The following is a 95,223-nucleotide window of genomic DNA, read 5'->3' as shown; positions in this document are numbered from 1 at the left end:
AAGTTGCGCAGTACTGCGCAACTTCTTGCGCACTTGGCTACAGGCCTTGTCACATAAGGTCTGTAGCGGTTTTAGGGGTTATTTTATTATGGGGTACTGCGCAACTTCTTGCGCATCAAGGCCATGCGCCATCATTCAGAGGCTGGCGCCGATTTGCTCGACGAATTGCGCTAATGTGCTGTTTTCGAAATAACTTGTTTTTCTTGCACGTCTTCAGGCGTCTCACGCGCACGTTGAATTTTGTTCAAAATCTCTTCTCCCTTTGCGTTCCAAACGTACGGGGTCGGCTGAGCATTGCGTAACGCCATGAACGTTGTGATGGAGCTTTCCAACTCGCGTACAGAGGCAAAGCTGCCATCGCGCAAGTACACGGTAATGTCTCGAAAAAAGCGCTCAACCATGTTCATCCAAGAGTTGGAGGTTGGTGTGAAATGAATATGAAAACGCGGATGCTTCGCCAGCCAGGCTTTCACTGCGGCATGCTTGTGGGTCGCGTAGTTATCGACGATCAAATGAAGCTGGAGGTGCTTGGGCGTTTCTTTATTGATCTTCTTGAGAAAGGCCAGCCACTCTTGATGCTGATGCTGATGCTGATGCTGATGCTGATGCTGATGCTGATGCTGACGCTCGATGCTGCTGATCAATTTGCCTTGGAGGTAATCCAGTGCGGCGAATAACGTGACCGTGCCATGGCGGATGTAATCATGGGATTTAGTCTGGATATGACCGATGCCCAAAGGCAAACCCGGCTGTGTTCGCTCCAACGCCTGAACCTGACTTTTCTCATCGCAGCACAACCCCAAAGCCTTGTCCGGCGGAGCCAGATAGAGCCCGATCACATCCCAGAATTTCCTCGAACTGCGGATCGTTGGATAACTTGAACGTGCGTGTCAGGTGAGGCTTTAAATCGTTGGCAGCCCACAGTTTATGGACGGTGGTCGAGGAAATTCCCGTTGCCCTCGCCATGCTCCGACAGCTCCAGCGCGGCTCTCCGATGCGGGGTCGGGTGACCTGTTCCAGAACGCGGCGAACCGTCTCAACAGGCAAAGATGACTTGCGTCCACGCCCAGGTTCGTCGACCAGTCCGTCCAGTCGACGTGCCTGGAAACGCTGGCACCAAAGCGTGATCGTTGGGCAGGAAAAGCCCGTCAACCGTGCAATGTTGTCTCGGGTTTCGCCTTCGGCAGCCAGCAGGATTATGCGTGCTGCCGCCCCTCTCGCTGAGGGATGGTGGCAGAGCGAACGCGCCGTTTGAGTTCGATCGTTTCTTCAGGGCTAAGCGTGATGTCCAGAGCGCTCACGATAAGCTCTCCAAGGCGGGAATTACATCTGAAGTGTAGCCGAAAATAACGAAAATCTATTTCGCGAACGGCACACTAGAGCTTCAGGAGCAGGTAGCTTTTCGGGTGGTTGAGACAGTTTTGCAGCGTTGTTTTTTTATCCTGCGAACCGCGGAATGCGGGGGGGCTTCGCAGGACAGTTTTTATTATCTAAATTCACCGGAACTGACTCGGCGCTACGCCGCTCCAGCGTACGAACGCATGACGGAAACTCGCGGTCTCGCTGAATCCCAATGCCTCGGCGATTTGATAGATCGGCAGTTGGTCCTCACACAACATTTGCTTGGCTTGCTCGAACCGCAGCTCATCAAGTAATTCCTGATAGCTGCAACCCAGATCCTTCAGGTGCCTGCGCAAGGTGCGCGCCGAGCAATTCATCTGCTCGGCCAGACCTTCGAGGCCGGGCGCCGCATTCAACTGCGCGCTGAGTAGCTGACGGATTCGCCCCAGCCACACCTGGCGACCCGTGAACTCGGTGTTCTGTTTGCGGCAGCGTTCGGCCATGGCCTGATGGGTGATGACGTCGGCCAGTGGCAAGGGGTGATCGAGCCAGCGTTTATCAAACGCGAAGGCGTTGTCCCGCGCCTCGAAGTGCAGCGGGCAGTTGAAGTGCTCGGTGTAAGTCGCTTGGTAGTCTGGCGCGCGATGTTCAAACCGAGCAGCGAGCACGGGCAGTGGATGGCCGAGCAGGTCGTCGCAGATGACTTTCAACGACACCAGACAGAACTCGGCATTGAATACCGCCAGTGCCGGGCTTTCGCGGTAATCGCCGGCGACGAACCAGATGCGCTCGCCGTCGTCTTCCAGGCTCAGCTCGAAAAGTGTTCCCAACAGCGCCGGATAGTGCAGCGCCAGCCGCAAAGCGTCACCTAAAGTGGCGCTGGTGAGCAGCGCATAACCGAGCATGCCGTAGGACGAAACGTGCATCCGGCGGCCCAGTTCCAGGCCGATGTCACGCTTGAGCGCGACAGCATTGGCGCAGACCTGCATCTCCTGATTGGTGGTGATGCGCGTGTCCGCCCGGCTCAAATCCGCCGGGCTGATGCCGCTTCCGGCCAGCAAGGCTTCGCGGGGCGGGCCCTGGTCCTTGAAGGCGCTGAGAATCAGTGACACCGCGTTGAGGGTCGTGAGGTGGGAGTGCAGCATGGGGTGTTCCAGCCTTGGGATGCTGGAAGAACAGCAAGTTGTGTGCCCACGGGGTTTTAAGTGGTGTCAGCTGAGTTCGCCGCAGAGGTCGAGTTCTACAAGGCGCCGCACTTCAGCGGTGTCGAGCCCGGCCCCCAGCAAGCCCTGCAACTTGCCAAACGCGGCTTCACGGGTCATGCCACCGCCGGACAACACACCGACACCACGCAACCGACTGCCAGCCTCGTAAACATCCAGTTCGACGCCACCTTCATGGCATTGGGTGACGGCTACAACCACAACCCCCTTGTCCCGCACCCGTCCCAGGCTGGCGAGAAACTCGGGGTTATCGCTTGGCCCGGTGCCGCTGCCGTAGCACTCCAGCACCAGGCCCTGAATGCCGCTGTCGAGCAGGCCGTCCAGTATCTCGGCGCCGATGCCGGGGAACAGCGGCAGCACAGCGATTTTCGCCAATTGCTTGGGCTGGTTGTAGGTCAGCGAGGCCGGTATTGAAGAAGCCTTCGCACCGCCACCCTGACGCTCAAGACGCTTGAACGGATGACGACCGAAACTGCGCACCTTCGCGCAACGGGTCGGGTCCAGCCGTTCGCCGTGGAAGTACAGATGAACGCCCGGCGCAAGGCCGTGACCCAACGCAACCAGCGCGCCAGTGAGGTTTTCCCAGGCATCGCTGTCGGCTACGCCGGCCGGCAGCATGGAGCCGGTGAACACCACGCGGGCATGCAGGCCGAGCAATTGAAAGCTCATGGCCGCCGCGCTGTAGGCGAGGGTGTCGGTGCCATGCAGGACCAGCACGCTGTCGCACCCCTGGACATCGACAGCGTCAACCACCGCTTTGCGCAGTTGCTGCCAGTAAGCCGGGCTCATGTTGGCGCTATCGATCAGCGGCGACATCTCGCGAAAGCGCCACGGCGGCACGACAAGGTCAGGTCGGCTGTGCAGATACTCGCGCATCCGGGCTTCGAAACCGGATGCCGGGGCCAGGCCATGAGCGCTGGCTTGCATACCGATGGTGCCGCCGGTGTAGAGCACCATGACGTGCTGGGCGGCAGGGTAGGTCGAGGAATTCATGGGGGTTCTCCGAGAACGATGACAGCATGCGGTCGAGCATGACGCTGACCGAACGCTGTGTCACGCCGGGCGCAGGGGATGCGCCCGGTTTTTTACCGATCAGCGTTGCGCTGCGGGTACGCCTTGCGGCTCGGCTTCAGCCTTGGTGGCGGCCGCTGGCGGATTGGCTGGCCAGGCTTTCAAGTCCAGGTCCAGATCCGGGAATTTGCTCGAATCGAACACGGGCGTCTTGATGCCGGCCGCGCGCTGGTCATCGTAGTCACGCAGGATGCGCATGCCAACTTTGAACAGCAGGAACAGCGAAACCAGGTTCACAAACGCCAGCAGGGTCATCGTGATGTCAGCGAAAGCGAACACCGTGCCGAGGTTCTCGATCGCACCCCAGAAGATCAACACCAATACCAATACGCGGTAGCCGATCAGCGCCTTGCGGTTTTCACCGATCAGGAAGCGCAGGTTGCTCTCGCCCAGGTAGTAGTTATAGAGGATCGAGGTGAACACGAACAACGACAGGGCGACGGAGATGAAACTCCGGCCCCAGTCCCCGACTACGGCGGCCAGAGAGTTCTGGGTCAGGGCAATGCCGTCGCCTTCGAAGCCTGGGGTATAGAAGCCCGAGAGCAGGATCAGCAGCGCGGTGCAGGTGCAGATCACAAAGGTGTCGAGGAATACGCTGAACGCCTGAACCACACCCTGTGCCACCGGGTGCTCGACCGACGCGACCGCCGCCACGTTTGGCGCACTGCCCAGGCCTGCTTCGTTGGCGAACACGCCGCGCTTCACGCCCATGACGATGGCGCTGCCGATCAGGCCGCCGAAGGCCTGATCGAGACCGAAGGCGCTTTTGACGATGGTCATCAACATCCCTGGAACCTGGTCGAATTGCAGCACGATCACATAGAGGGTCACGCCGATGTACACCAGGGTCTTCACCGGCACCAACAGGTCAGCGACCTTGGCGATGCGCTTGATCCCGCCGATGAACACCAGGCCCAACAATACCGCCAGGGTCAGACCGGTCCAGGTGGTGTCGAGGCCGAAAGCGTTGTTCAGCGAGTGGGTCACGGCGTGGGATTGCAGACCGTTGAAGGCGAAGCCGAAGGTCACCAGCAACAGGAACGCCATGATCATGCCCAGCCAGCGCTTCTGCAGGCCGTGCTGAATGTAATAGGACGGGCCACCACGGTACGTGCCGTCGGAGTCGCAGCGCTTGTAGAGCTGGCCGAGGGAGCACTCGAAGAAGCTGCTGGACATGCCGACCAGCGCGGTCACCCACATCCAGAACACCGCTCCCGGACCACCCAGGGTCACAGCGATACCGACACCGGCGATGTTGCCCGCACCGACGCGGCCGGCGAGGCTGAGCATCAAGGCCTGGAACGAACTGAGTTGGCCGGCGCTGCTTTTGAGACTGTTGCCAAATACCGCGAACATGTGGAAGAAGTGGCGCAGTTGAACGAAACGCGAGCGGATCGTGAAGTAGCTACCGAGCCCGACAATGAGCGCGATCAGTACTTTCCCTGAGAGGAAGTCGTTAATGACTTCGAGCATGGATTATTCCTCGCTGTTTTTTGTGTAAGCAAATGCTGTGCGGTCAGAAATATCGCGTTACACCGCTTTGCGCGCGGCAAAACAGGTGAGGCGAAGGTTCGTCCCGATTTCATATTGCGGGTTTGTTATTCGTTCGGGTTTCGCATGGGGTTGGGCCTCGTTACCGACGACCGCTCACGCGAAGAGGGGCGGCACTATACCTATGAGCGTGCGGTCCGTCTGCACGGTTGTGGTGCAAGCGATGAATCGAAGCCTTTGAAACCCCCGGCGTTGGTGGCGTCGGGCTCTTGTGGGAGTGAGCCTGCTGCGATGCAGGCACCGCGGTGTTGCAGGAGTTGCTAAATGAGTTAAAAAAAAGGGCTTGGGGAATAAATCCCCAAGCCCTCAAAAGGTGAGAGGTGTCTAGTCCCTCGACCTGGTGAGCGTGGCTCTTTGTGACAAGAGCCGGTGGTGCGTTCGGTTAAGCCTTCAGAGGCACCAGACGCGGAGCAATCATGTTCTCCGGGCGCAGGATGTCGGCGAGCATTTCGTCGTCGAGCAAGCCTTCTTCGCGCACCAGTTCCAGCACGCCGCGGCCGCTTTCCAGCGCGATACGGGCGATGCGGGTGGCGTTTTCATAACCGATGTACGGGTTCAGCGCGGTGACCAGGCCGATCGAGTGTTCGACCAGTTCGCGGCAACGCTCTTCGTTGGCGGTGATGCCGACGATGCAGTGCTCGCGCAACATGTCCATGGCGCGTTGCAGCAGGCGGATCGAGTCGAAGATTTTGAACGCGATCAGCGGCTCCATCACGTTCAGTTGCAACTGGCCGCCTTCGGCCGCGATGGTCAGGGCCAGGTCGTTGCCGATGATCTGGAACGCCACCTGGTTAACTGCTTCCGGGATGACCGGGTTGACCTTGCCGGGCATGATCGAGCTGCCTGGCTGACGCGCCGGCAAGTTGATTTCATTGATGCCGGTGCGTGGGCCGCTGGACAACAGACGCAGGTCGTTGCAGATCTTCGACAGCTTCACCGCGGTGCGCTTGAGCATGCCGGAGAACAGCACGAAGGCGCCCATGTCGGAGGTGGCTTCGATCAGGTCGGCGGCCGGAACCAGCGGTTGACCGCTGATCAGCGCCAGACGCTGAACGGCCAGGTGCTGGTAACGCGGGTCGGCGTTGATGCCGGTACCGATCGCGGTGCCCCCCAGGTTCACTTCGGTCAGCAGTTCAGGCGCCAGTGTTTTCAGGCGCGCCAGGTCTTCGCTCAGGGTCGTGGCGAAAGCGCGGAATTCCTGGCCGAGGGTCATCGGCACGGCGTCTTGCAGCTGGGTACGGCCCATCTTCAATACGTGGTTGAATTCCTGTCCCTTGGCGGCGAACGCCTGGATCAGGCTGTCGAGGCTGGCCAGCAGCGCGTCGTGACCCAGCAGCAGACCCAGACGGATCGCGGTCGGGTAGGCGTCGTTGGTCGACTGTGCCATGTTCACGTCGTTGTTCGGGTGCAGGTATTGGTATTCGCCTTTCTGGTGACCCATGGCCTCCAGCGCGATGTTGGCGATGACTTCGTTGGCATTCATGTTGGTTGAAGTGCCAGCGCCGCCCTGAATCATGTCCACCACGAACTCTTCGTGGAAGTCGCCGCGGATCAAACGTGCACAGGCTTCGCTGATGGCCGCGTGCTTGGCTTCGCTCAGGTGACCCAATTCGCGGTTGGCGTCAGCAGCGGCTTGTTTGACCATCGCCAGGCCGACAACCAGCTTCGGGTAATGCGAAATCGGAACGCCCGAGAGGCGGAAGTTGTTCACCGCTCGCAGGGTCTGGATGCCGTAATACGCTTGAGCCGGTACTTCGAGTACGCCAAGCAGGTCTTTTTCTGTGCGGAAAGATGCAGCGGAGGACATGATAGAAATCATCTCGATAGGGACCCGGTCTGTGCCGGAACACCGCAAATGCTAGGCTTGTGGAGGATTTTGGGCCAATGCTGTTAAACACTAGCCTATGCACATTCGGCATAATGCCCGTGTGACGCCGTGTCTGCCGCGAGCGTGTGACCTAAATTGGTGCGTGTCCGGGAGGACGTGATGAACCTTGAAAGTAAATGGCTTGAGGACTTTAGTGCTCTGGCCGCCACCCGCAGCTTCTCCCAGGCGGCGGAACGACGCTTCGTGACTCAGCCGGCGTTCAGTCGACGGATCCGCAGCCTTGAAGCTGCGCTGGGCCTGACCCTGGTCAATCGCTCGCGTACGCCGGTCGAACTGACGGCGGCGGGGCAGCTGTTTCTGGTCACCGCGCGGACGGTGGTCGAGCAGCTCGGTGAAGTGTTACGTCACCTTCATCACCTGGAAGGCGGGCAGGGCGAGGTGATGCAGGTCGCCGCCGCTCACTCCTTGGCGTTGGGGTTCTTCCCGCGCTGGATCGCGCAGCTGCGCAACGAAGGTCTGAACATCGCCACGCGATTGGTTGCGACTAACGTCGGTGATGCCGTGCATGCCCTGCGTGAAGGCGGTTGCGATCTGATGTTGGCGTTCTATGACCCGGATGCCGCGATGCAGATGGACCCGGAAATTTTCCCGTCTCTGCACCTCGGCCACACCGAAATGCTCCCGGTTTGCGCAGCAGATGCCGACGGCAAACCGTTGTTCGACCTGGAGGGCGACGCCAGCGTGCCATTGCTGGCCTACAGCGCCGGTGCGTTTCTCGGGCGTTCGGTGAACTTGCTGCTGCGTCAGCGAGCGCTGCGCTTTACCACTATTTACGAAACAGCCATGGCCGACAGCCTTAAAAGCATGGCGCTGGAGGGTTTGGGCATTGCCTGGGTGCCGCGGCTCAGCGTGCGTGCCGAGTTGGCGCGTGGTGAACTGGTGGTTTGCGGCGGCCCGCAATGGCATGTGCCGCTGGAGATTCGCCTGTATCGCTGTGCGCTGGTGCGCAAGGCGAATGTGCGGTTGCTGTGGCGCAAGCTCGAAGGCGGGGCCGCGCAAGGCACCGCCGGTCAATGATGGGTTGAAGGCGCCAGTAGATTTACGGTGTGTTTGATTGACCTTCAGGTCAATAAAACCGGCACGTTGCGCCGAATGACAGATGGTCGTATCGGGGGCTGTTTATCTGCTTCATTGAGGTATACTGCGCGGCCTTCGGCCGGTTCGTCCGGCCATAATTCGTACAATCAAGCCACGCATTTTGCGTGGTTTGTTGTTTTTTGACGCGCCTGCGGGCGCCCAGAGAGAAGAGGCACGACGATGAGTGCACTGGTTGGCGTGATCATGGGCTCCAAGTCCGATTGGTCCACCCTTAGCCACACCGCCGATATGCTGGAAAAGCTCGGCATTCCTTACGAGGTGAAAGTGGTCTCTGCCCACCGCACCCCGGACCTGCTCTTCCAGTACGCCGAAGAAGCTGAGGTGCGTGGCATCGAGGTGATCATTGCCGGTGCCGGCGGCGCGGCACACTTGCCAGGCATGTGTGCGGCCAAGACCCACCTGCCGGTACTGGGAGTGCCGGTGCAGTCGTCGATGCTCTCGGGCGTCGATTCGCTGCTGTCTATCGTGCAGATGCCCGCGGGTATTCCGGTCGCCACCCTGGCCATCGGCAAGGCCGGTGCGATCAACGCAGCGCTGCTCTCGGCGAGCATCCTCGGCGCCAAGCACCCGCAGTTTCACGCGGTGCTGAAAAAATTCCGCGCTGAGCAGACAGACAGTGTCCTGGAAAATCCAGACCCACGCATCGCCTGAGGTTGTTGACGATGAAAATCGGTGTAATCGGTGGCGGCCAATTAGGTCGCATGTTGGCGCTGGCGGGCACTCCGCTGGGCATGAACTTCGCTTTCCTGGACCCCGCGCCGGATGCTTGCGCGGCCGCATTGGGCGAGCACCTGCGGGCCGATTACGGCGATCAGGATCACCTGCGTCAGCTGGCCGATGAAGTCGATCTGGTGACGTTCGAGTTCGAAAGCGTCCCGGCCGAAACCGTGGCCTTCCTGTCGCAATTCGTCCCGGTTTACCCGAGCGCCGAAGCCCTGCGCATTGCCCGTGATCGCTGGTTCGAGAAGAGCATGTTCAAGGACCTGGGGATTCCCACCCCGGCGTTCGTCGACATTCAATCGCAAGCCGATCTGGACGCTGCCGTGGTTTCCATCGGTCTGCCGGCCGTGCTGAAAACCCGCACCTTGGGTTACGACGGCAAGGGTCAGAAAGTACTGCGTAAACCTGAAGATGTCGTCGGCACGTTCGCCGAACTGGGCAGCGTGGCCTGTCTGTTGGAAGGTTTCGTGCCGTTCACCGGTGAAGTCTCGTTGATCGCTGTGCGCGCTCGTGATGGCGAAACGAAGTTCTATCCGCTGGTTCACAACACTCACGACAGCGGCATTCTTAAACTGTCCGTGGCCAGCACCGATCACCCGCTGCAAGCCTTGGCGCAAGATTATTCCAGTCGTGTACTCAAGCAGCTGAACTACGTTGGCGTGATGGCGTTCGAGTTCTTTGAAGTCGACGGTGGCCTCAAGGCTAACGAGATTGCTCCGCGCGTGCACAACTCGGGTCACTGGACCACTGAAGGTGCCGAATGCAGCCAATTCGAAAACCACCTGCGGGCCGTTGCCGGTCTGCCGCTGGGTTCGACGGCCAAGGTCGGCGAGAGCGCGATGCTCAACTTCATCGGCAAGGTGCCGGACACCGACAAAGTCCTGGCCATTGCCGACTGCCATCTGCATCACTATGGCAAGGCGTTCAAGATCGGCCGCAAGGTCGGTCACGTCAACGTGCGCTGCGCCGACAGGGCCACCCTTGAGCAGCAGATTCTCAAAGTCGAAGCGCTCATCGCCGAGTAGTTTCATGTGGCAGCGGCGGAACCATTCAGGGGTCGCCGTTCTCTCATGGCAGGATGCCAAAGTCTGTCTAGGCTTTGGGCCTTGCCAATCAATCAGAGGGAAATGCCATGGGAATTATCGGAACCATCTTTATCGGCTTGATCGTCGGCCTGCTGGCTCGGTTCCTGAAACCGGGCGATGACAGCATGGGCTGGATCATGACAATCCTGCTCGGTATCGGCGGTTCGTTGGCGGCCACTTACGGCGGCCAGGCTCTGGGCATCTACCACGCGGGTGAAGGCGCTGGCTTCATCGGTGCGCTGGTCGGCGCAGTGGTGTTGCTGGTGATCTACGGTTTGATCAAAAAGAACTGATCCAAAGCGACAAAGCCCTCTCTGCGCCGCACGCAGAGAGGGCTAGAATGCTCGGCGTTGCACCGTCCTCTCCTTTGCCGAGCACCTCCATGCGCCGTCTTCTGTTCACTTTCCTTTTATTAGGCTCGGGCCTTGTCCATGCCGGCGAGCTACCCGAAACCGACTGGCTCGAATTGATGCCAACGTCGGACCAGAAAGCCCTCGAGGCCATGCCTGAAATCGACCACGACTCCCCCGAAGCCAATGGCACCTTTACCCAAAAGGGTGGCATGAAGCAGAGCAAAGGGTTGCCGGCGGTGATGTATTCGACCAAAACCGTGCCGTCGATGAACGGCAAGAACATCCGCCTCGGTGGTTATCCGGTGCCGCTGGAATCCGACGCCCAGGGCCGCAGCACGCTGTTCTTCCTCGTGCCGTATCCGGGTGCCTGCATCCACGTGCCGCCGCCTCCACCTAATCAATTGGTGTTGGTGCGTTATCCGAAAGGTTTGAAGCTGAATGACATCTATACACCGCTGTGGGTGACCGGCACGGTGAAGATCGAGAAGGTCGACAACGACTTGGCTGACGCAGCGTATGCGCTGGACGCGGCGAAAGTGCGGGTGGTTAAAGAGTCGGATTTGTAGGTGATCAACTGAATGTGGGAGCAAGCACGCCCACATTGGTTTTTGTGGTTCTAGAGGGGGTTGCTGCCGATGCTGACGTCGAGGGTATGACTGGCGCCCGGCGCCAGCGTCACCACATCATCCATCACATTCGCCGTTTCAATGCACAGCATCCGCTGCCAGCCATCGTCGGCCATGTCGCTGAACGCCGCAGCGCGTTCAATCCACGGATTCCAGATCACCGCCGAGCGTGATCCGCTGCTGGTCAGTTCGATGCGCCGTTCCCAGGCCGGATCGACAATGCTCAGCTTCGCCGGGGTATTGAGATAGATACGATCGGTCTCGCTGACAAAACGCAAATCGCCGGTCTGAGTGACGGTTTTCCAGTCGTCCAGGGTTTCGATGTAACTCAAGCCTTGCAGCCCTTCAACATGCACTTCGCGTACATCGCTGACCGCGAAATAGCTGTGCAGCGCCTGGCTGATGGTGACTGTGTCAGCGCCCTGATTATGGCTGGTCAGGCTGATATGGAGTTGCTCATCCAGACGAATGCTCAGCGTCAAATCCACCTGATGCGGCCAGCCGGGCAAGCCGCCTTCTGGGTAAGGCAGAACAAACTCCACCTTGAGGCTTTCGCCCTCGGTTTTAATGCCGCCCAGTTCCCAGTCCATCGCCCTTACCAACCCGTGGGCGGTCGGCGCTTCGTTGCTGGCGCGCATCGCCTGAACGCTCTGCGGGTTGCGGGGCAGGTTGCCGAACCACGGCCAGCACACTGGAACCCCGGCGCGGATGCTCTTGCCAGTCTTGAACACTGCCTCGTCGTTGAGCCAGATCAGCGGCGGTTGACCGGCCACTTGATAACTGAGGATGTGCGCGCCTTGCTGGGCAACCAGCAGTTCGGCCTGACCGTGGCGGATGCGCCAGCAGTTCAGTTCATCCAGTTTCACGGCTTCAACGTTGGGCGTGCTCATGGGGCAACTCTCGATCAGGAACAATGACTGCAATGGACCGCAGAAAGGTCGCAGTGTTTAACGCGCTCTAGGCGGAACCGAACGTGTCCGACCGCTGCCGTCGATGGCGACGAACACAAACACGGCCTCAGTCACTTTACGCCACTCGCTGGACAGCGGATCGTCACTCCAGACTTCGACCATCATCTGAATCGAGCTGCGGCCGATTTCCAGCGCTTGGGTATAGAAGGAGAGCTGAGCGCCTACCGCTACCGGAACCAGAAACGCCATGCGGTCGATCGCAACCGTAGCCACGCGGCCACCCGCGACTTTGCTGGCCATTGCGGTGCCGGCCAAATCCATCTGCGACACCAGCCAACCGCCGAAAATATCGCCAAAGCCGTTGGTTTCACGGGGGAGCGCGGTAATTTGCAGGGCAAGGTCGCCTTGCGGGATTGGATCTTCTTGTTCGAGCTCTATCATGCCGGGGGTGCCTCTGACCCGTGACTCTCATTGGTACTTCAGGTGAATAGCCGTCTCAAGGAAAAACGATTCAGCCCCGAACATACTACGTTCGTCACGTTTTTCGTAAGGCGTCTAAAGGGAAACTCTGCGAAATCGGCTGACGGCTGCCAACGACGTTTTCGCACAGCAACCCCTTACAAGCAGATGCAGGATTGCGAGTATATCGATCGGTAGACTCCGAGACGACCGTCCGGTTCTCATTTCGACCGTCAAATACGCACCTCTATGTGCTTTTTCGAACAATTTGCTATCGTGCCGGACCTGCCCAAGCCTCCGCCAGCGTTGTTGGGGTTGCAGATCCGACTATAAGAGAAGCCTTGCCATGATCACAGCGCCCTCGAGCATCGCGCAGCCCACTCAATCCGCACGTCCGCTGACCCGCAGCGATTACAAGACTTTGTCGTTGTCTGCCCTGGGCGGTGCGCTGGAGTTTTACGACTTCATCATCTTCGTGTTCTTCGCCACGGTAGTCGGCAAGCTGTTCTTCCCGGCCGACATGCCCGAGTGGCTGCGCTTGATGCAGACCTTCGGGATCTTTGCCGCCGGCTACCTGGCGCGGCCACTGGGCGGCATCGTCATGGCGCACTTCGGCGACCTGCTGGGACGCAAGAAGATGTTCACCCTGAGCATTTTCATGATGGCGGTGCCGACCCTGATCATGGGCCTGCTGCCGACTTACGCGCAGATCGGCATGTGGGCGCCAATCCTGCTGCTGCTGATGCGGGTGATTCAAGGCGCTGCGATTGGCGGTGAAGTGCCGGGCGCATGGGTATTCGTTTCCGAACACGTGCCGCAGCGTCATATCGGTTACGCCTGCGGTACCCTGACCAGCGGTCTGACGGCTGGCATCCTGCTGGGCTCGCTGGTCGCCACCGCGATCAACAGCATTTACACCCCGGTCGAAGTCTCGGATTACGCCTGGCGGATTCCGTTCCTGTTGGGTGGCGTATTCGGCCTGTTCTCGGTTTACCTGCGCCGCTGGTTGCACGAGACGCCGGTATTCGCCGAACTGCAACTGCGCAAGGCCCTGGCAGAAGAAGTGCCGCTGCGAGCCGTGTTGCGCGACCATCGCGGGGCGATCCTGATTTCCATGCTGCTGACCTGGCTGCTGTCCGCCGGCATCATCGTGGTCATCCTCATGACCCCGACCGTTCTGCAGACCGTCTACCACTTCTCGCCAACCACTGCATTGCAGGCCAACAGCCTGGCGATCGTGTTTCTGAGCCTAGGCTGCGTCACCTCCGGTGCACTGGCTGACCGCTTCGGTGCGGGTCGTGTCTTTGTGTTCGGCAGTGCTCTGCTGCTGATCAGTTCGTGGACCTTCTACCACAGCCTGTTCAACCACCCGGACTGGCTGTTCCCAATGTACGCCTTGACCGGCTTACTGGTCGGCACCATCGGTGCGGTGCCGTATGTGATGGTCAAAGCCTTCCCGGCGGCGGTGCGCTTCAGCGGCCTGTCGTTCTCCTACAACCTGGCCTACGCCATCTTCGGCGGCCTGACCCCAATGGTTGTGACCCTGCTGCTCAAGGAAAGCCCGATGGGGCCTGCCTATTACGTGGCGATCATCTGCGGTGTCGGGATTCTGGTGGGTGCGTACCTCTGGAAGAAAGGTCGCTAGATGCTGGCCTTTCATCCAATTGTCATATTTCAGCCATAGAGTGTTCACACGGCCTGCTGATACTTGGCCCCGACTTAACACACCTATCTGCTAGGAGTAAGGCATGAAACTGAAGCGTTTGATGGCGGCAATGACTTTTGTCGCTGCTGGCGTTGCGACCGCCAATGCGTTCGCCGCTGTTGACCCTGCGATCCCGAGCTACACCAAGACCACTGGTGTGTCGGGCAACCTGTCCAGCGTCGGCTCCGATACTCTGGCCAACCTCATGACCCTCTGGGCTGAGAACTACAAAAAAGAATACCCGAACGTAAACATCCAGATTCAGGCCGCTGGCTCCGCCACCGCGCCACCTGCGCTGACCGAAGGCACCTCTAACCTGGGCCCGATGAGCCGCAAGATGAAGGACACCGAACTGGCTGCCTTCGAACAGAAATACGGCTACAAGCCAACCGCTATCCCGGTTGCCGTGGACGCCCTGGCTGTGTTCGTGCACAAAGACAACCCGATCCAGCACCTGACGATGGAACAAGTCGACGCAGTCTTCTCGTCCACTCGTCTGTGCGGCGCCAAAGCCGAAGTCAAAACCTGGGGCGACCTGGGCGTGACCGGCGACCTGGCTAACAAGCCGGTTCAACTGTTCGGTCGTAACTCGGTATCCGGCACCTACGGCTACTTCAAAGAAGAAGCCCTGTGCAAAGGCGACTACAAGCCGAACGTCAACGAACAGCCAGGCTCGGCTTCGGTCGTGCAGTCGATCAGCTCCTCGCTGAACGGCATCGGTTACTCGGGCATCGGCTACAAGACCGCTAGCGTGAAGACTGTGGCCCTGGCCAAAAAAGGTGGCACTGAGTTCATCGAAGACACAGAAGAAAACGCACTGAACGGCAAATACCCGCTGTCGCGCTTCCTCTACGTTTACGTCAACAAAGCCCCGAACAAGCCTCTGGCCCCGCTGGAAGCCGAGTTCGTGAAACTGGTTCTGTCCAAACAGGGTCAGGAAGTTGTGGTGAAAGACGGTTACATCCCGCTGCCGGCCAAGGTTGCTGCAAAAGCACTGGCTGACCTGGGTCTGCAGGAAGGCGGCGCTGAAGTCGCAAAAAAGTAAAACCTTGAGCCCGGGGTAAACCCGGACTCAGTAGGAGCTGCCTCGGTTCCCTTGACAGCTCCTACACCCCCCCAATTTTTGATCCACTGCCAGTTTCCGCTGGCGGCGGATTTGTTGCGTCACTGCATTGTCATCTTTCTGTCATACAGGATCGCTAGGGTGTGCGAATGAATGATCTGGCCAATTCCACCATGACTACAAACCCCCCCAAGCGAATTGATTTCAATACGCCTGAGCTGCAACGCAAGCGCCGCATCCGCGCGCTCAAAGATCGCCTGACCCGTTGGTATGTCCTCGTGGGCGGCCTCGCCGTTCTCGGCGCGATCACGCTGATCTTTTTCTTCCTTGCATACGTTGTCGCGCCCCTGTTTCAGGGGGCCGACCTGACGGCCAAGGACGCCATCACGCCCGCCTGGATGCAAGACGCCGGCAAGCCGTTGATGATCTCCCTGGAAGAACAGAACAAGGTCGCCATGCGGGTTTCCGACAAGGGCCAGGCGCTGTTCTTCGATATCAACAGTGGCGCTGAACTCAAGCGTGTCGATCTGCCGATTCCGGCCGGCACTGCCGTGACCTCCATCGGCAAAGACCAACCAGGCCATCCATTGGTGGCGGTGGGCTTGTCCAACGGCCAGGCGCTGGTGTTCCGTCACACGTATAAAGTCAGCTACCCGGACGGCAAGAAAACCATCTCGCCGGCCATCGAATACCCGTATGGCGAAACGCCGATTGCGCTCAACGAGGCGGGCGGAGCCCTGGAGCACGTCAGCCTCAACGCGACCGATACGACGCTGATGCTGGTCGGCTCTACCGGTTCGCAACTCAATGTTTTGTCGCTCACCCGCGAAGAAAACATGATGACCGGCGAAGTCACCAGCGAGCAGAAGCGCATCGATCTGCCGCAGATGACCGAGCCGGTGAAGAACATCTTCGTCGACCCGCGTCAGCAGTGGTTGTATGTGATTAACGGTCGTGCCCAGGCCGACGTATTCAGCCTGCGCGACAAGAGCCTCAACGGTCGCTACAAACTGCTGGATGATGGCGAAGCGCAGATCACTGCCAGTACTCAACTGGTGGGTGGCATTTCGTTGATTCTCGGCGATTCCAAGGGTGGTCTGGCCCAGTGGTTCATGGCCCGCGACCACGATGGCGAACCGCGTCTGAGCCAGATTCGTAACTTCCAGATGGGCACTGCGCCGATCGTGGAAATTACCGCAGAAGAACGTCGCAAAGGCTTCATCGCTCTAGACGCGTCCGGCAAGCTCGGCGTGTTCCACAGCACCGCCCACCGCACCTTGCTGGTGGACCAGGTGGTCGACGGCCAAGGCATTTTCGGCCTGTCGCCACGAGCCAACCGCGTGATCGTCGAAGCTGGCGGCAAGATTCAACCGCTGCTGCTCGACAACCCGCACCCGGAAGTGTCCTGGAGTGCGCTGTGGAGCAAGGTTTGGTACGAGAACTACGACGAGCCTAAATACGTCTGGCAATCGACCGCTGCCAACACCGATTTCGAACCGAAAATGAGCTTGGCGCCGCTGACCTTCGGCACCCTCAAAGCCGCGTTCTACGCCATGCTGCTGGCCGCACCGCTGGCCGTCGCCGCGGCGATCTACACCGCCTACTTCATGGCGCCGAGCCTGCGCCGCAAGGTCAAGCCGGTGATCGAACTGATGGAAGCGATGCCGACGGTGATCCTCGGTTTCTTCGCCGGCCTGTTTCTCGCACCGTATGTGGAAGGACATTTGCCGGGTATCTTCAGCCTGCTGATGCTCTTGCCGATCGGCATTCTGGTAGCGGGCTTCACCTTCAGCCGCTTGCCTGAGTCCATCCGCCTGAAAGTGCCGGACGGTTGGGAAAGCGCGATCCTGATTCCGGTGATTCTGTTCGTGGGCTGGCTCTCGCTGTACATGAGCCCGTACATGGAAACCTGGTTCTTCGGCGGCGATATGCGCATGTGGATCTCCCACGACCTGGGCATTACCTACGACCAGCGCAACGCACTGGTGGTCGGTTTGGCCATGGGTTTCGCGGTGATCCCGAACATCTACTCCATCGCCGAAGACGCCGTGTTCAGCGTGCCCCGCGGTTTGACCCTCGGTTCTCTGGCTCTCGGTGCCACGCCATGGCAAACCATGACCCGCGTGGTGATCCTCACCGCCAGCCCGGGCATTTTCTCGGCGCTGATGATCGGCATGGGCCGTGCGGTCGGTGAAACCATGATCGTGCTGATGGCCACCGGTAACACCCCGGTCATGGAAGTGAACCTGTTCGAAGGTCTGCGCACACTGGCGGCCAACGTTGCGGTGGAAATGCCCGAATCGGAAGTCGGCGGCAGCCACTACCGGGTGCTGTTCCTCTCGGCGATGGTGCTGCTGTTGTTCACCTTCTTCATGAACACCCTCGCGGAACTGATTCGTCAGCGTCTGCGCAAGAAATACTCGTCGCTTTAAGAAAGGTAGAAGTCTGTGAAACAGAACTCCCTGAAAGGATGGTTCAAGAGCGGCGCCCCCGGCGTCTGGATCAGCGGTGGCGCGGTGTCCATCGCGGTCATCATGACCATTGGCTTGCTGGCAGTGATTGCCGTGCGCGGTCTGGGCCATTTCTGGCCGGCGGACCTGGTGCACGCCAGTTACGATGTGCCGGGCCAGGCCAATCACCTCGTCATCGGCGAAGTGGTGCAAAAAGAAGAAGTGCCGCGCCAGCGCCTTAAAAGTGCTGGCCTGCCGGTGCCCGATCAGGGCCCGGAGTTCATGACTCGCGAGCTGATCAAGGTCGGCAACCGTGACCTGAACGGCAACGACTTCACGTGGATCGTCGGTGAGTGGCTGACTAACCAGAAGACGCCGCCCGAGCTGATGACCATCGAGCGTCGTGAGTGGGGCAACTTCTATGGCTACCTGGTCAACGTCAAACAGGACGGCAAGGTCATCGCCGAAGGCGAAGCCGCATGGCCTGAGTTGCAGGCGCGTGTCGATCGCGTCAACAAACTCGCCGCGCAGCTCAAGAGCCTGGAAAAAACCGACATTGGCGCAATCAACGCAGGGCTGGAGCGCGTGCGTCTGCACGGTCGCAAGCTGGAACTGGCCGGGACGATGGACGCTACCGCGCAAGCGGACATGGAGTCTGAGCGTGCCGAACTGAACGCTCGTTATCAGGGCATCGAAGCACGCCTGAACGACCTGCACGCCCAGTTCAACCGCGACAGCCTGACGGCCCGCGATGCCAACGGCAAAGAAATTGAAATCGGCATTGGCAAAGTGGTTCACGCCTACCAGCCGAACGACATGAACACCTTCACCAAGATCGGCTTCTATTTCAGCAAGGTCTGGGAGTTCTTGAGCGACGACCCGCGTGAGGCGAACACCGAAGGCGGGATCTTCCCGGCGATTTTCGGCACCGTAATGATGACGTTGATCATGGCGATGATCGTGACCCCGTTCGGTGTGTTGGCAGCGGTTTACCTGCGTGAATATGCAAAACAGAACACCATGACGCGCTTGATCCGCATCGCGGTGAACAACCTGGCGGGCGTTCCCGCCATCGTTTACGGCGTGTTCGGTCTGGGCTTCTTTGTTTATGTGCTGGGCGGTTCGGTCGATCATTTGTTTTTCCCGGAAGCGCTGCCTGCGCCGACCTTTGGTACGCCGGGTCTGCTCTGGGCGTCCCTGACCCTGGCGCTGCTGGCGGTGCCGGTGGTGATCGTGGCCACGGAAGAAGGCCTGGCGCGAATTCCTCGCACCGTGCGCGAAGGGTCGTTGGCTCTCGGCGCAACCAAGGCTGAAACCTTGTGGAAGATCGTACTGCCGATGGCCAGCCCGGCGATGATGACCGGCATGATCCTCGCCGTGGCTCGCGCCGCGGGTGAAGTGGCGCCGCTGATGCTGGTGGGTGTGGTGAAACTGGCGCCATCGCTGCCGGTGGATGGCAACTACCCGTACGTGCACCTGGACCAAAAAATCATGCACTTGGGCTTCCACATCTATGACGTCGGCTTCCAGAGCCCGAACGTCGAGGCCGCACGGCCGCTGGTGTACGCCACAGCGTTGCTGCTGGTGCTGGTGATCGCCACGCTCAACCTGTCGGCAGTGTGGATTCGTAACCACCTGCGCGAAAAATACAAAGCACTGGATAGCTGATAGCTGTCGCAAAAATTAAATGGGCTGCTGGCCTAAATGCCAGCCGCTCACTGAACCGAATTTGTTAGCACAGGGAGCCTCCCATGCAGCACGAAGCACATACCCACGGCATCAACATGTCTGCGCTGGGCCGCGACAAACAGAGCTTGAGCCTGGAACAGGAAACCGTCGCGATTGAAGTGCCGAGCCTGAGCCTGTTCTACGGCGACAAACAAGCGCTGTACGACGTCAGCATGAACATCCCGAAGCAGCGCGTGACCGCCTTCATCGGCCCGTCCGGTTGCGGCAAGTCCACGCTGCTGCGCACCTTCAACCGCATGAACGACCTGGTGGATGGCTGCCGTGTCGAAGGCGCGATCAACCTGTACGGCAACAACATCTACCGCAAGGGTGAAGATGTGGCCGAGCTGCGCCGTCGCGTCGGCATGGTGTTCCAGAAGCCCAACCCGTTCCCGAAAACCATCTACGAGAACGTGGTCTACGGCCTGCGCATCCAGGGCATCAACAAGAAGCGCATCCTCGACGAAGCCGTCGAGTGGGCGTTGAAAGGCGCGGCGCTGTGGGACGAAGTCAAAGACCGTCTGCACGAGTCGGCACTTGGCCTGTCCGGTGGTCAGCAACAACGTCTGGTGATCGCCCGTACCATCGCCGTGGAGCCGGAAGTGCTGCTACTCGACGAACCGTGCTCGGCACTCGACCCGATCTCCACGCTGAAAGTCGAAGAGCTGATCTACGAACTCAAATCGAAATTCACCATCGTCATCGTGACCCACAACATGCAACAGGCCGCGCGGGTTTCCGACTACACGGCGTTCATGTACATGGGCAAATTGGTGGAATTCGGCGACACCGATACGCTGTTCACCAATCCGGCGAAGAAGCAGACCGAAGACTACATCACGGGTCGCTACGGCTAGGACGCTGTCGTTGCTCACTGAACTGACGCTGCGGTCCACCGCACCTTACCGGACGCTCCAAGGACGCCAACATGATTAGTAAAGAAGGCCTTACCCATCACATCTCCGCGCAGTTCAACGCTGAGCTCGAGGAAGTGCGCAGCCACCTCCTGGCCATGGGCGGGCTGGTGGAGAAGCAGGTCAACGACGCGGTGACCGCGCTGATCGAGGCCGATTCTGGCCTGGCTCAGCGGGTTCGCGAGATCGACGACGAGATCAACCAGATGGAACGCAACATCGACGAAGAATGCCTGCGCATTCTGGCTCGCCGGCAGCCGGCGGCGTCGGACTTGCGTTTGATCATCAGCATCTCCAAGTCGGTAATCGATCTGGAGCGCATCGGTGACGAAGCGACCAAGATCGCCCGGCGCGCCATCCAGTTGTGCGAAGAAGGCGAAGCCCCTCGCGGTTACGTCGAGGTTCGCCACATCGGCGACCAGGTCCGCAACATGGTGCGCGATGCACTGGACGCTTTTGCCCGCTTCGACGCCGACCTGGCGTTGTCGGTGGCCCAGTACGACAAGATCATCGACCGCGAATACAAAACCGCGTTGCGCGAGCTCGCCACCTACATGATGGAAGACCCGCGCTCTATTTCGCGGGTCTTGAGCATCATTTGGGTGTTGCGTTCGCTGGAACGGATCGGCGATCACGCGCGCAACATCTCCGAGCTGGTGATTTACCTGGTACGCGGCACCGACGTGCGGCACCTGGGCCTCAAACGCATGAAACAAGAAGTTCAAGGCACAAGTGGCGAAACCGCTAATGTTCCGGGCAAAGTTGACGATAAGTAAGATTGCCTGAGAAAAACGCCCGGCCTTTTGGTCGGGCGTTTTTGTTTGTGGTCGATGAATTCGAAAGCAGCACCCGCGAACGAAAAGTCCCGGCGTGACTGAAGGTTTTTGGCAATGTGCCATCAGCAAAGCGGTATGCTTGCCGGGATTTTTTAAAGGGGTGATGGATGAGTAAGGTCAGTGTGTTGGTCGTGGACGACGCGTCGTTCATTCGTGACCTGGTGAAGAAGTGCTTGCGCAACTACTTCCCGGGGATCCGAACCGAAGACGCCGTCAACGGCAAGAAGGCTCAGGCCTTACTGGCACGGGAAGCGTTCGACCTGGTCCTGTGTGACTGGGAAATGCCGGAAATGTCCGGCCTGGAGCTGCTGACCTGGTGCCGCGAGCAGGACAACCTCAAGACCATGCCGTTCGTGATGGTGACCAGCCGGGGCGATAAAGAGAACGTCATTCAGGCGATCCAGGCCGGGGTTTCCGGCTACGTCAGCAAACCGTTCACCAACGAGCAACTGCTGACCAAGGTCAAGCAGGCCCTGAACAAGGTCGGCAAGCTCGACACTTTGATGAACAGCGCGCCGACCAAAATGAACTCGGCGTTCGGCAACGATTCCCTGAGCGCATTGACCGGTGGCAAGGCTGCCGTGGTCGCACCCGCCGCACCCGCCCCGGTGGCCACTGCGTCTCGCGGTCTGCTCAACAACCCGCCAATCAAGCCTCCAGCGGCCTCCGCCGCGCCAGCGGGCGGTCGTGGTCAGGGTCAGCTGCGTCTGCCGAACGGCATTCAGCAGTGTGTGATCAAGGCCTTGAGCCTCAAGGAAGCATTGCTGGTGGTGAAGCGCACCGAGACCCTGCCGCAAGTGCTCGACAGCGCCGTGCTCGACCTGGAGCAGGGCGATAACGCCGAAACCGCCCGTCTGAACGGCTACCTGCACGCCATCGTCGCCCACGAGCAGAAGCCCGACAGCGAGTGGCTGCAACTGACTTTCCGCTTCGTCGACAAGGATGCGCAGAAGCTCGACTACATCTCCCGATTGATCGCACGTGGTACGGCGCAGAAGCATTTCGTACCCGGTGCGTAATCTGTACCGCTGATCGTTCCCACGCAGCGCAGCGCATGGGAATGACCATTTGAAACATCTGCCGACTACCCGGGTCCATTGCAGCTGCTAGGCTCTTTCCCAGGCCTTACTCGACAGAACCTTGCCCATGCTCGCGCCCCTGCTGTTTTTCTGCGCTCTTTTCATGGCCTCCACCTCGGCGATGGCCATGACAATCTACAAGTCCACCGACGCCAATGGCGTGGTCTCCTACAGCGACCGCCCCACGACGGGCTCCAAGGTGTTCGTTTTTCGTGATCGCATGGTCGAGAATCTTGAGCGCCAGGTGTACGTCATCATCACGAAGAAGAAGGGCGTGGACAGCGTTTACGTACGCAATGACCTGTATGCGCCGGTAGAAATCGAGTTGAGCTTCGGCGGACTGAAAAACGTCAGTGGTGCGCCAAGCCGACCGATTCGCCGGGTGATGCCGGCACGCAGCAGTATTCGTCTGGCGTTGCTCACAGCCACTCAGCCCGAAAAGCCGCTGGCGTACACCCCCAAATTTGAATACTCCCTGGGCGACCCCTCAGGGGCCGCCAAGGCCTATCGATACCCGTTGCCCTGGCGCGGTGGACCGTTTCGGCTGAGTCAGGGCGCCAACGGTCAATACAGTCACTTTGGTCCAAAGAACCGCTACGCCATTGACATCGCGATGCCCGAAGGCACGCCGATCATCGCGGCGCGTGGCGGTGTGGTGGTGAAAACCGAGAATGCCCAGACCGGGCGCGGCACTGATCCGTCGGGTAATTTCGTTCGGGTGCTGCACGATGACGGGACGATGGGCGTGTATCTGCACCTTAAACAAGGTTCGGTGAGCGTTCGCGAGGGGCAACGGGTGTCGGTGGGGAGTCCGCTGGCCTTGTCGGGCAATACCGGCAACAGCAGCGGGCCGCACCTGCATTTCGTGGTGCAGCGCAATACCGGGTTGGGGCTGGTGTCGATCCCGTACCAGTTCAACCAACCGGTGGGCAGCCTGCCGAACTTTGCGTTGGGCAAGCAGTGAGTCAAAGGGTGATGCTCAATCGAGCATCAACACCTTGGCCAGAATGATCTTCGGCCCTTTCATCTTCTTGATGATGATCCGCAAGCCTTCGACTTCCAGCACCTCCTCCTCTTCTGGCACCCGTTTCAGGGTTTCGTAGACCAGCCCGGCGAGGGTTTCGGCTTCGATGTGGTCCAGATCGATGCCCAGCAGGCGCTCGACCTTGAACAGCGGCGTGTCGCCGCGCACCAGCAGCTTGCCCGGCTGGTAGGCGAGGATTCCGCGCTCAGCCTTGCGGTGTTCGTCCTGGATGTCGCCCACCAGCACTTCCAGCACGTCTTCCATGGTCAGGTAGCCGATGATGTTGCCGTCGGCTTCTTCGACCACGGCAAAGTGCGAGCCGCCCTTGCGGAACTGCTCCAGCAGTTGCGACAGCGGCATGTGCCGCGATATGCGCTCTAGCGGGCGGGTCAGCTCGGCCAGGTTGAACGACTCGGGAATGTGGTCCAGGGCCGCCAGTTCCAGCAGCAGATCCTTGATGTGCAACAGGCCGACGAACTCCTGCCGATCGCTGTCGTACACCGGATAACGGCTGAACTTGTGGCGACGGAACAACGCCAGGATTTCCTTCAGCGGCGCGTTGAACTCCAGCGTCACCAGATCTTCCCGGGAATTGGCCCAGTCGACCACTTCCAGCTCGCCCATTTCGACCGCGGAGGCCAAAACGCGCATGCCTTGGTCGCTCGGGTCCTGGCCACGGCTGGAGTGCAGGATCAATTTCAGTTCTTCACGACTGTAATGGTGCTCGTGATGAGGGCCGGGTTCGCCTTGGCCGGCGATGCGCAGGATCGTGTTGGCGCTGGCATTGAGCAGGTAAATCGCCGGATACATCGCCCAGTAAAACAGGTACAGCGGCACGGCGGTCCAGAGCGACAGCAGCTCGGGTTTGCGGATGGCCCAGGATTTAGGGGCCAGCTCACCGACCACGATGTGCAGGTACGAGATGACGAAAAACGCGGCGAAGAACGATACGCCTTTGACCACTTCGGCCGACTGTACGCCAACGGCCTCAAGCAGAGGTTCGAGGATGTGCGCGAACGCTGGCTCGCCGACCCAGCCGAGGCCCAGAGAGGCGAGGGTGATGCCCAACTGGCACGCCGAGAGGTACGCATCGAGCTGACTGTGTACGGTGCGCAGGATGTGTCCGCGCCAGCCGTTTTTTTCCGCGATGGCTTCGACCCGGGTCGAGCGCAGTTTGACCATGGCAAATTCCGCCGCAACGAAAAAACCGTTGAGCAAAACCAGGATCAGAGCAAAAAGAATCATGCCGAAATCGGCGAAGAGTGTCGCGAGGGTCAAGCCAGGGGATGGGTCCATGATGGAGTTTTGCGGTTTCCGTGTATTCAAAAAAAGGGAAATGCGGTGCCTGAAGGGCAGGCACAAGTCAGCCAATGTAGCGGCTGACATGTGGATTGACTAGTGGCGAGTGCTGGCCGGTATCAGTCGGCGGCGCTGATCGCCCGGGTTCTGGTGACCTGGGCCGGGGCAAAGTGGCAGGTAAATGTGCTGCCGTGGCCGGGCACACTGGTGATTTCCATCCGCGCGCGGTGGCGCAGCAGTACGTGTTTAACGATGGCCAATCCAAGACCGGTGCCGCCGGTGTTGGAGTTTCGGCTGGAGTCGACGCGGTAGAAGCGTTCGGTCAGGCGCGGCAGGTGTTTGCTGTCGATGCCGATGCCGGAGTCCTGCACGCTCAGGTGTGCGCCTTGCTCATCACCCCACCAACGAATGCGGATATTGCCTTCGGCCGGGGTGTATTTCACCGCGTTGAACACCAGATTGGAAAACGCGCTGCGCAATTCGGCTTCGCTGCCCTTGAGCAGAATTGTCGGGTCGGCTTCCAGGGTGATCTTTTGATTGCGTTGGGCGGACAGTTGCTGAGCGTCGCTCTTGATCGATTGCAGCAAGCCATCGATGGCCACCGGCTGGTTGTCCGACGGGTAATCGGTGGCTTCCAGTTTGGCCAACAGCAGCAAGTCGTTGAGCAACGTCTGCATGCGTCCGCCTTGCTGCTGCATCTGCTGCAAGGCACGGGACCAGCGCGGGTTCACGTCCTCGACATTGTCGAGCAGGGTTTCCAGATAACCGCAGATCACCGTCAATGGTGTGCGCAGTTCATGGGAGACGTTGGCGATGAAGTCTTTGCGCATCTGTTCCAGCTGGTGAATACGCGTGACGTCGCGCACCAGCATCAGGTGCTCGTTGTTGCCGTAGCGCGTGATGTACAGCTGAATGCGCAGACGATCATTGATCGGTGACGGGATTTCCAGCGGCTCGGCGTAGCTGTCCTGCTCGAAGTATTCCTTGAAGCGCGGATGGCGGACGAGGTTGGTTACCGGTTGGCCGCTGTCTTGCGGGGTCTTGAGGCCGAGCAGGGTTTCGGCGGCGCGGTTCCACCATTCGAGGTTGCCGTCGCTGTCGAGCATGATTACCGCGTCTTTCAACGCCGCAGTCGACTCCTGAACCCGGTCGATTACCGCTTGCAGGCGCCCACGCACACGTTGGTCGCGACGTTGCAAGTGGTAGATGCTGTCGAACACTTCGCCCCACAGGCCATAGCCATCGGGTGGTGCTTCATCGGGTTTGTGCAGGCCTAGCCATTCGTGCAAACGCAACAATTGCTTGAGCGTCCAGGCCAGGTAAAGGCCCAGGCCCGCGGCGAGGCTCCAGCCGTAGTAGCCGGTAATCAGACCGATCACCAGGCAGGCGGTGACCAGCAGCAGCATGTGGCGAATCAGGGTGCCATGCCAGTTTTGGTTCACTTGAACGCGCGTCCTTGTCAGCTTGTCGGGCGGGGAAGCTCCGGATCAGGCTTTGGTAGAAAACCGGTAGCCGGTGCCGCGCACGGTTTGTACCAGATTTTCGTAGGCATCGCCGAGGGCTTTGCGCAGGCGGCGGATATGCACGTCGACGGTGCGCTCTTCGACATAGACGTTGCCGCCCCAAACTTGATCCAGCAACTGGCCACGGGTGTAGGCACGTTCCTGGTGGGTCATGAAGAATTGCAGCAGACGGTATTCGGTCGGGCCCATCTCGGCGGGTTTACCGTCGATGGTCACGCGGTGGCTGATCGGGTCCAGCAGCAGGCCGCCGACTTCGATCGGCGTCTCTCCATCGGTAGGTCCGGCACGGCGCAGCACGGCCTTCAGGCGCGCAACCAGCTCGCGTGGGGAAAAAGGTTTGGTGATGTAGTCATCGGCGCCGACTTCCAGGCCCTGGATCTTGTTGTCCTCTTCGCCCTTGGCGGTGAGCATGATGATCGGGATGTCCTCGGTCAGCTCGTCACGCTTGAGGCGTCGGGCCAACTCGATGCCGGAGGTGCCGGGCAGCATCCAGTCGAGCAGGATCAGGTCCGGCTTGCGGTCGACGATGATGGCGTGGGCCTGTTGCGAGTTCTCAGCCTCCATGCAGTCATAGCCGGCCATTTCCAACGCCACGGCGATCATTTCGCGAATGGGCGCTTCGTCGTCGACGATCAGAATGCTCCTGCCAACCATGCCATTAATCCTCTTGTCATTTAACTGTCTTGCGCCGCATTAGATAACGGAATTATTGCAGTCGTGTGACAGTATTTTAGTCGCCCGGCGATTGTCATGATCCTGAACTAAGCTCTAAGTCCGAATCCTGACAACCACAAAAGGAAGGTTTCCATGAAGCAATACTCGCAATCCTTCAAAGCCATGATGTTGACTGCGGTCCTGGCCCTGCCGACGATGGCCTTCGCCGCCGAGCCGGTGATGATGAAAGACGGCGTGATGGCCGACCATAAGGGCATGACCCTGTACACCTTTGACAACGACACTGGCGGCAAGTCGGTGTGCACGGGGCAGTGCGCAGAATACTGGCCGCCCTTCAACGCGGAGGCGGGTGCGAATGCCGAAGGAAAATGGACGATCGTCAAACGTGACGATGGCACGATGCAGTGGGCTTACGACGGCAAGCCGCTTTACTACTTCATGAAGGACAAGAAACCGGGAGACAAGGAAGGCGACAAAATGAAGGACGTCTGGCACGTCATCACTAATTCCGGGCCGAAAATGTAGCCCTGCAGCAGTTGACGCAGCCTGCGTCTGGCTGCGCCAGTTGCTACATAACAGCGAGCCCATCAAGGTCGCGCGTAATCCAGCACGATCCCGACAAAGATCGCCAACCCAGCCCAATGGTTGTGCAGAAACGCCTTGAAGCAACGTATCCGGTCCTTGCCGCGGGTGTACCAGAACTCCCACACAAAACAGCCTGCCGCCGCCAGCAATCCGAGGTGGAACCAGCCACCGAGCTCGAATTTCGACCCGGCCAGCAGCAAGCAACCCAACGCCAACCCTTGCAGCGTCAGGATGATCACCCGATCCGCCTCGCCAAACAGAATCGCCGTGGATTTCACGCCAATCTTCAAGTCGTCTTCGCGGTCGGTCATGGCGTAGTAGGTGTCGTAGCCCACCGTCCACAGCAGGTTAGCGATCCACAGCAACCACGCCGCCGCCGGCAGTTCACCGGTTTCGGCAGTGAATGCCATCGGCATCCCCCAAGAGAACGCCGCGCCCAGCACCACTTGCGGGTAATAGGTGTAGCGCTTCATGAACGGGTAAGTGAAGGCCAGTGCCAAGCCGCCGAACGACAACCAGACCGTGGCCGCGTTGGTGCACAACACCAGCAGGAAACTCACGCCCATCAGCAGCGCAAAGAACACCAGTGCTTCTCTGGAACTGATCTTGCCGCTCACCAATGGCCGCTGTTCGGTGCGTTTCACGTGGCCGTCGACCTTGCGATCCGCCCAGTCATTGATCACGCAGCCGCCGGCGCGGGTCAGCACCACGCCCAGGACGAAAATCACGATGTTGGCCAACGAAGGGGACCCTTTGCCGGCAATCCACAACGCCCACAGCGTCGGCCACAACAGCAGATAAATGCCGATCGGTTTGTCCATGCGGGTCAGCTGAATAAAATCCCAGGCTCGTGGGTTCAAGCGATTCAGGGACTTGAGCAGGCTCTGGTACATCAGCAGTACTCCGGATGGGCGCGGGCGGCGCTCCACAGGGTCGGCAAGAAAATTTCGGCCACCAGTACGCTCAAGGCACCGCGGTCGAAACGCGAGCGGCGGCCCCACAGGTCAGGTGCCCGGGACTCCATCGGCAGCCACGCCTGAGGATAGTGACAAACCTCGATCGCGCGGCGCTGAAAAGCGTGATCGCAAAACAGCAATTCGCCGAGGGAGCGACTGCCCAACTCGTCCATGTGCAGACCGTCACCCTGCAACGCACTGCGCGCCGCCACGCTGCGCGCAAATACCCAGGCTTCGCCGTGGCCGTGCAGATACACCTCACGCACCCAGCCCTCGCTGCCTTCGGCCAGGTCCAGCGCGGCACATTCGTCGGCGCGCAGTGATTGCCAGCCTTCGAAGAGTGGCGTGACGCTGAAGCCGTCATTCGACAAATGGATCAGCCGTCGAGTCAAAGAGCCTTCGTCGAACAGCCAGTCGAGGGTAGACGTGTCGGGGAGGGGCGTCAGTTGGCGTCGAGGGAGCCAAAGCGGGGTCGCGGCGGGGGATTTTGAGTGCGGCACAGTGAGTCATTATTGGCAGCAAATGAGGCGGCGAGCTTACCATGTCAGCCTGCGATTTTGATGGATCCGGCCGGCCATTGCATCGAACAGGCTTGCATCTGCCGGGCCCGATCAGTACAAAACGCGCTGAGCCGGACGGCAGCGCTCCAACCATCGACCGTTCGCGCCGGCAAAAGCCTGAATCTTGAGGATGTATGTGAATGAAAAAGTGGCAATGTGTGGTTTGCGGCCTGATCTATAACGAAGCCGACGGCTGGCCGGACGACGGCATAGCGCCCGGCACCCCGTGGCAAGACGTGCCGGAAGACTGGCTGTGCCCGGACTGCGGCGTAGGCAAGATGGATTTCGAAATGATCGAAATCAACTAAGACATTAGAGGAGTAAGGAATGAACGCACCTGTCGTGATCGTCGGTACCGGGTTGGCTGGCTACAACCTGGCCCGGGAGTTTCGCAAACTCGATGGCGAAACCCCGCTGCTGCTGATTACTGCAGATGACGGACGTTCCTACTCCAAGCCGATGCTCTCCACCGGCTTTGGCAAAAACAAAGACGCTGACGGCCTGAGCATGGCCGAGCCCGGCACCATGGCTGAGCAGTTGAAGGCCGAAGTGCGTACTCACACGCGCATCAGCGGCATCGATCCTGGCCACAAGCGCTTGTGGATCGGTGAGGAAGCGGTGTTTTACCGTGACCTGATCCTCGCCTGGGGCGCGGAAACCGTGCGAGTGCCGATCGAAGGCGATGCGGCTGACGCAGTCTTCCCGATCAACGACCTGGAAGACTACGCGCGCTTTCGCACCGCGGCGGCAGGCAAACGTCGGGTGTTGCTGCTCGGCGCCGGCCTGATTGGTTGCGAGTTCGCCAACGACCTGATCCTTGGCGGATACGAGGTGCAACTGGTAGCACCGTGCGAGCAGGTCATGCCGACCCTGTTGCACCCGGCGGCGGCTGCTGCGGTCCAGGCCGGGCTGGAAAGCCTGGGCGCACGCTTCCACCTCGGGCCGGTGCTCAACCGCTTGCAGCGCATTGCTGACGGACTGGAAGCGCATCTGTCCGACGGCCAAGTGATTCCTTGCGATGTGGTGGTGTCGGCCATTGGTCTTCGTCCGCGCATTGACCTGGCGGCGGCGGCCGGTGTGCAGGTTAATCGCGGTGTAGTGGTCGATCGCCACCTGAAAACCTCCCACGCCAATATCTATGCCTTGGGCGACTGCGCCGAAGTCGATGGACTGAATCTGTTGTACGTCATGCCCCTCATGAGCTGTGCGAGAGCGCTGGCCCAGACCCTCGCCGGAAACCCGACGGCGGTGAGTTATGGCCCGATGCCCATCACGGTTAAAACGCCGGTCTGCCCATTGGTGGTTTCACCGCCACCACGGGGTTTGGAGGGCGTCTGGACAGTCGAAGGGCAGGGCGCGGACATCAAGGTGTTGTGCCGCGATGCCAGCGGCAAACTGCTGGGTTATGCCCTGACAGGCGCGGCGGTGATGGAAAAACTGGCGCTGAACAAAGAGCTTCCGGCACTGCTGGCGTAAATACCGGTCGTTCTGTCGGAATCATCCCTCTTTTGCCCTTACAAAGGTCGCGCCGAGACTGGCGCGGCTCTTCGCTGCGTGCCATTCTCACTCCCGTCTGCCGCAGAGTAGAGCACCTGCGGCGCTTTGGGCGCTGTTCCAACGAGAACAGCACGGACATAACAACAAAAAACCGTCAAAGGGGCTTCACTAATGCGTAAACCAGAACTCGCCGCTGCAATTGCTGAAAAAGCAGACCTCACCAAAGAGCAGGCCAACCGCGTTCTCAACGCCGTTCTCGAAGAAATCACCGGCGCCCTGCACCGCAAGGACAGCGTCACGCTGGTGGGCTTTGGCACCTTCCTGCAACGCCACCGCGGTGCCCGCACCGGCAAAAACCCGCAAACCGGTGAGCCCGTCAAAATCAAGGCCAGCAACACCGTTGCCTTCAAGCCAGGCAAATCGTTGAAAGACAGCGTTAATCCGTAACGCGCACCGACTTCCCGCGTAGCGGGTGAGTGGAGTAAAAATGGGCACGCCAACTTGGTTGGGTGCCCATTTTTTGTGGGTGGCATCGACCATGCGGTTGTGGGTAGATCCTCGCAAAGCCCCGTACGGCGTTGCAAATCAACCACGCTTTCGCCATTGATCACCCCTTAAGCCGAGAAAGACAAATCGCGACGCCCGAGTCGTGCCTGGCTCGAGCAGGTCGCCAAAATGCCGTGCACGCTAACCCGGTATCCGAAGTATTGATGCAGGAAGGATCTTGATGCCTGGTATGAAATTTTCGTGATACCGAAAGTTCCATTTTGGAACTTTGTTTTGAATATGAAGTGCCATCAAATTAGTGGCACTTTTCTTGTCGGCTCTTGTCACGCGTCATTATATTCATTGATGGCGGTAACATTTAGGAATATTCCTACATCCATCGCTTTGTCTTTTTGCCATGCTTCTCGCCTGTCATAGGAGTGAATCGACAATGAATACGGTATTTATCAAGGTTCAGGAGCTGATGGCTCTATCTCAGTGGTTTCAGGCCATCAGGTCGAGCGATGAATTGTTAAACGGGTATCAGGGATCCCCCTTCTACATATAGGGAGATCTCCTAGGGGAAATAAATACATCTCGCCTTGTTGTTTAATCGGATGCTTGCTAGTGGCCATCATCGTGAGTACGATGCGCGCACTTGAAAGAGCACGAACTCAATTGGATGAGACTCATCGCCGCTCTTTGATTCTGTCCCGCGTCGTTGGAAATCCAATAGACGTATGACTGTAATCCTAAATAAAGGCCATGGATGTCCTACTCAAGCAAACTTTCCGCTCATTACCTCGAACTCGCAAAAGCCTCTGTTTCCAAAGAGAATTTCGCGGGCGAGGACGTTCGCTTTTCGAGCGAATATGAAGCGCTGGAAAGTGAGCTGGGCAAAGCCCAATCCATGCACGAAAGCGGTCAGATCGACTGGCTGAAAATCCGCGAAAACAGTGAAAGCCTGCTGCACACCCAGTCCAAGGACTTGCGGGTTGGTGCCTGGCTGACCTGGGCCCTGTACCAGCGCGAATCCTTCCAGGGGCTGTTGGCCGGCCTCGGACTTCTGCACCATCTGTGCGAGAACCACTGGGCTGAGGTTCATCCCAATAAGGCCCGCACCCGCTCCGCGGCCATCAGTTGGTTAGTACCGCGTCTTGAGCAGGTGCTCAACGAAAACGTCGCGATCAAAGAGCAGCTGCCGATGTTCCGGCGGCTGGTCGAACACCTTGAAGGTCTCGATGCCGCATGCACCGAGCATTTGGGCGATGATGCACCGTTGCTGCTGCCGGTCTCCCGCCGCTTGAAAAACATGGTTCAGCGCGCCGCTGACAACCAGCCGGAACCCGGTGTGGTGGGCGCGGCGGTGGCCCAGGTCAAACAGGCTGCCACGCAGTTGTTCACCCCTGGCGCACCGATCGACAACGAAAAAGAAGCCCACAAGGCCCTGCGCGCCCAGCAGGAAAACGCCCGTCCGTTGTGCGCCTGGTGGCTCAAACAGAAAGCCACCGACCTGCGCGCCTTGCGCCTTAATCGCACGTTGCTCTGGCTGCCCATCGACGCCGTTCCCGAACGCAACGCCGAACAAATCACCGTTCTGCGCGGGCTGCCCGCCGACAAACTCAAGGCCTACCAGGACCGTTACGACCAGGCCAAATACGCCGATCTGCTGGTGGAACTGGAGGCGAGCCTGGCGAAGGCGCCGTTCTGGTTCGATGGCCAGCGAATGGTGTGGGAGTGCCTCCAGGGGCTCAACGCTGAGATGGCTATGCGCGAAGTGGAAATCCACTTCGCGCTTTTGATTCAGCGCCTGCCCGGCATCATCGAATTGCGATTCCATGACGGCGCCCCGTTTGCCGACCCGGCCACCCGTGCCTGGGTCGCCGCCAATGTCATGCCGCACCTGCAAAGCGCCAGTGCGCCGCGCAAGGTCGAAGTCGCCGACAACCAGCCGGCCTGGGAAGTGGCCCTGGAAGAAGTCCTGCCGATTTTGCGCAAGGACGGCCTCAAGGCCGCCGTGCAGATCCTCAAGCAGGGTTTGCAAGCCGCCCAGGGTGGCCGGGCGCGATTTTTCTGGCAGTTCGCCTTGGCGCGGCTGTGCTTCATGGCCAAAAAGTACGAACTGGCCAGGACCCAACTCGAAACCCTCGACCAAACATTACAGGACTCAGGCCTGAACGCCTGGGAGCCCGATCTTGCGCTGGAAGTGCTGCATTTACTGCATAGCTGCTGTGAGTTGTTGCCGCAGAACCATGCCGTACGTGAACGCAAGGAAGAGATTTATCGCAGGCTGTGCCACCTCGATCTCGAAGTGGTACTCGAATAGGCCCCAGGGCCACAACCGCAAGGAGAATAGCCATGGCCAAAGAAGGCTCGGTAGCCCCCAAGGAACGCATCAACGTCACTTTCAAACCTGCCACCGGTGGTGCTCAGGAAGAGATTGAACTGCCGTTGAAACTACTGGCAATCGGTGACTACACCCACCGCAAGGACGAACGTAAAGTCGAAGATCGCAAGCCGATCAGCATCGACAAGATGACCTTCGACGAAGTGCTGGCCAAGCAAGAGCTGACCCTGACGTTGAACGTGCCGAACCGCCTTCAGGAAGAAGGCAGCACTGAAGAGCTGGGCGTGCAACTGCGCGTCAACTCGATGAAGGACTTCAACCCGGCCAGCCTGGTCGAGCAAGTGCCGGAGCTGAAAAAACTGATGGAACTGCGCGACGCGCTGGTGGCCCTCAAAGGCCCGCTGGGTAACGCGCCTGCGTTCCGCAAAGCCATCGAAGGCGTTCTCGCCGACGACGAATCCCGTGGTCGCGTATTGGGTGAGCTGGGCTTGAACGCCGCAGCCCAGGACGCCCCCCAGAACGCCTGAGCCACCATCAGTCAAGGAAGCCAAGAATGAGCACTAGCGCAGCACAGCAAAAGAGCAAAGAGAACGGCGAATACAGCATTCTCGACAGCATCATCGCCGAAACCCGCCTGACGCCGGACGACGAAGCCTACGACATCGCCAAACGCGGTGTGTCAGCCTTCATCGAAGAGCTGCTCAAGCCGCAGAACAGCGGTGAGCCGGTCAAGAAAGCCATGGTTGACCGCATGATCGCCGAGATCGATGCCAAGCTCAGCCGCCAGATGGACGAGATCCTGCACCACCCGTCTTTCCAGTCCCTGGAATCGTCGTGGCGTGGTCTGCAGTTGCTGGTCGATCGCACCAACTTCCGCGAAAACATCAAGATCGAAATCCTCAACGTCTCCAAAGAAGACCTGCTGGACGACTTCGAAGATTCGCCGGAAGTGATGCAGGCTGGCCTGTACAAGCACATCTACACTGCTGAATACGGTCAGTTCGGTGGTCAGCCAGTCGGCGCGATCATCGCCAACTACTTCATGTCCCCAAGCTCGCCGGACGTGAAACTGATGCAGTACGTGTCCAGCGTTGCCTGCATGTCCCACGCACCGTTCATCGCCGCGGCCGGCCCGAAATTCTTCGGCCTGGAAAGCTTCACCGGTCTGCCGGACCTGAAGGATCTGAAAGATCACTTCGAAGGCCCGCAATTCGCCAAATGGCAGAGCTTCCGCCAGTCGGAAGACTCCCGTTACGTTGGCCTGACCGTGCCGCGTTTCCTGCTGCGTAACCCGTACGACCCGGAAGAAAACCCGGTCAAATCGTTCGTGTACAAAGAAACCGTCGCCAACAGCCACGAGCACTACCTGTGGGGCAACACGGCCTACGCGTTCGGCACCAAGCTGACCGACAGCTTCGCCAAATTCCGCTGGTGCCCGAACATCATCGGCCCGCAGAGCGGTGGCGCGGTTGAAGACCTGCCGTTGCACCATTTCGAAAGCATGGGCGAAATCGAAACCAAGATTCCTACCGAGGTTCTGGTTTCCGACCGTCGTGAATACGAACTGGCCGAGGAAGGCTTCATCTCCCTGACCATGCGCAAAGGCTCCGACAACGCGGCGTTCTTCTCCGCGAGCTCGGTGCAGAAGCCGAAGTTCTTCGGTATCAGCGCAGAAGGCAAGGCAGCAGAGCTGAACTACAAGCTTGGCACCCAACTGCCGTACATGATGATCGTCAACCGCCTGGCTCATTACTTGAAAGTGCTGCAGCGCGAGCAACTCGGTTCGTGGAAAGAACGTACCGACCTCGAGCTGGAACTCAACAAGTGGATCCGCCAGTACGTGGCCGACCAGGAAAACCCAAGCGCCGAAGTCCGTGGCCGTCGTCCACTGCGCGCTGCCCAGATCATCGTCAGCGATGTCGAAGGCGAGCCTGGCTGGTACCGCGTCAGCCTGAACGTGCGCCCGCACTTCAAGTACATGGGGGCCGATTTCACCCTGTCGCTGGTTGGCAAGCTGGACAAAGAGTAAGCGGAGCTAACTCATGACTGGATACGGCAGCTTTTTCGAACGCCTGGGTGGCGACGCGGACAAACGCGTCGGCTGGAGCCGCGAGGTCTCCGCCATGGCGTCCGTGGCTGCCCATCTGGCCAAGATGCTCAGCACCCGTGCGGGCAGCGTGCAAACGCTGTCCGATTACGGGCTACCCGATCTCAATGACATGCGTCTGAGCCTGCACGACTCCCTGAGTCAGGCCCGTCTGGCCATCGAAAATTTCATCGAAGCCTACGAGCCACGCCTGAGCAATGTGCGTGTCATCTCCCTGCCGCGTGACAACGATCAGCTTCGCCTGTCCTTCAGCATCGAAGGCCTGCTGGAAGTTGATGGTTTCAAGCGTCAGGTCAGTTTCGCCGCGCGCCTGGATGGCAGCGGTCAAGTAAAGGTCAACTAAGGAGACCCGTATGTCCGGCAAACCAGCAGCCCGCGTATCCGACCCCACTGCTTGCCCGCTCCCCGGCCACGGCACCAACCCGATCGCCGCCGGTTCCGGGGACGTCTTCTTCGACGGCCTCGCGGCCGCCCGCCAAGGCGATGCCTCGGCGTGTGGTGGTGCGATGTCGGGCGGGTTGGCGACGACGGTTTTGATTAACGGCAAACCGGCTGCGACGGTGGATTCCGTCGGGACTCATGGCAACAAGGTTACGGCCGGGTCCGGGACCGTGATTATCGGGAATTCGCATTCCCCGGCGCCGTTTGTTCCTCCGGTTCCAATGCCAGGTTACTTCAACGATTTTTTTGTTTTGCGGGACGATGAAGGTAACCCGATTGCAAATTATGGTTATCGAATAGAGACAGCAGACGGAGAAATTCACGAAGGCGTGACTGACGCAACGGGCCATACCAAGTGCGTTACGACAGGGAAGTCATCTCAAATGCTCAAGATTTCGTTAGTTACGCCTGGAGGTGTGGCTCATGCCTAATCAAGCGTTATTGGCCCAAGCTCCATCAACACCCTCTCATAGTAATGATGGACAAGTTGTAACGGTAAAGTTAGCGAAGCTAGCCACTTATGAAATAAATATCCGGTCTTTTCACCCGGGTAAAAATTTTGGATTGTGGGGCATGTTTTTTGAAGGTGATGCGAGAAGTTACTCTTTAAAGCCAAGTGGTCTGTCGGGTGTGGCAGGTACTGAAGTGACTTCGCGTATCTGGCATAAGTTCTTTATAAACTCGGCTATAAACGAAGTTCTTTTTACCCAAACTGAATCTAATGATTCCGGTATGGCGAATGGTGAACATGTACGATATGACGGAGAACTAAAGCCTAGAGGGGGCGGTCCTCCTTCCGCTAAAACTGAGAAAGGCGCTGTCACAACGATAGTTATTGAAGGTAAATATGCAGGGGAGAACCATGCTTTTTTTGGGTCAAAAACTGCAAAAGCTCTGACTGGCAAGACTTTTGTTCCGAGTCTCGACGTCAGCTATAAGATCACGCTGACGATCGACCGCGTTTCTAAATACATTGATATTGCTACTCACATTAAAGGTGATGGGTTCCCAAACTGCGAGGCGTTCATTTCTGATGCCTCTGGCAAGGCAGTATTTCTCGGTGTTCATGTTCGAAAAGGCGGTGCTGCTTGGTCCTTGCCCGGTGAGGGCACGTACCCGATGATTGAATCGGCAATTCGCCTAGAGATTGACGATAGCGGTAATTTCAACGGTAATTTAGGTAATGAACTGCGTAGAAAAAAGTTGAACAAAGACCGTTTGGACCTGCGACCAATAACGGAGTGGAACGACTTTTTCTTGAAGTTGAATCCGAATGACGAGCGATGGAAATACGTATACTTCGAGTCGTTGCCGGATGCCCAAAATGAGCCACTGTAAAATGACCTATTCAAGCTATTTTAAGTGGGCAGTCAGGATGCCCGCAATTCTGTTGCCGCTGTTATTTATTGTGGACACTCTATTACCTCCTGTAACACCCTTCGGAGGGTGGAAGCAGTTTTTTCATATGTTCATATTGGCTTTTGGCGTGGGTGCCTATTTCATATTTGCATTTTGGGCATCGCGAGTCATTGATCGAAAAACCGAACGTGAAGTCGTCCGGCTCGCGTGTTGGGCTCCGGTTATTTTTATACCCTTCTATGCCGCGTCGTGGTTTTTGTACGGCGTGATTTATTTAGTCTCTGGCCACTTGGCTGGTCTTAGGCTAATGGTCGAATGGGTGGCATATATACCTTATTTGTTGGTTGCGGGGTATTTCTGTTCGATTGTCACTCTAGTTGTTTATCAAGTTGTCAAAAGGTTTTTCCGCCAAAACCTGTAGTCAGAGATCAGCAGTAGCAGTCGGCTCACGAATTTAGCGAATTCACTCGAACTCAAAATCAGGCAGCTAGAAATGTCCTTTAACCACTACTACCAAAGCGAGCTCACCGCACTTCGCCAGTTAGGCCGCCGTTTCGCCGAGCGTAGCCCGGCGTTGGCGCCTTTCCTGGGGCAGGCCGGGCGGGATCCGGACGTGGAGCGGTTGCTTGAGGGCTTCGCCTTCCTGACCGGGCGCCTGCGCCAGAAGCTCGACGACGAACTGCCAGAACTCAGCCACTCGCTGATGCATTTGCTGTGGCCCAACTACATGCGCCCGCTGCCGGCGTTCAGCATTTTGCAGTTCGACCCGTTGAAGCGTTCGGGTCCTGCGTTGATGGTCGAGCGTGACACTCCAATTGAGAGCGTGCCGACCGATGACGTGCGTTGCCGTTTCCGCACCTGCTACCCGACCGAAGTCTTGCCGCTGGATCTGGCCGCGCTGAATTACTCGGTAAAGGGCGACGGTTCGCTGTTGAGTCTGCGTCTGGAGATGAGCGCTGACGGTCACCTCGGCGAGCTGGAACTGAGCCGTTTGCGCCTGCACTTCGCCGGCGAGCGTTACATCAGCCAGATGCTGTACTTGAGTCTGTTGCGCAACCTGGAAGGCATCGAGCTGATCCCGCTAGACGGCGCCGGCAAGCCCATCAAGGGTGTGAACGGCACGCCAATGGCGTTCAAGATGCCCGGCGACCGCGTTCAACCGGTGGGTTTTGCCGAAGAAGAAGCGTTGATCCCGTATCCGCTGAACACCTTCCGCGGCTACCGCTACCTGCAGGAGTATTTCGCCTTCCAGGACAAATTTCTGTTCGTCGATATCAACGGCCTGGACCTGCTCAAGGCCCTGCCGGAAGACACGCTCAAGCAGATGCGCGGCCTGGAGTTGCGCTTCGATATTCGCAAGAGCGGCATTCAGCGCCTGCGTCCGACGCTGGACAACGTGAAGCTCTACTGCACGCCGATCGTCAACCTGTTCAAACACGATGCACTGCCGATCCGCCTCGACGGCAAGCAAGACGAATACCTGCTGTTGCCGGCCGAATACGACCTGGAGAACTGCGGTGTGTTTTCCGTGGAAACCGTGACCGGCTGGAAGCCCGGTGGTCTTGGCTATCAGGAGTACGTACCGTTCGAATCGTTCGAGCACGACCCGAGTTTCGACGTGCCCAACAGCCGTCCGCACTACAGCATCCGCCAGCGTTCCTCCTCGTTGCACGACGGCCTCGACACGTACCTGAGCTTTGGCATCCGTCATACCGAAGCCCATGAGACCCTGTCGATCGAGCTGATGTGCACCAACCAGAACCTGCCGCGCAAGCTCAAGCTCGGCGACATCTGCGTGGCCTGCGAAGAGACGCCGGAGTTCCTCAGTTTCCGCAACATCACCCCGGCCACGCCCAGTTATGCGCCGCCACTGAACCGCGACTTCCTGTGGAAGCTGATCAGCAACATGTCGCTTAACTACCTGTCCTTGGCCGACGTCAATGCGTTGAAGGTGATTCTCGAAACCTACGACCTGCCGCGCTACTACGACCAACACGCTGAAAAAGTCAGCAAGCGTCTGCTGGGCGGGCTCAAGTCGATCAAACACCAACACGTCGACCGCTTGCACCGAGGGTTGCCCGTACGCGGGTTGCGCACCGAGCTGACCATCGACCCCGAAGGGTATATCGGCGAGGGCGACCTGTTCGTTTTCGCTTCGGTTCTTAACGAGTTTTTCGCGCTTTACGCCAGCCTCAATTCGTACCACGAGCTGCGGGTAAAAAGCACACAGGGAGAGGTGTACCAATGGACACCACGTATGGGCCTTCAGCCGCTGCTTTGAGCGGACTGACCCGAGGAATACGCGAGTACTCGCTGTTTCAGGCTGTGCTGCTGGTGGTTGACCGGCTGCGCGAGGCCCACCCGCACCTGAGCCAGGACGATTTGTACGATCAGCTCGAATTCCAGGCCAACCCGAGCCTGGGCTTCCCTGGCAGTGACGTTGATCGCGTGGAGTTTTTTACCGAGCACGGCCACCTGCGCGCGCGTCTGCGATTCAACCTGATCGGCCTGGTCGGTTCCAGCTCGCCGCTGCCGGCGTTCTACGGCGAACAGGCCTTGGGCGACAGCGAAGACGGCAACCCGACCCGCAACTTTCTCGACCTGTTCCACCATCGCCTGCAACGGCTGATGCTGCCGATCTGGCAGAAGTACCGCTACCGCGCAAGTTTCCAGAGTGGGGCCCTCGACCCGTTTTCTTCGCAGTTGTTTGCGTTGATCGGTCTCGGTGGCGAAGAGATCCGCAGGGCCCAGGAACTGAACTGGAAACGCCTGCTGCCGTACCTCGGCCTGCTCAGCTTGCGGGCGCACTCGGCGGCACTGATCGAAGCGGTGCTGCGTTACTACTTCAAACACGCCGAACTGACCATCGAGCAGTGCATCGAGCGTCGCGTTGAAATTCTCGACGAGCAGCGCAACCGCTTGGGCCGCGCCAACAGTCTGCTCGGCGAAGACCTGGTGTTGGGCGAACACGTGCGTGACCGCAGCGGCAAATTTCGCATTCATATCCGCGAACTCGACTGGCAACGCTTCCACGAATTCCTGCCGATCGGTTTCGGCTATCAGCCGCTCTGTGCGCTGGTGCGGTTCACCCTGCGTGACCCGCTCGATTACGACATTCGCCTGGTGTTGCGCCAGGAAGAAATCCGCGAACTGCGCATCGGTGAGCAGAACGCCTGTCGTCTGGGATGGACCAGTTGGCTCGGCCGCGAAAAAGCGGACGGCGTGGTGACTCTCGGCAGCAAAATTCATTAAGGACGTGAGACCTATGATCAACGTAGACCTGCAACAACTTATCCAGGCGCTGGACGCCGAAACCCGTCGTGACCTGGAAAGTTCGGCCGAACGCTGCGTCGCCCGTGGCGGCAGCAAGATCCTCGTCGAAGACTTGCTGCTGGGCTTGCTGGAGCGCCCGCAAGGCTTGCTCGCCCGCGCGCTGCAAGACGCCGAAGTGGATGCCGGTGAGCTGAACGCCGCGTTGCAATCGCGGGTCGAACACAGCGCTTCGCGCAACCCGGTGTTCGCCCCGGAACTGGTGCAATGGCTGCAAGACGCCTTGCTGGTGGCCAACCTTGAATTGGGCCAGAGCCAGGTCGAGCAAGCCGCGTTGATTCTCGCGCTGTTGCGCAACCCGATGCGCTACGCCGGCAGCCGCTACCAATCATTGCTGGCCAAGCTGAACATCGAGCGCCTGAAAGAATTTGCCCTGTCGCAGAAAGAACAACCGGCCACCGGTAAACCCGCTGTGCCCGGTGAATCGCTGCTGGAGCGTTTCACCCACAACCTGACTCAACAGGCCCGCGACGGCAAACTCGACCCAGTGCTGTGCCGCGATGGCGCGATTCGCCAGATGGTCGACATCCTTGCCCGTCGCCGCAAAAACAACCCGATTGTGGTCGGTGAAGCCGGCGTCGGTAAAACCGCCATTGTCGAAGGCCTGGCCTCGCGCATTGCCGCTGGTGAAGTGCCGCAAGCCTTGAAAGGCGTCGAGTTGCTGTCGCTGGACATGGGCCTGTTGCAGGCCGGCGCCAGCGTCAAAGGTGAGTTCGAACGTCGCCTCAAAGGCGTGATCGACGAAGTCAAAGCCTCGCCAAAACCAATCATCCTGTTCATCGACGAAGCCCACACCCTGATCGGCGCGGGCGGCAATGCCGGCGGTTCCGACGCAGCCAACCTGCTCAAGCCCGCCCTGGCCCGTGGCGAGTTGCGCACCATCGCCGCCACCACCTGGGCGGAGTACAAGAAGTACTTCGAAAAAGACCCGGCCCTGGCCCGTCGTTTCCAACCAGTGCAACTGCACGAACCGACCGTCAGCGAAGCGGTGACCATCCTGCGTGGCCTGGCTCAGGTCTATGAGAAGAGCCACGGCATCTATCTGCGCGACGACGCTGTGGTGGCGGCGGCCGAGTTGTCTGCTCGCTATCTCGCCGGCCGTCAGTTGCCGGACAAAGCCGTCGACGTGCTCGACACCGCGTGCGCCCGCGTGCGCATCAGCCTCGCCGCCGCCCCGGAAAGCCTTGAACGCCTGCGTGGTGAACTGGCTGAAGGTGGCCGTCAGCGTCAGGCCCTGCGCCGTGATGCCGAAGCCGGTTTGCTGATCGATCACGAAGCGCTGGACGCTTTGGAAGATCGCCTGGCTGCCGCCGAAGATGAAAGGGTCGCGCTGGAAACCCTTTGGACCGAGCAGAAAGAACTGGCAGAGCGCCTGCTGGATCTGCGTCAGCAACTGGCCAAGGCCCGCGACGCTGCCGCCGTCGAGCCCACTGTCACGGTGGAAGACGATGCCGAAGGCACCGTGATCGAAACTCTCGAAGCGCCAGTCGACGAAACTCAAACCGTCGAAGCTCTGGAAGCCGCGCTTAACGAAACGCACAAAACCCTGACGGCACTGCAAGTCAAAGAACGTCTGGTGAGCTTCGAAGTGTGCCCGCGCTTAGTCGCCGAAGTGATCAGCGCCTGGACCGGTGTGCCATTGGCCCAACTGGCCCGCGAGCACAACGCCAAGGTCGCGAGCTTCGCCACCGACTTGCGCTTTCGCATCCGGGGTCAGGAACAAGCCATTCATGCGCTGGACCGCTCGATGCGCGCCACCGCTGCCGGCCTGAACAAACCGGATGCGCCGGTCGGCGTGTTCCTGCTGGTCGGCCCGAGCGGCGTCGGCAAGACCGAAACCGCGCTGGCCCTGGCGGACTTGCTGTACGGCGGTGATCGTTTCATCACCACCATCAACATGTCCGAGTTCCAGGAGAAGCACACCGTCTCGCGCCTGATCGGCGCGCCGCCGGGCTACGTCGGTTATGGCGAGGGCGGCATGCTCACCGAAGCCGTGCGCCAGAAACCGTACTCGGTGGTGCTGCTCGATGAAGTCGAGAAAGCTGACCCGGACGTGCTCAACCTGTTCTACCAAATCTTCGACAAAGGCGTGGCCAACGACGGCGAAGGCCGCGAGATCGACTTCCGCAACACGCTGATCCTGATGACTTCGAACCTGGGCAGCGACCGCATCGCCGAGCTCTGTGAAAACGGTGCGCGACCGTCGGCCGAAGTACTCGAAGAAACCATTCGCCCGGTGCTGAGCAAACACTTCAAACCGGCACTGCTGGCGCGCATGCGTGTGGTGCCTTACTACCCGGTCGGTGGCCCGGTGCTGCGCGAGCTGATCGAAATCAAACTCGGCCGTTTGGGCGAACGCCTGAACCGTCGTCAGCTGGATTTCACTTACTCGCAAGACCTCGTCGATCACCTGGCGGATCGCTGCACCCAGAGCGACAGTGGCGCGCGTCTGATCGACCATTTGCTGGACCTGCATGTGCTGCCGCTGGTGGCTGACCGCTTGCTCGATGCGATGGCCACGGGCGAAAGCCTCAAGCGTGTCCACGCGACGCTCGACGGCAACGCCAGCGTGACGTGCGAGTTCGCCTGAGGTGGGTGTGATGTTCACTCAAGTGCCGCAACCGCTGGTCTATGCCGAAGCCTTGCTGGCGCAGTTCGCCAGCTTGTCGCGTGCGGCGGACGGTGCTGCGCTGCTGGGTGACTTCGTGCGCGGGTTGGCCGAGCTCAGCGGTTGTGAGTTGACGCAGCTGTACCTGTTGGACGCGACTCACACATGCCTGGGGATGAACGCCGAATGCCTCAACGGCCTCCTGCAACCCCGGGAAGCGGCGAGCCTGCCGGCGGATTACAACGGTGAGCAACTGCTGCAATTCGCCCTGTGCCAGAGCCGTGTGGTGTGCCTCAGCGAGCTGAGCGGCAGCTTGCACGAAACCAGTTTCCTGCCGCCTCAGGCTGCGCCTTGGCAGTCGCTGTTATGTGTGCCGCTGGTCAATCAGCAGAAAGCCGTCGAAGGCTTGCTGCTGTGCGCCAGTCGCCGGCACATCGACCTGCAAGGCTTCGCCGACTCCCTGAGTCAACTGGGTTCGTTCGTGCTCGGCCAACTGCATTTGCTGCAACGTCTGCGTCAGCCAATCGGTGAGGCACGACCGGCGAAGGCCAGCGTCTCGAGCGCCAGCGGTTACGGTTTGATCGGCAAAAGTTTGGCCATGCGCCAGACCTATTCGCTGATCAGTAAAGTCTTGCACAGCCCGTATACCGTGCTGCTGCGCGGTGAAACCGGCACCGGCAAGGAGGTGGTCGCGCGGGCGATTCACGATTGCGGCCCGCGCCGGTCTCAGGCATTCATCGTGCAGAACTGTGCGGCGTTCCCTGAGAACCTGCTGGAAAGCGAACTGTTCGGCTATCGCAAAGGTGCCTTCACCGGTGCTGATCGCGACCGTGCCGGGCTGTTCGACGCGGCCAACGGCGGCACCTTGCTGCTCGATGAAATCGGCGACATGCCGTTGTCCCTGCAAGCCAAGCTGTTGCGGGTTCTGCAGGAGGGCGAGATTCGCCCACTGGGTTCCAACGACACGCACAAGATCGACGTGCGCATCATCGCCGCGACTCACCGTGATTTGTCGGTGCTGGTCAGCGAAGGAAAATTTCGCGAGGACCTGTACTACCGCCTCGCGCAATTTCCGATCGAGTTGCCGGCCCTGCGTCAGCGCGAAGGCGACATCCTCGACCTGGCCCGGCACTTTGCCGACAAGGCGTGTTCGTTCTTGCAGCGCGATGCGGTGTGCTGGTCCGAGGCGGCGCTGGATCACCTGTCCGGTTACGCCTTCCCTGGCAACGTGCGTGAACTCAAAGGTCTGGTCGAACGCGCGGTGCTGCTGTGCGAGGGCGGTGAGTTACTGGCCGAACATTTCTCTCTGCACATGGAAGCCATGCCGGAAGACAGCAGCGGCCTGAACCTGCGCGAACGCCTGGAGCAGGTTGAACGCAGTCTGCTGCTCGAGTGCCTGCGCAAAAACGACGGCAACCAGACCCTCGCCGCCCGCGAACTCGGGCTGCCACGTCGCACCCTGCTGTACCGCCTCGGGCGCCTGAATATCAATTTGGGTGATTTCGATGGTTAGGCAACCGACCGTCGACTTCACCTTGTCCGCTTCTGATGGCGCCGCCCAAACGGGTCGACGCTTTGTACTTTGTCTACCCCTGGAGACCCTCTGATGTCTGTTCGTCACTGGCAAGCCGTCCTGCTGACCCTCGTCGTTCTATGCGGCCTCGGCGGCTGTAGCGGCAATTACAAATTCAACGACAACACCTATCGCCCATTGGGTGATCCGCAGGCGGTCAATCGCGGCAAGTGACCGCAAGGAGCATCACCATGGAACTGGTTTTCGAAATGCTGAACACCAAGCAGTTCGTGCCCACGGATTTGTGCCAGAAGACCTTCAAACAGGCCGGTGGCGTCATCGGTCGGGGCGAGGATTGCGACTGGATCATCCCCGACCGCAAGCGTCACCTGTCCAACCACCACGCGTTGATCAGCTACCGCGAAGGCACGTTTTTCCTGACCGACACCAGCAGCAATGGTATCCAGGACAGCGAAAGCGGCGCGCGCCTGCGCAAGGGCGAAGCGATGCGCATCGAGCATGGCAATGTCTACGTGCTGGGTGACTTCGAGATCTGTGCGCGGCTGGTGCGCGACCCGGCGACCTTCGACGTTGAAGTCGGCCGTCCGCAAGCGGCAGGCAGCATCATTCCGGACGATGCGTTTCTCGCTCTCGACCCGCTCAATGCGCTTGATCAGCAAGAGCGCGTGTACTCGGAACTCGACGAACTGATCTCCCCGGGCACGACCCTCTCAGACACCCGTCAGCGCGCGGACTATGCGCGCATCGACATGGAAAGCCTGATGGTGCCGGAGCTGATTAACGCACCCGCAGAGCCTGCTCCTGCACCACCGCCCAAAACGGTCGAACGTCAGAGCGAAGGTTTCTGGGAGCACTTCGGTGCCGCGTTGGGCGTGGACCTAAAAGGCCTCGACCACGACGCCCGCGAAGCGCTGGCACTGAACGCTGCGCGCCTGCTCAAGCAAAGCGTCGGCGGTTTGCAGCAGAGCCTGCGCACCCGCAGCGAACTGAAAAACGAACTGCGTCTGGCCCAGACCACCGTGCAAGGCACCCAAAAGAACCCGCTGAAATTTGCCGTGGATGCCGGTGAAGCGCTGGGCATTTTGTTGCAGCCGAACAAGCCGGGGCAGTTGCCGGCCGAGCAAGCAATCTCCCGTGCGTTCCGCGATTTGCAGGCGCATCAGGTGGCGTTGCTCACCGCCAGCCGCGCCGCCGTTCGCAGCACGCTGGAGCACTTTTCGCCACAGCAATTGACCCTGCGTTTCGAGCGCGACAACAAGCCGTTGCTCGCCACATCCGGCAGCCGCTGGAGAGCTTACGGTCGTTACCACCAGGCCCTGCGTCAGGACGATGACTGGAGCGAGCGCCTGCTGGCCCGCGACTTCGCTCAAGCCTACGAAGAACAGATCCGCCTGATTTCCACCCTTCACACCGACCACTAAGGATGATGCGCATGTCTCGCTGCTCGACCGCTTTTTTCAAGACGCTGACGGCGTTCGCGGCCCTGGTGCTGCTGGCCGGTTGCTCGTCACTGTCGCCGTATTCCCACGTCACCAAGCTCAACCTGAAGCTGACCGCCAGCGATCAGCTGAACCCGGACCTCAATGGGCGTCCATCGCCGATCGTTGTGCGTCTGTTAGAGCTCAAGCATCCGGTGACGTTCGAGAATGCTGACTTTTTCAGCCTGTACGAGCGCGCCAAGGAATCCCTGGCCCCGGACCTGGTGGCCAGCGAAGAAATTGAACTTCGTCCAGGTGAAACCGTGGAGATGAAACTCAGCGTGGAGGAGGGCAGTCGCTACGTCGGCATCCTTGCCGCCTACCGCGATCTGCCGGAAACCAAATGGCGCTACACGGTGCAAGTCACCCCGGTGGAAGTCACCAACGCGGACCTGACCCTCGACCAGGCCGGTATTCGCAATAGCAACGAAACGCTCGCCAAGGCGGATGACTGATCATGAATTCCCATAAAGTGATTTGGCAGGAAGGCATGCTGCTGCGTCCGCAGCACTTCCAGCACAACGATCGCTACTACGACCACCAGATGAAGACCCGCACGCAGTTGCTGGGCAGCTACACCTGGGGCTTCCTGAACCTGGACATCGACTTGCAGTTCCTCAATATGGGCAAACTGGTGATCAGCCAGGCCTCGGGGATTTTGCCGGACGGCAGCCTGTTTGAACTCGGCGGCAACACCGAACCATTGGCGCTCGACGTGCCGCCGAACACCGGTAACACGCCGATCTACCTGGCGCTGCCACTGGTCACCGGCAACCACATCGAGTCGCGTCGTCCGGAGCAGTCCGACGTGCTGGCGCGCTACACCGCGTACGAAGCGGAAGTCGCCGACTCCAACGCCGGCGACGATTCCGCCAGCCAGGTCACCTGCGGCCGCCCGGACTTCAAACTGTTGCTCGGCGAGCAGCAGAGCGACCAGGCCTACGTGAAACTGAAAATCTGCGAAGTGCTCGACACCACGCCCGACGGCGTGATCAGCCTCGACCCGGATTTCGTGCCGACCTACATTCAGGCGCATTCGTCCAGCTACCTGCTGTCGTGCTTGAAAGAAGTGATCAGCATGCTCGGCCACCGTGGCGACACCATCGCCGAGCGCATCCGCTCGAACGGCAAAGTCGGTGGCGCGGAAGTCGGCGACTTCATGATGCTGCAACTGATCAACCGCACCGAACTGCTGCTGCGCCACTACCTCGGCCTGGAACAGGTTCACCCGGAAGAGTTGTACCGCACGCTGCTGACCATGCTCGGCGATCTGGCGACGTTTTCCAGCGAGAGCAAACGCCCGCGCCTGGACAGCCGTTACCAGCACAGCGATCAGGGTGCGAGTTTCCGCAAGCTGATGGAAGCGATCCGTCAGGTGCTGTCGATGGTGCTCGAACAGCACGCCATCGAATTGGTCCTGCAGGCACGCCAGTACGGGATCATCGTCTCGCCGTTGCATGACCACAAACTGCTGGGCTCAGCCTCGTTCGTGCTCGCCGCCAGTGCCAACTGCGACTCCGAAGAACTGCGCCATCGTTTGCCGGCGCACCTCAAGGTCGGCCCGGTGGAGCGCATCCGCCAACTGGTCAATCTGCATCTGCCGGGCATCAAGGTCAAACCGTTGCCGGTCGCCCCGCGGCAGATCGCGTTCCACTCCAACAAAACCTATTTCATTCTCGAACTCAGTTCCGAAGACCTGGCACAACTCGAGCGCTCCGGCGGCTTCGCGTTCCATGTGTCCGGCGAATTTGCCGAGCTTGAACTGAAATTCTGGGCCATCAGGAACTGACCGACATGATCAAGGACATGGAACACAATCAGGACGATAAAACCGTCCTGCTCGACCGCCAGGGCCATGGCCCTGCTTCGAGTCCGCTGACAGATTTCGCCGCACCGCCGCGTCTTGAACAGCTCGAAGAACGGATGATTTATGCCGCGCGCCTGCGCCCGGCCGAAGCCTTCAACATCAGCCTCAACGCCTTGGTGGCCGCAGCGTCCGACCTGTTGTCGGAAGTGGTGCGGCTCAAGCACAGCGACACCCGCGAAGACATGTACGCGCTCAACGAGCGACTGACGGCCGGGCTGAAGCTGTTTGAAGTGCGGGCGCTGCACAACGGCGCTGAAAGTAGCCAGGTGATGGCCGCGCGTTACGTGCTCTGCACCGTGCTCGACGAAGCCGTCGTAACCACACCGTGGGGCAACGAAAGCGAATGGTCGCAGATGAGCCTGCTCAGCAGCTTCCACAACGAAACCTTCGGCGGCGAAAAGTTTTTCCAGCTGCTGGATCGCCTGTCGAAAAACCCGGTCAAGCACCTGCCAATGCTGGAGCTGATGTACCTATGCCTGTCGCTGGGCTTCGAGGGCAAGTACCGCGTGCAAGCGCGTGGCATGCTCGAGCTCGAAGGCATCCGCGACGCCTTGTATCGCCAGATTCGTCAGTTGCGCGGCGACGTACCTCGCGAACTGTCGCCCCATTGGGAAGGCTTGAACGATCAGCGCCGCAGTCTGGTGCGCATCGTGCCGGCGTGGATGGTGGTGCTGTTCACCGTGGTTTGTCTGGTGGTGATGTATTCGGGCTTCGCCTGGGTATTGGGCGAGCAACGCGAAACCGTTCTGCAACCTTATCAGCAGCTTGATCCGGCCGCGGTTCAGCCGCAGTCGCAGCCGTAAACAGGGACGTGTGATGAAAAAGTTTTTCAAGAAAGTCGGCGCATTCTTGCGTCAGACCTGGGTCTGGACCTTGCTGCTGGTGCTGTTCGTCGCGCTGCTGGTGTGGTTCGTCGGGCCGCTGCTGGCGGTCAATGACTACAAGTTCTGGGAAGGTTCGACCTCCCGCCTGCTGACCATCAGTGCGCTGTTCCTGATCTGGGGCCTGACCATGGTCTTCGTCAGCTGGCGCGCTGGCGTACGCAAGAAAGCCATCGAAGACACCGAAGACGGCCAGGACCGTATCCGCCGTGAAGAGTTGATCGACGAAGCGCACAAAGAGCTTCGCGTACGTTTCAAGGATGCGTTGAAAACCCTGAAGACTTCGAGCCTCTATCGCGGTCGCAGCGAACGCTGGCGCAGCGATTTGCCGTGGTACTTGCTGATCGGCCCGCAGGGTAGCGGCAAGACCAGCCTGTTGGACTTCTCGGGCCTTGAGTTTCCGATCAACAAGATCGACCGCAAACTGACCCGCGACACCCTCGGCACGCGTCATTGCGACTGGTATTTCGCCGACCACGGTGTGTTGATCGACACCGCCGGGCGTTATCTGACCCAGCCGGATACCGAAGTCGATGGCAGCGCCTGGAGCACCTTGCTCGACCTGCTGCGCAAGCGTCGCCGCAATCGTCCGTTGAACGGTGTGCTGGTGACCATTCCGGTGGAAACCCTGCTGGGCAAAACCGAGGAAGACCTCGACACCCTGGCGCGCCAGGTGCGGTCACGATTGCAGGAAGTGCATCAGAAGCTTCACGTCGATGTGCCGGTTTACCTGGTGTTGAGCAAGGCTGACAGCCTGCTCGGGTTCGACGAGTTTTTTGATCAACTGACCCGCGAAGAAAGCGATCAGGTGCTCGGTACGAGCTTCCGCAAAGAGCAGAGCGGCGCCGATGTGACTGTGCTGCGCGCCGAGTTTGAAGAACTGCTGCGTCGCCTCAACAGCCAAGTGATTATGCGCATGCACCAGGAGCGCGACACCCAGCGCCGTGGTCGCATCCTCGACTTCCCGCATCAACTGGGGCAGATCGGCGAGCGTCTGTGCCTGTTCGTCGACATGGCGTTCACCGGCAACCGATACCAGCGTGTTAGCCAGTTGCGCGGTTTTTACCTGACCAGCGCGCCGCACCTGACTCAAGAGATGGACGAGACCGCCGCCAGCATCGGCGCAAATCTGGGCATTAACGCCGGTACGCTACCAACCCTGCGCAGCGGTCGTTCGCGGTTCATCCACCATTTGCTCAGCCGCGTGATTTTCCCGGAAGCCGATCTGGCGGGCCTGGACAAACGCGAACGCAGTCGCATCCACTGGGGCCAGCGTGCTCTGTACGTGGGCGCATTGGCGGCGTTGGGGCTGTTCGGTCTGCTGTGGGCTGGCGGTTTCTCCGCCAACTACGAGCGTCTGGAAAACCTGCGTTCCCTGGCACAAAACTGGACCCAATCGCGTTCGGTGTTGACCGCCCGTGATGATTCCATGGCGGTGCTAAAGACCCTCGACACCCGCTACGCGGCGACTCAGGTCTTCCCGAAAAAAGGTGACGTGTCGTACCACGAACGTGGCGGTCTGTACCAAGGCGAAGCGGTTAATCCGGTGGTCAAGGAGGCCTACGAGCGTGAGCTTGAAGCGCAACTGCTGCCACGGGTCGCAACGCTGCTGGAAGGGCAGATCCGCGCCAACATGAAGGACCGCGAACGCCTGCTTAACAGCCTGCGTGCGTACCTGATGTTGAACATGAAGGATCGCCGCGATGCGGCATGGCTCAAGGATTGGGTCGCCACTGACTGGTCCCTGCGTTATGCCGGTAACACGTCGGTGCAGAACGGTTTGAACACGCACTTCGAGCGTTTGCTGAAGCAGTCGTTTATCTACCCGCTGAACGATCAACTGGTGGCGCAAGCGCGTCAGGTCCTGCGTAGCGAGTCGCTGGCCAACGTGGTTTACCGGATGCTGCGCGAGCAGGCTCGCAACCTGCCGGAATACCGTTTGAGCCAACACATCGGTCCACAGGCCTCGCTGTTTGTCGGCACCGAATACGTGATCCCGGGTTTCTACACCCAGCAGGGTTATCAGCAGTATTTCTCGGTTCAGGGCCGTGCGCTGGTCACCGATATCCTGCGTGACAACTGGGTGCTGGGCGAAGGCTCGGGCATCAGTGGCATGGACCTTCGTCGCCTGATGGTCGAACTGGAGCAACTGTACTTCCGTGACTACGCCAATTTCTGGAGCGAAGCGGTCGGCCAGGTCGCCCTGCCACCGATCAACGATGCGGGCGAGGGCGCCGACCAACTGGCGGGCCTGACGTCCGCCAACTCGCCAGTGCTGCAACTGCTGGTGGAAGTGCGCGAGAACACGCGTTTTGCGGCCGACGCCGATCCGGCTGATCAGGCGGCTGATGCCGCTGCAGCGCTGGCAGATCAGAAAGGCAAATTGGGCAAGCTGGGCAAACTGGCGTCTGCCGCCGCGGGCCAAGCCTCGGACATGGCCGCGATCAAAAACCTGCCCGACACCGCGAAGAAATCCCTGCAACGTCGCTTCGAACCGCTGCACCGTTTGCTGGACGACAATAACGGCCCCGCCGCTGATTTGACCCCGGCGCTCGCGGCGCTCAACGACCTGCAACTCCAACTGGCGAGCCTGGCACGTGCCAGTTCTCCGGATCAGGCTGCGTTCGAAATGGCCAAGACCCGCATGAGCGGCCAGCGTGATGCGCTGAGCAACTTGCGCAATGCCTCGAACCGTCTGCCGCGTCCGGTCAGCGTGTGGTTCAACGTACTGGCTGAAGACACCTGGCGTCTGGTGCTGAACGATTCCTACCAGTACCTGAACCAGCGTTATCAGAGCGAGCTGTACAGCTTCTATGGCAAGGCGATCAACAAGCGTTACCCGTTCAGCGCCCACAGCACCAGCGACGTTGCGATCAGTGACTTCCGCGAGTTCTTCAAGGCCCAGGGTATTGCCGATCGCTTCTTTGATACCTACATGCGTCCATTCGTGAGTGGCGATCCTGGCAACTACCGTCTGCGCAGCATCGACGGTCACAGCATGCCGATCTCCAAGGTCTACCTCGACCAGATGGCCGCGGCACAAGTGATTCGCCAGAGTTTCTTCTCGATCAATCCGGCCGAGCCACAAGTGCAATTCAAACTGGAGCCGTACACCCTCGACCCGGCAGTCAGCCGTTCCGAGTTCAAGTTTGGCGACAAGACCATCGAATACCGCCACGGCCCGATCGTGCCGGTGTCGTTCAAATGGCCGACCGACGCTGAAGACGGTCGCACCAGCCTGGTCCTCGACAAAATGGCTGGCCGCCCGATCGGTATCGAAAAGAACACTGGCCCGTGGTCGCTGTTCCGTCTGTTCGATTTGATGCAGACCGAGTACCTGAGCGGTCGCGATGTGCTGGTACTGAAAGCTGACGTGGGCGGCCTACGCGCCAATTACCTGCTCAGCAGCCAGCGCACACCAAACCCGTTCGACATGGGCGTGCTGCGTACCTTCCGTATGCCGGTGCGGCTCTGATGCTGGTGGCCAGTCCCTGGCGCAGCGCTGCGCGTACCGATCCGGGCAAGGTTCGGGCGCGCAACGAAGATGCTTTTCTCGACTGTCCACAGCAGGGGCTGTGGGTGGTCGCGGACGGCATGGGCGGTCATCAGGGTGGCGACATCGCCAGCCAGTTGATCGTCGCCAGCCTGGCGGAATTGCCGGTGCAGGACGACTTCGACGAACGACTCAAAGGCATACGCCAGTGCCTGCACTGGCTCAACCGCCGCTTGGGTCAGGAGTTGACCGTCACGGCCGGGCGCCACGACAGCATCATGGGCAGCACCGTGGTGGCGCTGCTGGTAGAAGGTCATCGCGCGGCCTGCATCTGGGCCGGCGACAGCCGTTGCTACCTGTGGCGTGGCCAGCGTTTGTATCAGCTGTCCAAGGATCATTCGTTGCAACAACAGCTCATCGACGAGCAAAACATGAGCGTCGAGGATGCCCGAGCGCATCCTGCCGCTCACGCGCTGACCCGAGCGGTCGGCGCTGCCGAGCAGTTGACGCTGGATGTGCTCGAACTCGAGGTCTACCCCGGCGATGCGTTTCTGTTGTGTAGCGATGGTTTGTACCAGGGGCTGAGCACCGATGCCTTGGGCAACGCCCTGAGCCTGACCGCGCCGCACGTTGCGTTGGAGCGTCTGTTCGACGGCGCTCTGCGTGGCTCGGCCCGGGACAACTTGACTGCTGTGGTGATCCGACAATGACTCAACTCATGCCGCCGCTCGACGACCTGCTGGTGACCGACGAGGAAGCCAATAACCTGACTTACTTTGCGTTTGCCAAATCCCATCAGGCTGAACCTGCGCTGGCGCCGACCAAGGCCAGCGTCGGCGAAATGCCCGACGTACTCGCAGGCCGTTACCGCATCGAGCGCCTGCTCGGTGCCGGTGGCATGGGCGCGGTTTACCGCGCACGGGACTTGCTGAACGAACAGTTCGGCGATCCCGACCCTTACATCGCGCTGAAAATCCTCAGCGAAGAATTTGCCGAATCGCCGGACGCCAGCGCCTTGCTCTACAGCGAGTTCGCCCTGACCCGACGCCTGCGCCACGACAACGTGCTGCGTTTGCACAGCTTTGAAGTGGACACCGACTGCCAGCGCGCCTTCATCACCATGGAACTCATGCGTGGGCTGACCCTGGACAAATTACTCTGCGAACGGCCGCTGGGCCTGCCGTGGAAAGAACTGCGCGACATCGCGCTGCCGCTGCTCGACGCGCTGGCCTACGCCCACGCTCGCGGCGTGCTGCACGGTGACATGAAGCCAAGCAACGTGATGCTCAGCGAAGAAGGCGTGCGCCTGTTCGACTTCGGTCTGGGCCAGGCCGAGGAGGGCATCTTGCCTGGCCTGCCGCACCTGAGCCGCAACCGCTTCAACGCCTGGACCCCCGGCTACGCTGCCCCCGAACTGCTCGAAGGCCAACCGCTGTCGGCCAGTGCGGATGTCTACGGCGTGGCCTGCGTGCTCTACGAATTGGCGGGCGGCAAACACCCGTTCCGTCGCTTGCCCTCGACCGAGGCCCGCGACGGCCACCTCGAACGCGAGCTGCACGCCCCCAGGAATCTCCCGAAACACTGCTGGCCAGCCCTGCGAACGGCGCTGGCTTTCGATGCGGCCAAGCGCACCATCACCGCCGCACAACTGCGTGACGCCATGGGCGCCACTTCGTCTTTGCTGCAACGCCTGCGACGTCGGGCGTAACGGATGACTACCGAACAGGGAGCAAGCAATGTTCAACCCAGCTAACGAAACGCACTTCAGCCTGACCGTCGAAGACTATGTAGGCGACCTGCAAGTGCTGTCGTTCACCGGCACCGAAGGCATCAGCCAGCCGTATCGCTTCGACCTGGAACTGGTCAGCGAAAACCCCGACCTCGACTTGGAAACCCTGCTGCACAAACAGGCGTTTCTGGCGTTGGACGATAAAGGTAGCGGCATCCACGGCCAGATCTACCGCGTCGCCCAAGGCGATGCCGGCAAACGCCTGACCCGCTACAAAATCTCCCTGGTGCCGCAACTTCAATACCTGCACCACCGCACCAACCAGCGCATCTACCAGCAGATGTCCGCGCCAAAAATCATCGCGCTGATCCTCGACGAGCACGGCATCAAGGGCAACGCCTACAACTTCCAGCTCAGCCAGCCCTGCCCGGACCGCGACTACTGCGTGCAGTACGACGAAACCGACCTGCACTTCGTGCAGCGCCTGTGCGAAGAAGAAGGCATTCACTACCACTTCCAGCACAGTGCCAAAGGTCATCTGTTGGTCTTCGGCGACGACCAAACCGTATTCCCGAAACTCGGCCAACCCACCGCCTACGTCCAAGGCAGCGGCATGGTCGCCGACGAACCGGTGATCAAAGGCTTCAAACTGCGCCTGGAAACCTGCACCGGCCGCGTCACCCGCCGCGACTACGACTTCGAAAAACCACGCCTGCAACTCGAGTCCGCCTACAAACCCGAGGCGCAAAGCGACGCCCCGGACCTCGAAGACTACGACTACCCCGGCCGCTTCATCGACCGCGCACGCGGCAAATTCCTCAGCCAANGAAAAACCACGCCTGCAACTCGAGTCCGCCTACAAACCCGAGGCGCAAAGCGACGCCCCGGACCTCGAAGACTACGACTACCCCGGCCGCTTCATCGACCGCGCACGCGGCAAATTCCTCAGCCAACGCGCCCTCGAACGCCACCGCGCCGACTACCGCCAAGCCGAAGGCAAAAGCGATCAGACCACCCTGGTCAGCGGCCACTTCCTGGACATGTCCGACCACCCGCGCAGCGAGTGGAACGACCTCTGGCTGCTCACCGAAATCTTCCACGAAGGCAAGCAGCCGCAAGTCCTCGAAGAGTCCGTGACCAGCGACACCACCGACAAAAAGGACGACTTCCACCAGGGCTACCGCAACCGCTTCCTCGCCACCCCGTGGGACGTGTTCTACCGCCCGGCCCTGCAACACCCGAAACCGCGCGTCCTCGGCAGCCAGACCGCGATGGTCACCGGCCCCAAAGGCGAAGAAATCCACTGCGACCAGTACGGCCGCATCAAGGTGCAATTTCACTGGGACCGCGAAGGCCAGGCCGACGACAAAACCAGCTGCTGGATGCGCGTCTCTTCGAGTTGGGCCGGTGACCGCTACGGTGCCATCGCCATCCCGCGTATCGGCATGGAAGTACTGGTGACCTTCCTCGAAGGCGATCCCGACCAGCCACTGGTGACCGGTTGCCTGTACCACAAAGAAAACCAGGTTCCCTACGAATTGCCGGCGAACAAAACCCGCACTGTGTTCAAAACCCTCAGCTCACCGGGCGGCGGCGGGTTCAATGAATTGCGGATTGAAGACAAGAAAGGTGCCGAGCAGATCTTCATTCATGCTCAGCGGGATTGGGATGAAAACGTTGAGCACGACCAGAAGATTCGTGTGGGTAACGAACGGCACGACACGGTGGTTAAGAACACCTACACCGAACTCAAGGCTGAAGAGCATCGGACCACGATTGCGGATCGCAAGACTGAAGCGCGGATGGATGACCACCTGACTATTGGGCAGAACCAGCATGTGAAGTTGGGGAGTGCGCAACTGACTAGCGTTGGGAAAGAGATTCATCTTAAGGCTGGGGACAAGATTGTCATCAAAGCCGGGATGGAACTCACCGTGAAGGCGGGTGGCAGCTTCATCAAGCTCGATGCCGGCGGGATTACGGTGGTTGGGCCGGTGGTGAAGATTAATGCCGGTGGTTCGGCGGGGAGTGGGACGGAGATCGGGATTAAGCCACCAGTGCTGCCGGGAGCTGCGGATCAGGATAAGGCGGGGAGTTTGATGGATCAGGCGTTGTTGAATGCGCCGCCTGAGAAGGTTAAACCGAAGGCTTTTTTTGTGTTTTCTGAGTGATTAATAATTCAACTCAAGGATCTGTTTATGAAATGTCAATTGCGCTTCACTCTCGCACTGGTTATATCAGCGTTCGGGCTTTTTTCAAGCAATGCGATTGCAGGCGGAGCTGATGTAAGTTCATGCCCGTCGAAGGTTTTTTCAGCTTTTTTAGGTTCTTATTTGGAGAGCTCTTCTGTGCAGCAGGAGTTTACTCATACTCCCTTGAAAAAATTAATAACGGTAGACGCCGAACCTGAGCCAGAGCAAAAAATAGTTTTTTTGGAGAAACAAAAGCTGAAGTTCCCTATAGTTCCTGGAAAAGAGAAACGAACTGCGGACGGTCTTGAAGTTGAAGTTCTAGAGGTGTCCAACGGTATTGCAAAAGTAAAAATTGAAAAGCCAGATACAGACTACCAGGTTTTCTATATATTTAAGTTGGAAGCGTGTTGGTTTTTGGATGAAGTTCAAGATTACTCGCTTTGATAGAAATTTAAAAAGGAAGTTATATGTCTTTCAATGAAGTGATGCTCCGTGTTCTGCCCCCGGTTGATGGCCACCAGCCTCATATAACGGGAGTCTATGGCGAGCAACGTGCGAGTGGCCCTCATGGAGGGACAGATTTTAATTATATTGGTGGCCAAAATGGCATCAATCTGCAGAATCCAAAAGTTTATGCGCCAATTGCAGGCACAGTCACATTTACTGGTGGGAACTATGGCACGATAAAAATAAAAGATGCGGACGGCAACAGTCATGAGATTTTGCATACAAGCAGTCACATGGTAAGTCAGGGAGCAACCGTTGCTGCAGGTGACGAGATCGGAACAATGGGGGGGAAGGGGCCGAATGGTGTGACCCAATATCCACGTCATGTTCACTATCAAATGAAGGGTCCCAATGGGAACCTCATTAGCCCTGAAGTGTGGTGGAGCCAACAGGAAGCAGCCGCAAGTCCTGCGGCCGCTCCGGCTTCTTCACCTAATGAGGGGCCTACACCACTGATGAACTTTCAATACCCATTCCGAAAGGCAGATGGTAAGCAGTTCACTGATGCAGAAGATGTTTACAAAGCGCTTGAGAGCGAAAAATCAGGGCATTACCTATTGGGTAGCAATAGATTCTGGCATGGCGGCATTCACATCAGCGATGCAAGTGCTCCGCAATGTGTATTGAATGAGCCGATACGCTGCATGGCGGATGGAGAAGTCGTTGCCTATCGCCTTAATGACGATTATTTGGAGTCGACCTTCGGTGATAACGAGAAAAAACTGAAGTACTCCAACTCGTTTTGCTTGGTGCGCCATGAATACAAATCGGCGCCAAATCCGGAAGAAGGTTCGAATAAAGGTAAGCAAAATACCCTGAACTTCTACAGTCTCTACATGCACTTGCTGCCTTATCAACGGTATCCGCTAACGCCTCAGGAAAAGCCGAAGCCAAAAATTACTATGAAAGTAGGTGACTTCAAGGCGTACGACGAAGCACCTTTATCAAGCCAGATCGCTTCGCCCGGAAAGCTTGCTAACGGTACGAAACTGGAGATCGTCGACCAGAAAGACGTTGGCAACCTTACTTACGCCAAAGGGAAAATCCTGTCCGGTAGCGTTAAAAATGGATCTCATAAAGTACGCAACGTAGGTCGTGAGGTCTGGTTCGCTTATATGAAAGACGGCGATCCTTACAGAAACTCGAAAGGTGATCGCATCTGGGTAGCAGATGCCATACCGGAGCGCACAAGACCAAATTACTGGCAAGGTAAAGTCAAAGCCCAAGCCACAAAGCGACTGCCTATTTTCCAGGCGCCGACAGATCCAACAAACGGAAAACCCGTTGGAGGGCCCGTGGCCGGAAATCTTGAGTTGGTTGCTAATAACTGCGTCGCAAACAATGAAAGTCGGCAGCGCAGTGGTCGCGGTTTTTAATCCATTGGCGTTGATCAGCCTTCAGCATCACGGTGTCTTTCACTGTTGCCTTTGCTGTTTTCCATGCCTTCCCCAATTTACGATCCAATCCAAGCGTGTATGGGTCAGAACATATTGCCTTTTCTGTAGGTGTCGCAGCATTGGCACAGTCGAAACTGTTGGCGGCAGCAATTGTGGTAAAAGCCATACTGGCCAGCATCATGGTGTGGATAAGGATAGGGTGGGGTAAGGCAAAAGGCATTTGAAGATTCCATTCTGAAAGTGCGGCACAAGTATGCGTAGATGCATGGTGATTTTCAGCTTTTTCGTGCTTTTGGAACTTTCCTGGCGGCGTTCAGCAGTGTCAGGCCGTGCAGCGTGCATTCTCTCGGCTGCCTTTGGAGAAGCAGGTGATGGTGGATTGGATTGAAGGGGGGTGGAATCGGTCAAGGCAAGTCACTGCATTTAAAGCTCGGAGTGCAGACGTGACAATGCATTGGAATGAAGAAGGGGACGTCAGTCCCCTTCGTATTTCTTGCTACGTCTTAGCCCGATGCTCCGCCGGATCCGGCGAATCAATATGGTCCAGAGCTCGCTCCACTAACAGATGCACACCGACCGCCATTCTGCTGAGTGCCAGTGCGACGGAGCGGCGTGAGCCTTCTACGCTGTCGGCCAGGTCGGCGGCGATGGCGCTGATGGACAGCAGGTCTTCCGAGGCGTTGGCCAGGACGGTTTCGGTGTGGAGGTCGGGAGCGACGATGAAGAGGTCGCCATTGCGACGTTTAGGTTTTTTATCCGCAGGTGTGCCGAGGTGAAGATCTAGGGCGCGCTCGGCGGCTTCGTGGAGTTTTTTTGAATCTAAGGATTCGTAGGGGGATGTGTCTTCGTGTTCGGGGGGGTTAGGTGTTGGCTTGATCATAGGAGTAATACCGAGATTTAGGAGCTAACACCGTTTCGCTTGCTTCGAAGGAGGTGGCAGCTGTGCATAGGTGTGCAAGACCGACTCGGTAAACCGGCAGACCCGAAGGTCTCCCACACACAGCTGCCATAACAATTCGCGAGCATAAGAAAACGCTCGATGAATAGCCATAACCGATTGCATGCCGAGGCGGACTTGCACGTCCGTGTCACCGATTTTGCGGCGACCACCAGAGACTATCGGTGATACCTACGACTGCCTAGTTCACAGACAGCCCGGCATGTTGACGGAAATGTCCGAGAGGTTTGAGGGGATCAAGATCAAAAGATCGTCCGAACGCGGCCCGAACCTTCGGCAGCTCCTACAGGATTGTGTTTCTTCAGGTGTAGGGACGGTGTCGGGAGGTGACGCGGAGCGTCACGGGATGCATTCCTTTGCTGCGCGTGATAATGATCAGGTTGGCGTGACTTGGTAGTCATTGGCGTCAAAAAGCACTGCATCTTCTTCAAACGCAACCAGGCAGTGGCGTTCTTGCTTGAAGCCGCTACACTGCGCCGGCCGTTCATTTTCCTTTTGAGGCTGCACGCATGAAATTTCGTTTTCTTCTGTGGATGCTGGGTTTGTTGATGGGTAGGGCCAGTCGGACTAATCCTGCGTTTCAGCAGCAGTTGGGTGACAAGGAGTTGGTGTTCCAGCTACAGACCCTGGACGGGAAAGTGGCGCGGCATTTCTTTGTGAAGGATCAGCGCATCACCAGCAAGTCGGGCGTGTATGCCGAGCCTGCGTTTGCGATTGCTTTTAAAGACGCGGCGTATGGCTTTGCCACGATGCAGGCGAAGAACAAGCAATTGGCGTTTATGACGGGGATTCAGGACAAGTCGATTCAGATCAAGGGCAACCCGGCGCTGGTGATCTGGTTTCAGGGGTTGACCAAGTATTTGAAGCCGAGGAAGGCCAAAGCCAAGGCTTGAGGTCTGTCATTTAGACCGAGGAGGATTCATCGCGGGCAAGCCCGCGATGCTTTTAGGCCTGGGTGAATTGCGAAGCCAGTTCACGCAGCAGCACTTCGGCTTCAAGCACTTTGCTGACGACGTCGTTGGCTTTGTCGCGAGTCAGGCCGACGCGCTCCAGCAAGGCGTCTGGAATGTCTTCATCCGGACCAGACCCAATCCCACGACTGCGCAGCAAACGCACAGCCAGGCACACGAGGTTAGGGTACTCGGCGTAATCGCCGTCGTAGCCCGGGTCGTGCTGGAAGCGCAGCGCGGTGGCCAGTTCTTCGGGCATGTCCCAGTAGCGCATCAGCCACGAGCCGATCTGTTCACGGCTGATGCCCAGCAAGTGTTGCTCGACGTAGCTGTGGCACAGGTGCGGGTTGACCTCCAGGTGGCGGCAGATCAGCGAGAAGTGCGGCGGGAACACGTGGGCGAGCAGCAAGTAGCCGAAGTTGTGCAGCAGGCCGGCGAGGTAGGTCAGGCCGGCTTCCGGGCGCTGGGCGCGGGGCATGGCGCGGGTCAGGCCTTCGATGACGGCGGCGGTGTAAATCGATTGCTGCCAGTACGGCGTGGTGTGTTGCGGATGGTCCTTGGGCAGGCTCAGGGTTTTGCCCAGGGCCAGGCCGAGCGCGAGGTTGATCACCAGGTCGAAACCCAGCACCCGCACGATGGCGTCTTCCACTGAACGAATCTTGCCCGGCGACGCGTAGTACGGCGACGCCGCCCAGCTCACGACCTGTGCGGCCAGGGCTGGGTCGGTTTCGACGACGCCGGTGATGTCGTCAATGGTGGCGTTGGGGTCGACACGAAGTTTGATGATTTTCTGCGCGGTCTCGGCCAGCGGCGGAATCTCGATGGTCGCTTCCAGACGCTGTTGGATGCGCCGCGCGGTGAACGCCTGGACGGCCTGGGTGATTTCCTCACGGTCATCGTCGGGGCGGTCGAGGTTCGGGCGAATGCGGGTCAGCGCTTCGCCGAAGTTGGCGGCGCTGGCCTTGGTCAGCATGGTCTTGAAGTCTTCGCGGGTGACTTCCAGCAACACGCCCGGCTCGCCCGAGTTGATCAGCAACTTCGGCTCGCGCAGCAGGCTTTCTTCATACAGGCACGGTGAGCTGGTGAGCGCCGGCATACCGGGCAGCAGGCTCAGGTTGTGTTTGCCGAGCATTTTTACCAGACGCTCGGTCGACACGGCGGTGAGGCGGCGGCCTGTCAGCTCGGCGAGGCTATTGAGGTCCAGCAATTGGCTTTGAGGGAACAGCACCATGAGCGTGCCCACGGTGTCATCGAGCAGAACAGCCTGCACTTTGCGTGCGGCGTTCAGTGCGTGGTGGTCGAGGACTTCTTCGTAGGCGATACCCAATTTGCCCAGCATCAGCCGAATAACCGACGGAGCGTGCGGGGTGGCGGGTGCGAGGGCAGCTTCGGTCATGGTCTGTATCCGTTTTAAAACAATGGCAGGAGTATAACCAGCTTGCTCAGAACGGTGGCTCAGAAACTGCGACGGTGCTCACACTTGGCCATATTGCTGCCCATGACGTAGCCAGCGGTCGAGCAGCGGGCTGACATGATCAGGCCAGCGCTCCAGCAGCGCCTGGGCGGCGTCACGCACGGCGGGCAACAGGTCGGCGTCGCGCATCAGGTCAGCGACCTTGAATTGCAGCAGGCCGGTCTGACGCGTACCGAGCATTTCGCCGGGGCCGCGCAGCTCAAGGTCTTTTTCGGCGATGACAAACCCGTCGTTGGTTTCGCGCATGATGCCCAACCGCTGACGACCGATCTGTGACAGCGGCGGATGGTAAAGCAGCACGCAATGGCTGGCGGTGCTGCCTCGCCCCACACGGCCCCGCAACTGGTGCAATTGCGCAAGCCCGAGGCGTTCGGGGTTTTCGATGATCATCAGGCTGGCGTTGGGCACGTCGACGCCGACTTCAATCACCGTGGTGGCGACCAGCAGTTGCAGGTTGCCGGCCTTGAATTCGGCCATGACCGCGGCTTTTTCGACGGGCTTCATGCGGCCGTGGATCAGCCCGACCTTCAGCTCGCCGAGGGCGGCGGTGAGGTCTTCGTAGGTGGTTTCGGCGGCCTGGCAGGTCAGCTCTTCCGACTCTTCGATCAGCGTGCACACCCAATAGGCCTGACGTCCTTCGGCACAGGCGCCGCGCACCCGCTCGATGACTTCGACGCGCCGGGAGTCGATGATCAGCACGGTGTTCACCGGGGTCCGGCCAGGCGGTAGTTCGTCGAGGATCGAGGTGTCGAGGTCGGCGTAGGCGCTCATGGCCAGCGTCCGGGGAATTGGTGTGGCGGTCATGATCAGCTGGTGCGGACACATCCGCCCGCCGACACCTTTCTGCCGCAGGGCCAGCCGCTGCTGCACGCCGAAACGGTGTTGTTCGTCGATGATCGCCAGTGCGAGGTTCTTGAACTGCACTTCGTCCTGGAACAGCGCGTGGGTGCCGACCACCATCGGTGTGCCGTTGGCAATCTGCTCCAGTGCGGCCACGCGGTTCTTGCCTTTGAGCTTGCCGGCCAGCCACGCGACTTCAATGCCCAGCGGTTCGAGCCAGCGTTTGAAGGTAATGAAGTGCTGCTCGGCGAGGATTTCGGTGGGTGCCATCAGCGCGACCTGGTAACCGGCCTCCAACGCCTGCAACGCGGCGAGGGCGGCGACTACAGTTTTGCCCGCGCCGACGTCGCCCTGGATCAGCCGTAGCATGGGTTCGTGCTGACTCAGGTCGTAGGCGATTTCGTTGCCGACTCGTTGCTGGGCGCCGGTCGGAGTGAAACCGAGGTTGGCCAGATACTGGGCCGGCAGCCGGGTGGCTTTCGGCATTGCCGGCGCGCGCAGGGAGCGCATGCTCTCGCGCAAGCGCTGCTGGGACAGTTGATGGGTCAGCAGTTCTTCGAAAGCCAAGCGGTGCTGCGCCCAGTGATGACCGAGGGCGAGTTCGTCGACATCGGCATCGGCCGGCGGGTGGTGCAGGTAGCGGATCGCATCGGCCAGCGGCGCCAGTTGATAGTCCCGGGCCAGTTCGGTCGGCAGCCAGTCGGGCAGGCTGGTGGGGCCGAGCATCGTCAGGGTTTGCATGCACAGTTGACGCAAGCGCTGTTGGGTCAGGCCCTCAGTGAGCGGGTAAACCGGGGTCAGGGTTTCGTCCACCGGCGGCGGCTCGTCGCCGGTGATGGCGCGGTATTCCGGGTGGTAGATTTCCAGCCCCGACGCACCGGGCCGTGCTTCGCCGTAGCAGCGAATGCGCGTGCCACGTTTGAGTCCTTCTTTCTGGGCATTGCTGAAATGGTAGAAGCGCAGACTGAGCCCGCCGGTGCCGTCCTGCAGGCGCACCACCAGGCTTCGGCGGCGGCCCATGACCACATCGGCGCCGCTGACGGTGCCTTCGATCACCGCGTCTTGCCCGGGTCGCAAGTGGCCGATCGGGACCACGCGCGTGCGGTCTTGATAGCGCAGCGGCAGGTGAAACAGCACGTCCTGGAGATTCTCCAGTCCGACCTTGGCCAACTTCTCGGCCATGGCTTCGCCGACACCCTTGAGTGCCGTCACCGACATTTGCGACAACTCGGTCATGGCAGCGACTTAGGCCGTAACCATCGGTGCTTGCGGCTTGGCCACCGAGCACAGGCGAATGGAGTCAGCAAGGATTTCAATCGCTTTCGGCCGCGGGAAGCTCGCACGCCAGGCGATGGCCACGGTGCGGAACGGCACCGGAGGTGTCAGTGGACGCACTTCGATCACGCCGGGAGCGTAGTGATGACTGTCAACCGCCGACAGCGGCAGGATCGAGATACCCAAGCCGGACGCAACCATGTGGCGGATGGTTTCCAGGGAGCTGGATTCCACCGTGGTGTGCTTGGCGCCGTCGTTGCCTTTGGCCTGGGTCGGGCAGGCTTCCAGCACTTGATCGCGGAAACAGTGGCCTTCGCCGAGCAGCAGCAGGCTCTTGTCGTTGAGCAGGGCGGCGTCGATGGACTCTTTTTGGGTCCATGGGTGCTGGGCCGGCATCAGGACGTAGAACGGTTCGTCGTAGAGCTGCAGGGTCAGCACGTCGGCTTCGTTGAACGGCAGGGCGATGATGATCGCGTCGAGCTCGCCGTTGCGCAGTTTGTCGCGCAGCACGTGGGTGAAGTTTTCTTCGATGTACAACGGCATCTGCGGGGCGACCCGGTGCAGTTGTGGAATCAGGTGCGGAAACAGGTACGGGCCGACGGTGTAGATGGCGCCGACTTTCAGCGGTGCGGTCAGCTGGTTCTTGCCGGCCTGGGCCAGCTCGCGAATGCCTTGGGCCTGTTCCAGCACTTTCTGTGCCTGGGCGACAATGCCTTCGCCGACCGGGGTCAGGCGCACGGCACTTTTGCTGCGCTCGAAAATCAGCACACCGAGTTCGTCTTCAAGCTTTTTCACGCCCACCGACAGGGTCGGCTGGCTGACATGGCAACGCTCGGCCGCGTGGCCGAAGTGCTGCTCTTGGGCGAGGGTGACGATGTAGCGTAATTCTGTAAGAGTCATAGCAAGCGTCCATGAAGTTGCGGGCCAAGCATACCGGCTGCAATCGATAGACGCACGTTATCAGACTGAGTGCGTTGAGTGACACAGGGCAAAGCAGGTTTGCCGCTGGCGGATATGCAAAAGGCACCTTTCGGTGCCTTTGGCAGTGTTGCGACGGGTGTCAGCGCCGGCGTTTATCCAGCGAGTAAACAAACGGTGCAACGATTTCGATGGCGCCGTTGGTCAACATGTCAGTCGGTGGCTTGGGCAGTGGTTGGGCGCGGCGGATCATTTCCAGGGTGGCCCGGTCCAGATCGGCATTACCGGAAGGGCTCATCAGTTCGAACGACAACACGTTACCTTCAGCATCCACCACGAAGCGCAGACGGTTCGTGCCTTCCTTGTTCCGCGCCTGCGCACTGGCCGGGTACTTCTTGTACTTGGCCAGGTGAGCGAGCAGGGCGCCTTGCCAACTGGCTTTGGCCGCTTGCTGCGCCGGTGATGGGCCCGGTGCAGGCTGAGCGGATTTCTCCGTTGGCGCCTTTGTCGGTTGCGCGTCGCTCGGTTTTTCCTCGGACGGCTTCTCTTTAGGCGGCTCCGGCTTTTTCTCCACAGGCTTGGGCGGTTGAGGCTTTGGCTTGGGTTTGACCGGTTTCGGCGCGTTGATCTCGGCCTTCGGCACTTCAGCCAGCTTCGGTATCGGCAGTTCTTCCTCCGGGGCGGGTGGCTGTGGCGGCGTTATGACCTTCGGCGGTGCCGGTGGCGGCGGGGCAGGTACCGGCGCCAACTCGACCATCATCGCCTGCGGTGGCAGTTCGATCGGTGGGCGCGACGTCCAGTTCAGCGCCAGCGCAATCGCCAGCGCATGAATGCCCAGCACCACGGCCAGGCTCCCGCTGTAACGCGTCAGCTTTTGGCGCGTCGTGATCATTTCTTGACTGCCGTCTCGAGTCCGACCAGACCCACCTTCAGATAACCGGCCGAGCGCAGGTTGTCCATCACGCTCATCAGGTCGCCGTAATCCACGCCTTTGTCGGCCTGGAAGAAGATCGTCGTGTCTTTCTTGCCCTGGGTTCTGGCGTCGAGCGTGGCGCCGAGTGCTTCGGCTTTCACTTCGTCTTCGCCGAGGAACAGGCGCTGGTCAGCTTTTACGCTGAGGAAAACCGGCTTCTCTGGTCGCGGCGCCGGCTTGGCGCTGGAAGCGGGCAGGTCGACCTTGATGTCCACGGTGGCGAGCGGGGCCGCCACCATGAAGATGATCAACAGCACCAGCATCACGTCAATGAACGGTGTGACGTTGATTTCGTGGTTCTCGGCCAGATCGTCGTCTGCGCCTTCTTTCAAATGCAAGCCCATGGCTGATTACCCTACTTTGACCACGTGGGGTTGCGTGGCGCGCTCGGTGGTCGGCAGGTGATCGAGGTCACGGCTAACCAGCAGCAGGACTTCAGCCGAGGCATCGGATACTTGCGCCTTGTAACCGGCAATGGAGCGAGCAAATACGTTGTAGATCACGACGGCAGGAATCGCAGCAACCAGGCCCATCGCAGTGGCCAGCAGGGCTTCGGCGATGCCGGGAGCTACGACGGCGAGGTTGGTGGTCTGGGTTTTGGCGATGCCGATGAAGCTGTTCATGATGCCCCACACGGTACCGAACAGGCCGACGAACGGCGCGGTGGATCCGATGGTGGCGAGCACGCCGGTGCCGCTGCTCATGTTGCGTCCACAGGCCGCAACCAGACGCTCGAGGCGGAAGGCTACGCGTTCCTTGATGCCTTCTTTCTCGCGGCTGTTGACCGACAGGCGCATCTCTTCCAGGGCGTCATGCACCAACAAATTGGCGAGGGTGCCTTGTTTGGTGGCTGTCGCGCTGGCTTCTTTAAGCGTGGTGGCTTTTTTCAGGTGGGCGATTTCGGTGCGCAGACGACGCTTGGCACCCATCAGCTCGAAGCCTTTGGCGATCCAGATGGTCCATGTGATGATCGAGGCGATGGCCAGGCCGATCATCACGATTTTCACGATGATGTCGGCGTTCTGGTACATGCCCCACGGCGACAGGTCGTGGGCCATGCCCAAAGTGTTGTCGGCTTCAAGGACTTCCGGAGCGTCTTCGGCGATGCTGTCTACGGCTTGGGCCGGGTCGGTCGCCGCCGGGGTCACGGACGGTGCGGCGTGATCGGCAGGCGCTGGAGCAACAGTGGCTGCCGGCGCGGCTGGGGTTTGTGCGTCAGCGAAAGCGGCGGTCGGCGCCAGCATCAGGCTGAGCAGCAGGGCGGCCACCGCGCTCCAGGCGCGAGGTCGTTTGGTTGGCGAAGCGGGGAAATGATTGCGTGTCATGCTGGCCGGACCTGAGAGAAAAAGACGGTAAATGTTCTTCCAGGCCTCGTGAGGCCGAGAACAAAAGTGGCCGGCATTATTGCAAATAATTCTTGTTAACAAAAGTAATAGAGTATCTTTTTTTCCTGCATTGCTAGCCGCACCTCCACTGCCGGCGCTAGTCTGTGCCTTTCCAATAGGAGTTTTCTGATGTCCGCGCCTTCTGTTTTGATCGCCGGCTGCGGTGATGTTGGCAGTCGTCTGGCTACGCAATTGCTGGCTTGCGGGTGGGAGGTTCATGGCCTGAGGCGTGACATCTCACTTCTGCCCTCGGGGGTAATTGGCGTTGCCGGTGACTTGTTCAATGAAGACTGTCCAGCGACCTGGCCAGTCGGTGCGGTGGATTACCTGGTGTATTGCGCGGCCGCCACCGATCACGATGAGGCCGGTTACCGCGCCGCCTATATTCAGGGTTTGCAGCACGTGCTGGAATGGCTGGGCGACTACGGTCAGTTGCCCAATCGGCTGTTATTCGTCTCCAGCAGCAGCGTTTACGGCCAGCAGGAGGGCGAGTGGGTGGACGAGACCTCGCCGACCGTGGCGGCGGGCTATTCAGGGCGAGTGATGCTGGAAGCCGAGCAGGTTGCCCTCCATAGTGGTATCCCGGCGAGCATCGTGCGTTTGACCGGGATCTACGGTCCGGGCCGAGAGTTTCTGCTGACTCAGGTCCGTCGCGGTTATCGCGTAGCGATTGATCCGCCGTTGTATGGCAACCGCATTCACGCCGACGACGCTGCGGGGTTGATGGCGTATCTGCTGGAGGCTGATCAGCGGGGGGCGGTGCTGGATGACGTTTATATAGGCGTCGACGACGCGCCTGCGCCACTGGCCGAAGTGGTGGGCTGGTTGCGTGAGTATCTGGGCGTGACCGAATGGGCCGAAGACGCGAGCGTGCGTCGCACTGGCAGTAAGCAGTGCAGCAATGCTCGGGCGAAAGCCTTGGGCTGGACACCGAAGTACCCAAGCTATCGCGAAGGTTACGCGGCGATCCTTGAAGGGCGCAGCTGACTTTCAAACACCACAAACCAACAGTGGGAGCAGGCTCGCTCCCACATTGGTTATGTGTTGGCCTTATGGACGGATTACTGCTTTTCCAGCAACCACTTGCGATCACCCGGGGTGAACTGCGGCATTTCATCCGCCTGTGCGGTGTTCACTGCCTGGAGGATTTCCAGTTCCTTGCCCTTGCGCGAAAAGATCCAGGTGTTGCCCTGACCATTCGCCTGTAGCCACATGCTGTCATTGCCGCCGCTCATCGACGCGCAATCACCGGCCAGGCACAGGGCATAGCGATCCGCCCCCGGCAGGCCGGCAATCTGGCCGTCAGCCTGGAATTGCACGGTATTGCCTTCACCTGGACCGCTGACGACTTTCCAGCTGCCGCCCATGTAGGCCGAATACAATGCGCGTTCGAAACTGGCACCCATCGGTGCGCCGTCCGGCACAGGAGTCAGTGCGCGGTCGAAGATTTGTTCGGGTTCGTTGTCGCTGGCGGCCTGGCTCAATTGCTTGCCGTCACGCTTCAGCTCACTACCCGAGCTGCCATAAAAGTCGATTTTCCAGGCGCCGGACTCTTCGCCCAGCAGCTTGCCGTCGACATTTTCAAAACCGTTGGTGTAGCGGGCCTGGCCGGCCTTGGTATTGACGTCCCATTCCAGGTTCGGGCCATAGGCCTGCAGCGCTTCGCGCAGAGGGCCGCCTTTGGCTGCTGCATCGATCGCCACTTGATTGATCCAGGTGCCGCTGATGTCACGGTCGGCAGGGTTGCTGGCACAACCGCCCAAGAGTAGGGCGACCAGCGAGAGAGCTAGCGCAACGCGCATGATGGAGTCCTTTCAAAACGCTTTTTATACATACGGCAGCGGCGCAGCCTTTAAAGCTGCGCCGCACGCATTAGTCGATGACCAGAATGGCATCCATCTCAACCTGCGAACCCTTTGGCAGGGCCGCTACGCCGATGGCGGCGCGGGCAGGGTAAGGCTGGTCAAAGTACTTGCCCATGATCTCGTTGACCTTGGCGAAGTGGCTCAGGTCGGTGAGGAAGATGTTCAGTTTGACGATGTCCTTGAACGAACCGCCAGCGGCTTCAGCCACGGCTTTGAGGTTCTCGAACACCTGGACGGTCTGGGCTTCGAAGCCTTCTACCAGCTCCATGGTTTTTGGGTCCAGAGGGATTTGACCCGACATGTAAACGGTGTTGCCGGCCTTGATTGCCTGGGAGTAAGTGCCGATGGCGGCCGGGGCCTTGTCGCTGGTAATAACTGTTTTGGTCATGAATGACTCCTTGTAATGAGTGGCTTACGCACGCATGCGAGTGATGCGAATCACCCCGGTCAGGGCGCGCAGTTTTTTGATCACGCGGGCCAAGTGCACGCGGTCGTGCACGCTGACCACCAGTTGGACCACGCTGATGCGACCATCGCGTTCGTCCATGCTGATTTTTTCGATATTGCCGTCGGCCGCGTTGACGCTGCTGGCCAGCAGAGCGATCAGGCCGCGCTGGTGTTCCAGCTCGACGCGCAGCTCGACATTGTATTCGCCGGTGACATCCTTGGCCCACGAGAGCTGGATGCACTTTTCCGGGTTGTGGCGGATTTCGCTGATGTTGCGGCAGTTGTCCAGGTGCACGACCATACCTTTGCCCGCGGACAGGTGGCCGACAATCGGGTCGCCCGGGATCGGTGTGCAGCACTTGGCGTAACTGAGCACCAGGCCTTCGGTGCCGCGAATCGCCAGCGGGCCTTCCGCATTTGGCAGCTGTTCGCCTTCGCCGAGGAGGCGGCGGGCGACCACATAGGCCATGCGGTTGCCCAGGCCGATGTCTTCGAGCAGGTCTTCGATCAGTTCCAGGCGATACTCGGTTAGCATCGCCTTGACGCGCTCGGCCGCGATTTTTTCCAGCGAGCTGTCGAAGCCATTCAGCACTTTGCTCAGCAGGCGCTCGCCGAGGCTGATGGATTCGGAGCGGCGTTGCAGTTTCAGCGCATGGCGGATGTGAGTCCGCGCCTTGCCGGTGACGACGAAGTTGAGCCATGCCGGGTTCGGTCGTGCCCCGGGGGCGCTGACGATCTCGACCGTGGAACCGCTTTGCAGCGGTTCGGACAGCGGTGCGAGACGTCGATTGATCCGACATGCAATGCAGCTGTTGCCCACGTCGGTGTGCACCGCGTAAGCGAAGTCGACCGCCGTGGAGCCTTTGGGCAGTTCCATGATCCGGCCTTTGGGCGTGAACACGTAGACCTCGTCCGGGAACAGGTCGATCTTCACGCTCTCGATGAACTCCAGCGAGTTGCCGGCCCGTTGCTGCATCTCCAGCACGCCTTTGACCCACTGGCGGGCGCGGGCATGAGTACCTTTTGGCTGCTCATCGCCACTGGATTTATAGAGCCAATGGGCGGCGATGCCGTTGTTGGCCATTTCTTCCATTTCACGGGTGCGGATCTGAATCTCGATCGGTACACCGTGCATGCCGAACAGCGTGGTGTGCAGCGACTGATAGCCGTTGGCTTTGGGGATCGCGATGTAGTCCTTGAAGCGCCCCGGCAACGGTTTGTACAAATTATGCACAGCACCCAGCACGCGGTAGCAGGTATCGACCTTGTCGACGATGATCCGGAACGCATAGACGTCCATGATCTCGTTGAAGGCCCGACGCTTGCCGCGCATTTTCTTGTAGATGCCGTAGAGGTGTTTCTGGCGACCGCTGACCTCGCCCTGAATGCCGTCGATGGCCAGGCAGTGGCTGAGGGATTCTTCGATCTTGTTGACGATTTCCTTGCGATTGCCGCGGGCGCGTTTGACCGCCTGGTTGATCCGCGCGGACCGCATCGGGTGCATTGCCTTGAAGCCAAGGTCTTCGAATTCTATGCGGATGGCGTGCATGCCCAGCCGATTGGCGATAGGCGCATAGATTTCCAGGGTTTCCTTGGCGATCCGTCGGCGTTTTTCGCCGGACAGGACTTCCAGGGTTCGCATGTTGTGCAGGCGGTCAGCCAGTTTGACCAGAATCACGCGAATGTCGCGGGCCATGGCCATGGCCATTTTCTGGAAGTTTTCAGCCTGGGCTTCGGCCTTGGTCTCGAAGTTCATCTGGGTCAGTTTGCTGACCCCGTCGACCAGTTCGGCCACGGTTTCGCCGAACTGCGCTTGCAGCGCTTCCTTGGCAATACCGGTGTCTTCGATCACGTCATGCAGCATCGCAGCCATCAGGCTCTGATGGTCCATGTGCATGTCGGCAAGAATATTCGCCACCGCGAGTGGGTGCGTGACGTACGCCTCGCCGCTACGGCGGCGCTGGCCGTCGTGGGCTTGTTCGGCGTAGAAGTACGCTCGGCGGACCAGGTTGACCTGGTCCTTGCCGAGGTAGGTCGATAAGCGATCGGCGAGGGCGTCTATGCTCGGCATGATGAAACCTGCCGTTCGCTGTGACCCCGCGCCGTGCTACGTCGACCAGGCATGGCTTAGACTGCCTCGTTGGACTCGTCCTCGAACGCTGCGAACAGCGGTTCGTCTTCGACGATTTCAGCGTTGGCGATGAACTCGTAGCTCATCAGGCCTTCAGCGATTTCACGCAAGGCTACAACGGTAGGCTTGTCGTTTTCCCACTGGACCAGTGGCTCTTTGCCGCCGGTGGCCAGTTGACGGGCACGCTTGGTAGACAGCATGACCAGCTCAAAGCGGTTTTCCACGTGGTTTAGGCAATCTTCAACGGTTACGCGGGCCATGGTATTCCTCGGAGCGAATGCAATATGCGCGCTGCCCGGTTGGGCGAGCGGACTCGACAGTTTAAAAAATCACCAGCGATTAGGGAAGCGCTGATTTTTTGACCTAGCCCTTCAACGCGCTGCAAGTGCCAATGTAAAGCCCTTGCAACGGTTTTGGGAAGAGCTGTTTAGCCGAGCAATTCGGCCAAAAGTTTTCCGTGACGTTGCTGCTGGCGCTTCTGATGCAGCTGATTGGCACGGAAAATCGCCTGCAAATCGCGCAGTGCGTGAGCGAAATCATCGTTGATGATCAGGTAGTCGTAGTCGACGTAGTGGCTCATTTCGCTGACGGCTTCGCGCATCCGGCCTTCGATGATTTCGTCGCTGTCCTGGCCGCGATTGGTCAGCCGCTGGTGCAAGGCTTGCAGGGACGGCGGCAGAATGAAGATCGAACGGGCCTGGGGCATTAACTTGCGTACTTGCTCGGCACCTTGCCAGTCGATTTCCAGAATCAGGTCATGGCCTTGATCCAGGGTTTGCTGCAAGTGGCTTTGCGAGGTGCCATAGAGGTTGCCGAACACTTCGGCGCGCTCCAGGAAGTCGCCATGCTCGCCCATCTTTACGAACGCTTCACGCGAGACGAAGTGATAGTTCACGCCGTCCACTTCACCGGGGCGCATGGCGCGGGTGGTGTGGGAGACTGAGACGCGGATCTCCTGATCAGCGTCGGTCAAGGCTTTGACCAGGCTGCTCTTGCCTGCCCCCGAAGGTGCGGAAATGATGTACAGGGTGCCGGTGCTGTGGGTCATGTCAGGGTTGCCTTACTCAATATTCTGCACTTGTTCGCGCATCTGCTCGATCAACACTTTGAGGTTGACCGCAGCCGTCGTGCTGCGCGGGTCGAAGGCTTTGGAGCCCAGTGTGTTGGCTTCGCGGTTGAGTTCTTGCATCAGGAAGTCCAGGCGTCGACCGGCAGCCCCCCCGGATTTGAGTACCCGGCGAACTTCGATGATGTGAGTGCTCAGGCGATCCAGTTCTTCGGCGACGTCGCTCTTTTGCGCGAGCATGACCATTTCCTGCTCCAGCCGCTGCGGGTCCATCTCGGCCTTCATGTCGGCGAAGCGGTCGAGGACTTTCTGGCGCTGGGTAGCGAGCATTTGCGGGACCAGTTCACGCAGGGTCACCACGTCTTCTTCAATGGAGGTCAGGCGATCGTTGATCAGTCGTGCCAGCTCCGCGCCTTCACGCTCGCGGCCCGCCTTGAGCTCTTTCAGGCCTTCGTTGAACAGTGCCAGTGCTTCTGCATTCAAGGCTTGCGGGTCGGTCGCATCGCCCACCAGCACGCCGGGCCAGGCCAGGACTTCCAATGGGTTCAGTGCGGCCGGATTTTTGATCAGGCCGGCGATGGTCTCGGCGGCGGCGACCAATTGCGCCGCGCGCTCGCGGTCCACTTGCAGTGGTTTGTCGGTATTTTCTTCGGTGAAACGCAGGGTGCATTCGAGCTTGCCCCGGGAGATTCCCTGACGCAGCGCTTCGCGGACCGCGCCTTCGAGGTCGCGAAAGGATTCAGGCAGACGCAAATGCGGCTCCAGGTAGCGGCTGTTGACCGAACGCAGTTCCCAGCTAAGGGTGCCTTGGGCGCCGGCTTTTTCGACGCGGGCGAAGGCGGTCATGCTGTGCACCATGGAGGTACCTCGCAATGCAGATTCATGCGTTACCAAAGGTTTCGCAGACCTGATCTATATGAATTTAAGCCCAGAGGCAGCAAAGGCGCAGGATTGTAGCGCAGTGCGGCGAATGCGCCCAAACACACGGAGTGACAAAGGGCTGCAGGCCGTCGGCAAAGCGCAATCGAGGAGCTTCAGTCGTCGGGGGATTTTTTAAGAAGTGCCCACTCCTGGCCCTGCGGCTCTATAATGCTCGGCAGTTTTCCGTCCCCCGTACAGGTATTCCCTATGAAACGTCCAAGTGGTCGCGCTGCCGATCAGCTCCGCTCGATCCGCATTACCCGCAACTACACCAAACACGCCGAGGGATCTGTACTGGTCGAGTTCGGTGATACCAAAGTCATCTGCACCGTCAGCGTCGAGAACGGCGTGCCGCGCTTCCTCAAAGGTCAGGGTCAAGGCTGGTTGACCGCTGAATACGGCATGCTGCCGCGCGCCACTGGCGAGCGTAACCAGCGTGAAGCGAGCCGCGGCAAACAAGGTGGCCGCACCCTGGAAATCCAGCGTCTGATCGGCCGTTCCCTGCGCGCTTCGCTGGACATGTCCAAGCTGGGCGACGTCACCCTGTACGTCGACTGCGACGTGATCCAGGCTGACGGCGGCACCCGCACCGCGTCCATCACCGGCGCCATGGTTGCACTGGTCGATGCCTTGAAAGTGATCAAGAAGCGCGGCGGCCTGAAAGGCGGCGACCCGCTGAAGCAAATGATTGCTGCCGTATCGGTGGGCATGTACCAGGGTGAACCGGTACTCGACCTCGACTACCTGGAAGACTCGGCCGCCGAGACCGACCTGAACGTGGTGATGACCAGCACGGGTGGTTTCATTGAGGTTCAGGGCACTGCCGAAGGCGCACCGTTCCAGCCTGAAGAGCTGAACGCTATGCTGGAACTGGCGAAGAAAGGCATGACCGAAATTTTCGAGCTGCAAAAGGCTGCACTGGCCGACTGATCGGACTGCTCCACGCAAGGAGGACGTCATGAGTGACGAGCAACAACTGCTTCCTACACCGAGCAAAGAGGTTCGGCAGTGGGCAATGTTTTGTCACCTGTCCGCTTTGCTGGGGATCTGGATTCCGTTCGGTACGCTGATCGGCCCGCTGATTCTCTGGCAGATGAAGCGCGAGATGGACCCGTTTGTTGATGCTCAAGGCAAGGAGGCGCTGAACTTTCAGATCACCGTCGCCATTGCCTCCGCCATCTGCTTGCTGCTGATGGTGGTGATCATCGGGTTCTTCATGTTCGGTCTGGTCGCGATTGGTGCGCTGGTATTGACGATCATCGCCGGCGTCAAAGCCAATGAGGGGGTGCCTTATCGGTATCCGTTCACTTGGCGGTTGATCAAGTAGATCGTTGCCCACAAAAAAGCCGACACTGATGTCGGCTTTTTTGTGTGTGCGAAAAGACGTTTAGATAGTCAGCGTCCAGTCGTAGTCCACGATCAACGGTGCATGTTGCGAGAACCGTGGCTGACGTGGCAAGCGTGCGCTGCGTACGAAGCGACGCAGGCCCGGAGTCAGGATCTGGTAGTCGAAGCGCCAGCCCAGATTGAGCATCTCGGCCTGTTCGTTGTCCGGCCACCAGCTGTACTGATCGCCTTCGCGACTGACTTCACGCAGGGCATCGACATAGCCCATGTTGCCGACAATCTCGTCCATCCAGGCACGTTCAGGTGCCAGGAAACCCGGGGATTGCTGGCTGTCACGCCAGTTTTTGATATCCAGCTTCTGTTGCGCCACGTACAGCGAGCCACAGTAAATGTACTCGCGACGTTTGCGTCGCTGTTTATCCAGATAACGGGCGAAATCGTCCATTAGCTTGAACTTCTGGTTCAAGTCTTCATCGCCGTTCTGCCCCGAAGGGAGCAGTAAGGTCGCGATGCTGACCTTGTCGAAATCGGCTTGCAGGTAGCGCCCGTAGCGGTCGGCCGTCTCGAAGCCGAGACCGCTGATGACTGCCTTCGGTTGCAGCCGCGAATACAAAGCCACGCCACCTTGGGCGGGAACTTCGGCTTCGCAGGCATAAAGGAAGTAGCCATCCAGTTGGAAGGCTGGATCGTCCAGTTCAAAGGCGGAGGCGCGGGTGTCCTGCAGGCAGATGACGTCGGCATTTTGTGCTTGCAGCCAACTGAGCAACCCTCGCTCCACTGCAGCCTGAATACCATTGACGTTCACACTGATGATCCGCATAAATGGCCCCAAAAATCGCGTGCGTGTATGATACACGGCGTCAACCTAATTAGCTAAATCCGTGGTATTTGGGGTTTTTTTCATGCAAGCGTATCAGCGCGATTTCATTCGTTTTGCCATCGATCGCGGCGTTTTGCGCTTCGGCGAGTTCACCCTGAAGTCCGGACGCACCAGTCCTTACTTCTTCAATGCCGGCTTGTTCAACTCGGGTTCGGCCCTTGCGCAACTGGGTCGCTTCTATGCGGCGGCCATCGTCGAGAGCTGTATTTCGTTCGACGTTTTGTTCGGTCCGGCCTACAAAGGCATCCCGTTGGCGGCGACCACTGCGGTGGCCCTGGCCGAGCACCATGACCGTGATTTGCCATGGTGCTTCAACCGCAAGGAAGCCAAGGCTCACGGCGAAGGCGGCAGTCTGGTCGGCGCCCCGTTGACCGGCGACGTGCTGATCATCGACGACGTGATCACCGCTGGCACTGCCATCCGCGAGGTGATGCAAATCATCGCTTCCCAGGACGGCGCCAAGGCGGCGGGTGTGCTCATTGCCCTGAACCGGCAGGAGCGTGGCAACGGCGAGTTGTCGGCCATCCAGGAAGTGGAGCGTGACTTTGGCATTCCGGTGATCAGCATTGTTTCGCTGAACCAGGTGCTCGAATTCCTGGCTGACGATCCGCAGCTCAAGCAACACTTGCCTGCGGTTGAAGCCTACCGCGCGCAGTTCGGCGTCTGACCATAACCCCACGGGGTTGTGTAGGCCCAAAAGACCCCGCTCAGACGGCCTGAGCGGGGGTCTTTTTTTGCCGTCAGCGAAGCCTTCGCCATTTTCCTGTCAGCTTTAGTGCCACGGCGAGGTTGAACAGCGCAAACACCATCAGTGCAAACACAACCATCACGTAAAGTGTGCGATCTACGTCAAAGTCCCAAAGATTCAGCGTGCTGCTGCCCGTGATTTTCACTGCGGAAGGTAAGTTGACGTAAAACAGCGCCAGGAAGGCGCTGGTCAATGGAAGGGCGCAGCCGAACAAAGCAATCATCACCTTCTTGCGGCTACGTTTTCTGGCGAGCGGACCTGGCTGCTTCTCATCCAGCGCCAGCGCCTCATCCAACTTGGGCCAGGCCAGATTGAACATGAAAGTGGTCAGAGTCAGCAGTAAACCGCTGACCGCGACAATGTCACTGAACGGCATTCAGACCAAGCGTTTTGCACAGCAAGTCGTGAGAGTCTTCGCTGATTTCGAACAGCCCGGCGCTGCCTTTGCGTTTGGTGATGGGTTTGAAGGTCGGCTCGTTCTGGGTGATCAGCATGTTCAGTTCATCACGAATGACGTCGGAGCTGATGACCACCCAGTACACTGTCTGCGCATGGTCTGCGGTTTCGATCACGGCCCGCATGCTGTTGTGCAGGATTTCGTCGAGTTGGTTACGAAACCGCGAGACGGTGTTCTTCAGGAGCGTTTTGCTTTGGCTCTGGGTCAGTTGAAAGATCGTTGATATCTGCGATTCGGTCGGCAGCGTTTGCCCGAAGTAGCTTTGAATCAAATACAGCAATCGATCCTGCTTGGCCTCATCCGCCCTGCTGGGCATGCCACCTTCAACTAGCATTTTCAGGTATTCGGTCAGGCTTGCTTTGGCTATTCGCTGAAGCGCGTGGGCAATTTCGTTGTCGGAAATCCTCAACGTCTTTTTGACCGGTTCTTTTTGCTCGAGGTCGAAGGCCTGGGCGTCGATCGTGAACGAGATCTGCATGGCTGAGTCTCCCGTGTTCACTTACCGGATTTCGGATAAGGATCGTCCGTTGCGTCTCCTTGGCCGCTGAGGATTTTCCAGCCGTTTTTTACGTGCAATGAATCCAGGCGTTGCGGGCAGGGCGGTAACGATTTTTTTGATTGGTTGGAATATGTGTAGCCGCAGTCGGCGCATTCGTAGGTGCCTGCGGAAACGTCGCTGCCGTTAGGTGCGTAAGCTTTTTGCATGAGGTCGTTCTCCTGTGGATACAGGGAAGATCCTATGCGGACTAATGCTGGCTGGATGTCGGACGTTTCGCTTAGTCAGGTCGGACGTTTCCGATAGGCATAAAAAAGATCGCAGACTTCGTCAGATCCTACGGGATGTTCGTACATCCATCGGTGCTGCTGAAGGGTGCGATCTTTTGGCGTTATTGAATCAGTGGCGCTTGCGATTGCTGATCAAGGTACCCACGCCGGTGTCGGTGAAGATTTCCAGAAGAATCGCATTTGGCACCCGGCCATCGATGATCAACGAACTGCCCACGCCACCTTGTACGGCTTCCAGCGCGCAACGGATCTTCGGCAGCATGCCGCCGTAGATGGTGCCGTCGGCGATCAAGTCGTCAACCTGTTGGGTAGTCAGGCCGGTCAGGACCGTGCCCGATTTGTCCATCAGGCCGGCGATGTTGGTCAGCAGCATCAGCTTTTCAGCTTTCAGCGCTTCGGCGACTTTACCGGCCACCAGGTCAGCGTTGATGTTGTAAGACTCGCCGTTGGCGCCGACGCCGATTGGCGCGATCACCGGGATGAAGTCACCTTTGACCAGCAGATTCAGCAGGTCGGTGTTGATGCCGACCACTTCGCCCACTTGGCCGATGTCGATGATTTCCGGTTGGGTCATCTCCGGCGTCTGGCGGGTCACAGTGAGTTTCTTCGCACGAATCAGCTCGGCGTCTTTGCCGGTCAGGCCGATAGCGCTGCCGCCATGGCGGTTGATCAGGTTGACGATGTCCTTGTTCACTTGGCCACCGAGGACCATTTCCACCACGTCCATGGTTTGCGCGTCAGTCACGCGCATGCCATCGATGAAGTGGCTCTCGATCGACAGACGCTTGAGCAGGTCGCCGATTTGTGGGCCGCCGCCGTGAACCACCACCGGATTGATGCCGACGGCTTTCATCAGCACGATGTCGCGAGCGAAGCCGGTTTTCAGCTCCTCGCTTTCCATCGCGTTGCCGCCGTATTTGATCACCAGCGTCTTGCCGACATAGCGGCGAATGTAAGGCAGCGCTTCGGACAGGACCTTGGCGGTGTTGGCGGCGGCTTCGCGTTCGAGGGTCATTCAGGGCTCCGGCACTTCAATAGAAGGCGCTTCAGAAAATCAAAACGGTATAAGGAGATCAGGTGCAACACGCTTCAACTGGACGTTGAATACGTCCTTGATGCGCTGCAACTCCGCCTCGTCGTCGGCCTCGAAGCGCAACACCAGCACCGGTGTGGTGTTGGACGCACGAACCAGGCCCCAGCCTTTGGCGTAGTCGACTCGCACGCCGTCGATGGTGGTCAGGTCGGCGCCTTCGCCCCACTTCGCGTCGTGCAGTGCATCAATGATGCTGAATTTGCTCTCTTCGGTCACATGGATATTGATTTCCGGCGTAGAAATATCGTTCGGGAAGGTCGCAAACAGCTCTTGCGCGCTGGATTTTTCTTTGCTGAGGATCTCCAGCAGCCGCGCGGCGCTGTAAATGCCGTCGTCGAAACCGAACCAGCGTTCTTTGAAGAAGATGTGCCCGCTCATTTCGCCGGCCAACAGGGCGCCGGTTTGTTTCATTTTCTTTTTGATCAACGAGTGACCGGTCTTCCACATTAGCGGGCGGCCGCCGTAGTTCTGGATCAGCGGCGTCAGGCGACGGGTGCATTTGACGTCGAAGATGATCTGCGCGTCAGCGTTGCGCGCGAGCACGTCACGGGCGAACAGCATCAACAGGCGATCCGGGTAAACGATGCTGCCGGTGTTGGTCACCACGCCGACGCGGTCGCCGTCGCCGTCGAAGGCCAGGCCCAGGTCAGCGTTGGTTTCCTTGACCTTGGCGATCAGGTCCACGAGGTTTTCAGGCTTGCCTGGGTCCGGGTGGTGATTCGGGAAGTTGCCGTCGACGTCGCAGAACAGCGGGATGACTTCGCAGTTCAGGGCTTCGATCAGTTGCGGGGCAATCACGCCGGCGGCGCCGTTACCGCAGTCGACCACCACCTTCAGGCGGCGGGCGAGTTTGATGTCCTGAACGATTTCGGTGTTGTAGCGGTCGAGGATCTCGACCTGGGTGATGCTGCCCTTGCCGCTGCTCAGGTTGTTGGTCTTGAGGCGGTCGTGCAAGGCCTGGATCTGTTCATTGGCCAGCGTGTCGCCAGCGATGACAATCTTGAAACCGTTGTAGTTCGACGGGTTGTGGCTGCCGGTGAGCATGACGCCGGATTTACCGGCCAGCACGTTGGCGGCGTAGTACAGCGCAGGCGTTGGCACCAGGCCGACGTCGCTGACGTGGCAACCGCTGTCGGCGAGGCCTTTGATCAGTTGTTCGACCAGTTCTGGACCGGACAGGCGACCGTCACGGCCGACGGACACGTTGGGTTCATCCTGGGCCAGGCTCTGGGAGCCGATGGCGCGACCTAGCCAATAAGCGGTTTCAGCGTTCAAGCATTCCGGGACGGTGCCGCGAATATCGTAGGCGCGGAAGATGCTGTCGGGGAACTTGGGTACGACTTGGGCTGGGCTGCTCATTACTGGAAATGCTCCATCTCGAAGGGTGGCAGGACCTGCTGCGGAGAACTCGTCGGCAGGTTCAGACTGAAGGGTATGACGGCGTTTTCCACTGAGAGTTCGTGGTGTGTAAAGGCCATGGCCCCAACATTGACGAGCGATTGACTGGCCAATGCCTTGATTTTTGGCGGTAAACCTTCCAGATGAAACCAGTGCAAAATTCGTCCTGAAATGCCAACCCTGGCATCAGGCCGGGCAGGGCGCCCAGCCTGAGTCCCTGTGATCAATGGCTGCCGGAATGCCCGAAACCGCCAGTGCCGCGCTCGGTTTCAACGAACTCTTCGACCCTCTCGAAGTGCGCTTGAACCACCGGCACCAAAACCAGTTGAGCCAAACGTTCGCCGACCACGATGTTGAAGTCGGTCTGGCCACGGTTCCAGCACGACACCATCAGCGGGCCTTGATAATCGGAGTCGATCAGGCCGACCAGGTTACCCAGCACGATGCCGTGCTTATGGCCCAGGCCCGAGCGCGGCAGAATCAGCGCCGCCAGGCCTGGGTCACCGATGTACACCGACAGGCCGGTAGGAATCAGCAGGGTTTCGCCCGGCTTGATGACGGTGTCTTTTTCCAGCATGGCGCGCAGGTCGAGGCCGGCGGAGCCTGGCGTGGCGTACTGCGGCAGCGGGAAGTCGGTACCGATGCGGGGGTCGAGGATCTTGGCTTGCAAAGTGTGCATGTAAATTAAACCTGGTTCAGACGTTCGGCGATAAAAGTGATCAGCTGGCGAGCAATCTTGCTCTTGCTGGTCTGGGCGAAAAGTGTGGCGTGTAGCTGGCGGTCGATCACGCTGCAGGCGTTTTCTTCGCTGTTGAAGCCAATGCTCGGGTTAGCGACGTCGTTGGCGACGATCAAATCGAGGTTCTTGTCTTTCAATTTACGTGCAGCGTAATCGAGCAAGTGTTCGGTTTCGGCGGCGAACCCGACACTGAACGGACGGTCGGGACGAGTGGCAATGGTGGCCAGAATGTCTGGGTTACGCACCATCTGTAGCAACAAGCCGTCGCCGTTCGTAGGGTCTTTCTTGAGTTTTTGTGGGGCGACGACTTCCGGGCGGTAGTCCGCGACCGCTGCCGAGGCGATGAACAGGTCGCAAGGGATCGCGGCTTCACACGCGGCGAGCATGTCGCGGGCGCTGACCACGTCGATGCGCGTGACGCGATCCGGGGTCGGCAGGTGCACCGGGCCGGTGATCAGCGTTACGCGGGCGCCGGCTTCCACTGCGGCCTCGGCCAGGGCAAAGCCCATCTTTCCGGAGCTGTGGTTGGTGATGTAGCGCACCGGGTCAATGTTTTCCTGGGTCGGGCCAGCGGTGATCAGCACGTGTTTGCCGGTCAGCGCCTGATGCTGGAAGCAGTCCGCCGCGCACTGGGCGAGGTCGGTGGCTTCGAGCATGCGACCCATGCCGACGTCGCCGCAAGCTTGGCTGCCGGAGGCTGGGCCGAAGGTTTTCAGGCCCCGGCCTTCTAGGGTTTGCAGGTTGGCCTGGGTGGCCGGGTCGCGCCACATAGCCTGGTTCATCGCCGGGGCAACGGCGACCACGGCGTCGCAGGCCAGCACCAGCGTGGTCAGCAGGTCGTCGGCAATGCCTTGGGCCAGGCGGGCAATGAGGTCCGCGGTGGCGGGGGCGATCAGCACAAGGTCGGCCCATTTGGCCAGTTCGATGTGGCCCATGGCAGCTTCGGCCGCCGGGTCGAGCAAATCGAGGTGGACCGGATGCCCGGACAAGGCCTGCATGGTCAACGGTGTGATGAACTCGCTGCCGCCGCGGGTCATGACCACGCGCACTTCGGCGCCTTGGTCGATCAGGCGGCGAACCAGGTCGGCGCTCTTGTAGGCAGCGATGCCGCCGCCGACGCCCAGAACGATGCGTTTCCGATACAGCCGCTGCATAGGTCTGCCTTTCATTTCGTTGATGACTGCATGGCGATACCCCCTCCCCAGGGATGAAATCGCCCGCAAAAAAGATGGGCTACGATATCACAGCGACCGCAACGGAACAGCGGCGCCCACAGACCAGGGAGGTGCTATGAGTATTCGCGATTGGCCAGCGGCGGAACGGCCGCGGGAGAGATTGCTTGAGTTGGGCTCGGGGAGCCTTTCAGACGCCGAACTGCTGGCGATTTTTTTACGAACGGGCGTGACGGGTAAAAGCGCGGTAGATCTGGCGCGACACCTGTTGAATCAGTTTGGCAGCCTGCGCTCACTGCTCGAAGCCGATCAAGCCGCATTCAGCAGCCAGTTGGGGCTCGGACCGGCGAAATTCGCTCAGTTGCAAGCGGTCCAGGAAATGAGCCGGCGGCATTTGGCCGAACGTGCGCACCAAAAATCGGCGCTGGAAAATCCGCAGGCAGTTCGTGATTACCTGAAGTCAATGTTGCGCCATGAGCCTCATGAGGTGTTCGGCTGTCTTTTTTTGGATTCCAGGCATCAAGTGCTGACCTTTGAAGTGCTGTTTCGAGGATCCATCGACAGCACTAGTGTTTATCCGAGACAAGTGGTTAAACGCGCGTTGGCCCACAACGCCGCAGCGTTGATCCTCTGCCATAACCATCCGTCGGGTAACACCAACCCAAGTCAAGCCGACCGAGTCCTGACCAAGCGCCTGCAAGAGGCGCTGGACCTGATCGATGTGCGGGTGCTCGACCATTTCATCATCGGTGACGGCGATCCGCTGTCCATGGCTGAGCACGGGTGGGTGTAGGAGGAGGGGCGGCTTGAGCAAGTACCTGTGGGAGCAGGTTCGTTCCCACAGGTACTGTGTCGGGCTTATGGCTTGAGGGCTACCTTGGAGTAGTCCTGGCGGCCGAACGGGCTGACGGAATACCCTTCGACGGTCTTGCGCGTCAGTGCGAAGGCGGTCGGGTGGGCCAGCGGTAGCCACAGCGCCTGCTGCTGGATGTGTGTCTGGGCCTGTTCGTAGAGCTTGGTACGCACACCTTGCTCGCCGGTGGTCTTGCCGGCGCTGATCAGCTTGTCCAGGTCCTGGTTGCAGTAGCGGGCGAAGTTGGTGCCGGACTTGACCGCCGCGCAGGAAAACTGCGGCGTGAGGAAGTTGTCCGGGTCGCCGTTATCGCCGGCCCAGCCCATGAACAGCAGGTCGTGTTCGCCAGCCTTGGCGCGGCGAATCAACTCGCCCCACTCGATGACCCGGATCTCGGCCTGAATGCCGATTTCCGCGAGGTCAGACTGCAGCATCTGAGCGCTGAGGCTCGGGTTCGGGTTGAGCAGGCTGCCGGAAGGTCGGGTCCAGATGGTGGTCTGGAAACCGTCCTTGAGCCCTGCCTTTGCCATTAGTGCTTTGGCTTTTTCGACGTCATACGGATAACCCGGCAGGGCTTTGGCATAGCTCCAGGTGTTCGGCGGGTAGGGGCCGTTGGCAGGCTCGGCGGTGTCTTCGAACACGGCTTTGACGTAGTTGGCCTTGTCGAACGCGAGGTTGATCGCCTGGCGCACTTCAGGCTTGTCCAGCGGCGGATGCTGGCTGTTGATGCCGACGAACGCGGTCATGAAGGCGTCAGTCTTTTCCACTTTCAGGGTCGGTTCTTTCAGCGCTGCCTGTACGTCCAGAGGCTTGGGCGACAGGGCGATCTGGCACTCGTTGCGGCGCAGTTTCTGCAAACGCACGTTGGCGTCAGGGGTGATGGCGAAAATCAGCGGATCCACCGACGGTTTGCCACGGAAGTAGCCCGGGTTGGCCTTGTAGCGGATCGAGGCATCTTTCTGGAAGCGCGTGAAGATGAACGGCCCGCTGCCGATTGGCTGGCTATTGAGCTTCTCCGGGGTGCCGGCCTTCATCAGTTTGTCGGCGTATTCGGCGGAGTAGATCGAGGCGAAGCCCATGCTCAGCGTCGGGAGGAAAGTCGAGTCCGGGTGGTCGAGGGTGAAGCGCACAGTCAGTGGGTCGAGTGCGTCGATCTTCTTGATCAGCGCCGGCAACTGCATCGACTGGGCGTGGGGGAAGCCGCTTTGGGCGACTTTGTGCCAGGGGTTTGCCGGGTCGAGCATGCGGTCGAAGCTGAACTTCACGTCTTCGGCGGTCATTTCGCGCGAGGGGCTAAAGTACTCAGTACGGTGGAATTTCACCTGCGGGTGCAATTTGAAGACATAGGTCAGGCCGTCGGGCGTGACTTCCCAGCTGTCGGCGAGGCTGGCGACCACTTTGCCGCTGGCGGTATCGAAGTCCACCAGACGGTTCATCAGCACGTCGGCCGAGGCGTTGGTGGTGGTCAGCGAGTTGTATTGCACCACGTCGAACCCTTCGGGGCTGGCCTCGGTGCAGACGCTAAGCGCCGCGGCTTGGGCCAGTGGGCTCAGCAGGAGTGGGGCGAGCAACAACGGTAGGGCAGCGAGGCGCATGGTCGGATTCCTTTACAGATCGAAGGCCCATCTGCAAGTGCAGTCTGGAAAAGGCTTACCCTAGTGGGCTCTTTTGTAAATGACTATCCCCTTTTTCATTTTAAGGGGACTATAGGCGATTGTTTTCGGTGGACACCGGTTGAGCAAAACCCTGGATTGGCCTGTTGGTCGATTCTCTGCGACGAGCGGTCTTCGTTGACGATAGCCTTTATCCAAGGCGCTCGCGGCTCGGAAAACGGGGTTTTTATTAAGTCTGTGCGCACGGAATGTTGTTGCTTTCTAGTCTTTCTGGTATAAAGCAGCGCTCTTTTCTAGGGGCCCGGTTCCTTCGTTTGTAGGTGTAGCCGGTAAGACCCCTAAAGAAACGCGGCGCCTGGCGCCAAATGACTGAGAGATTAAGCGGCCAACCCATGCCGGGTTGGGCATGTGGTTTTAGAGGGCTGAGGCATGTCGAGAGTATGTCAAGTTACCGGTAAGGGTCCGGTAACTGGGAATAACATTTCCCACGCAAATAACAAAACCCGTCGTCGTTTCCTGCCGAACCTGCAGCATCACCGCTTCTGGGTTGAAGAAGAGAAACGTTTCGTGCGTCTGCGCGTATCTGCCAAAGGCATGCGTATCATCGACAAGCGTGGCATCACTGTCGTGCTGGCCGAAATCCGCAAAGCTGGCAAGATCTAAGGGAGCTAATCATGCGTGAATTGATTCGTTTGATTTCGAGCGCCGGTACTGGTCACTTTTACACTACCGACAAGAACAAGCGCACTACTCCGGACAAAATCGAGATCAAGAAATTTGATCCGGTTGTTCGTAAGCACGTGATCTACAAAGAAGGCAAAATCAAGTAATTGATTTTTCCCTCTTACGAAAAAGGCCCGTATCGCGAGATACGGGCCTTTTTTGTGGCCTCGAGAAAGGTTTCAAGCTTTCTGTTCAAACACCACATAGATCTTGCGGCACGGCTCCAACACTTCCCAGGTGCCTCGGAACCCGGCCGGGATCACGAAGCGATCGCCCACGCGCAGGGTCTTGCCGTTGCCTTCGTTGTCGCGCAGTACTGAAACGCCCTGAACGATTTCGCAGTATTCATGCTCGGTGTAGTTCACATGCCACTGGCCGACTTCGCCTTCCCACACACCTGCGCTCATCTGGCCGCAAGGGCTGTTGTAGTGGTTGTACACTGCTTGTTCGGGGTCGCCCTTGAGGACTTTCGCCGGGTCTGGTCGATAGCGATCGGGCTGGGTGGTGGCCTGGCTGAAGTCGACGATGTCCTGGATGCTCATTGTTGTAATCCCCCGTGATTGCGGCGCGAGTGGTTGGAAAGTCCAAAGTCTATGTTTATTAAAATGAACACCGCAAGGCCGTTTTCCGACCTTGTGTCAAATATATTGAAACAACCCCAGCCACTGGTTTAGGGTGGCGGTTGCCTTGGGCCGAAAAAGCAGGCTGGCCGGGCAGAATTCCTGAGGACGCCCGCGAAGATCGCGGGGCGCTCGTATTCAACAAGAGGAGGACACTCGTATGACCACCCTGACTCGTGCCGATTGGGAACAACGGGCTCGCGATCTGAAGATCGAAGGCCGTGCCTACATCAATGGCGAATACACCGATGCTGTCTCCGCCGAGACCTTCGAGTGCATCAGCCCGGTCGATGGCCGTCTGCTGGGCAAGATTGCCAGCTGTGACGCCGCCGACGCCCATCGCGCTGTTGAAAACGCCCGCGCCACTTTCAATTCCGGCGTCTGGTCGCGCCTGGCGCCGGCCAAACGTAAAACCACCATGATCCGTTTCGCCGGCCTGCTGAAACAGCACGCCGAAGAGCTGGCCCTGCTTGAAACCCTGGACATGGGCAAGCCGATCAGCGATTCCCTGTACATCGACGTTCCAGGCGCGGCGCAAGCCCTGAGCTGGAGTGGTGAAGCCATCGACAAGATCTACGACGAAGTGGCCGCGACTCCCCATGATCAGTTGGGTCTGGTAACCCGCGAACCCGTTGGCGTAGTCGGCGCGATCGTGCCGTGGAACTTCCCGTTGATGATGGCGTGCTGGAAACTCGGCCCGGCGCTGTCCACCGGTAACTCGGTGATCCTCAAACCATCCGAAAAATCCCCGTTGACCGCCATCCGCATCGCTGCGCTGGCCGTTGAGGCCGGCATCCCGAAAGGTGTGTTGAACGTCCTGCCAGGTTACGGTCACACCGTTGGCAAGGCCCTGGCCCTGCACAATGATGTGGACACCCTGGTGTTCACCGGTTCGACCAAAATCGCCAAGCAACTGCTGATCTACTCCGGCGAATCGAACATGAAACGCGTCTGGCTCGAAGCCGGCGGCAAGAGCCCGAACATCGTGTTCGCCGATGCGCCGGACCTGCAAGCTGCCGCTGAATCGGCTGCCGGCGCCATCGCCTTCAACCAGGGCGAAGTCTGCACCGCCGGCTCGCGCCTGCTGGTAGAGCGTTCGATCAAGGATACATTCCTGCCGCTGGTGATCGAGGCCCTCAAAACCTGGAAGCCGGGCAACCCGCTGGATCCGGCGACCAATGTCGGCGCGCTGGTGGATACCCAGCAGATGAACACTGTGTTGTCCTACATCGAATCCGGCCACTCCGACGGCGCCAAACTGGTGGCGGGCGGCAAACGCATTCTTCAGGAAACCGGCGGCACCTACGTTGAGCCGACGATTTTCGACGGTGTCAGTAACGCGATGAAAATCGCTCAGGAAGAAATCTTCGGCCCAGTGCTGTCGGTGATCACTTTCGATACCGCCGAAGAAGCCATTGCGATTGCCAACGACACCCCTTACGGCTTGGCCGCAGCGGTGTGGACCAAGGATATTTCCAAGGCCCATCTGACTGCCAAGGCGTTGCGCGCTGGTAGCGTGTGGGTCAACCAGTATGACGGCGGCGACATGACGGCCCCGTTCGGTGGCTTCAAGCAGTCCGGCAACGGTCGCGACAAGTCGCTGCACGCGTTCGACAAGTACACCGAGCTGAAGGCGACCTGGATCAAGTTGTAAAACCTGTGGGAGCAGGTTTGCTCCCACAGTAGATCCATCTCGCAGCCGGACTTTCCGCAAGGAAGGTCCGGCTGTGTTGTCTCTGCGATCGAAAAATAACATCCACAGGAGCGTGGGAAATGCGTTGGGCGACTTATTTCGCCGTGTTGGCGTCTGTCTTGAGTGTCGGTCTGGCGTTGGGCGTCAGCATGCCGTTGGTGTCGTTTCGCCTGGAAAGCTGGGGTTACGGATCGTTCGCTATCGGAGTGATGGCCGCGATGCCCGCCATTGGCGTATTGCTGGGGGCAAAGATCTCCAGCCATCTGGCAGCACGTCTGGGCACGGCCAATCTGATGCGTTTGAGCCTGTGGGCCGGGGCTTTGTCCATCGGTCTGCTCGCGCTGTTGCCAAGCTATCCGATTTGGCTGGTATTGCGGCTGATGATCGGGGTGATCCTGACCCTTGTCTTCATCCTCGGCGAAAGCTGGATCAACCAGCTTGTGCTGGAAAAGTGGCGCGGACGATTGGTGGCGTTATATGGCAGCAGCTATGCGCTGAGTCAGTTGGCCGGGCCGTTGCTGCTTGGCGTAGTGGGTACTGAGCACGATTACGGCTTCTGGGTCGGCGTCGGTTTGCTGATGGCGGCACCGTTCCTGTTGCTGGGTCGCAGCGGCGCGCCCACCAGTGAAGCCTGCAGCGTGACCTTCAGCGACTTGCTGGTTTTTTGCCGTGGCCTGCCGGCGATTGCTTGGGCGGTGTCGTTGTTCGCAGCGTTCGAAGCGATGATCCTGACTTTGTTGCCGGTATATTGCCTGCGTCAGGGCTTTACGACGGACATTGCGTTGGCGATGGTCAGCACGGTGGTGGTGGGTGATGCCTTGCTGCAATTGCCGATTGGCGCACTGGCTGATCGCTTGTCGCGACGTACGTTGTTCACCGGGTGTGCGGTGGTCCTGCTGATTTCGAGCCTGGCCATCCCGTTGTTGATCGATACGTTGCTGATCTGGCCGTTGTGGGTGTTGTTCGGTGCCAGTGCCGGTGGCCTGTTCACCTTGTCACTGATCCTGATCGGCGAGCGCTATCGCGACGATGCACTGGTGCGCGCCAATGCGCATATCGCGCAGCTGTGGGGTATCGGTTGCCTGATCGGACCGCTAGCGGCCGGTGCCGGCAGTCAGTGGGTCAGCGGGCATGCGTTGCCACTGCTGATGGCGGCCGGTGCGCTGGGGTTGGTGATTCTGCTGTCGCGCCAAGGTGCGTTTGGTGCGGTGACCGAACCGGCCTAGAGCATCCGTTCCAGGCCGACGGTGGTGCTCATCCACGCATTGAAGCGCCGCCACCAGCTTCCGGGTTCCTTGGTCAGAGTGTGCAGTTTGCCGTCGTCTTCGGTGACCCAGACAATCTGGCCATTTTCCAGCTTGGCCTGATAACTCAGGGCCGGCGCCATGCCCTGCATCGCCAGTTCACGAACGCGCGCGGCGAGTTCCGGGCTGTCCACCAGCACCCCGACTTCGGTGTTCCACAGCACTGAGCGTGTGTCGAAATTGAACGAGCCGATGAAAGACTTCTGCTGGTCGAAGATCATCGCCTTGCTGTGCAGGCTGGAGTCGGAGCCGCGGTAGGACTTGCTGTAGAACAGATGGGGTCCGCTGCCGCCACCTTCGCCAGGCTGGCGACGCAACTCGAATAGCTGCACGCCATGCTCCAGCAGGGCCTTGCGATACGGCGCGTAACCGCCATGCACCGCCGGGACATCAGTGGCTTCCAGTGAGTTGGTCAGAAATTTCACCGACACCCCGGCATCGGCGCGCCCGGTCAGGTACACCAGCCCCGGCTGGCCGGGTACGAAGTAGGCCGAAATCATGATCAGCTCTTTGCTGACCCCCTTGAGCTCGGGCGCCAACTGCGTGGTGAGCAGCAACTGCGGGTCGGGCTCGCCGTCGGCCAGCACCTTGCTCGGCGCGTCCCACAGTGCCTGGTTCCAGGCCCAGATCAGTTCCCGACGCCAGATATCCAGGCGTGGGTGAGTGGTGTAGGTCATCAACTGCTGGTAGAGCGCGTGATTCTGTTTGCGCGTTTCCTCAAGCGACTCTTCCAGTCGGGTCCGGGTGTTTTCCAGATCCCGGGCCGTCGGTTTGCTCGAGAGGAACTCTTCGATCGGCTTGCTCAGCGCACTGTTCCAGTATTGATCAAAACTGTGCCCCAGCTGTTCGGCGACCGGGCCGACGCCGAGCATGTCGATGTCGGTGAAATTCAGGTTGGGTTCGGCATTGAAGTACTCATCCCCCAGATTGCGTCCACCGACGATGGCGATGCTGTTGTCGGCCAGCCACAGCTTGTTGTGCATGCGCCGGTGTTGTTGCGACAGGTTGAGCAACCGTCCCACTGTTCGTGTCACGCCGGTACTGCGGCCAAGGTGCAACGGGTTGAACACACGGATCTGGAACTGCGGATGTGCCGCCAGCGTGGCGATGATCCGGTCCAGGCCATCGCTGGTGGTGTCGTCGAGCAGAATGCGCACGCGCACGCCGCGGTCGGCAGCCTTGAGCAGTTCGTCCACCAGCATTCGTGTGCTGATGCCGTCGTGAACGATGTAGTACTGCAAATCCAGGCTGCTTTGGGCGTTGCGGATCAGCTCGGCGCGGGCAGTGAAGGCTTCGGTGCTGTCGGAGAGCAGGCGAAAACCCGAGCGGCCCTGATGAGGCGCAGCCTGGGCCTGGATTGAGCGGCCGAAGCTGGACTGGGCTGCCGGCAATGCCTGACTAGGTTTTTTTTGCGCATCGAACATGGCGCAGCCGCTCAAGTACACGCTGAGCAACAGGAGAAAAGCCAGGGTTGGTCGGGAGCTCAAGTCGGATGTCTCGCATCGCGGCAAAAACGAAGTATGGCACGACCTGCCCAAGTGAGGCATCGGCGGGGCGAACCGAACGAGGCGTGGTTTAAACTTGCAACTTTACGTCAGGGTTGAAACTTGAGTGATTGTCAGTGCGTTTAGGGGAGATGTAGTCGTTTCGAGTTTAAAAGTTGCGAAGACGTTTTTTAATTAGGCGTTGTTTGAAATTTGTTGAACTGATTTCAATAGCATCAGTGATAGAAAGTGTCAGGATCTCGTCGGGGGATATCCTCGCGGGCGAGTATTTAGAGGGTCGCGTGAAAGTCACACAGAGTGCGAGGAAGATGCTACAAGTTTTTTCGGAAAAATCCTTGCAAACATTGGCTCGAACAGCTACGAGCCTTTGAGAATAACCCTCTAGCTAATAACGAATATTCCTACAGATAAAGCTTACGCTATCCGCAATGATCGCTTGGCTTGATTTGCTATCGGGCTTTTTTTCGTATGCAAAGCATGTGATTGATATCGGTCTAACAAGGAATTTAATAATGAAAAAGTTGTTTTTAGTGGCAGTGATGGCTGTTGCTGTTTCTCCCGTGACGGCATCGGCGGCCAGTGTCGGATTGACCGTTACAGGTAGCATTGTTCCAACTTCCTGTACGCCAAGTTTCGCGGGCGGCACTAACGTTGACCTGGGCCAGATCACTTTAAGTTCTCTGAGTCCTACGGTTCAAAACAATCTGCCAGAACATGATATTTCCCTGAATATCCGCTGCGATGCCCCGGCCGCGGTTGAGTTCGGTGTGAAAGACAACCGTGCTGCGACTAAGGCTCCGAACCTGGTCTTCAGCCCTACAGGGTTTTTCGGTGAAAATCTTTACTACGGCTTGGGTAACGCCGGCAACTCTGGCGTGGGTCTCGGTGGGTTTGGCCTGCGGGTTGGCAAGGCCACGACTGACAATCGTGAGCGGACTTTCCTGGTTCGTACCCCAGACAACCTGAACTGGCGCGTGCCTGGCAGTCATATGGTCTCGAACTTCCCGACCACTTACTCCTGGGGCCTGAGTGCGGCTGCCGGTCCGGCCGCAGCGCTGGTACACACGTTTGAAATGAAAGTGGCGGCCGCCATCCGCCCCACCCGCCAACTGCCGGCGACCACCACCTCGTTCAAAGTCGATGGTTCGGTGATTTTCGACGTGTTCTACCTCTAAGACAGGTTTTTTCAGGACGGCGACGGCTGATGTCCTGAACACAACCTGGTTTCAAACCGGGCGATAGAGACGCCTGCTGCGAGCGCAGAAATCTCTATCGCCAGGTCCCTTCGTCAAAAGAGCACAGCCTCGACGCACGTTCCAAACCGGATCGCTGCGTTGGTACGCCTGGAAATCATCATGTATTCATTAAAAAAGCACGTCGCGCATGTTGCGTTGATTGCGATTGGTCTGTCGATTTCGTCGGGAGCAATGGGCGTCGGTATGGTGCCGGAAGTGCCGGTACTGCTGGTGGAAGAGTCCCTCGGTGAAGCCACGATCAACGTCAAGAACACCGATGATCAACCCGCGCTGTTGTATACCGTTATCGAGAACACGCCCGAGGACGAAGAAAGTCTGTTGGTACTGAGTCCGCCTGTGGCGCGGGTCGAAGCTGGTGGCACACAGCAGGTCCGGTTCATTCTGCAAAGCAGCAAACCGCTCGAAACCGAGCGCCTCAAGCGTGTGATCTTCGAAGGCATCCTGCCGAAAACCTCAAAGAGTGATGCTCAGATAGTCCTGGGTGTTCGGCAAAACATTCCGGTGATCTTGCGTCCGGCCAATCTGCCGGTCGAGGCTGAACCCTGGAAGCGTTTGAACTGGTCGCTGCGCGGCGCTCGGCTAACGGTCAAAAACCCCAGCCCTTATGTCGTTCGACTGTCCAAGTCCGTCAGTGTCATGCCCTCTGGCGTGATGCTGGATTTGCCGCGAACCTATGTCTTGCCGGGTGAAGAGCTTGTGCTGGCGGGCAACACACCGTTGGCCTCAAGCACGACGGTACGTCTGTCCCCTGCAACGACCTACGGTTTCGCGGTGGGCACTTATGACGCACCGCTGGTCTTCAAGTAATGTTCGGCACTCGTGGGGCGAAGGTGGCGCTTGTCGCCGCAATGACCTACGGCGTGACGGTTTGTGATCGAACCCTTGCCGACGAGCATGTAGCGTTCGACACCGAGGTGCTGAAAGACCGAGGGATTGACCCGAAACTGGCGCAGTACTTCAGTTTGGCGCCGCGATTCGAGCAAGGTCTGCGGCGGATAGCGCTGGAAGTCAACGGCGTGGCAAAGGGGCGTGCGCTCGGCAGGTTTAATGAACACGGTGACCTGTGTGTCGACACGGGGCTGCTGGCAGGCGGTGGTGTTCGCGTTCCCGCTAGCCTCTCGCGGGAATCGGGCAAGGGTGCTTGCGTGCTGTTCAGTACAGCGTTTCCGGAAGCGATTGCCCGGCTCGATCCGGGTAAGGAACAGGTCAGTCTGCTGGTGCCCACGCACTTGTTAGCGACTCCGGGGCCGGGCCAGCGCAGCTTCTCCAAGGGTGGCGTCGCGGGCCTGTTCAACTATGACGCGTTGGCAGTCAGCAGTCAGTTCAATGGCCAGTCGAGTCAGTATCACAGCCTCAATTCCGAAGTCGGACTGAATGCCGGGGATTGGGTTTTTCGGAGCCGCCAATCGTACGCTTCGTTTCAGGGCGTTACTCGCTTTGAGCATCTGAATGCCTATGCCGAACGGACTCTGGAAAGCTACAAGACCCAGATGCAGTTGGGTCAACTCACCCTGGCCACGCCACTGTTCGCTGGAGGGGCGTTTACCGGGGTTCAGTTTCTGCCCGAGTCTGCGCTTGCATTGGAGAGCGAAGGGTTTGGTGCCGGGTCTGCTATCGAAGGCATTGCTTACTCGCCGGCTCGAGTGGAGGTGCGGCAAAACGGTGCAATGATCTACACCACCGTCGTCCCCCCCGGACCTTTCACCCTCAGGGACCTGCCACTGTTGAGTTACAACCTTGATCTTGACGTGACGGTGTATGAGGAAAAGGGCTCGCGGCGGCGATTCACCGTGCCCTCCGCGAGCCTGCGCGGAGGGACTGGCAGTTCGAATGCCAGTTATTCGTCGGCTTTCGGTCAAGTTCGCCGAATAACTGGCGATAATCGCCAAACCCCGACGTTTGCCATGCTCAGCAATGACTGGCAATGGCGACCAGGTACGCAGTTGAGTGTCGGAGTAATGGGCGCCAACGACTATCAATCGTTGGGTTGGGGGGTCCATCAGGCGCTGACTGACCACACCACGGTCAGTGCTCAGCAGGTGGTCTCTGGTGTATTGACCTCGAAAACGCGTGGCGCTCAGTTTCAAGCAGCGCTCAGTACGGTTCTCGCGCCCTCGTTGTCTGCAAGCCTGACGGCCTCGCAGCAATCTGAAGGCTTTCGCACGTTGTCGGACACTGCCTGGAATCAAACGCTTGATCGGCCCGAGTCTCGCGCCAGCCAGCAGTTGGGGGCTTCGTTGAGCGGTAGAACCCAACAGTCAGGAACGTTCGGCGCTGTGTTGTCACGCAATGCCACGGTCAACGGTGAGGCGCAATTACGCCTGGGCCTTTCCTGGTCGCGTGCTTTCGGGGAGGTGAGCCTTTCAGCCAATCTGGAACGCAGCTTCGGTGGCCAAGCAAACAATGCGTCAGGCAACGGCGCTTACCTCTCGCTGAGCATGCCGCTGGGTGCTCAGCGTAGCTTGAGCACTTATGCACGGCGCGACGACCGCGCCGGATTGAGCAGCGGGGCGCAGTTGAGTGAGCACGTCAGCGACACACTGGCCTATAGCATTGCTGCCGACCGCGACGAAAACGGCGCCACAGGCATCAACGGGCGCGTCAACCTGTTGCCGCGCTACACCCGTGCAGGTCTGGGTTACTCCCACAGTGGCTCCGGGTCCAAGACCTATGACGTCGCCTTGCGTGGCGGTTTGGCGGTCCATGCGGATGGAGTCACACCGTCGCCCTATCCCCTGCGCGACACGTTCGGACTGGTGAAGGTAGGGGAATCGCCGGGTGTCAAAATACGCACCTCGCAGGGGCCGGTCTGGACAGACGGTGCCGGGCGTGCCGTGGCGGCCAGTCTGCCGGCCTACCGCAACACCAAGGTAGAGATCGAAACGACCAGCTTGCCGCGTAGCGTCGACGTGCTCAATGGCTATCAGGAGGTCGAGGCTGGACGTGGTTCGGTCCAGGTATTTGATTTCGCGCTCGTCAGCGCCCGGCGCGTATTGCTCGTGGTGCATACGGCGCAAGGCCAGCCAGTGGCCAAGGGGGTGGCGGTCTACGCTGGCGAAAAATACCTGACGACAGTGGTCGATGCCGGAAAAATTTTTCTTCTCGATGCGCAGAGCGAAATGCAGTTGCAGTTGGCGCTGTCCGAGGGCAACACGTGCAACGTGACCCTGAAACTGGCCCAGACACCCTCCGAGTCATCAGTACTTTTCGAGACTGCTGAAGCGGTTTGCGAGAGCGGGTGATGTTTATCGTTCGCTTAAAGGAACACCCATGAAATCAGCGGTATTGAGTTATTTTCCCGACCGCTTGCGTGCGAGCCCCCGCCCGTTGGCGCTTGGTGTTTTGCTTTCATTGCTCTTCGTTCCGGTACAGGCCGCCGAGCACTGCACGGCTGTGCTGTCGCCGGCACTGCTGGACTTTGGGTCGGCCACACGCGGAGCCTTGTTGGAACACTCGACGGGCAGCGCGTCAGCAAGCTTTGGCAGCCGGCGCACGAGTCTTCAGGTGCAGTGCGCAGAAGCGATGCCGATGACGCTCATGCTGGAGGCGCCGGCGGCGAATGCCCGGCTCTATCGATTCTCGGAGGGGACGTTACAGGTTCGGATCCTCGGAGCTCAACTGGACGGCTTGACGGTGGATTGGGTGCGCAAGGGCGAAGAGGGCACGCCCAACCCGGACACGTTAAGGCCAGACGACCGAATGATGCCATGGCGCAACGGTACGGTGGCAGCGGGTAGGCGACTGGTTCTGGAGCTTGAGCTTGAGGCGCGCGTCAGCCAAGAAGCGACGAAGGTTCGCGACGTGACCCGGTTCGAAACTCGCGGCAGTTTTGTGGTGAACTGATGTGCCGCAAGGTC

88 protein-coding genes and 3 pseudogenes (1 of these 91 running past the window's edge) are annotated in these 95,223 nt (G+C 59.3%); 53 read left to right on the top strand and 38 right to left on the bottom strand.

The window, feature by feature from the left end:
- Positions 1-170: 170 nt before the first annotated feature.
- The 5 genes and pseudogenes from ACXPVS_RS05025 to aspA all read right to left on the bottom strand — a co-directional run bounded on the left by ACXPVS_RS05025 (position 171) and on the right by aspA (position 6,993).
- Positions 171-1,301, bottom strand: a pseudogene (locus ACXPVS_RS05025) (IS630 family transposase).
- 195 nt (positions 1,302-1,496) lie between these two features.
- Complete coding sequence (locus ACXPVS_RS05020; RefSeq protein ID WP_458508934.1) at positions 1,497-2,486, bottom strand: AraC family transcriptional regulator; 990 nt, start codon at positions 2,484-2,486, stop codon at positions 1,497-1,499.
- Positions 2,487-2,552: 66 nt separating this feature from the next.
- Positions 2,553-3,557, bottom strand: coding sequence for an asparaginase (locus ACXPVS_RS05015; RefSeq protein ID WP_458508933.1), 1,005 nt, complete (start codon positions 3,555-3,557; stop codon positions 2,553-2,555).
- A 99-nt stretch (positions 3,558-3,656) separates the two neighbouring features.
- On the bottom strand, positions 3,657-5,108 hold the full coding sequence (locus ACXPVS_RS05010) for an alanine/glycine:cation symporter family protein (protein ID WP_458508932.1): 1,452 nt from the start codon (positions 5,106-5,108) through the stop codon (positions 3,657-3,659).
- A 460-nt stretch (positions 5,109-5,568) separates the two neighbouring features.
- Entirely contained in the window at positions 5,569-6,993 is a 1,425-nt protein-coding gene (gene aspA / locus ACXPVS_RS05005) for an aspartate ammonia-lyase (RefSeq protein WP_458508931.1), read from the bottom strand.
- A 180-nt stretch (positions 6,994-7,173) separates the two neighbouring features.
- Here aspA and ACXPVS_RS05000 point away from each other — a divergent pair, with 180 nt between their 5' ends.
- The 5 genes from ACXPVS_RS05000 to ACXPVS_RS04980 all read left to right on the top strand — a co-directional run bounded on the left by ACXPVS_RS05000 (position 7,174) and on the right by ACXPVS_RS04980 (position 10,896).
- Positions 7,174-8,091, top strand: coding sequence for a LysR substrate-binding domain-containing protein (locus ACXPVS_RS05000; RefSeq protein WP_458508930.1), 918 nt, complete (start codon positions 7,174-7,176; stop codon positions 8,089-8,091).
- A 240-nt stretch (positions 8,092-8,331) separates the two neighbouring features.
- Positions 8,332-8,823, top strand: a complete 492-nt coding sequence (gene purE, locus ACXPVS_RS04995) for a 5-(carboxyamino)imidazole ribonucleotide mutase (RefSeq protein WP_458508929.1) — start codon at positions 8,332-8,334, stop codon at positions 8,821-8,823.
- An 11-nt stretch (positions 8,824-8,834) separates the two neighbouring features.
- Positions 8,835-9,917, top strand: coding sequence for a 5-(carboxyamino)imidazole ribonucleotide synthase (locus ACXPVS_RS04990; protein ID WP_458508928.1), 1,083 nt, complete (start codon positions 8,835-8,837; stop codon positions 9,915-9,917).
- Between the two features lie 107 nt (positions 9,918-10,024).
- A complete protein-coding gene (locus tag ACXPVS_RS04985; protein WP_027926291.1) occupies positions 10,025-10,270 on the top strand; it encodes a GlsB/YeaQ/YmgE family stress response membrane protein in 246 nt (81 codons plus the stop codon).
- Between the two features lie 89 nt (positions 10,271-10,359).
- Entirely contained in the window at positions 10,360-10,896 is a 537-nt protein-coding gene (locus ACXPVS_RS04980) for a DUF3299 domain-containing protein (RefSeq protein WP_458508927.1), read from the top strand.
- A gap of 50 nt (positions 10,897-10,946) precedes the next feature.
- Here ACXPVS_RS04980 and ACXPVS_RS04975 read toward each other — a convergent pair whose 3' ends face one another.
- Both ACXPVS_RS04975 and ACXPVS_RS04970 read right to left on the bottom strand, forming a co-directional pair.
- Positions 10,947-11,846: a D-hexose-6-phosphate mutarotase gene (locus ACXPVS_RS04975; protein ID WP_458508926.1), complete on the bottom strand. Its 900-nt coding sequence runs from the start codon at positions 11,844-11,846 to the stop codon at positions 10,947-10,949.
- A 57-nt stretch (positions 11,847-11,903) separates the two neighbouring features.
- A complete protein-coding gene (locus ACXPVS_RS04970) occupies positions 11,904-12,308 on the bottom strand; it encodes an acyl-CoA thioesterase (protein ID WP_003177184.1) in 405 nt (134 codons plus the stop codon).
- 364 nt (positions 12,309-12,672) lie between these two features.
- Between ACXPVS_RS04970 and ACXPVS_RS04965 the strand changes: the two genes are divergently transcribed.
- The 8 genes from ACXPVS_RS04965 (at position 12,673) to ACXPVS_RS04930 (ending at position 23,065) form a co-directional block, all read left to right on the top strand.
- On the top strand, positions 12,673-13,971 hold the full coding sequence (locus tag ACXPVS_RS04965; RefSeq protein ID WP_458508925.1) for an MFS transporter: 1,299 nt from the start codon (positions 12,673-12,675) through the stop codon (positions 13,969-13,971).
- Positions 13,972-14,074: 103 nt separating this feature from the next.
- Positions 14,075-15,076, top strand: a complete 1,002-nt coding sequence (locus tag ACXPVS_RS04960) for a phosphate ABC transporter substrate-binding protein PstS (protein ID WP_458508924.1) — start codon at positions 14,075-14,077, stop codon at positions 15,074-15,076.
- A gap of 416 nt (positions 15,077-15,492) precedes the next feature.
- Positions 15,493-17,526: an ABC transporter permease subunit gene (locus ACXPVS_RS04955; protein WP_458508947.1), complete on the top strand. Its 2,034-nt coding sequence runs from the start codon at positions 15,493-15,495 to the stop codon at positions 17,524-17,526.
- A gap of 15 nt (positions 17,527-17,541) precedes the next feature.
- Positions 17,542-19,212 (top strand): phosphate ABC transporter permease PstA, encoded by a 1,671-nt coding sequence (pstA, locus tag ACXPVS_RS04950; protein WP_458508923.1) that lies wholly within the window; start codon positions 17,542-17,544, stop codon positions 19,210-19,212.
- 83 nt (positions 19,213-19,295) lie between these two features.
- Positions 19,296-20,129, top strand: a complete 834-nt coding sequence (gene pstB, locus ACXPVS_RS04945) for a phosphate ABC transporter ATP-binding protein PstB (protein WP_458508922.1) — start codon at positions 19,296-19,298, stop codon at positions 20,127-20,129.
- A gap of 71 nt (positions 20,130-20,200) precedes the next feature.
- Positions 20,201-20,962 carry a phosphate signaling complex protein PhoU gene (gene phoU, locus ACXPVS_RS04940; RefSeq protein ID WP_458508921.1) on the top strand — a complete coding sequence of 254 codons (762 nt, stop codon included), beginning with the start codon at positions 20,201-20,203 and terminating at the stop codon, positions 20,960-20,962.
- Between the two features lie 167 nt (positions 20,963-21,129).
- Positions 21,130-22,041, top strand: coding sequence for a response regulator (locus ACXPVS_RS04935; RefSeq protein WP_458508920.1), 912 nt, complete (start codon positions 21,130-21,132; stop codon positions 22,039-22,041).
- Positions 22,042-22,168: 127 nt separating this feature from the next.
- On the top strand, positions 22,169-23,065 hold the full coding sequence (locus ACXPVS_RS04930) for a peptidoglycan DD-metalloendopeptidase family protein (protein WP_458508919.1): 897 nt from the start codon (positions 22,169-22,171) through the stop codon (positions 23,063-23,065).
- Between the two features lie 15 nt (positions 23,066-23,080).
- On the opposite strand, the gene ACXPVS_RS04925 is transcribed toward ACXPVS_RS04930, so the two are convergent.
- From ACXPVS_RS04925 to phoB, 3 genes are all read right to left on the bottom strand, one after another.
- Positions 23,081-24,421, bottom strand: coding sequence for a hemolysin family protein (locus ACXPVS_RS04925; RefSeq protein WP_458508918.1), 1,341 nt, complete (start codon positions 24,419-24,421; stop codon positions 23,081-23,083).
- A gap of 122 nt (positions 24,422-24,543) precedes the next feature.
- Entirely contained in the window at positions 24,544-25,866 is a 1,323-nt protein-coding gene (gene phoR, locus ACXPVS_RS04920; protein ID WP_458508917.1) for a phosphate regulon sensor histidine kinase PhoR, read from the bottom strand.
- A gap of 45 nt (positions 25,867-25,911) precedes the next feature.
- Complete coding sequence (phoB, locus tag ACXPVS_RS04915) at positions 25,912-26,601, bottom strand: phosphate regulon transcriptional regulator PhoB (protein ID WP_458508916.1); 690 nt, start codon at positions 26,599-26,601, stop codon at positions 25,912-25,914.
- Between the two features lie 153 nt (positions 26,602-26,754).
- On the opposite strand from phoB, the gene ACXPVS_RS04910 reads away from it, so the two are divergent.
- Positions 26,755-27,147, top strand: a complete 393-nt coding sequence (locus tag ACXPVS_RS04910; RefSeq protein WP_458508915.1) for a COG4315 family predicted lipoprotein — start codon at positions 26,755-26,757, stop codon at positions 27,145-27,147.
- A gap of 62 nt (positions 27,148-27,209) precedes the next feature.
- Here the strand turns inward: ACXPVS_RS04910 and ubiA are convergent, their stop codons facing one another.
- Together ubiA and ACXPVS_RS04900 are read right to left on the bottom strand one after the other, a co-directional pair.
- Positions 27,210-28,100 carry a 4-hydroxybenzoate octaprenyltransferase gene (gene ubiA / locus ACXPVS_RS04905; protein ID WP_458508914.1) on the bottom strand — a complete coding sequence of 297 codons (891 nt, stop codon included), beginning with the start codon at positions 28,098-28,100 and terminating at the stop codon, positions 27,210-27,212.
- Positions 28,100-28,663, bottom strand: coding sequence for a chorismate--pyruvate lyase family protein (locus ACXPVS_RS04900; protein WP_458508913.1), 564 nt, complete (start codon positions 28,661-28,663; stop codon positions 28,100-28,102). Before ACXPVS_RS04900 ends, ubiA begins: the two co-directional genes overlap by 1 nt.
- Positions 28,664-28,863: 200 nt before the next feature.
- Between ACXPVS_RS04900 and ACXPVS_RS04895 the strand changes: the two genes are divergently transcribed.
- The 25 genes and pseudogenes from ACXPVS_RS04895 (at position 28,864) to ACXPVS_RS04775 (ending at position 57,955) form a co-directional block, all read left to right on the top strand.
- Positions 28,864-29,031: a rubredoxin gene (locus ACXPVS_RS04895; RefSeq protein ID WP_305447516.1), complete on the top strand. Its 168-nt coding sequence runs from the start codon at positions 28,864-28,866 to the stop codon at positions 29,029-29,031.
- 19 nt (positions 29,032-29,050) lie between these two features.
- Positions 29,051-30,199, top strand: a complete 1,149-nt coding sequence (locus ACXPVS_RS04890) for an NAD(P)/FAD-dependent oxidoreductase (RefSeq protein ID WP_458508912.1) — start codon at positions 29,051-29,053, stop codon at positions 30,197-30,199.
- Positions 30,200-30,391: 192 nt separating this feature from the next.
- Positions 30,392-30,667 (top strand): HU family DNA-binding protein, encoded by a 276-nt coding sequence (locus tag ACXPVS_RS04885; protein WP_003213368.1) that lies wholly within the window; start codon positions 30,392-30,394, stop codon positions 30,665-30,667.
- A gap of 808 nt (positions 30,668-31,475) precedes the next feature.
- Positions 31,476-33,032: a type VI secretion system protein TssA gene (tssA, locus tag ACXPVS_RS04880; RefSeq protein ID WP_458508911.1), complete on the top strand. Its 1,557-nt coding sequence runs from the start codon at positions 31,476-31,478 to the stop codon at positions 33,030-33,032.
- A gap of 32 nt (positions 33,033-33,064) precedes the next feature.
- Entirely contained in the window at positions 33,065-33,580 is a 516-nt protein-coding gene (tssB, locus tag ACXPVS_RS04875) for a type VI secretion system contractile sheath small subunit (protein WP_458508910.1), read from the top strand.
- 26 nt (positions 33,581-33,606) lie between these two features.
- Positions 33,607-35,082, top strand: coding sequence for a type VI secretion system contractile sheath large subunit (gene tssC / locus ACXPVS_RS04870; protein WP_458508909.1), 1,476 nt, complete (start codon positions 33,607-33,609; stop codon positions 35,080-35,082).
- 13 nt (positions 35,083-35,095) lie between these two features.
- A complete protein-coding gene (gene tssE / locus ACXPVS_RS04865; protein WP_458508908.1) occupies positions 35,096-35,503 on the top strand; it encodes a type VI secretion system baseplate subunit TssE in 408 nt (135 codons plus the stop codon).
- A gap of 10 nt (positions 35,504-35,513) precedes the next feature.
- Positions 35,514-36,032: a PAAR domain-containing protein gene (locus ACXPVS_RS04860; protein ID WP_458508907.1), complete on the top strand. Its 519-nt coding sequence runs from the start codon at positions 35,514-35,516 to the stop codon at positions 36,030-36,032.
- Positions 36,025-36,939 carry a hypothetical protein gene (locus ACXPVS_RS04855; protein ID WP_458508906.1) on the top strand — a complete coding sequence of 305 codons (915 nt, stop codon included), beginning with the start codon at positions 36,025-36,027 and terminating at the stop codon, positions 36,937-36,939. The genes ACXPVS_RS04860 and ACXPVS_RS04855 overlap by 8 nt, the downstream gene beginning before the upstream one ends.
- Positions 36,940-37,453: 514 nt before the next feature.
- Positions 37,454-39,241, top strand: coding sequence for a type VI secretion system baseplate subunit TssF (gene tssF, locus ACXPVS_RS04850; RefSeq protein ID WP_458508905.1), 1,788 nt, complete (start codon positions 37,454-37,456; stop codon positions 39,239-39,241).
- A complete protein-coding gene (tssG, locus tag ACXPVS_RS04845) occupies positions 39,205-40,212 on the top strand; it encodes a type VI secretion system baseplate subunit TssG (protein WP_458508904.1) in 1,008 nt (335 codons plus the stop codon). The genes tssF and tssG overlap by 37 nt, the downstream gene beginning before the upstream one ends.
- A gap of 13 nt (positions 40,213-40,225) precedes the next feature.
- Entirely contained in the window at positions 40,226-42,880 is a 2,655-nt protein-coding gene (gene tssH, locus ACXPVS_RS04840; RefSeq protein ID WP_458508903.1) for a type VI secretion system ATPase TssH, read from the top strand.
- Positions 42,881-42,890: 10 nt separating this feature from the next.
- Entirely contained in the window at positions 42,891-44,411 is a 1,521-nt protein-coding gene (locus ACXPVS_RS04835; RefSeq protein WP_458508902.1) for a sigma-54 interaction domain-containing protein, read from the top strand.
- Positions 44,412-44,504: 93 nt separating this feature from the next.
- Positions 44,505-44,645: a hypothetical protein gene (locus ACXPVS_RS04830; protein ID WP_008030659.1), complete on the top strand. Its 141-nt coding sequence runs from the start codon at positions 44,505-44,507 to the stop codon at positions 44,643-44,645.
- Between the two features lie 17 nt (positions 44,646-44,662).
- Positions 44,663-45,853, top strand: coding sequence for a type VI secretion system-associated FHA domain protein TagH (tagH, locus tag ACXPVS_RS04825; protein ID WP_458508901.1), 1,191 nt, complete (start codon positions 44,663-44,665; stop codon positions 45,851-45,853).
- Positions 45,854-45,864: 11 nt separating this feature from the next.
- The gene (gene tssJ / locus ACXPVS_RS04820; protein WP_458508900.1) at positions 45,865-46,365 is read left to right on the top strand and encodes a type VI secretion system lipoprotein TssJ; all 501 of its coding nucleotides are present in this window, start codon (positions 45,865-45,867) and stop codon (positions 46,363-46,365) included.
- A gap of 2 nt (positions 46,366-46,367) precedes the next feature.
- The gene (tssK, locus tag ACXPVS_RS04815) at positions 46,368-47,699 is read left to right on the top strand and encodes a type VI secretion system baseplate subunit TssK (RefSeq protein ID WP_458508899.1); all 1,332 of its coding nucleotides are present in this window, start codon (positions 46,368-46,370) and stop codon (positions 47,697-47,699) included.
- Positions 47,700-47,704: 5 nt separating this feature from the next.
- The gene (icmH, locus tag ACXPVS_RS04810; RefSeq protein ID WP_458508898.1) at positions 47,705-48,580 is read left to right on the top strand and encodes a type IVB secretion system protein IcmH/DotU; all 876 of its coding nucleotides are present in this window, start codon (positions 47,705-47,707) and stop codon (positions 48,578-48,580) included.
- 13 nt (positions 48,581-48,593) lie between these two features.
- A complete protein-coding gene (tssM, locus tag ACXPVS_RS04805; RefSeq protein ID WP_458508897.1) occupies positions 48,594-52,133 on the top strand; it encodes a type VI secretion system membrane subunit TssM in 3,540 nt (1,179 codons plus the stop codon).
- On the top strand, positions 52,133-52,861 hold the full coding sequence (locus ACXPVS_RS04800) for a PP2C family protein-serine/threonine phosphatase (protein ID WP_458508896.1): 729 nt from the start codon (positions 52,133-52,135) through the stop codon (positions 52,859-52,861). The genes tssM and ACXPVS_RS04800 overlap by 1 nt, the downstream gene beginning before the upstream one ends.
- The gene (locus ACXPVS_RS04795) at positions 52,858-53,859 is read left to right on the top strand and encodes a serine/threonine-protein kinase (protein WP_458508895.1); all 1,002 of its coding nucleotides are present in this window, start codon (positions 52,858-52,860) and stop codon (positions 53,857-53,859) included. Before ACXPVS_RS04800 ends, ACXPVS_RS04795 begins: the two co-directional genes overlap by 4 nt.
- A 28-nt stretch (positions 53,860-53,887) precedes the next feature.
- A pseudogene (gene tssI / locus ACXPVS_RS04790) lies at positions 53,888-54,706 on the top strand (type VI secretion system tip protein TssI/VgrG); the annotation flags it as partial.
- Between the two features lies 1 nt (position 54,707).
- A partial coding sequence (gene tssI, locus ACXPVS_RS04785) for a type VI secretion system tip protein TssI/VgrG (protein WP_458508894.1) occupies positions 54,708-56,051 on the top strand: 1,344 nt, incomplete at its 5' end.
- A gap of 27 nt (positions 56,052-56,078) precedes the next feature.
- Positions 56,079-56,516 carry a hypothetical protein gene (locus tag ACXPVS_RS04780; RefSeq protein ID WP_458508893.1) on the top strand — a complete coding sequence of 146 codons (438 nt, stop codon included), beginning with the start codon at positions 56,079-56,081 and terminating at the stop codon, positions 56,514-56,516.
- 23 nt (positions 56,517-56,539) lie between these two features.
- Entirely contained in the window at positions 56,540-57,955 is a 1,416-nt protein-coding gene (locus tag ACXPVS_RS04775) for a M23 family metallopeptidase (protein WP_458508892.1), read from the top strand.
- Here the strand turns inward: ACXPVS_RS04775 and ACXPVS_RS04770 are convergent.
- Complete coding sequence (locus tag ACXPVS_RS04770; RefSeq protein ID WP_458508891.1) at positions 57,900-58,196, bottom strand: lysozyme inhibitor LprI family protein; 297 nt, start codon at positions 58,194-58,196, stop codon at positions 57,900-57,902. The genes ACXPVS_RS04775 and ACXPVS_RS04770 overlap by 56 nt on opposite strands.
- Positions 58,197-58,472: 276 nt before the next feature.
- Positions 58,473-58,856: a DUF6124 family protein gene (locus tag ACXPVS_RS04765; RefSeq protein ID WP_458508890.1), complete on the bottom strand. Its 384-nt coding sequence runs from the start codon at positions 58,854-58,856 to the stop codon at positions 58,473-58,475.
- A gap of 587 nt (positions 58,857-59,443) precedes the next feature.
- Between ACXPVS_RS04765 and ACXPVS_RS04760 the strand changes: the two genes are divergently transcribed.
- On the top strand, positions 59,444-59,827 hold the full coding sequence (locus tag ACXPVS_RS04760) for a helicase (protein WP_458508889.1): 384 nt from the start codon (positions 59,444-59,446) through the stop codon (positions 59,825-59,827).
- A gap of 52 nt (positions 59,828-59,879) precedes the next feature.
- On the opposite strand, the gene ACXPVS_RS04755 is transcribed toward ACXPVS_RS04760, so the two are convergent.
- From ACXPVS_RS04755 to exbB, 6 genes are all read right to left on the bottom strand, one after another.
- Positions 59,880-61,280, bottom strand: a complete 1,401-nt coding sequence (locus tag ACXPVS_RS04755) for an HDOD domain-containing protein (RefSeq protein WP_458508888.1) — start codon at positions 61,278-61,280, stop codon at positions 59,880-59,882.
- A 78-nt stretch (positions 61,281-61,358) separates the two neighbouring features.
- Complete coding sequence (recG, locus tag ACXPVS_RS04750) at positions 61,359-63,434, bottom strand: ATP-dependent DNA helicase RecG (RefSeq protein WP_458508887.1); 2,076 nt, start codon at positions 63,432-63,434, stop codon at positions 61,359-61,361.
- 9 nt (positions 63,435-63,443) lie between these two features.
- The gene (locus ACXPVS_RS04745) at positions 63,444-64,373 is read right to left on the bottom strand and encodes a LysR substrate-binding domain-containing protein (protein ID WP_458508886.1); all 930 of its coding nucleotides are present in this window, start codon (positions 64,371-64,373) and stop codon (positions 63,444-63,446) included.
- Positions 64,374-64,533: 160 nt separating this feature from the next.
- Positions 64,534-65,283 carry an energy transducer TonB family protein gene (locus ACXPVS_RS04740; protein ID WP_458508885.1) on the bottom strand — a complete coding sequence of 250 codons (750 nt, stop codon included), beginning with the start codon at positions 65,281-65,283 and terminating at the stop codon, positions 64,534-64,536.
- Positions 65,280-65,708: a TonB system transport protein ExbD gene (exbD, locus tag ACXPVS_RS04735; protein WP_010465232.1), complete on the bottom strand. Its 429-nt coding sequence runs from the start codon at positions 65,706-65,708 to the stop codon at positions 65,280-65,282. Before exbD ends, ACXPVS_RS04740 begins: the two co-directional genes overlap by 4 nt.
- Before the next feature lie 6 nt (positions 65,709-65,714).
- Positions 65,715-66,689: a tonB-system energizer ExbB gene (gene exbB, locus ACXPVS_RS04730; RefSeq protein ID WP_458508884.1), complete on the bottom strand. Its 975-nt coding sequence runs from the start codon at positions 66,687-66,689 to the stop codon at positions 65,715-65,717.
- 189 nt (positions 66,690-66,878) lie between these two features.
- Between exbB and ACXPVS_RS04725 the strand changes: the two genes are divergently transcribed.
- On the top strand, positions 66,879-67,736 hold the full coding sequence (locus ACXPVS_RS04725; RefSeq protein WP_458508883.1) for an NAD-dependent epimerase/dehydratase family protein: 858 nt from the start codon (positions 66,879-66,881) through the stop codon (positions 67,734-67,736).
- Positions 67,737-67,810: 74 nt separating this feature from the next.
- On the opposite strand, the gene ACXPVS_RS04720 is transcribed toward ACXPVS_RS04725, so the two are convergent.
- The 6 genes from ACXPVS_RS04720 to ACXPVS_RS04695 form a co-directional block, all read right to left on the bottom strand.
- Entirely contained in the window at positions 67,811-68,551 is a 741-nt protein-coding gene (locus ACXPVS_RS04720) for a hypothetical protein (protein WP_458508882.1), read from the bottom strand.
- Between the two features lie 70 nt (positions 68,552-68,621).
- Entirely contained in the window at positions 68,622-69,002 is a 381-nt protein-coding gene (locus ACXPVS_RS04715) for a RidA family protein (RefSeq protein WP_458508881.1), read from the bottom strand.
- A gap of 24 nt (positions 69,003-69,026) precedes the next feature.
- A complete protein-coding gene (gene spoT, locus ACXPVS_RS04710) occupies positions 69,027-71,132 on the bottom strand; it encodes a bifunctional GTP diphosphokinase/guanosine-3',5'-bis pyrophosphate 3'-pyrophosphohydrolase (protein ID WP_458508880.1) in 2,106 nt (701 codons plus the stop codon).
- A 56-nt stretch (positions 71,133-71,188) separates the two neighbouring features.
- Positions 71,189-71,452: a DNA-directed RNA polymerase subunit omega gene (gene rpoZ / locus ACXPVS_RS04705; protein WP_007894670.1), complete on the bottom strand. Its 264-nt coding sequence runs from the start codon at positions 71,450-71,452 to the stop codon at positions 71,189-71,191.
- Positions 71,453-71,619: 167 nt separating this feature from the next.
- Positions 71,620-72,240, bottom strand: coding sequence for a guanylate kinase (gene gmk, locus ACXPVS_RS04700; protein ID WP_458508879.1), 621 nt, complete (start codon positions 72,238-72,240; stop codon positions 71,620-71,622).
- A gap of 12 nt (positions 72,241-72,252) precedes the next feature.
- The gene (locus ACXPVS_RS04695) at positions 72,253-73,116 is read right to left on the bottom strand and encodes a YicC/YloC family endoribonuclease (protein ID WP_458508878.1); all 864 of its coding nucleotides are present in this window, start codon (positions 73,114-73,116) and stop codon (positions 72,253-72,255) included.
- A gap of 270 nt (positions 73,117-73,386) precedes the next feature.
- Here ACXPVS_RS04695 and rph point away from each other — a divergent pair, with 270 nt between their 5' ends.
- Positions 73,387-74,109, top strand: coding sequence for a ribonuclease PH (rph, locus tag ACXPVS_RS04690; protein ID WP_010465211.1), 723 nt, complete (start codon positions 73,387-73,389; stop codon positions 74,107-74,109).
- Positions 74,110-74,137: 28 nt separating this feature from the next.
- The gene (locus ACXPVS_RS04685; protein WP_458508877.1) at positions 74,138-74,506 is read left to right on the top strand and encodes a DUF4870 domain-containing protein; all 369 of its coding nucleotides are present in this window, start codon (positions 74,138-74,140) and stop codon (positions 74,504-74,506) included.
- 60 nt (positions 74,507-74,566) lie between these two features.
- Here the strand turns inward: ACXPVS_RS04685 and ACXPVS_RS04680 are convergent, their stop codons facing one another.
- A complete protein-coding gene (locus tag ACXPVS_RS04680; RefSeq protein WP_008030595.1) occupies positions 74,567-75,346 on the bottom strand; it encodes an exodeoxyribonuclease III in 780 nt (259 codons plus the stop codon).
- Between the two features lie 82 nt (positions 75,347-75,428).
- Between ACXPVS_RS04680 and pyrE the strand changes: the two genes are divergently transcribed.
- The gene (gene pyrE, locus ACXPVS_RS04675; RefSeq protein WP_458508876.1) at positions 75,429-76,073 is read left to right on the top strand and encodes an orotate phosphoribosyltransferase; all 645 of its coding nucleotides are present in this window, start codon (positions 75,429-75,431) and stop codon (positions 76,071-76,073) included.
- Positions 76,074-76,146: 73 nt separating this feature from the next.
- On the opposite strand, the gene ACXPVS_RS04670 is transcribed toward pyrE, so the two are convergent.
- The 7 genes and pseudogenes from ACXPVS_RS04670 to coaBC all read right to left on the bottom strand — a co-directional run bounded on the left by ACXPVS_RS04670 (position 76,147) and on the right by coaBC (position 81,781).
- On the bottom strand, positions 76,147-76,530 hold the full coding sequence (locus ACXPVS_RS04670; protein ID WP_458508875.1) for a hypothetical protein: 384 nt from the start codon (positions 76,528-76,530) through the stop codon (positions 76,147-76,149).
- A complete protein-coding gene (locus ACXPVS_RS04665) occupies positions 76,517-77,089 on the bottom strand; it encodes a hypothetical protein (RefSeq protein ID WP_458508874.1) in 573 nt (190 codons plus the stop codon). The genes ACXPVS_RS04670 and ACXPVS_RS04665 overlap by 14 nt, the downstream gene beginning before the upstream one ends.
- A gap of 17 nt (positions 77,090-77,106) precedes the next feature.
- The gene (locus tag ACXPVS_RS04660; protein ID WP_458508873.1) at positions 77,107-77,316 is read right to left on the bottom strand and encodes a hypothetical protein; all 210 of its coding nucleotides are present in this window, start codon (positions 77,314-77,316) and stop codon (positions 77,107-77,109) included.
- A 190-nt stretch (positions 77,317-77,506) separates the two neighbouring features.
- On the bottom strand, positions 77,507-78,412 hold the full coding sequence (gene argB, locus ACXPVS_RS04655) for an acetylglutamate kinase (RefSeq protein WP_008007602.1): 906 nt from the start codon (positions 78,410-78,412) through the stop codon (positions 77,507-77,509).
- A gap of 39 nt (positions 78,413-78,451) precedes the next feature.
- Positions 78,452-79,855: pseudogene (locus ACXPVS_RS04650) on the bottom strand (phosphomannomutase/phosphoglucomutase); the annotation flags it as partial.
- 256 nt (positions 79,856-80,111) lie between these two features.
- Positions 80,112-80,567, bottom strand: coding sequence for a dUTP diphosphatase (gene dut, locus ACXPVS_RS04645; protein WP_458508872.1), 456 nt, complete (start codon positions 80,565-80,567; stop codon positions 80,112-80,114).
- A 5-nt stretch (positions 80,568-80,572) separates the two neighbouring features.
- Positions 80,573-81,781 carry a bifunctional phosphopantothenoylcysteine decarboxylase/phosphopantothenate--cysteine ligase CoaBC gene (gene coaBC, locus ACXPVS_RS04640; protein ID WP_458508946.1) on the bottom strand — a complete coding sequence of 403 codons (1,209 nt, stop codon included), beginning with the start codon at positions 81,779-81,781 and terminating at the stop codon, positions 80,573-80,575.
- 136 nt (positions 81,782-81,917) lie between these two features.
- Here coaBC and radC point away from each other — a divergent pair, with 136 nt between their 5' ends.
- Positions 81,918-82,592: a RadC family protein gene (gene radC / locus ACXPVS_RS04635; RefSeq protein WP_458508871.1), complete on the top strand. Its 675-nt coding sequence runs from the start codon at positions 81,918-81,920 to the stop codon at positions 82,590-82,592.
- Between the two features lie 65 nt (positions 82,593-82,657).
- Here the strand turns inward: radC and ACXPVS_RS04630 are convergent, their stop codons facing one another.
- Entirely contained in the window at positions 82,658-84,247 is a 1,590-nt protein-coding gene (locus ACXPVS_RS04630; protein ID WP_458508870.1) for an ABC transporter substrate-binding protein, read from the bottom strand.
- Between the two features lie 447 nt (positions 84,248-84,694).
- Between ACXPVS_RS04630 and rpmB the strand changes: the two genes are divergently transcribed.
- Both rpmB and rpmG read left to right on the top strand, forming a co-directional pair.
- Positions 84,695-84,928: a 50S ribosomal protein L28 gene (gene rpmB / locus ACXPVS_RS04625; protein ID WP_007894701.1), complete on the top strand. Its 234-nt coding sequence runs from the start codon at positions 84,695-84,697 to the stop codon at positions 84,926-84,928.
- Between the two features lie 11 nt (positions 84,929-84,939).
- A complete protein-coding gene (rpmG, locus tag ACXPVS_RS04620) occupies positions 84,940-85,095 on the top strand; it encodes a 50S ribosomal protein L33 (protein WP_007894709.1) in 156 nt (51 codons plus the stop codon).
- Between the two features lie 72 nt (positions 85,096-85,167).
- Here the strand turns inward: rpmG and ACXPVS_RS04615 are convergent, their stop codons facing one another.
- A complete protein-coding gene (locus tag ACXPVS_RS04615) occupies positions 85,168-85,530 on the bottom strand; it encodes a cupin domain-containing protein (RefSeq protein ID WP_095126919.1) in 363 nt (120 codons plus the stop codon).
- 238 nt (positions 85,531-85,768) lie between these two features.
- Here ACXPVS_RS04615 and ACXPVS_RS04610 point away from each other — a divergent pair, with 238 nt between their 5' ends.
- The gene (locus tag ACXPVS_RS04610; protein WP_458508869.1) at positions 85,769-87,262 is read left to right on the top strand and encodes an aldehyde dehydrogenase; all 1,494 of its coding nucleotides are present in this window, start codon (positions 85,769-85,771) and stop codon (positions 87,260-87,262) included.
- A gap of 119 nt (positions 87,263-87,381) precedes the next feature.
- On the top strand, positions 87,382-88,527 hold the full coding sequence (locus ACXPVS_RS04605; RefSeq protein ID WP_458508868.1) for an MFS transporter: 1,146 nt from the start codon (positions 87,382-87,384) through the stop codon (positions 88,525-88,527).
- Here ACXPVS_RS04605 and ACXPVS_RS04600 read toward each other — a convergent pair.
- Positions 88,524-90,029 (bottom strand): phospholipase D family protein, encoded by a 1,506-nt coding sequence (locus tag ACXPVS_RS04600; protein WP_458508945.1) that lies wholly within the window; start codon positions 90,027-90,029, stop codon positions 88,524-88,526. The two genes, ACXPVS_RS04605 and ACXPVS_RS04600, sit on opposite strands and share 4 nt — an antisense overlap.
- A 593-nt stretch (positions 90,030-90,622) precedes the next feature.
- Between ACXPVS_RS04600 and ACXPVS_RS04595 the strand changes: the two genes are divergently transcribed.
- From ACXPVS_RS04595 to ACXPVS_RS04580, 4 genes are all read left to right on the top strand, one after another.
- A complete protein-coding gene (locus ACXPVS_RS04595) occupies positions 90,623-91,285 on the top strand; it encodes a DUF1120 domain-containing protein (RefSeq protein WP_458508867.1) in 663 nt (220 codons plus the stop codon).
- Positions 91,286-91,465: 180 nt separating this feature from the next.
- On the top strand, positions 91,466-92,173 hold the full coding sequence (locus tag ACXPVS_RS04590) for a fimbria/pilus chaperone family protein (protein ID WP_458508866.1): 708 nt from the start codon (positions 91,466-91,468) through the stop codon (positions 92,171-92,173).
- The gene (locus ACXPVS_RS04585; RefSeq protein WP_458508865.1) at positions 92,173-94,608 is read left to right on the top strand and encodes a fimbria/pilus outer membrane usher protein; all 2,436 of its coding nucleotides are present in this window, start codon (positions 92,173-92,175) and stop codon (positions 94,606-94,608) included. Before ACXPVS_RS04590 ends, ACXPVS_RS04585 begins: the two co-directional genes overlap by 1 nt.
- Positions 94,609-94,636: 28 nt before the next feature.
- Positions 94,637-95,209: a hypothetical protein gene (locus ACXPVS_RS04580; protein ID WP_458508864.1), complete on the top strand. Its 573-nt coding sequence runs from the start codon at positions 94,637-94,639 to the stop codon at positions 95,207-95,209.
- A gap of 12 nt (positions 95,210-95,221) precedes the next feature.
- Here ACXPVS_RS04580 and ACXPVS_RS04575 read toward each other — a convergent pair whose 3' ends face one another.
- Positions 95,222-95,223 carry a 2-nt sliver of an aminotransferase-like domain-containing protein gene (locus ACXPVS_RS04575; RefSeq protein ID WP_458508863.1) on the bottom strand. Its footprint extends 1,432 nt past the window's final position, so a 2-nt sliver of its 1,434-nt coding sequence is all that appears in the window; the start codon falls outside the window, past its right edge; its stop codon straddles the right edge of the window (only 2 of its three bases are visible, at positions 95,222-95,223).

The sequence above is a fragment of the Pseudomonas sp. Ma2-10 genome (genome assembly GCF_054330215.1).
Note: the sequence above shows the minus strand (reverse complement) of the source record. Positions and strands in the feature narration are given on the sequence as shown.

Bases quoted from the DNA above. Each gene is read 5' to 3' on its own strand.
- ACXPVS_RS05020 (WP_458508934.1), bottom strand. From the start codon at position 2,486: ATGCTGCACTCCCACCTCACGACCCTCAACGCGGTGTCACTGATTCTC.
- ACXPVS_RS05015 (WP_458508933.1), bottom strand. From the start codon at position 3,557: ATGAATTCCTCGACCTACCCTGCCGCCCAGCACGTCATGGTGCTCTAC.
- ACXPVS_RS05010 (WP_458508932.1), bottom strand. From the start codon at position 5,108: ATGCTCGAAGTCATTAACGACTTCCTCTCAGGGAAAGTACTGATCGCG.
- aspA (WP_458508931.1), bottom strand. From the start codon at position 6,993: ATGTCCTCCGCTGCATCTTTCCGCACAGAAAAAGACCTGCTTGGCGTA.
- ACXPVS_RS05000 (WP_458508930.1), top strand. From the start codon at position 7,174: ATGAACCTTGAAAGTAAATGGCTTGAGGACTTTAGTGCTCTGGCCGCC.
- purE (WP_458508929.1), top strand. From the start codon at position 8,332: ATGAGTGCACTGGTTGGCGTGATCATGGGCTCCAAGTCCGATTGGTCC.
- ACXPVS_RS04990 (WP_458508928.1), top strand. From the start codon at position 8,835: ATGAAAATCGGTGTAATCGGTGGCGGCCAATTAGGTCGCATGTTGGCG.
- ACXPVS_RS04985 (WP_027926291.1), top strand. From the start codon at position 10,025: ATGGGAATTATCGGAACCATCTTTATCGGCTTGATCGTCGGCCTGCTG.
- ACXPVS_RS04980 (WP_458508927.1), top strand. From the start codon at position 10,360: ATGCGCCGTCTTCTGTTCACTTTCCTTTTATTAGGCTCGGGCCTTGTC.
- ACXPVS_RS04975 (WP_458508926.1), bottom strand. From the start codon at position 11,846: ATGAGCACGCCCAACGTTGAAGCCGTGAAACTGGATGAACTGAACTGC.
- ACXPVS_RS04970 (WP_003177184.1), bottom strand. From the start codon at position 12,308: ATGATAGAGCTCGAACAAGAAGATCCAATCCCGCAAGGCGACCTTGCC.
- ACXPVS_RS04965 (WP_458508925.1), top strand. From the start codon at position 12,673: ATGATCACAGCGCCCTCGAGCATCGCGCAGCCCACTCAATCCGCACGT.
- ACXPVS_RS04960 (WP_458508924.1), top strand. From the start codon at position 14,075: ATGAAACTGAAGCGTTTGATGGCGGCAATGACTTTTGTCGCTGCTGGC.
- ACXPVS_RS04955 (WP_458508947.1), top strand. From the start codon at position 15,493: ATGCAAGACGCCGGCAAGCCGTTGATGATCTCCCTGGAAGAACAGAAC.
- pstB (WP_458508922.1), top strand. From the start codon at position 19,296: ATGCAGCACGAAGCACATACCCACGGCATCAACATGTCTGCGCTGGGC.
- phoU (WP_458508921.1), top strand. From the start codon at position 20,201: ATGATTAGTAAAGAAGGCCTTACCCATCACATCTCCGCGCAGTTCAAC.
- ACXPVS_RS04935 (WP_458508920.1), top strand. From the start codon at position 21,130: ATGAGTAAGGTCAGTGTGTTGGTCGTGGACGACGCGTCGTTCATTCGT.
- ACXPVS_RS04930 (WP_458508919.1), top strand. From the start codon at position 22,169: ATGCTCGCGCCCCTGCTGTTTTTCTGCGCTCTTTTCATGGCCTCCACC.
- ACXPVS_RS04925 (WP_458508918.1), bottom strand. From the start codon at position 24,421: ATGGACCCATCCCCTGGCTTGACCCTCGCGACACTCTTCGCCGATTTC.
- phoB (WP_458508916.1), bottom strand. From the start codon at position 26,601: ATGGTTGGCAGGAGCATTCTGATCGTCGACGACGAAGCGCCCATTCGC.
- ACXPVS_RS04910 (WP_458508915.1), top strand. From the start codon at position 26,755: ATGAAGCAATACTCGCAATCCTTCAAAGCCATGATGTTGACTGCGGTC.
- ubiA (WP_458508914.1), bottom strand. From the start codon at position 28,100: ATGTACCAGAGCCTGCTCAAGTCCCTGAATCGCTTGAACCCACGAGCC.
- ACXPVS_RS04895 (WP_305447516.1), top strand. From the start codon at position 28,864: ATGAAAAAGTGGCAATGTGTGGTTTGCGGCCTGATCTATAACGAAGCC.
- ACXPVS_RS04890 (WP_458508912.1), top strand. From the start codon at position 29,051: ATGAACGCACCTGTCGTGATCGTCGGTACCGGGTTGGCTGGCTACAAC.
- ACXPVS_RS04885 (WP_003213368.1), top strand. From the start codon at position 30,392: ATGCGTAAACCAGAACTCGCCGCTGCAATTGCTGAAAAAGCAGACCTC.
- tssA (WP_458508911.1), top strand. From the start codon at position 31,476: ATGTCCTACTCAAGCAAACTTTCCGCTCATTACCTCGAACTCGCAAAA.
- tssB (WP_458508910.1), top strand. From the start codon at position 33,065: ATGGCCAAAGAAGGCTCGGTAGCCCCCAAGGAACGCATCAACGTCACT.
- tssC (WP_458508909.1), top strand. From the start codon at position 33,607: ATGAGCACTAGCGCAGCACAGCAAAAGAGCAAAGAGAACGGCGAATAC.
- tssE (WP_458508908.1), top strand. From the start codon at position 35,096: ATGACTGGATACGGCAGCTTTTTCGAACGCCTGGGTGGCGACGCGGAC.
- ACXPVS_RS04860 (WP_458508907.1), top strand. From the start codon at position 35,514: ATGTCCGGCAAACCAGCAGCCCGCGTATCCGACCCCACTGCTTGCCCG.
- ACXPVS_RS04855 (WP_458508906.1), top strand. From the start codon at position 36,025: ATGCCTAATCAAGCGTTATTGGCCCAAGCTCCATCAACACCCTCTCAT.
- tssF (WP_458508905.1), top strand. From the start codon at position 37,454: ATGTCCTTTAACCACTACTACCAAAGCGAGCTCACCGCACTTCGCCAG.
- tssG (WP_458508904.1), top strand. From the start codon at position 39,205: ATGGACACCACGTATGGGCCTTCAGCCGCTGCTTTGAGCGGACTGACC.
- tssH (WP_458508903.1), top strand. From the start codon at position 40,226: ATGATCAACGTAGACCTGCAACAACTTATCCAGGCGCTGGACGCCGAA.
- ACXPVS_RS04835 (WP_458508902.1), top strand. From the start codon at position 42,891: ATGTTCACTCAAGTGCCGCAACCGCTGGTCTATGCCGAAGCCTTGCTG.
- ACXPVS_RS04830 (WP_008030659.1), top strand. From the start codon at position 44,505: ATGTCTGTTCGTCACTGGCAAGCCGTCCTGCTGACCCTCGTCGTTCTA.
- tagH (WP_458508901.1), top strand. From the start codon at position 44,663: ATGGAACTGGTTTTCGAAATGCTGAACACCAAGCAGTTCGTGCCCACG.
- tssJ (WP_458508900.1), top strand. From the start codon at position 45,865: ATGTCTCGCTGCTCGACCGCTTTTTTCAAGACGCTGACGGCGTTCGCG.
- tssK (WP_458508899.1), top strand. From the start codon at position 46,368: ATGAATTCCCATAAAGTGATTTGGCAGGAAGGCATGCTGCTGCGTCCG.
- icmH (WP_458508898.1), top strand. From the start codon at position 47,705: ATGATCAAGGACATGGAACACAATCAGGACGATAAAACCGTCCTGCTC.
- tssM (WP_458508897.1), top strand. From the start codon at position 48,594: ATGAAAAAGTTTTTCAAGAAAGTCGGCGCATTCTTGCGTCAGACCTGG.
- ACXPVS_RS04800 (WP_458508896.1), top strand. From the start codon at position 52,133: ATGCTGGTGGCCAGTCCCTGGCGCAGCGCTGCGCGTACCGATCCGGGC.
- ACXPVS_RS04795 (WP_458508895.1), top strand. From the start codon at position 52,858: ATGACTCAACTCATGCCGCCGCTCGACGACCTGCTGGTGACCGACGAG.
- ACXPVS_RS04780 (WP_458508893.1), top strand. From the start codon at position 56,079: ATGAAATGTCAATTGCGCTTCACTCTCGCACTGGTTATATCAGCGTTC.
- ACXPVS_RS04775 (WP_458508892.1), top strand. From the start codon at position 56,540: ATGTCTTTCAATGAAGTGATGCTCCGTGTTCTGCCCCCGGTTGATGGC.
- ACXPVS_RS04770 (WP_458508891.1), bottom strand. From the start codon at position 58,196: ATGCCTTTTGCCTTACCCCACCCTATCCTTATCCACACCATGATGCTG.
- ACXPVS_RS04765 (WP_458508890.1), bottom strand. From the start codon at position 58,856: ATGATCAAGCCAACACCTAACCCCCCCGAACACGAAGACACATCCCCC.
- ACXPVS_RS04760 (WP_458508889.1), top strand. From the start codon at position 59,444: ATGAAATTTCGTTTTCTTCTGTGGATGCTGGGTTTGTTGATGGGTAGG.
- ACXPVS_RS04755 (WP_458508888.1), bottom strand. From the start codon at position 61,280: ATGACCGAAGCTGCCCTCGCACCCGCCACCCCGCACGCTCCGTCGGTT.
- recG (WP_458508887.1), bottom strand. From the start codon at position 63,434: ATGACCGAGTTGTCGCAAATGTCGGTGACGGCACTCAAGGGTGTCGGC.
- ACXPVS_RS04745 (WP_458508886.1), bottom strand. From the start codon at position 64,373: ATGACTCTTACAGAATTACGCTACATCGTCACCCTCGCCCAAGAGCAG.
- ACXPVS_RS04740 (WP_458508885.1), bottom strand. From the start codon at position 65,283: ATGATCACGACGCGCCAAAAGCTGACGCGTTACAGCGGGAGCCTGGCC.
- exbD (WP_010465232.1), bottom strand. From the start codon at position 65,708: ATGGGCTTGCATTTGAAAGAAGGCGCAGACGACGATCTGGCCGAGAAC.
- exbB (WP_458508884.1), bottom strand. From the start codon at position 66,689: ATGACACGCAATCATTTCCCCGCTTCGCCAACCAAACGACCTCGCGCC.
- ACXPVS_RS04725 (WP_458508883.1), top strand. From the start codon at position 66,879: ATGTCCGCGCCTTCTGTTTTGATCGCCGGCTGCGGTGATGTTGGCAGT.
- ACXPVS_RS04720 (WP_458508882.1), bottom strand. From the start codon at position 68,551: ATGCGCGTTGCGCTAGCTCTCTCGCTGGTCGCCCTACTCTTGGGCGGT.
- ACXPVS_RS04715 (WP_458508881.1), bottom strand. From the start codon at position 69,002: ATGACCAAAACAGTTATTACCAGCGACAAGGCCCCGGCCGCCATCGGC.
- spoT (WP_458508880.1), bottom strand. From the start codon at position 71,132: ATGCCGAGCATAGACGCCCTCGCCGATCGCTTATCGACCTACCTCGGC.
- rpoZ (WP_007894670.1), bottom strand. From the start codon at position 71,452: ATGGCCCGCGTAACCGTTGAAGATTGCCTAAACCACGTGGAAAACCGC.
- gmk (WP_458508879.1), bottom strand. From the start codon at position 72,240: ATGACCCACAGCACCGGCACCCTGTACATCATTTCCGCACCTTCGGGG.
- ACXPVS_RS04695 (WP_458508878.1), bottom strand. From the start codon at position 73,116: ATGGTGCACAGCATGACCGCCTTCGCCCGCGTCGAAAAAGCCGGCGCC.
- rph (WP_010465211.1), top strand. From the start codon at position 73,387: ATGAAACGTCCAAGTGGTCGCGCTGCCGATCAGCTCCGCTCGATCCGC.
- ACXPVS_RS04685 (WP_458508877.1), top strand. From the start codon at position 74,138: ATGAGTGACGAGCAACAACTGCTTCCTACACCGAGCAAAGAGGTTCGG.
- ACXPVS_RS04680 (WP_008030595.1), bottom strand. From the start codon at position 75,346: ATGCGGATCATCAGTGTGAACGTCAATGGTATTCAGGCTGCAGTGGAG.
- pyrE (WP_458508876.1), top strand. From the start codon at position 75,429: ATGCAAGCGTATCAGCGCGATTTCATTCGTTTTGCCATCGATCGCGGC.
- ACXPVS_RS04670 (WP_458508875.1), bottom strand. From the start codon at position 76,530: ATGCCGTTCAGTGACATTGTCGCGGTCAGCGGTTTACTGCTGACTCTG.
- ACXPVS_RS04665 (WP_458508874.1), bottom strand. From the start codon at position 77,089: ATGCAGATCTCGTTCACGATCGACGCCCAGGCCTTCGACCTCGAGCAA.
- ACXPVS_RS04660 (WP_458508873.1), bottom strand. From the start codon at position 77,316: ATGCAAAAAGCTTACGCACCTAACGGCAGCGACGTTTCCGCAGGCACC.
- argB (WP_008007602.1), bottom strand. From the start codon at position 78,412: ATGACCCTCGAACGCGAAGCCGCCGCCAACACCGCCAAGGTCCTGTCC.
- dut (WP_458508872.1), bottom strand. From the start codon at position 80,567: ATGCACACTTTGCAAGCCAAGATCCTCGACCCCCGCATCGGTACCGAC.
- coaBC (WP_458508946.1), bottom strand. From the start codon at position 81,781: ATGCAGCGGCTGTATCGGAAACGCATCGTTCTGGGCGTCGGCGGCGGC.
- radC (WP_458508871.1), top strand. From the start codon at position 81,918: ATGAGTATTCGCGATTGGCCAGCGGCGGAACGGCCGCGGGAGAGATTG.
- ACXPVS_RS04630 (WP_458508870.1), bottom strand. From the start codon at position 84,247: ATGCGCCTCGCTGCCCTACCGTTGTTGCTCGCCCCACTCCTGCTGAGC.
- rpmB (WP_007894701.1), top strand. From the start codon at position 84,695: ATGTCGAGAGTATGTCAAGTTACCGGTAAGGGTCCGGTAACTGGGAAT.
- rpmG (WP_007894709.1), top strand. From the start codon at position 84,940: ATGCGTGAATTGATTCGTTTGATTTCGAGCGCCGGTACTGGTCACTTT.
- ACXPVS_RS04615 (WP_095126919.1), bottom strand. From the start codon at position 85,530: ATGAGCATCCAGGACATCGTCGACTTCAGCCAGGCCACCACCCAGCCC.
- ACXPVS_RS04610 (WP_458508869.1), top strand. From the start codon at position 85,769: ATGACCACCCTGACTCGTGCCGATTGGGAACAACGGGCTCGCGATCTG.
- ACXPVS_RS04605 (WP_458508868.1), top strand. From the start codon at position 87,382: ATGCGTTGGGCGACTTATTTCGCCGTGTTGGCGTCTGTCTTGAGTGTC.
- ACXPVS_RS04600 (WP_458508945.1), bottom strand. From the start codon at position 90,029: ATGTTCGATGCGCAAAAAAAACCTAGTCAGGCATTGCCGGCAGCCCAG.
- ACXPVS_RS04595 (WP_458508867.1), top strand. From the start codon at position 90,623: ATGAAAAAGTTGTTTTTAGTGGCAGTGATGGCTGTTGCTGTTTCTCCC.
- ACXPVS_RS04590 (WP_458508866.1), top strand. From the start codon at position 91,466: ATGTATTCATTAAAAAAGCACGTCGCGCATGTTGCGTTGATTGCGATT.
- ACXPVS_RS04585 (WP_458508865.1), top strand. From the start codon at position 92,173: ATGTTCGGCACTCGTGGGGCGAAGGTGGCGCTTGTCGCCGCAATGACC.
- ACXPVS_RS04580 (WP_458508864.1), top strand. From the start codon at position 94,637: ATGAAATCAGCGGTATTGAGTTATTTTCCCGACCGCTTGCGTGCGAGC.